Origin of the sequence: Sphingomonas sp. UBA978, assembly GCF_002292295.1 — a bacterium.
Classification (GTDB): Bacteria; Pseudomonadota; Alphaproteobacteria; order Sphingomonadales; family Sphingomonadaceae; genus Sphingomonas.
Window position 1 is genome coordinate 228,004 of the sequence record NZ_DBBS01000018.1, and the last position, 82,418, is coordinate 310,421.

Below are 82,418 nucleotides of genomic sequence, written 5' to 3' on the forward strand. Positions count from 1 at the left end.
GGCATCCACCCCGAAGAGGGCGTGTCCGCGGCAGAGGTCATCATGACCCAGCTCCACGCCGGCGGTAAGTTCGAAAACACCAGCGACGACAACGCCTATAAGGTCTCGGGCGGCCTGCACGGCGTCGGCGTCTCGGTGGTCAACGCCCTGTCCGAATTCCTCGACCTGACGATCTGGCGCGACGGCGAGGAGCATTACATGCGCTTCGCCTTCGGCGACGCCGTCGCCCCGCTCAAGATCGTCGGCCCCGCCGCACCGGGGCAGAAGGGGACGCGCGTCACCTTCCTGCCCTCGCCCGCCACGTTCAAGATCACCGAATTCGATTTCGACAAGCTCGAACATCGCTATCGCGAGCTGGCGTTCCTCAATTCCGGCGTCCGCCTGTTCCTCACCGACGCGCGCCACGACGAGCCCAAGACGGTGGAGCTCTATTACGAGGGCGGCATCGCCGCGTTCGTGAAGTGGCTCGATCGCGCCAAGACGCCGCTGTTCCCGGAACCGATCGCGATCAACGGCACCCGCGACGACGTGACGATGGACGTCGCGCTGGAATGGAACGACAGCTATTACGAGAACGTCCTCGCCTTCACCAACAACATTCCCCAGCGCGACGGCGGCACGCACATGGCGGCGTTCCGCGCCGCGCTGACCCGTACGATCAACAATTACGCCGAAAAGTCGGGGCTCCTGAAGAAGGAGAAGGTGACGCTGACCGGCGACGACATGCGCGAGGGGCTGACCGCGATCGTCTCGGTCAAGCTGCCCGATCCCAAGTTCAGCAGCCAGACCAAGGACAAGCTCGTCTCGTCCGAGGTGCGCCAGCCGCTCGAATCGCTGATGGCGGACAAGCTCGCCGAATGGCTCGAGGAAAATCCCGCGCATGGGCGTTCGATCGTCGGCAAGGTGATCGACGCCGCCGCCGCGCGCGAGGCCGCGAAGAAGGCGCGCGAGCTGACCCGGCGCAAGGGCGTGATGGACATCGCCTCGCTGCCCGGCAAGCTGGCGGATTGCCAGGAGAAGGACCCGGCCAAGTCCGAGCTGTTCCTGGTCGAGGGCGATTCGGCCGGCGGCTCGGCGAAGCAGGGCCGCGACCGCCATTTCCAGGCGATCCTCCCCTTGCGCGGCAAGATCCTCAACACCGAGCGCGCGCGCTTCGACCGGATGATTAGCAGCCGCGAGATCGGTACTTTGATCCAGGCGATGGGCACCGGCATCGGCCGCGACGACTTCAACGCCGACAAGCTGCGCTACCACAAGATCGTCATCATGACCGACGCCGACGTCGACGGCGCGCATATCCGCACGCTGCTGCTGACCTTCTTCTACCGCCAGATGCCCGAGCTGATCGAGCGCGGCCACCTCTTCATCGCGCAGCCGCCGCTGTACAAGGCGACGAAGGGCCGGTCGGAGGTGTATCTGAAGGACGATAGCGCGCTCGACGAATATCTGGTCGATGCCGGCGTGTCGTCGATGGTGTTCGAGGCGCCGAGCGGCCATCGCTCGGGCGCGGACCTCAAGAGCCTGCTCGACCATGCCCGGCGCATGCGCACGCTGATGCGCTACGTGCCGCGGCGCTACGATCCGGTCATCATCGAGGTGCTGGCGCTGGGCGGCGCGCTCGACCCGACGTTCACGCGCGAACAGCGCGCGGCGACCGTGGCGGAGGTGACGCGCCGGCTCGAATCGGGCGACGAGGAGGCCCGCTGGACCGCCCGCCTGACCGAGGACGGCAGCATTCATTTTGAAAGGCTCTGGCGCGGCGTAACCGACCACCACATCGTCGAGTCGACTTTCCTCGCCAGTGCCGAGGCGCGCAAACTCCACTCGCTGGCGAACGAACAGGCCGAAAGCTTCGTTGCGGCGGGCAAATTGGTGCCGCTGAAGGGCGCGGCGGCTGCGGCGGAGGATGCCGAGCCGACGCCGGAGGGGGAAGGCCAGATCGGCAGCGTCACCACCACCGTCGCGCGCGGCGAGAGTCTGGTGGCACGGCCGTCGCAGCTGCTCGACGCGATCCTCGCCTCCGGCCGGAAGGGGCTGGCGATCCAGCGCTACAAGGGGCTGGGCGAAATGAACGCCGAGCAATTGTGGGAAACGACGCTCGACCCGTCGAATCGCACGATGCTGCGCGTCACCAGCGACGACGTGTCGGCGGCCGACATGATCTTCACCCAGCTGATGGGCGAAGTCGTCGAACCGCGGCGTGAGTTCATCCAGGACAATGCGCTGAACGTCGCGAATTTGGACGTATAAGACCCCGCATCGTCATTGCGCGCACAGCGAAGCAATCCAGGGCGGCCCGGGAGCCGCTCTGGATTGCTCCTCGTAACGACGACGGTCGCCCGTGTCGTTGGTGCGCAATCGCCTAAACGAACCGTCCCCGGTGCGTCGCGACCAGCGCGGTCAGCCAGTCGCGGAACGTCCGCACCTTCTTCGCCTCGCGCATGTCCTGATGCGTCACCAGCCAGAACGAACGGCGGATCGTGCGGTCGGGCAGCACCCGGTACAGGCTGTCGTCGGCATCGCCGATGAAGCGCGGCAGCACGCCCAGCCCCGCGCCGGCCGCGACCAGCCGGTATTGCGCGTTGATGCTGGAGCTGCGGAGGCGCGGCTCCAGATCGGCCTGAACCTCCGACAGATAGCGCAATTCGGGGGCATAGAGCAGGTCCGGGACATAGCCGATCAGATCGTGCTCGCGCACCTGCTCGACCGTCTCGGGCAAGGGCCGTCGGGCTGCATAGGTCCGCGCGGCATACAGACCGAGCGTATAGTCTGTCAGCTTGCCGCTGATGACCGCCCCGGTCTGCGGCCGCGCGAGCATCACCGCGACATCCGCCTCGCGGCGCGACGGGTTGAGAAAGCCGCTGGTCGCGACCAGCTCGATGGCCAGTTCGGGATGCAGACGGGCGAAGGCGGGCAGATGGTGTGCGACGAACCAGGTGCCGAACCCTTCCGACACGCTGACGCGCAAGACGCCGGTCAGATGATGGGGATCGTCGTCAGGCGCGGCGATCCGCGCCGCCGCCTGCTGCATCGCCTCGACCGCGACCAGCAACGCCTCGCCCGCGGCGGTCGGCACCTGCCCCTCGCGCGTCTGTTCGAACAGCGTCTGGCCGAGCGTCGCCTCCAGCCGGCGCAGGTGCCGGGCGAGCGTGGTCGGGTCGACGCCGGTCGCCACCGCCGCGCGCGCGATCTGGCCGGCACGGGCGATCGCTAGGAAATCCTGAAGGTCGTCCCATCGCGGCTGCATTTATGCAGGTATGTGTCGCACTATCCGGCGTTGCGCACAAGGCCGCGACGGGCGATCCTGCCGACAATAACGGAGAGGTTCATTGCGCAACATCGATCATCTCATCGTCGGGCATGCCGGCGGTGCAGCCAACGCCGGCGGACGCCATGGCGACGTCTTCGACCCCAATAATGGCGAAGTGCAGGCGCGCGTCCCGCTGGGCACACAGGCCGATCTTGATCGCGCCATCGCCGCTGCACAGGCCGCGCAGCCCGGTTGGGCCGCGACCAATCCGCAGCGCCGCGCCCGCGTCATGTTCCGCTTCAAGGAGCTGGTCGAGGCGAACATGGACGCGCTCGCCCGCCTGCTGTCGTCCGAACACGGCAAGGTGATCGCGGATAGCAAGGGCGACATCCAGCGCGGCCTGGAGGTGATCGAATTCTGCTGCGGCATACCGCACATCCTCAAGGGCGAATATACGCAGGGCGCCGGTCCGGGCATCGACGTCTATTCGATGCGCCAGCCGCTCGGCATCGGCGCGGGGATCACGCCGTTCAACTTCCCGGCGATGATCCCGATGTGGATGTTCGGCGTCGCCATCGCCACCGGCAACGCCTTCATCCTCAAGCCGTCCGAGCGCGATCCGTCGGTGCCGGTGCGCCTCGCCGAACTGATGCTGGAAGCGGGTGCGCCCGAGGGTATCCTGCAGGTCGTTCATGGCGACAAGGTGATGGTCGACGCGATCCTCGATCACCCGGCGATCAGCGCGGTCAGCTTCGTCGGCTCGTCCGACATCGCGCATTACGTCTATCGCCGCGGCGTCGAGGCGGGCAAGCGCGTGCAGGCGATGGGCGGCGCCAAGAACCACGGCATCGTCATGCCCGACGCCGACCTCGACCAGGTCGTCGCCGATCTGTCGGGCGCGGCCTTCGGCTCGGCGGGCGAGCGCTGCATGGCGCTGCCGGTGGTGGTCCCGGTCGGCGACCGGACCGCGGATGCGCTGCGCGAGAAGCTGATCCCCGCGATCGCCGCGCTCCGCGTCGGCGTCTCGACCGACGACCAGGCGCATTACGGTCCGGTCGTCAACGCCGCGCACAAGAGTCGTGTCGAGAACTGGATCCAGACCGGTGTCGACGAGGGCGCCGAGCTGGTCGTCGACGGGCGCGGCTTCACGCTGCAGGGGCATGAGAAGGGCTTCTTCGTCGGCCCGACATTGTTCGATCGCGTCACGCCCAACATGTCGGCGTACAAAGAGGAGATCTTTGGCCCCGTCCTCCAGATCGTCCGTGCGCAGACGTTCGAGGATGCCGTCCGCCTGCCGAGCGAGCATCAATATGGCAATGGCGTCGCGATCTTCACGCGCAATGGCCATGCCGCGCGCGAATTCGCCGCGCGGGTCAACGTCGGCATGGTCGGCATCAACGTGCCGATCCCGGTGCCGGTCGCCTATCACAGTTTCGGCGGGTGGAAGCGCAGCGCGTTCGGCGACACCAACCAGCACGGCATGGAGGGCGTCAAGTTCTGGACCAAGGTCAAGACCGTGACGCAGCGCTGGCCCGACGGCACCGTGGAACTGCCGCGCGGTGCGGAAGACGGCGGACCTGCACGCGTGCAGGATGCGTTCGTCATTCCCACCATGGGGTAATATCGATGCGCCTGACGATCCTTTCCGCCGCATTGTGTCTCGCTGCCTGTTCGGGCGGCGAAACCGCAAACAACGAATCGAGCGGCGGCAGTGCGGCGGTCGAACCGACGCCGACCAACCTGATCGACGATCCCCGGAACACGCTCGTGCCGCTCGATCCGCCGGGCAATGGCGCGGCGATGTCGCCGGCGCCGTTGCCGACCGCCAGTCCGTCGCCGATCGCGGCGATGCCGGCGGACTTTCAGGGCCGCTGGGGCATGGTCGCCAACGATTGCGATCCGAAGCGCGACGACAACAAGGGTCTGCTGACGATCGCGGGCAACCGCCTCTCCTTCTACGAATCGCGTGGGTCCGCGACGGGGATCCGCCAGACGCAACCGACGCAGGTGGCGTTCGACCTGCCGATGAGCGGCGAGGGCATGACCTGGTCGGAACCGACCACGCTCACCCTGCTCGACGCCGGCAAGACGCTGGTCCGCGAAGTGACCGGCGCGCCGGATCGAGCCGGATCGTTCCGCTACAGCCGCTGCCCGGCCTGAGGATAGTATGGACAACCAGTTCGACCTGACGGACGACCAGCGCGAGATCCAGGACCTCGCGCGCCGGTTCACCGCCGACCGCATCAGCCCGCATGCCGCGGAATGGGACGAAAAGCACATCTTCCCGCGCGACACGATCAAGGCGGCGGCCGAACTTGGCTTCGCGGCGATCTACGTCTCCGAGGAATCGGGCGGCATCGCGCTCGGGCGGCTGGAAGCGGCGCTCATCATGGAGGCGATGGCCTATGGCTGTCCCTCGACCAGCGCGTTCATCTCAATCCACAACATGGCGTCGTGGATGATCGATCGGTTCGGATCGCAGACGGTGAAGGACAAATATCTTCCCGATCTCGTCACCATTGACCGCCTCGCGAGCTATTGCCTGACCGAACCCGGGTCGGGATCCGACGCTGCGGCGCTCAAGACGCGGGCGGTAAAGGACGGCGACGATTATCTCGTCACCGGGTCGAAGCAGTTCATATCCGGTGCCGGCGAGAACGAAGTCTATGTGACGATGGTCCGCACCGGCGAGGACGGCCCCAAGGGCATCTCCGCGCTGGTGATCGAGAAGGACATGCCCGGCGTGTCGTTCGGTGCCAACGAACGCAAGCTGGGCTGGCATTCGCAGCCAACGCGGCAGGTCACGTTCGACAATGTTCGCGTGCCGGCCAAAAACCTCGTCGGGGCGGAGGGCGAGGGCTTTCGGATCGCGATGATGGGCCTCGACGGTGGACGGCTCAACATCGGTGCGTGCAGCCTCGGCGGGGCGCAGCGCTGCCTTGACGAGGCGATCGGCTATACGAAGGATCGCAAACAATTCGGCAAGGCGATCGCCGATTTCCAGAATACGCAGTTCACCCTCGCGGACATGGCCACCGAACTGGAGGCGGCGCGTGCGCTGCTCTACATGGCTGCGGCGAAGGTGACCGCCAACGCCCCCGACAAGACCCGGTTCGCGGCGATGGCCAAGCGCCTTGCCACCGACACCGGCAGCAGCGTCGTCGATCGCGCACTGCAATTGCACGGCGGCTACGGCTATCTGATGGACTATCCGATCGAACGCTTCTGGCGCGACCTGCGGGTACATTCGATCCTCGAAGGGACCAATCAGGTTATGCGCATGATTGTCGGCCGCGAGCTGACCCGGCAATAGTTAAAAGGCAGGAGACACCAATGGCACGCGTCGCCTTTATCGGCCTCGGCAACATGGGCGGCGGGATGGCCGCCAACCTCGCGAAGAAGGGGCATGACGTCCGCGCGTTCGACCTCAGCGCCGATGCGCTCGCCAGAGCGAAGGCGGCAGGATGCCTGCCCGTCGCGAGCGCCGCCGAGGCGGTCGAGGGTGCCGAGGCGATCGTCACCATGCTGCCCGCCGGCACGCATGTGGAGGGCGTCTATGCCGACGCCGTCTTCGGCCGGGCGCAGCCGTCGGCGATCCTGATCGACTGTTCGACGATCGACGTCGCCACCGCGCGCCGCGTCGCCGACACCGCCGCGACCCGCGGCCTCGCCGCGGTCGACGCGCCGGTGTCGGGCGGAATCGGTGCGGCGAATGCGGGGACGCTGACCTTCATGGTCGGCGGCGCCGAGGATGCCTTCGCCCGCGCGCAGCCGTTCCTCGCCGACATGGGCAAGGCGGTGATCCACGCCGGTGCCAGCGGCGCGGGCCAGGCCGCCAAGATGGCGAACAACATGCTGCTCGGCGCGACGATGGTCGCGACCTGCGAGGCGTTCCGGCTCGCCGAGCGGCTCGGCCTCGACCTCCAGACCTTCTACGACATCTCTTCGGTCAGTTCGGGACAGAGCTGGTCGATGACGACCTATTGCCCGGTCCCCGGGGTCGGACCCGATACGCCCGCCGACCACGATTATCAGGGCGGGTTCGCCGCGGCGCTGATGCTCAAGGATCTGCGGCTGGCGATGCAGGCGGCGGAACAGGCCGGGGCCGCAACGCCACTGGGACGGCACGCGACCGACCTGTACGAGGCGTTCGTCGCGGACGGCCAGGGCGGCACGGACTTTTCCGGCATCATCCGCACGCTGTAGCCGGGAGGCGGCCGCCGTCAGTTCGCCGCGGGCAGGCGCAGCCGCACCAGCAACCCGCCGAGATCCTCGCTCTCCTCGAGGCTGACGGTGCCGCCGTAGATTTCGGCGACGTCGCGGACGATCGCCAGCCCCAGTCCGGTGCCGGGCTTGCCGGTGTCGAGGCGGACGCCACGATCGAAGATGCGGATGCGGTCCTCCTCCGGGATGCCCATGCCGTCGTCCTCGATCATCAGTTCGACGAAACCCGCCTGTGCGGCGACGGTGACGAACACGCTGCCGCCACCATATTTCGCGGCATTCTCGATCAGGTTGCCGAGCATCTCGTCGAGGTCCTGCCGCTCGACATGGACCTGCAGGTCCTTGGGACCCGCGACGTCGATGCGGACGTGGCGATAGAGGCGGGCGACGGCGCGCTCGACCGATTCGAGGCTCGGCCAGACGTCGGCGCGGCTGTGCGCCGATCCGCGCCGGCCGACCGCACGGGCGCGGGCGAGGTGATGGTCGACCTGCCGCCGCATCGTCCGCGCCTCGCGAATCACCGTATCGGCAAGGTCGTCGGCCTGCGCAGTCGCGGCGTTCATGATGACGGTGAGCGGCGTCTTGAGCGCATGCGCGAGGTTGCCGGCGTGGCGCCGTGCCTCCTCCGCCTGCCGCTCGTTATGCTCGATCAGCGCGTTCAGCTCCTCGACCATCGGCGCAACCTCGATCGGCATCGCGGTATCGACGCGGTTCGACTGGCCGGCGCGCATCCGCGCGATCTCCTCGCGCACGCGGCGCAGCGGCCACAGGCCGTAGAAGGTCTGGAGCCAGGCGAGGACGATCAGCCCCAGCCCGAGCAGCGCGAAGCTGCGCACCAGCGTGCGCCGCAGCACGGTGATCTGCGCATCGAGCCCGGCGCGGCTCTGCGCGACCTGAAACCGCCAGTGGACCGCGGATTTGGGCAATTGCGCATCGCGCTCGACGATGCGCAGCTTTTCATCGGGGAATTGCTTGCTGTCGTAGAAATGGACGGCGCGATCCTCGTGGACCGTCCCGAACGCTAGCCGCCGGTCCCATAGCGAGCGCGACGGAAAGGCGTCGGTCACCGGCGTCTTCGGCGCCGACACCTGCCAGTAGAGGCCCGAATAGGGTTCGAGGAAGCGCGGATCGGCGGCGGCGTCGCGGTTGAACACCACTTCGCCGTCCGGGCCGATTTCCGCCGAGGCGATCAGCGACCGCAGCACATATTGCATCTGGTCGTCGAAGTTGCGCTGGACCGCATTGGCCAGCACCCGATCGAGCGCGAAGCCGCCACCGAACAGCAGCAGCCCGATCCACGCCGCCGCGATCAGGATCATCCGCCGCGACAGCGACCCCGTCGTCACCGCGCGCAGGCGCGGCGGGGCTTCGGCGAGCGGCGGAACGGACGGCGTCGTCATGACGAAAGGGTCAGGCGTCCGGATCTTCGAGGCTGTAGCCGAGGCCGCGGATCGTGGTGATGACGTCCTGGCCCAGCTTCTTGCGGATGCGCGTCACGAACACCTCGATCGTGTTCGAATCGCGGTCGAAATCCTGGTCGTAGATATGTTCAATCAGCTCGGTGCGGCTGACCACCTTGCCCTTGTGATGGAGCAGGTAGCTGAGCAGCTTGTATTCCTGCGCGGTCAGCTTGACCGGCTCGCCGGCACGCGTGACCTTGCCCGACCGCGTGTCGAGGCGGACGTCGCCCGCGGTGAGTTCCGACGAGGCGTTGCCCGAGGCACGGCGGATCAGCGCGCGCAGGCGGGCGATCAATTCCTCGGTCTGGAACGGCTTGGCGACATAGTCGTCGGCGCCGGCGTCCAGCCCCGCCACCTTGTCGGACCAGCTGTCGCGCGCGGTCAGCACCAGCACGGGCATGACCTTGCCCTCTTTCCGCCAGCGATCGAGCACGGTCAGCCCGTCGATCTCGGGCAGGCCGAGGTCGAGCACGATCGCGTCGTAATTCTCGGTCGAGCCGAGGAAATGCCCCTCCTCGCCATCGGTGGCGAGGTCGATCGCATAGCCCGCGCCCTCAAGCGTGTTCTTGAGCTGTGCCCCGAGATTCGGCTCGTCCTCGACGATCAGAACGCGCATGTCATCTCCCCCTAAAATCTAGCAGCGTCATTTACCGGTTCGGCCGATGATCTGGCCCGACCGGCCGTCGACATCGACCCAGACGACGACGCCATCGCGCATGAATTTCAGCGTGTAAACCGACGTGCCGAAATCCAAGTCGAAGCCAAGATATTCATAGCCCTTCATCGTCGGGATCACCCGCCCCTCGATCGCGCGCGGCGACAACACCTCGCCCTTGCGGCGGGCGTCATAGGCGCGCTCCTGGTCGCTCCGGCGCTGGTCCGGTTCGCCATGCGCCAGCCCGGCCGAAAACGGGGCCAGAGCGGCAAGGAGCAGGAAGGGCAGAACCATCTTCATGACGACTGGCATAGGAGGAAGGCATTGAACACCCTGTGAATGGAGCGGTTGCATGCGGTTCAGCCGCGCACCGCATTTTCCCGGGGCGGCAAGCACGCTTGCCGCACGTCCTCCGGCCCCCTACCTGCGCCGTCCATGGCTGCCCCTATTCTCGCTTACGAAGACCTTGGTGTGATCCAGGGCCACGGCTGGCTGTTCCGCCACCTCGACATCCATATCGGTGCGCGCGACCGGCTGGCGCTGATCGGCCGCAACGGCGCCGGCAAGACGACGCTGCTCAAGCTGATCGCCGGGACGATCGACTGCGACGAGGGGCGGCGCGTGATCGTACCGGGGACGCGGGTGGTGCTGCTGGAGCAGGAACCGAGCCTGGCGGGCTGCGCGACGCTGGCCGATTACGTGCTGGGCGGCGACGATGCGCCCGCCGCCCATGAGGCGGATGCGATCGCCGACCAGCTCGGCATCGATCTCAGCCGTGAATCCGCCTCGGCGAGCGGCGGCGAGCGGCGGCGAGCGGCGATCGTCCGCGCGCTGGCGCAGGACCCCGACGTGCTGCTGCTCGACGAGCCGACCAACCACCTCGACATCGCCGCGATCGACTGGCTGGAGGAATGGCTGGGCCGGTTCAGGGGCGCGTTCGTCGTCATCAGCCACGACCGCACCTTCCTGACGCGGCTGACGAAGCAGACGCTGTGGATGGACCGCGGCTCGATCCGCCGCGCCGAGATCGGCTTCGGCGGATTCGAGGCGTGGACCGAGCAGGTCTATGCCGAGGAGGAGCGCAACGCGCAGCGGCTCGACGCCAAGCTGAAGATCGAGGAGCATTGGCTGCAACGCGGCGTCACCGGCCGGCGCCGCCGCAACCAGGGGCGGCTCGCCAAGCTGAAGGACATGCGCGCCGAACGCGCCGCGATGATGGGACCGCAGGGCGCGGCGAACCTCGCCACCGCATCGGACGATTCGAAGACCAAGGTGGTGATCGACGTCAAGCACGCCTCGAAGAGCTACGGCGAGCGTGTGATCATCCGCGACCTCAACCTGCGGGTGACGCGCGGCGACCGGATAGGCATCGTCGGCCGCAACGGCGCGGGCAAGACGACGCTGCTCAAGCTGCTGACCGGCGAACTCGCGCCCGACGAGGGCGAGGTGAAGCTGGCGAAGACGCTCGACGGCATCGTCATCGACCAGCAGCGCAGCCTGATGGCGCCGACCAAGACGGTGCGCGAGGTGCTGGCCGACGGCGGCGACTGGATCGACGTGCTGGGCGTACGCAAGCATATCCACGGCTATCTCAAGGAATTCCTGTTCGATCCGTCGCTGGCGGAGGCGAAGGTCGGGACATTGTCCGGTGGCGAACGCTCGCGGCTGTTGCTGGCGCGCGAATTCGCCCGCGAATCCAACCTGCTGGTGCTCGACGAGCCGACCAACGACCTCGACCTCGAAACGCTCGACCTGTTGCAGGAGGTGATCGCCGATTACGGCGGCACGGTGCTGATCGTCAGCCACGATCGCGACTTCCTCGACCGCACGGTGACGGTGACGCTGGGGCTCGACGGATCGGGGACGGTCGACGTCGTCGCCGGCGGCTATGAGGATTGGGAACGGCAGCGCAAGCGGCCGGCCGAAGCGCGGAAGGCGGCGGCGCCCAAGGCCGCACCCCCGCCCCCGCCGCAGGCGCGCACCAAGCTGAGCTACAAGGACCAGCGCGATTACGACCAGCTGCCCGCGCGGATCGAGGCGATCGATGCGGGGATCGCGCGCGACGAGGCGCTGCTCGCCGATCCGGCGCTCTACGTCCGCGATCCCAAGCGGTTCGCGGCGCTGACGCAGGCGATCGACGCGGCGCGGGCGGAAAAGGATGCGGCGGAGATGCGCTGGCTCGAACTCGCGGAACAGGTCGAGGGGCTGGGCTAGGCGGGCAGGTCCATCGTCACGACGGTGCCGTGCGGCCCGCTCTCCGTCGCGAGCGTGCCGTTCGCCTGGCGTGCGAAGGCGGGGATCAGCCGCGATCCGAGCCCATGGTCCGGCCCCGCCGGCGCCGCCGCGTGCATGCCGACTCCGTCGTCGCTGACGATCAATGTCCAGCCGCCCGGACGCTTGCGGAAGCCGACGGAGATCGTGCCGCCGACGCGGTCGGTGAAGGCGTGTTTAGCCGCATTGGTGACGAGTTCGTTGACGATCAGCCCGATCGACACCGCGCGATCCCGGGGCACCTCCGCCTCGTCGACCGAACAGGCGAGCGTGACACCGCCGCGCAGCAGCAGCGCATCCGCCAGCGCGGCGCACAGATCGCCCAGATAGGCGCGCATCTGCACCGCATCGCTCTGCCCCGTGCCGCGATAGAGGTGGCGGTGCGCGCGCGCGATGCTTTCGACGCGGTACAGCGCCGTGCCGAGCGCCTCGGCCGCCTCGCCGCTCAGCCGCCGCCGCTGGATGTCGAGGATCGAGGCGACGATCGCGAAATTGTTCTTCATCCGATGGTCGATCTCCTGCAACAGCAGGTCGCGATCGGCGATCTGGCGGTCGCGCTCCGCCGTCGCGCGCCGCACCGAGCGGCGGAACAGTTCGGCGAGCGCGACGGTGATGATCGCCGCGACGACGATGAAGCCGACCGTCAGCGGCGTCGCCACGCCGTTCGAGCGGAAGGTGCCGCTCGGCGGGACGGTGTAATAATAGCCGTAGGTGATCCCCAGCGTCGCCGTCACCACGCCCGCCTGCCAGCGCGCGAACAGCGTCGCGAGCATCATCGCCGGGAAGCACAGCGCGAAGGGCGCGCCGCCACCCGCGGCGACGCCGTCGAGCAGGGCGCGGACGAGGATCGCGCTGCTCGAGCACAGCACGCCGAACCCCAATTGCGTCACGCCCCGCGGCACAGCGGGGGCGAGGCGATTGGGCAGATCGAGTTCCCCGAGACGCGGCACGCCCGCAATGAGCCGCGCCGACGGAATTATGTCAAGTTCAATGACCCGATCGGGTCAGTCCAGCGCGCGCCCGGCGCGGCCCGCGAGCTCGGTGACATATTGCCATGCCACCCGGCCCGACCGGCTGCCGCGCCGCGTCGACCAGTTGATCGCGTCGGCGGCGTCGAACGGCAGCCCGTAGCGCGCGGCATAGCCCGCGACGATCGCGCAATAGCCGTCCTGGTCGAGCGCATGGAAACCGAGGCTCAGCCCGAAGCGGTCGGCGAGCGCGAGCTGGTCGTCGATGCTGTCGCGCGGATTGATCGCGCCATCCTGCTCCGCGATGTCGCGCGGCACCAGATGGCGGCGGTTGGCGGTGACGAGCAGGCGGACGTTGCCGGGCCGCGCCTCCGCGCCGCCCTCCAGCAGCGAGCGCAGCGTGCGCGCCTCCGCCGGCCCGTCGAAGCCGAGGTCGTCGAGAAACAGCGCGAAGGCACGGCGGACCGGCGCGAGCGCGGCGAACAGCTGCGGCAGTGCGTCGAGCGCGGTCACCTCGACCAGCGCGATGTCGCCGCCGTCGGCCTGCACCGCGCCGATCGCCGCCTTGACCAGCGCGGACTTGCCGGTGCCGCGCGCGCCCCACAGCAGCACGTCCTGCGCCGCGGCCCCGCCGGCGAGACGGCGCAGGTTGTCGACCAGCGCCGCCTTCTGCCGGTCGACCTCGACCAGCAGGTCGAGCGGCAGCGGCGCGAACGCGCGCGCCGCGACCAGGGCGCCGGCGCGCCAGACATAGGCGGGGTGTCGCGTCGGATCGTCGCCCGGCGGCGGCGGCGGGGCGAGGCGGTCCAGCGCCGCGGCGATACGCTCGAGGGGATCGGACATGCCTGCGCTCATGACCGGCGCGGCGGGCGGGCGCAAGCCGTCAGCGGCCGATCGCCCGGGCATGCGCGGCGATCACTGGATCGCCCGGCGCCAGCGCGATCGCCTTGACGGCGAGCTGGCGCGCGCCCGGCAGGTCGCCGTCCGCCGCCAGCGCGACCGCATAGGCGTCGCAGACGCCTGCGTTCATCGGCATCAGCCGATAGGCCGCGCGGCCGTAGCGGCGGGCGACCACGCCGTCGCCGCTCGCCGCATATGCGGTGGCGAGATCGGCGAGCAGCGCCGCGTCGCGATGGCCGGCGATACGGCGGATGCTTTCGAGCGTCTCGATCGCCGCGTCGGCATCGCCGCCCAGCAGCTGCCAATGGCCGAGGATGCGCTGGCCCGGGAGACTCTGCGGATTCTGCTGCAGGTAGAGCGACAGCGCCGCCGCCGCCTCGCGCGGACGGTTCGCGCGGCCCCACGCATCAACCAGGCGCAGCATCGTCGGTTCGTCGAAGGTCAGGTCGGCTGCCCTGGCATAGACCTGCGCCGCCTCGGCGAAGCGGCCGGCCATCGCCAGCACATCGCCCAGCGCCAGCTGCGCGGCGGGCGCGCCGGGGCTCGCGGCGACCAGCGCACGGGCACGGGTCGCCGCCCCGGCAGGATCGCCCGCGGTCGCCTGCGCGCGGATCACCCCAAGCACGTAATTGGGATCGTCCGGCGCGTCCCGCGCCTCGGCGAGCGTCGCCGCGACGCCGTCGTCGCTGGCGAAGGCCGCAGCGCCGCCGCGCGCGCCGATCGCGGCCCGATCGAGGAAGCGCGCCGCCGCGACGCGGTCGCCGAGCGCCTCGAACGCGCGCGCGACCAAGGTGAGCGTATAGGCATCGGCATCGTCGCGCAGCGCGATCGGGCGCAGCTGGTCGAGTGCGCCCTGCGCATCGCCAGATCGCAGCATCGCCGCGCCGAGCAGGCGGCGCAGCACGACGTTCATCGGCTGGTCGGCGGCCAGCTGCCGCCACGTCCCGATCGCGCGTTCGTGGCCGCCGCCGGCCTCGTCGAGCGCACCGCCCAGCAGCGCCGCACCGGGCAGCGCTGCGATCGCGGGGCCCGCGCGCTGGAGCAGGTCGCGGGCGAGTTCGCCGCGTCCCGCGCGCGCCGCCAGCACCGCCTGCAGGTAGAAGGCCTGCGGGCTGCCCGGGCGCGCCGCCTGCGCCCGCCGGGTCGCGGCGAGCATGTCGGCATAGCGACCCGCATCGCCCAGCGTCGCGGCATATTCGATCAGCGCGGGGTGATAATAGGCATCGCGCTGCAACGCCGCCTCGAACCAGGGGAGCGCGGCGGTAAGGCCGTAGCGCGTGCGGACGATCTCCGCCCGCAATGTCAGCGGCACCGGATCGCCGGGCGCGGCCTGCGCGGCGCGGGCGGCGGCGTCGGTGGCCGCGGCAATCTCGCCCGCGTTCAGCCGGATGCGGCCGAGGTCGGTCCAGGCCGCGGCATCGCGCGGATGCGCGGCGAGCCAGCCCGCCAGCGCCTGCGTCGCGGCGGCGCCATCGCCCTGCGCCGCGGTCGCCCGCGCGGTCGCGCGGATCGCCTCTCCGTCCGTGGCGGACGCCGTCGCCGCGGCGTCGCGCGCGCCTTGCAGGTCGCCTTGCAGGAAGCGCGCCTGCGCCCGCAGCCCGGCGAGCGCCGCGGCGGGGACGCGCAGGTCGCGTGCGCAGCTGAGCGCGCCCTCTGCCGCAATGCCGTCGCCGAGCCGGACGTAGCTGCGCGCGAGCAGCAGCATCGCCGGCTGCGACGTCGGCGCCCCCGCCAGCGTCGCCAGCGCATGATTGCGCGCCGCGCTGTAATTGCCGAGGCGGTAGGCCGTGCGCGCATCCGCCAGCGCCGTCGCCGGGTCGACGCGTGGTGGCGGCCTCAGCAGCACGATGGCCGCGACGATCGCCCCGACCAGCAGCAGGCCGAGCGCGACGCCCGGCCAGCGGCCGATCCGGGGCACCGCCAGCCGCCACCGGCGACGCCGCCGGCCGCGCATCATCGGGTAACGCGCATCAGCCATGCAGGTCGTAGCTCTTGAGCAGGTCGTACAGCGTCGGCCGGCTGACGCCGAGCAGCCGCGACGCCCCGGAGATATTGCCCTCCGCCCGGGCCAGCGCCTGCCGGATCGCCTTGCGATCGGCGACCTCGCGCGCGCTGCGCAGGTTGAGCGGCGGCGGGTCGGCGGGGGTGTCGCCGGGGAAGTCGAGGTCCGTGGCGGTGACGAGCTTGCCGTCCGCCATGATGACCGCGCGCTTGATGCGATTCTCCAGCTCGCGGACGTTGCCGGGCCACGGCCAGGCATCGATCGCCGCGAGCGCATCGGGGGCGAGGCCGGTGACGGGCAGCTTCATCGCCGCGGCATGGCGACGGACGAAGGCGCGCGCGAGCAGGCCAGCATCGCCCGGACGCTCGGCGAGGCCGGGGATGCGGACGACGATCTCGGCGAGGCGGTAATAGAGGTCCTCGCGGAACTGCCCCTCGGCGACCATCGCCTCCAGATTCTGGTGGGTGGCGCAGACGATGCGGGTGTCGACCGGGATCGGCTTGCGCCCGCCGATCCGCTCGATGACGCGTTCCTGCAGGAACCGCAGCAGCTTGACCTGCAACGGCAGCGGGACGTCGCCGATCTCGTCGAGGAACAGGGTGCCGCCCGCCGCCTGTTCAATCTTGCCCGGCGTGGTCTTCACCGCCCCGGTGAACGCGCCCTTCTCATGCCCGAACAATTCGCTTTCCAGCAACGTCTCGGGGATGGCGGCGCAGTTGATCGCGACGAACGCGCCGCGGCCGCGCGGCGAGGTATCGTGGACGCCGCGGGCGAGCAATTCCTTGCCGGTGCCGCTCGCGCCGAGCAGCATGACCGACACGTCGGCCGGCGCGACGCGCTCGATGGTGCGGACCACCCGCGCCATTTCGTCCGATGCGTAGAGGAGGCCGCCGAACCCCGCACCGGCATCGGTCCGCGCGGCGAGGCGGCGGTTCTCCGCCTCCAGCGCATGGACATGGAACGCGCGCGCGACGATCAGGCCGAGCGCGTCGATGTCGATCGGCTTGGCGTAAAAGTCCCATGCGCCGAGCCCGATGGCGGTGCGCGCACTGTCGCGCGCGCCATGGCCGGAGGCGACAATGACCTTGGTATCGGGCTTCAGCGCGAGGATCTCGGCAAGCGTCGCGAACCCCTCGCTGGTGCCGTCGGGGTCGGGCGGCAGGCCGAGGTCGAGCGTCACCACCGCCGGTTCATGGCTGCGCAATGCCTCGATCGCCTCGCCGCGGGTGGCGGCGACGACGATCTCATAGCCTTCATAGGCCCAGCGCAGCTGCCGCTGGAGCGCGAGGTCGTCCTCGACGATCAGCAGGACGGGCCGGTCGCTCATGCCGCCTGCTCCATCGCGCGGGCCGGAGGCAGGTGGAGGCGAAAGCGCGTCCCCTCGCCCTCGCGGCTCGTCACTTCGAGTGCGCCGCCCATCGCCAGCGCCAGTTCGCGCGCCTCATAGGCGCCGATGCCGAAGCCGTCGGGCTTGGACGAGGCGAAGGGGCGGAACAGCTGGTCGCGGATGAAGGCGGCGCTCATCCCGCAGCCGTGGTCGACGACGTCGACATGGATTCGGCCTGCCTCGGCGGCGACGATCATCGCGATCGCCGCCCCCGGCGGGCTCGCCTCGATCGCATTCTGCAGCAGGTGGCCGAGCAACTGCTCCAGCCGGCCGGGCTGCGCCAGCGCGACGCCCTCGCCGGCGACGGTCACCGGATGCTGCGCGCGGCGCGCTGCGGCGAGACGCAGCGCGAGGGCGGAGACGTCGACCGGCTGCGCCGGTTCCGGCGTGGCGCGGTAATGCTGGGACAGGCGGGCGAGCAGCGCGTTCATGCGGGCGGCGGAATCCTTGAGGGTGGCGATCATGTCGGCGCGGAATTCGGGGTTGTCGGCGTGGCGTTCGGCATTGCGCGCGACGAGGCTGACGCCGCTGACCAGATTCTTGATGTCGTGCATGATGAAGGCGAAGCGGCGGTTGAATTCGTCGAAGCGCGCGGCATCGGCGAGCGCCGCATGTGCGCGATCCTCGGCGAGGTAGCTTGCCGCCTGACGGCCCGCGACGCGCAGCAGGTCGAGGTCTTCCCAGTCGAGCGCGCGGTCGACCGGCGGGCGGGCGAGCAGGATGACGCCGATCAGGCTGGTGCCGTGGATCAGCGGCACGAGCACCCAGGCGTCGGGATGATCGCGCAGCCAGCCGGGGATCGCCGCCGCTTCCTCCGGCGGCGCCTCGCCGCGGCGGACCTGGTCGAGCTCGACGATGCGCGCGCTGGCCGCGAGATACTCACGCAGCGCCGCGTCGGTCGAACCGCCCTCGCGCCAATGCCATGCGGCACCGACGCCGAGGCCGCTCCCCTCCGGCACCAGCAGCAGCCCGGCGGGCGAATCGGTCAGGTCGGCGATCGCGCGGACGATCCGCCGGTCGAGCCGGTCCGCCGCCTCGCCCGCCGAATCGACGGGTGTGCCCAGCGTCGCGGTGAACCGCTGCCATTCGGCGCGATAATCGTAGCGGTGGCGGAAGAAATGCTTGGCGACCTGCACCCGTGTCCACGCCCGTAGCCATGGCGTGGACAGCAATGTCGCCAGCGCCGTCGTCGCGCCGAGCACGATCGCGGTCTGGACGATCCGCACCGCGTCGCCGGCGTACCGCTCCGCGACTTGGGTCAGCAGGATGGTGACCGCCGCATAGAGCAGGATGGCGGCCACCGACACCATCCGCAGCGCGATGCCGTGCGACATCGCCAGATGGCGCGCGCCGCGCCGCGCGCCCAGCGCGAGGACCACGGCCATCCCGGCCATGACGAACCCACGCAGCGCGAGCACGCCCGGCGGCAGCATGCCGAGGCCATAGCCCAGCGTGGTGACGATCAGGTCGCCGCCCCACATCCCGGCGACCGCGACGACGAGCGGCCCGGGCGCGCGGCCCGGCGCGACATCGCCGCCGATGGCGACGTGATGGACGAGGACGAGGCCGACCGCCGCCGCGAGCATCCGCGCCAGCAGGCGCGCGGTGGCGACCGAGGCCAGGGCGTCGGTGCCGAGCGGCATCGTTCCGATCACCGCGAGCAGCGCCGCCATCACGGTGATCGCCGCGGCGACGACATAGACGGCGAACAGCGGCACATTGCCGGTCCGGGCGCTGCGCACCAGCATCGCGAGCAGCGCGAGCCAGGCGAGATTGCGCAGCGATTCGGCCAGCCGGGCGACGACGTCGCTGGTGCCGATCCCGGCGACGGCCAGCGCCCACAGGGCGGTGACCGCGCAGGCGACGACCAGCGTCGCACGCGGCCATCCGACGGCGGGATGGCGCAGCCAGGCGAAGGCCAGCCCGCCGAACGCCAGCGCCGCCAGCGCATGGCCCCACAGGATCAGCGCCGCCATCGGCTCAGCGCGCGCCCGACGGCCACAGCACCACGCGCAACGTCTGCAGCAGGATCAGCAGGTCGAGGAAGGGCGAATAGTTCTTGGCGTAATAGAGGTCGTATTCCAGCTTGTGGCGCGCATCCTCGATCGAGGCGCCATAGGGATAGTTGATCTGCGCCCAGCCGGTGATGCCCGGCTTCACCATATGGCGTTCGGCATAATAGGGCAGTTGCTGTTCGAGCTGTTCGACGAATTGCGGGCGTTCCGGGCGCGGGCCGACGAAGCTCATCTCGCCCTTCAGCACCGCCCAGGTCTGCGGCAGTTCGTCGATCCGGACCTTGCGGATGAACCGCCCGATCCGGGTGACGCGCGGGTCGTCCTTGTCCGCCCACACCGCCTTGCCCGCGACCTCGGCATCCTGCCGCATCGAGCGCAGCTTCACGATCTCGAACCCCTCATTGTAGAGGCCGACGCGACGCTGCCGGTAGAAGGCCGGCCCCCGCGATTCGAGCTTGATCGCGACGGCGGTGACGAGAATCACCGGCAGCGTCAGGATCAGCAGCACCAAGCTGGCGCCGACGTCGAAGGCGCGCTTGAAGACGCTCGACAGCATCCGCCCCGAGGCGAAGCCGTCCGAAAAAATGAGCCACGACGGATTGACCGAATTGAGGTCGATCCGTCCCGTCTCCCGCTCGAGGAAGCTCGAAATCTCGCTGACCGCCACGCCCGTCGTCTTGACGCGCAGCAGGTCCTTCAGCGGCAGGGCGTTGCGCCGCTCCTCCAGCGCCAGCACCACCTCGGTGGCGCCATGGTCGACGACGTGCGCGGCGAGATTGGGGATCGCGTCGCGGGGCACGGCGCCGGCCACGACGGGGCTCGCCTCCCCCATCGCGACATAGCCGGCGACGACGACATTGGCGCCGGGTATGGCGGCGAGCGCACCGATCCGTGCCGCACGATGGCCGGCGCCGAGCACGATGATCCGCCGCTTGAACGTATCGCCGCCCAGCGTCCGGCCAAGCACCGCGCGCACCACCACCAACAGGAAGGCCGCGATCAAGGTCGCATAGGCGAGATTCGATCGCCACAGGGCGAGCGGCGGCACGAGGAAGAACAGGATCGACAGGAACGACACGCCGAGCAGGATCGCCACCGCGAGCCGCGCCGCGGCGAAACGCAGCGACAGGAAGGAGGCGACGCCATAGGCGCCGACCGCGATCAGCGCGATCTGCAACGCCACGGCAAAGGCGAGCAATTGCGGCAAGCGGGTGGCGACCGGCTCGACCAGCATGCCGATCTGGCGCGCGCGAATCACCCAGCCCAGCTCCGCCGCCGTCATCAGCAACAGCATGTCGACCAGACCGAGCAACAGCACGGCATAAGGAACGTAATGCTTGAACAGGCGGATCATGCCCGCGTTCTCCGGCGACGCCTGTAAGCTTTTCCGACAGGCACAGTCGGCAGTCGCAGAAAAAAGCGAAGAAATCTTGAACAGGACTTCACTTGCATCGTTTCGCTGGCGAGACTTTCTGCGCTAGAGGAGGTCGTCCAAGGAGTTCAGCCCGTACCATGACGATCGTACCTGTGATCCTCTCCGGGGGGTCCGGCACCCGCCTGTGGCCGATGTCCCGGCCGGAAATGCCCAAGCAGCTGCTCGCGCTGACCGCCGAGGAAACCATGCTCCAGCTGACCGCGAAGCGCGCGCATGGCGAGGCCTTCGCCGCGCCGATCGTCGTCGCCAACGCGCGTCATGCCGATCACATCGACGAACAGCTCGCCGCCGCCGGCGCGACGCCGCAGGCGGTGATCCTGGAACCGGTCGCGCGCAACACCGCGCCGGCGATCGCGCTCGCCGCTCTGGCCGCCGGTGCCGAGGACGCGCTGCTGGTGATGCCGTCCGACCATGTCATCGCCGACATCCCCGCCTTCCATGCCGCGATCGAGGCGGCGATGCCGCTGGTCGCCGACGGCTGGCTGGTGACGTTCGGGATCGCGCCCGACGCGCCCGAAACCGGCTATGGCTGGATCAAGGTCGGCGAACCGCTGTCGAACGGCGTCCACCGCGTCGCGCGCTTCGTCGAAAAGCCGATCCGCGAGCGCGCGGAAGAGATGCTGGCGTCGGGCGACCATGCCTGGAACGGCGGCATCTTCCTGTTCCGTGCCGACATCTTCCTCGGCGCGCTCGCCGCGCATGCCCCGGCGATGCTGACCGCGACGCAGGATGCGATGCGGCTGGCGCGGCGCGAGGGCACGCGCATTCATCCCGACGCGGAGGCCTTCGGTGCATCGCCGGACGATTCGATCGACTATGCGGTGATGGAGCGCGCCGAGCGAGTCGCCGTCGTCCCGGTCGCGATGGGCTGGAACGACGTCGGCAGCTGGGACGCGCTGCACGCGATCAGCGACCGTGACGACGACGGCAACGCGCATCGCGGCGAGGTGCTCGCAATCGACACGCGCGACTGCCTGATCCGGTCCGACGGCATCCGCATCGCCACGGTCGGCGTCAGCGACCTGATCGTCGTGGCGAGCGGCAACGACGTGCTGATCCTGCCGCGCGGCCGCAGCCAGGAGATCAAGAAACTGATCGAGGCGATGAAGACCTGACGACGGGTGCTTCGCCCGTCTAGTCGCAGGCGAACATCTCGGCGTGGGGGACGGTGAGGCCGAGCGACGGCAGCACCGTATCGGTCGGCAAGAACGGCGTGTCGGTCCAGTCGTCGCCATGGCGCTGGCTGGTCGTCACCGTCTCCGCCTCCGGATCGACGAAGACGATCGTATCGACACTGGCGATCATCCGATATTCGTCCTTCTTCACGCGCAGATCCAGCTCCCGGGTCGAGGGTGACAGGATCTCGAAGATGACCCGCGGGGCGTTCAATCGGACGTCCCTGCCGGTGTCGATCGGCGTGCCGCAATCGATGGTGACGTCCGGATAGCGAACCGACAGGTCGTGCGGCTTTACCGACATGTCCGATCCATAAGGCCGACAGCCGGTGCCGCGGAGGCGCGTGCCCAGGGCTATGATGATATTGGCCTGTACGCGGGCATGATCGCGCGATCCGCCTGCCATCATGCGGATATGGCCGTTGTCGAGTTCCGCCTTCAGATCGGGACCGAAGTCGATCTGGTAGAATTCGTCCGCCGTCAGCAGGCGCGGCGTGGAATAGGCGAACGGGCTGGCCATGGGCGCGATATAACCCGGACTGGCGGCAAGACAAAGGGCCGGGGGATCGCTCCCCCGGCCCTTCGTTTTTGGAACGCACAGCGGCGGGGCCGCTGTCTGGACGTCAGACCGGTCCGGCGTTGCCGGCCGGCTGGCCGTTCTGATTCCGTATTCGGGGCAGGCATCGCCTGCCCCGAAGCTGGATCAGAAGTCCATGCCGCCCATGCCGCCCATGCCGCCGCCGCCGGGCATGGCAGGCGCCTTGTCCTCGGGCAGTTCGGACACGGTCGCTTCCGTGGTGATGAGCAGGCCGGCCACCGAAGCGGCGTTCTGCAGTGCGGTGCGGACAACCTTGGTCGGGTCGATCACGCCGGCGGTCACCAGGTTCTCGTACGTATCGGTCGAGGCGTTGAAGCCGAACGACGTGTCCGACTGGTCGAGCAGCTTGCCCGACACGACGGCGCCGTCATGCCCTGCGTTCTGCGCGATCTGGCGGACCAGCGCGGTCAGCGACTTGCGGACGATGTCCACGCCGCGGGTCTGGTCGTCGTTGACGCCGGTGACGCCTTCGAGCGCCTTGGTCGCGTACAGCAGCGCCGTACCGCCGCCGGGGACGATGCCTTCTTCGACGGCTGCGCGGGTCGCGTGCAGTGCGTCGTCGACGCGGTCCTTGCGCTCCTTGACCTCGACCTCGGTCGAACCACCGACCTTGATGACCGCAACGCCGCCGGCGAGCTTGGCGAGACGCTCCTGGAGCTTCTCGCGGTCGTAGTCGCTGGTGGTGTTCTCGATCTGCGCACGGATCGCCTCGGTGCGGCCCTTGATCGCATCGGCTTCACCCGCACCGTCGATGATGGTGGTGTTGTCCTTGTCGATCGTGACCCGCTTGGCGGTGCCGAGCATGCCGACGGTGACGTTCTCGAGCTTGATGCCGAGGTCTTCCGAGATCATCTCGCCCTTGGTCAGGATCGCGATGTCTTCCAGCATCGCCTTGCGACGATCGCCGAAGCCCGGTGCCTTGACCGCTGCGACCTTCAGGCCGCCGCGCAGCTTGTTGACGACGAGCGTGGCCAATGCCTCGCCCTCGATGTCCTCGGCGATGATGAGCAGCGGGCGACCCGACTGGACGACGGCTTCCAGGATCGGGAGCATCGCCTGCAGGTTGCTGAGCTTCTTCTCGTGGATCAGGATGTACGGATCGTTCAGCTCGACCGTCATCTTCTCCGGATTGGTGATGAAGTACGGGCTCAGGTAGCCGCGGTCGAACTGCATGCCCTCGACGACGTCGAGCTCGAAATCGAGACCCTTCGCTTCCTCGACGGTGATGACGCCTTCCTTGCCGACCTTCTCCATCGCTTCGGCGATCTTCTCGCCGACTTCACGGTCGCCGTTGGCCGAGATGATCCCGACCTGCGCGACTTCCGCCGAACCCGAAACCGGCTTCGAGCGCGCCTTGATGTCCTCGACGACCTTCAGGACGGCGATGTCGATGCCGCGCTTGAGGTCCATCGGGTTCATGCCGGCCGCGACCGACTTCATGCCCTCGCGGACGATCGCCTGCGCCAGGACGGTCGCGGTGGTCGTGCCGTCGCCGGCGATGTCGTTGGTCTTCGAGGCCACTTCGCGCACCATCTGCGCGCCCATGTTCTCGAACTTGTCCTTGAGCTCGATCTCCTTGGCGACGGTGACGCCGTCCTTGGTGATGCGCGGTGCGCCGAAGCTCTTGTCGATCACGACGTTGCGGCCCTTGGGGCCCAACGTCACCTTCACCGCATCGGCGAGGATGTCGACGCCGCGGAGGATGCGCTCACGCGCGTCGCGGCCGAATTTTACGTCCTTGGCTGCCATGGTGGCTACCCTTTCAGAAAATGATTGGAAGTATCAGGAAGACGAACCGCTCAGCCGACGATGCCGAGGATGTCGCTTTCCTTCATGATGAGCAGGTCTTCGCCGTCGACCTTGACCTCGGTGCCCGACCACTTGCCGAACAGGATCTTGTCGCCGGCCTTGACGTCGAGCGGGGTGATCGTGCCGTTCTCGGCGCGGGTGCCGGTACCGACGGCGACGACTTCGCCCTCCTGCGGCTTTTCCTTGGCGGTGTCGGGGATGATGATCCCGCCAGCCGTCTTTTCCTCGGCCTCGACGCGCTTCACGAGGACGCGGTCATGCAACGGACGAAAAGTCATTGCGAAGTCCCTCTTTTAATCAGTGTGACAGATTTCTGGCACTCACGTTATGCGAGTGCCAACGCCGCGGATATGTGGCGGAGGGGATGAGTCGTCAAGGTGGTCGCGGAACCAAAATTCGCCGGATGCGTGCCCGGGCGACGGACCGTGGGCGAAACGCGACGCGAGCCGCCCGGCGCCATCCTGTCTTACCGTCCTAATACGGACCGTTGCACCCTGCCCCGCGCTGCTCTAGCGCTGGGGCGGAATTGAAGGAGCATCGCGTGAAGCTGGTTCGGGGCGCATGGAAGCTGCTGGTGGCGATCAAGGACGGGCTGGTCCTGGTCGCGATGCTGTTGTTCTTCGGGCTGCTGTTCGCGGCGCTCAATGCGCGGCCGGGGACGAAGGCGATCCCGACCGGCGCGCTCGTGCTCGATCTCAAGGGGACGATCGTCGAACAGCCCGAGGAACAGGCGCCGTTCGCCGCCTTGTCGGGGCAGCAGATGCCGCGCCAGTATCGCGCCCGCGACGTGCTGCGCGCGATCGAGGAGGCGCGCACCGACGATCGGGTCAAGGCGCTGGTGCTCGACCTCGACAGCTTCGGCGGCGGCTATCCCGCGACGCTGAACGAGATCGCCGAGGCGATCCGCCGCTTCCGCGACACGAAGAAGCCGGTGCTGGCCTATGCCACCGCCTATACCGACGCCGGCTATCGGCTGGCGGCGAACGCCAGCGAGATCTGGGTCAATCCGCTGGGCGGCACGCTGTTCACCGGACCGGGCGGCAGCCAGCTCTATTACAAGGGGCTGATCGACAAGCTCGGCGTCAACACGCACGTCTATCGCGTCGGCAAGTTCAAAAGCTTCGTCGAACCCTATACCCGCGCCGACCAGAGCCCCGAAGCGCGCGAGGCGAGCCAGCAATTGCTCGGATCGCTGTTCGGCCAGTGGCAGGAGGCGATCGCCAAGGCACGGCCCAAGGCGCAGGTCGCGCAGTTTCTCGCCAGCCCGGATCGGCTGATCGTCGCCGCGAACGGCGACATCGCCAGGGCCAATCTGGCGGCGGGGATCGTCGACAAGCTCGGCGACCGCACCGCCTTCGGCCGGCGGGTCGCCGCGCTGGTCGGCAGCGACGCGCGCAAGCCGGCCGGCAATTTCACCCGGATCGGTTATGATTCGTGGATCGGCGCGCATCCGCTGTCGCGATCGGGCGACAGCATCGGCGTGGTGACGATCGCGGGCGACATCGTCGACGGCGAAGGCGGCCCCGGCAGCGCGCATGGCGACACGATCGCGCGCCTCATCCTCGACGGGCTCGCCAAGAAGGACCTGAAGGCACTGGTCGTGCGCGTCGATTCGCCGGGCGGATCGGTGCTCGCCTCGGAGCGGATCCGGCTGGCGATCCTCGAGGCGAAGAAGAAGGGGCTGCCGATCGTCGTGTCGATGGGCGGGCTTGCCGCGTCGGGCGGCTATTGGGTGTCGACGCCGGGCGACGTGATCTTTGCCGAGCCGGCGACGATCACCGGGTCGATCGGCATCTTCGGCATCATCCCGACCTTCGAGAAGACGCTGGCGAAGCTCGGCATCACCACCGATGGCGTGAAGGCGACGCCGCTGTCGGGCCAGCCCGACGTCTTCGCCGGCACGACGCCGCAACTCGACACGATCCTGCAGGCGGGCATCGAGAACGGCTATCGCCAGTTCCTCGGCCGCGTCGCGCAGTCGCGCGGGATGACGCCGCAGCGCGTCGACAAAATCGCGCAGGGACGCGTGTGGGACGGCGGCACCGCGCGGCAGCTGAAGCTGGTCGACCGCTTCGGCGGCGTGCAGGACGCGATCGCCGAGGCGGCCAAGCGCGCGAAGCTCGACCCCGCCAAGGTCCATGCGGAATATCTCGAAAAGGAGCCGGGCTTCGCGGCGCAACTGGCGGCGAGCTTCGCCGACAAGAATGACGACGATGTGGCCGAGGGCGCGACCGGCGGCGACGTGTTCGCGCGGATCGCGGCGGAGCGGCGCGGGCTGCTCGCGCAGGCGCTGGGCGACGTGAAGCGGCTCGCGACCGCCGGATCGGTGCAGGCGCGCTGCCTCGAATGCGGCGGGCTGGGGCCGAGCGACACCGCGGGCGCCGACGCCCGCCTGCTCGACCTGATCCTCACCCGGATCGGCCTGTAGATGATCGCCCTGCGCGCCGCGACGCCCGAGGATGCCGCCGCGATCGCGGCCATCTATGCACCGCACGTGCTCGCCGGCACCGTCTCGTTCGAGACGGAGGCGCCCGATTCGCGGGCGATACGGACCCGCATGGCGGCCTCGGCCGGGCTGTACCCGTGGATGGTCGCGACCAACGGCGATGCCACCGGCGGCGTGCTCGGCTATGCCTATGCGACGCGTTTCTCGGAGCGCGACGCATATCGCTGGGTGGTGGAGACGAGCATCTACGTCGCCGACGTCGCGCAGCGGCAGGGCGTCGGGCGATTGTTGTACGAGGCGCTGGTCGACACGCTCCGCGCGCAGGGCTTCGCCCAGGCAATCGGCCGGATCGCGCTGCCCAACAGCACCTCGATCAGCCTGCACGAATCGGTCGGCTTCCGCCGCGCCGGCGTGTTCCGGGCGGTCGGCTACAAGCATGGCCAGTGGATCGACGTCGGCTATTGGCAGTGCGAACTGGCGGAGCCAGCGGTGCCGCCGGCCGAGCCGAAGCGGTTCGCGGATGTGGGGGTGGTGCGGGGGTGAGGGGAACGGCAATTGCTATGCAAAAGCCGGAAGGTTAGCACCACTGTCGAGGTGCAAAGCGGATGGGCAGTTTACGCCCAATGCTGGACGTTGGGGAGAACCCGCCGCCTCATCGACATCGGTCATTGACTCTAGGTAGCAGTTGCCCGCAAGAATTGGGCCAACAGCGCTCTGTCGGCTATTAAGCTCGCAGCCGGCAAAAGCAGACGCAGCCGCTCCGCGCGTCCGCGCGACTTAGCCGTTTTTGTTGGAAGGGTTGTCAAGCCTCACGCTAACGAGCTTTGGCGGCTCCCCTGGTGTGAGTTGAGGAGTCGAATTCCATGTCGGTTTTCCCAGTGACGCTGGTCCGTCAGGCGCACACTGATAATCCGTCACCGTTATTTCAGTACCGGTCGACCAGCCATCCGTGAGAACGGTAATCCTGGCAGCCGCAATCGCTGCACGAAGCGCATCCCCAAAGAGCTGGACTGCCTCCAACCGAGGTGTGGGATCAGTCACCGGATCAAACCTCGGAATGTGTCGAAAGCTGTTTGCGGTCCGCTTTGCTCGAGAAAGTTTCTTCGGTTCAGTAACATGCTGATAAACTTTTGCTTCACTGCCATAATGGCGCTTTAGCGACTCCCATACACGATAAAGATCGATCCATGGCGCATTGGGGATGAAATCGATAACAGCTTGTTGCAGGATTTCATCCTGACGTGCTCTGAGCAGCATAGAGGCTAGGTCCTGCCTAGATGCAAGCTGGTCTATCGGCTTGCGGATAATGACAGGCATCATTGTTGTTCGGCTCATTGAGAACCCGCCGCCATTGAACTCGTAAATTGTGCCAATCTCCAGCGGCTGGCAGCCATCAAGCAAATTCAGGCAACCTTGTAGCAGCGCGACATCAACGAGTGCCCGTTCTTTTGCCTCGCTTGCATCCGACGCATCGTCCCACGCGCTGGTGCGCAAGATCGGTACTTCGTCTGCCATGGAAATGAAGTACCAGCTGGGATTAAGTGCCCCCCCCTCCAGCTTGGACACCAGATTATCGATATCGAACTGATCGCCCTCGATCTGGACACCCCACCGCGATCTCATCTCGATTGCCATGTGTCATTTCCGCCGATCGGTGGGATTGTGGCAATGCGGCTTAACGAACGGCGGCTTCGCCAACACAAAGCTAGAAAGCGGTCGGGCCGAAATCCAGCACTTTTCAGCGTTCGCGATGCAAAATTCACGGCATTCGCATCATGGCGGAAGCGCCCAAAATCAAGCTCGTCCATCCATGCATATCCCCGCCTCAAAAGCGTCGGCTCACCCCCGCACGCGATACGCCGGCAACGCCAGCCGATAGCGGATCGCCATCGCGCGCAGCCCGAACCCCGCCGCCGCCGCGATCACCGCCGCGGGCGCGCCTGCCAGTCCCATCAGCCCGAGCGCGACATAGGACGCCGAGGACAGCGCCGCCGCCGTCACGTACAATTCCGGCCGCATCAGGATCGACGGTTCGCCCGCCAGCACGTCGCGGATGATGCCGCCGACGCAGGCGGTGACGACGCCCATCAGCGCGGCGGGCAGCGGCGGCACGCCATAGCCGATCGCCTTGGCCGCGCCGTAGACGGCATAGGCGGCGAGGCCGATCGCGTCGAACCAGGCGAGCGCGCTATCCTTCCACCAGCGTTCCGGCGTCGTCCAGATCACCGCCGCCATCGCGAGGCAGACGGTCGCGGCGCGCGGATCGTGCACCCAGAACACCGGCGCGCCGATCAGCAGGTCGCGCACCGTACCGCCGCCGACACCGGTGATGAGCGCGAAGAAGGCGAGCGTCACCGCGGTCTGCCCGCGCTTCGCCGCCGCCAGCGCACCGGACGCCGCGAACACCGCGAGGCCGGCGACGTCGAACCACGGCGCAAAGGCGGGCAGCAGATCGTCGGTGGCAGGAAGCGGCGGCAGCATCCGGAGCGCCTAGACGATTAGCGCGGCGAATTGAACCGCCGGATCAGAAGCGACGGCCGACCACCAGATGTATCATCGGATTGACCGGGTTGCCGCCGATCCGCTCGGCGCGGGTGCGGCGCGCCATGTCGTTGGCGTCGGCGTACGCCCTGCCCTTCATCGCGCCGACCTCCAGCCCGATGCTGGTGCCGTCCGCGGCGCGGCCGGTATAGCCCATGGTCAGGGCCGGCGTGCGCTTCAGTCCGATCTTGCCGCCGGGCGCGTTGAGCGGGCGCGGCGCGACCATCAGGCCGCGGTTGGTCGCCTGTTCGCCGGCGCGGGTGTCGTAGAGGCGCGTGCCGGCCGACAGATGGAAGCCGCTGTCGCCGACCGGATAGAATTCGACCATGGAGCTGGCGATCCGCTGCTGCACCCGGTCGCGCGCGCCCGTGCCGGCGGAACCGACCGCGACGCGCAGGCGCAGGTTGCCGCCGAGCCGCGCGCTGTTCTGGACGATGGTACCGGGTCCGAGCCGCTGGAGCAGCGGCGCCCGCGCAAGCGGCTGCGGCATCGCGACGGACGGCATGTTGGGCACGACCTGCGCCGCCGCGGGCGACGCCACGCCGCCGCCGGCCATCGCCACGCAGACCCACAACCCGGTACGACGCATGCGCTCTCTCCACGCCCATCGCGGCACGACGTGCCACGGTCCTCCCCAGGACCGGCCACGATGCTAGCATCCATTCATCCCGCGTACAGGTATGAAATGTCCGGGATGGCCGTATCGCGACGGGACGATCGCTTTCGCCGTCCGGCCGAGGCGCGCGCGCTCGCGACTGGTCAAGCGGCGGTCCAGGCGGTAAGGCGCGCGCTTTCCCTATTCAGACGCGAGTATCCCATGGGTTTCCGCTGCGGCATCGTGGGCCTGCCCAACGTCGGCAAGTCCACCCTCTTCAACGCATTGACCGAAACGGCGGCGGCGCAGGCGGCCAATTATCCGTTCTGCACGATCGAGCCCAATGTCGGCAACGTCGCAGTCCCCGATCCGCGTCTCTACAAGCTGGCCGAGATCGCCGGATCGGCCAAGATCATCGAAACCCAGCTCGCCTTCGTCGATATCGCCGGGCTCGTCCGCGGCGCGTCGAAGGGCGAAGGGCTCGGCAACCAGTTCCTCGGCAACATCCGCGAGGTGGACGCGATCGTCCACGTCCTGCGCTGCTTCACCGACGGCGACGTGACGCATGTCGAGGGCAAGGTCGATCCGATTGCGGACGCCGAGACGGTCGAGACCGAGCTGATGCTCTCCGACCTCGAAAGCCTGGAAAAGCGCGTGCCGAACCTCGTCAAGAAGGGGCAGCAGGGCGACAAGGAGGCCAAGATCGGCGCCGCCGTGCTGGGCCAGGCGCTCGAGCTGTTGCGCGAGGGCAAGCCGGCGCGGCTGACCCAGCCCCGCGATGCCGAGGAAGCGCGCGTCTTCGCCGCGGCGCAGCTCATCACCGCCAAGCCCGTGCTCTACGTCTGCAACGTCGACGAAGGCGATGCGGCGAACGGCAATGCGCTGTCGGCGCGCGTCTTCGAAAAGGCGAAGGCGGAGGGCGCCGAGGCGGTCGTCGTCTCCGCCGCGATCGAGGCGGAGATCGCGACGATGGCGCCAGAGGATCGCGGCGAATTCCTCGCCGAGCTGGGGCTGGAGGAAACCGGCCTCGCCCGCGTTATCACCGCCGGCTATAAATTGCTGCAACTGCTGACCTTCTTCACCGTCGGCCCGAAGGAAGCGCGCGCCTGGACCGTCCATGCCGGCGCCAAGGCACCCAATGCGGCGGGTGAGATCCACACCGATTTCGAACGCGGCTTCATCCGCGCCGAAACGATCGCCTTCGACGATTACGTCGCCTGCAAGGGCGAGGCCGGCGCCCGCGAGACAGGCAAACTGCGCCAGGAGGGCAAGGACTATGTCGTCCACGACGGCGACGTGATGCTGTTCCGCTTCAACGTATGACGGGTTCGGCGGCTATCCCCGCCTGACACTGCCCCCCCCTCCCTCCAAGGGAGGGGCCGGGGGTGGGTCGAGGCCTGACGATACGGCCCCGGACCGACATGAACCCTCCGTATCGCCTGACCGACGCCCACCCCCAGCCCCTCCGGTGACCTGCCGCTCCCGAACTAACGGCACGCACCGGAATCCCATCCCCACCGCCGCCTTGTGGCGCCCCCCTCGTCGCGCGTAAGGCCGTCCTGCCCTCCACGTTCGGGACGATCGCCTCGTGAGACTGATTCCCCTCGCTTTCTCGGCCCTGTCGCTCGCCGCGTGCGCGCTGCCCTATACGCCGCCGGCGCTGTCGCCGGTGACGCAGCCGGCCCCGCCCGCGTCGGGTGCCGCGCTGCCGCCGGCACCGATGCCGCGGACGACGGGGGCGCCGGTGACGATCCTCGTCTCGATCGACGGCTTCCGGCCCGACTATCTCGACCGCGGGGTGACGCCGAACCTGTCGGCGCTGGCGGCGAGCGGCGTCACCGCGGCGATGCGGCCGTCCTTCCCTTCGGTCACCTTCCCCAATCACTGGACGCTGGTGACCGGCAAGGTGCCCGACCACCACGGCATCGTCGGCAACCGGATGGAGGACCCGGCGCGCCCCGGCGAGGTCTTCACGATGGCGAGCGACGATCCCTTCTGGTGGAACGCCGCCGAGCCGATCTGGGTGACCGCCGAGAAAGCGGGCGTGCGCACCGCGACGATGTTCTGGCCCGGCGCCAACGTCGGCTGGGGCGGCACGATCATCCCTGACAGCCATGGCGCGATCGCCAACGCAACCCGGCCGGAGGACTGGCAGCAGTTCAACCAGGCGGTGACCGGCGCGCAGCGGGTCGATGCGGTGATCGACTGGATGCGTCGCCCGGCGGCGATGCGCCCGCGCTTCGTGACGCTCTATTTCGACACGGTAGACAGCGCCGGCCACGCCAACGGCCCGCAGGCGCCGGCGACGACCCAGGCGGTCGCCGATGTCGACGCGCAGATCGGCCGACTGGTGCAGGGCCTGCGCGACCTGCGCCAGCCCGCCAATCTGGTGATCGTCGCCGATCACGGCATGGCGGCGACCGACGGTGCGCGCACGATCTCGCTCGACCGGGTCGCCGATCCGGCCGATTACCGCCTGCTCGAAAGCGGCCCCTATGCGACCCTGTTCCCCGCCGCCGGTCGCGCCGCGGCGCTGGAGGCGGCCTTGCTCAAGCCGCACGCGCACATGACCTGCTGGCGCAAAAGCGCGGTGCCGGCGCGTTTCCGCTATGGCACCAGTCCGCGCATCCCGCCCTATGTCTGCCTCGCCGAACCGGGCTGGCTGATCCTCAAGACCGCGAGCGGCGACGCCTTCCACGGCGGCGCGCACGGCTACGATAATCGCGCGCCCGACATGGCCGCGCTGTTCGTCGCCAACGGCCCCGTCTTCGTCGGCGGCAAGCGCCTGTCGGGCTTCGACAACACCGCCATCAATCCGCTGCTGCGTGACCTGCTCGGCCTGCCCGCGGCGACGGGACTGGACGGCGACGATGCACCGTTTAGGCAGGTGCTGAAACGATAGGAGAGCCGGCGATGCAATATTTCGAGGACATCGAAGTCGGGACGAAGGCCAGCTTCGGCGACTATGCGGTCACCCGCGAGGAGGTGATCGCCTTTGCCGAGAAATACGACCCGCAGCCGTTCCATCTCTCCGACGAAGCCGCCGCGCAAACCCATTTCGGCCGGCTGTCGGCGAGCGGCTGGCACACCTGCGCGATGACGATGGCAATGCTGGTCGCGCATCTGAAGGCGAACGCGCAGGCGGGACTGGGGTCGCCGGGGATCGACGAACTGCGCTGGCTGACGCCGGTCTATCCAGGCGACCGGCTGCGCTGCGAAAGCGAGGTGCTCGAAAAGCGGCGCTCCGCCAGCCGGCCCGAAATGGGCATTTTCAAGAGCCGCATGGCGGTCTTCAACCAGGACGACGTGATGGTCATGACCTTCGTGTCGAACGGCCTGGTCGAGACGCGAGACCGGTAGGCCGGAACGACTGCCTCCCCCGCGGGGATTATGTGCGGAGGCGTGAAGGGCAGAAAGAAGGGGGGCGCGCGCGGAGACGCGGAGACGCGGAAGGGTTGCGCGCGGGGTGACGGCACCCCCAAGCACCGCCGGCTTACCCCCTGAACGGGGTTCGAAAGGCTGCGCCGCTCAAGACACCTCCGCGTCTCCGCGCCTCCGCGCAAACCCCCTTATCTCCTTTTCTCACCAGCAACCCGCCGTCACCGCGGATCAGCGACGACCACGGTCGCCGTTGCCGCGCGGACCGCCACCGCGGTTGCCGCCCCAGCTCCGGTTGCCTCCCGTGTCACGATTGCCGCCCCATGTGCGCTGGCCGCCACCGGGCACCGCTTGCGGCGTCACCGCCCGCGGGGTGCCGCCGGGCTGGCCGGAGAAGTTCTGGCGATTGCCGCGCCAGTTGCCGCGATCGCCACGAACGCCATCGCCACGAACGCCATCGCCACGAACGCCGTCGCCGCGAATGCCGTCGCCGCGATAGCCCGGCCCGCGGTCGCCGCGCCACTGGCCGTCGCCACGATTGCCGCGCCACTGGTTGGTGTTGCGATCGAACCCGTTCCAGTCGTTGCGGAAGTTGCGGTCGCCGCGCCAGCCGTTGCGGCGTCCTTCCCAATAGCGGCGCTGGCCGTCGTTCCAGCGGTAGGGGCGGCGATACTGGTCGTAGACGTAGATGCCGGTGCCCGGATAATAATAGTCGCCGTACCAGCCGAAATAGCTCGACCCCGCGCCATAGCCGTAGCCGCCACCGTAATAGGGATCGGCATAGCCATAGCCGTCGCCATAATAGCCGCCGTTGCCGTAGCCGATCGCGACGCCGCTATAGCCATAGCCGTCGGTACAGGCCGCGGTGCCGAACCCGGCGCCGAGGATGACGCCCAACAGGGCGATACGCTTGAGGAACATGATGCTCTCCCGTCATCGAGGGGCGCGAGCATTGAGGCCAATACGCGCCGATCGTCGTTCAACGAGGGCGGATCGTCGCAAGTTCCGGCTGAACGGTTAATGACCGCCGAAGCGGATCAGGGCATCGACGCGGACTCCGTCCGCCCGCAGCGCGTCCGCCCCGCCGAGGTCGGGCAGGTCGATGACGCACTGGACCTGCTCGATCGCCGCCCCCGCCTTGCGCAGCAGGCGGATCGCCGCGCGCGCGGTGCCGCCGGTCGCGATCAGGTCGTCGACCAGTAGCACGCGCTGCCCGGGGACGAGCGCATCGGCGTGCATCGCGATCCGGTCCTGACCGTATTCGAGCGCATAATCCTCCGCGATCGTCGCGCCCGGCAGCTTGCCGTCCTTGCGGATCAGCAGCACGCCCGCCTGCAACGGCACCGCCAGAGCGGCGGCGAACAGGAAGCCCCGCGCCTCGATTCCCGCGACGAGATCGACCGGGCCGACGGTGGCTTCCACCATCCGCGCGATCGTCGCGGCGAAGCCGGCGGGGTCGAGCAGCAGGGTCGTGATGTCGCGGAACTGGATGCCGGGCCGGGGAAAGTCCGGGATGGTCCGGACCAGCGCCTTGAGATCGTCGTTCATGGCGCGTGCTGTGATGCCGCGGATGGCCGCGGTCAACCGTACGCTCCCGTCCGCACGGGCAGGATCGCCCATAGGAAAACGGCGGCCGGAGCATCCTCCGACCGCCGTTCCGTTCATGTCATGCGCGCCCGCAGGCGCAGCGATCAATGCTTCACGTCGCGCCAGACGTTCTGATAGGCGCCCCATGCGAGGAAGCAGAAGATCAGCAGGAAGATCGCAACAGCGACACCGGCAGCGTGGCGGGTGTTGAGGTTCGGTTCGGCGGTCCAGGTCAGGAACGCCGACACGTCGCGCGCCATCTGGTCCTTGGTCGCCTTGGTCCCGTCCGAATAGGTCACCTGACCGTCCGAGGTCAGCGGCGGCGGCATCGCGATGTTGAGGTTCGCGAAATACGGGTTGTAGTGGAGCCCCTCCGGCGTCTTCGCGCCCGGGAATTCCTTGATGAGCGCCGCCGGCTGCGCGCGATAGCCGGTCAGCAGCGCATGGATGTAGTTGGAGCCGTCGTGACGCGCCTTCGCCATCAGCGACAGGTCGGGCGGCAGCGCATTGTTGTTGGCGGCACGCGCGGCAACCTCGTTCGCGAAGGGCGACGGGAAGTGGTCGCTCGGCACGTTCTTGCGCGTCGCCGCTTCGCCCGTTTCCGGGTTGATAGACGGCTGCTCGATCACCCACTGGTTGGCGATCGCCTTCACCTCGGCCTCCGAATAGCCGATCTTGGTGAGGTCGCGGAACGCCACGTACTTCAGGCTGTGGCAGGCCGAGCAGACCTCCTTGTAGACTTGGAGGCCGCGCTGCAGCTGCTGGTTGTCGTACTTGCCAAAGAAGCCGTTCGACGACAGCCCGATATCCTCGGGATGCAGGTGAAAGACGTGCTCGGCGCTTTCGGCGGCGGGTTCCTGGATCGCGGTCTTGACCGTGCCGAACAGCGCGAGCGCCAGCACGAAGATGAAGGCTGCGCCGACCAGGGATGATATGATGCGAGGCATGATGGTCTGATGTCCCCAGTCGGTTCAGGCTTGCGCTGCGCTGTGCGTGACGCTGGTGCCGCCCTGCTTCGCCAGCACCGCTTCGGTGATCGAGTTCGGCAGCGGGCGCGGCCGCTCCGAGCGCGCGACCCACGGCAGGATGATGAGGAAGTGCGCGAAATAATAGGCCGATGCGATCTGGCCCATGATGACGTTGCGCGCATTCGCCTCCGCCCCGCCGACATAGCCCAGCACGAGCACGTCGATCAGCAGGATGCCGAGGAAGATGCGGTACTTGGGGCGATAGTTGGCCGAGCGCACCGGCGACGTGTCGAGCCACGGCAGGAAGAACAGCAGCAGGATCGAGCCGAACATCGCCAGCACGCCCCACAGCTTCGCATCGAGGATGAAGTTCGCGGTGAAGCTCTTGAGGATCGCGTAGAAGGGCAGGAAATACCATTCCGGCACGATGTGCGCGGGCGTCGAGAGCGGGTTCGCCTCGATGTAATTGTCCGGGTGGCCGAGCAGGTTCGGGCTGAAGAAGATCAGCAGCGCGAAGATCAGCAGGAACACGCCGACGCCGACGCCGTCCTTGGCGGTGTAATAGGGGTGGAACGGGACGGTGTCCTGTTCGCCCTTCACCTCGACCCCGGTCGGGTTGTTCGACCCCGGAATGTGCAGCGCCCAGATGTGCAGGATGATGACGCCCGCGATCACGAACGGCAGCAGATAATGCAGCGAGAAGAAGCGGTTGAGCGCGGCATTGTCCGGCGCGAAACCGCCGAGCAGCCAGACGCGGATCGTCTCGCCCACCAACGGTATCGCCGAGAAGAAGCCGGTGATGACCTGCGCGCCCCAGAAGCTCATCTGCCCCCAGGGGAGCACATAGCCCATGAAGGCGGTGGCCATCATCAGCAGGAAGATGACGACGCCCAGCAGCCACACCATCTCGCGCGGCGCCTTGTACGAGCCGTAATAGAGGCCGCGGCCGATGTGGATGTAGACGACGAGCAGGAACATCGACGCGCCGTTGGCGTGCGCATAGCGCAGGAACCAGCCGGCGTTGACGTCGCGCATGATGCTCTCGACCGAGCCGAAGGCGACGCCGGCGTTGGCGGCGTAATGCATCGCCAGCACGACGCCGGTGATGATCTGGATCGCCAGCGCGGCGCCGGCGAGGACGCCGAAGTTCCAGAAATAGTTGAGGTTGCGCGGCACGGGATAGCCCGCGCCGACCGCGTTATAGACGAGGCGCGGCAGTGGCAGCTTCTCGTCGAGCCACCGCATCAGCGGTTGTTTCGGCTCGTAGTGCTTGGCCCAGGGAAAGCTCATCTGCTGCTACCTCAACCCACCGTCACGACGGTGTCGGAATTGAACGTGTAATCCGGAACGACCAGGTTCTTGGGCGCCGGACCCTGGCGGATGCGCGCCGCGGTGTCGTAGGCCGAGCCGTGGCACGGGCAGAAATAGCCGCCGAACGGCCCCTTGTTCTCGCCCTCGCCCGCGCCCAGCGGTACGCAGCCGAGATGGGTGCAGACGCCCAGCGTGATGAGCCAGTTCTCCTTGCCCGGCTTGGTCCGGTCGGCGAGCGTCTGGGGATCGCGCAGCGAGGCGACGTCGACCGCATTCGCCTCGGTGATTTCCGCGGGCGTCAGGTTGCGCACGAACAGCGGCTGCTTGCGGAACTGCGACTTGATCGCCTGCCCCGGCTGGATCTTGGAGAGATCGACCTCGGTCGTCGACTGCGCGAGCACGTCGGCCGACGGGTTCATCTGGTTGACGAGCGGCAGCACGATCGCGAGCACGCCGACACCGACAAAGGACACGGCGGCGATATTGATGAAATCGCGGCGGCGGGGATCGTGGACTTCCTCGTGGAACGGCTCCGGCGATTCACCGGGAGGAACCATGCTGTCAGTCGCCATTCGTCTCTGCCCTAACCTTTTTTATCGCGGAGGAACGCCTCACCGCCGTGAGGAGTCGGGATTTCAGCGCCCACCGAGCCCTACCATCCCCACGGCGGGCTGCTGGCCTGATAGACGGCACGCCATCGCTTTGCCAACAGCATTTTACCACGGGCCGCCACGGCGCTAGGACGCGGGCCATGACGACCGCCCTGCGCATCGCGCTCTATCAACCCGATATCGCCGGCAATGTCGGTGCCGTGATGCGCACCTGTGCCTGCCTCGGCATCGCGCTGGACCTGATCGAGCCGATGGGGTTCCAGTGGGACGACAAGCGCGTCGCGCGGGCGGCGATGGACTATATCGACCATGTCGCGCTGACTCGCCACGCCGACTGGGACGCCTTCGCCGGGCAGGCGACGGGGCGGCTGGTGCTGCTGACCACGCGCGGGGCGACGCCGCTGCACGATTTCGCGTTCCGGCCTGACGACGTGCTGCTGTTCGGCCGCGAGAGCGCGGGCGTACCGGAGTCGGTCCACGACCGTGCCGATGCGCGGGTCGTCATTCCGATGGCGCCGGCACTGCGGTCGATGAACCTGTCGGTATCCGCCGCGATCGTCGCGGCCGAGGCGTTGCGGCAGACGGGCGGCTGGCCGGGTTAGGCATCACGCGAAGGCGCGAAGAAGAATGGGGTTCGCGCGGAGACGCGGAGACGCGGAGGGGTCGTGGGCGGCGCAGCCTTTCGAACCTCATCCTGACAGCAAGTCGGCGGCGCTCGCGGACGCCGTTACCCCGAACGACACCCCTCCGCGTCTCCGCGTCTCCGCGCGAACCCCCTTCTTCCTTCTCGTCGCGTCTTCGCGCCTTCGCGTGAACAAAAAAATCTCAGACACCCCGGATCGCCGCCAGCACGCGGCGCAGCAACCCGGCTTCGTCGTGGCGGATGTTATGCCCCCCGGGCATCCCGACGATCCGCGCCCCCGGCACCCGCAGCAGGGGGCAGAGGCTGTCCTCCTCCTCGACGCCGTAGATGCAGGTGAGCGGCGCCCAGGTCAGCGTGTCCGCGGTGGCGACCCCGACGCTGTCGGGCGTGCCGCGATAGGCCCAGCCGGTCGGGTCGGCGCGGAACCAGACCGAATCGCCGGGCAGGACGAGGATGATCGCCGCGACTCTGGCGCGCAAGTCGGCGGGCAGGTGCGCAAGGCCGGTCTGGACGATGTCGGCGCCATAGGACTGGCCCATCACCACGATCCGGCGCTTGCCGGTTCGCGCCAGCGCGGTGCGGACCACGTCCGCCATGAACGCATCCACCTCCGCCCGCGTCCGCCGCTGGCGGAAGACGGCGGGCGAGGCGATGCCGACGACCGGCAGATGATGTTCGGTCAGCCCGCGCGAGGTGGAGGCGCCGAGCAGGAAACGCAGCCCCATGTCGCCCGAGACGTTGACCACCGCGACGTCCGCGGCCGGCGGCACGGCGGGATAGACATGGACCGGATCGGTATCGAAATAGCCCGCCGCCGCGACGAACGCGCAGACGAAGGCCGAACTGACCGCGGCGACGCGCAGGCCCCGGAACAGGCGGCGGAACAGGGATGCGCGCGATCGACTCATCGCGGCGGCTTGCCAGCCCCCCGTGCGCTTGGCCAGCGCTCGACTTCCCCGCGCCGGACTGGCTAAAGCACCGCCATGCTGACCCTCGACGCCGAACAGACCGCCGCCCGCACCTGGTTCGAATCGCTGCGCACCCGCATCTGCGCCGCGTTCGAGGCGATCGAGCGCGAGGCGGGATCGGATGCGGCCTTCGACTATCTCGCCTGGGACCGCACCGATCCCTCGGGCGCGCCGGGCGGCGGCGGCGTGCGCGGGGTGATGAAGGGCAAGGTGTTCGAAAAGGTCGGGGTCAACGTCTCGACCGTCGGCGGCCTGCTCGACGGCGAGTTCGGCAAGACCATCCATGGCGCCGGCGACGACCCGCGCTTCTTCGCGACCGGGATCAGCCTCGTCGCGCACATGGCCAATCCGCACGTCCCCGCGGTGCATATGAACACCCGCTTCCTCGTCACCACGAAGCGCTGGTTCGGCGGCGGCGCCGATCTCAACCCGCCGCTGCCGGTGGCGGAGGACACCACGGACTTTCACGCGACACTGCAGGCGGCGTGCGACGCGCACGATCCGGCCTATCACCCGCGCTTCAAGGCATGGGCGGACGACTATTTCTACATCCCGCACCGCAAGGTCCATCGCGGCGTCGGCGGCATCTTCTACGACCATCTCGAGGGCGATTTCGACGCGAATTTCGCCTTCACCCGCGCGGTGGGAGAGGCGTTCCTCGACGTCTATCCGCGAATCGTGCGGCGGCGGATGCACGACGCCTTCGACGCGGCGGACGTGGCGGCGATGCGCAACTGGCGCGGGCGCTACGCCGAATTCAACCTCGTCTACGACCGCGGCACGCTGTTCGGGCTGAAGACCGGCGGCAATATCGACGCGATCCTGATGAGCCTGCCGCCGCTGGCGACGTGGGAATGACCGGGGGAATGACGCCGTGGCGCTGATCCCGGTCGATCCGGGCGAACTGGCGACGATCGTCACCTCGCTGGAGATGACGCGGCGCCCGCCGCTGCGCCCCCTGCCCGCCGCGCCGTTGCGGCTGGTGCGCTGGGAACGGCCCGATCCGGCGAAATACCGGGCGCTGTTCCGGCGGGTCGGCGGCCCGTGGCTGTGGTATTCGCGGCTGGCGATGGACGATGCCGCGCTGACCGCGATCGTCCACGATCCGGGGGTGCAGGTCCATGCCGTGCTCGACCGGGCGGGGATCGAGATCGGCCTGCTCGAACTCGACCGGCGCCATGCCGGCGCCTGCGAGCTGTCCTATTTCGGACTGGTGCCCGAACTGGCGGGCAAGGGCCATGGCCGCTGGCTGATGGCGGAGGCGATGGCGCGCGCCTGGAGTCCGGGCGTCGCCCGCGTCTGGGTCCACACCTGCACGCTCGACCATCCGTCGGCGCTCAATTTCTACCGTGCGCAGGGCTTCGTCGCGGTGCGGCGGACGATCGAGACCTTCCCCGATCCGCGCGCGCTGGGGCTGCTGCCCGTCGAGGCGGGCGCACACATTCCCTATCTGGCGGAGGCGGACAGCCGGCGATAGCCGGCGATCGCGATCAGCGCGCCGGCCAGTTGGGTCAGCGTCGCGACGCCCGCCGCCAGCGCCTCGACCAGCGCGACGCCGACCGGATTGCCGCCGCCCTCGCCGCCCAGCCAGCGCGACAGCAGCATGAACGGCTGCCCCGCGAGGATCGCGGCGAGATAGACGGTGACGATCGCGCCGAGCAGCGACAGCTGTGCCGGCCGCGTCATCCGCCACGACCGGCCGACCGCCTGCATCGCCCCGAGCTGCGGCTGCGCGAACAGCAACGGCCCCGCCAGCATGAACCGGCTCATCAGCCACAGGCCCGGCAGCAGCAGGATGTACATGCCCGCCCCCGCCGGGATCGACACGGCGACCATCGCGAGGATGAAGCGCGGGAAGCGCCGCGCCGCGCGCTGCACCGCCGCCCCGACGGTCGGCCGTCCGGCATCGAGGAACAGGCAATAGACCACCGCCAGCCCGAAATAGGTGATCGCATAGGCGGCGACCGACCCCAGCCCGTAATCCCCCACCCAGCTGTCCAGCGCGGTCATCCACGCCTGCGCCCGTGCCTGCGGCTCGGCGATGGCGGCATCGGGCAGCGGCAGCGGCCCGACCAGCAGCAGCAATGCATAGGTCGGCACGAAGACGAAGATGCCGGCGACGCGCAGCAGCAGGTCGGCGTCGCGGCGGAACAGCGCCCAGGCGTCGCTCAGCAAGGCGGCGAGCGTGATCTTCACGCCGCGACCGCCCCCAACGCCGCGCGCTCGCGCACCAGCCGCTCCCGCGCGACCAGCGCGACGTAGAGCTGCGCCGAGAAGACGATGGCGATCAGCGTCAGCGCGGTCGACACCGCCTGCGCGATCACCGCGGCGACGAAGGTGACGGTGGCGCGCGCATCGGCGCCGAGGATGATGCGGAAGACGAGGCCGCCGACCGACTGCGCCGCGCTGGTCGCGATCATCAGCACAATCAGGAACAGCAGCACCACGCCGACCAGCCGCCACGTATGCCGCCGGGTCAGCCGCCAGCTGCGCGCGATCGCGCCGAGGCCGAGCCGCTCGTGCAGCACCACCGCATAGAGCGGCAGCAGGCGCGCGCCGGCGAACAGCATGACGATCAGGACGACGATCGCATAGAGCGAGGCGAGCAGCGCCGGCCCCGGCGCCACCGTCCCCTGCGTCGCGCCCTGCGACAGCGCGGCGAAGTCGAAACCCGCCATCGCCAGCAGCACGGCCGCGGGCAGCAGCGCGACCAGCATGATCGCGACCAGCGCCAGCGCGAGCAGCAGCGCCGGCAGCAACCGGCCGTTGGCGCCGCGCAGCGCCGACGCGCGATCGGTGCCCGGATCGCTGGCGGCGGCGATGACGTACAACTGGCCCCACAGCGCCGCGACCGAGGTCGCCAGCGCGAGCAGCGCGCCGATCGCCGCCGTCGCCGTTCCCGGCGTCGCATAGGCGGCATAAGCGGCGGAGATCACCCCCGGCACGAACAGCGTCAGCACCGCGATCCCGGCGAGCATGCCGCCGCGCCCGTTCAGCACCTCCATGGTGCGATCCCACACATTGCCCATCTTGACCATCTGGCACCCCGATTGCCGTACGTGCGCCCGGTTAGCCCAAGCACCGCGGCTTGGCCATCCATGCGCACGGGCCATGGATCATGGGCCGGCGCGGCGGGCCGTCTTGCAACCCCGCCCCCGCTCGCTCACATGGCGGCGATGACGGACGTGGACGGGATCGAATGGCGGGTATCGCCGGGGCTGACGGCCTATGACGCGGCGCTGGCGACGATGGAGGCACGCGCCGCCGCGGTGCTGGCGGGCGAGGCGCGCGAGCTGATCTGGCTGCTCGAGCATCCGCCGATCTACACCGCGGGCACCAGCGCCTCCGACGCCGACCTGATCGACCCGCGCTTTCCGGTCGTCGCCACCGGACGCGGCGGCAAGCACACCTATCACGGCCCCGGACAGCGCATCGTCTACATGGTGCTCGACCTCAACCGGCGCGGCCGCGACGTCCGCTGCTTCGTCCACGCGGTCGAGGGCTGGGCGATCGCCGCGCTGGCGGAATATGGCATTGCAGCATTCCGGGCGGAGGGCCGGGTCGGCATCTGGACGCGCGACGGCGGCTCGGAGGCGAAGATCGGCGCGATCGGCGTGCGCGTGCGACGCTGGATCACCCTGCACGGCATGGCGGTGAACGTCGCGCCGGACCTCAACCATTTCAACGGCATAGTTCCCTGCGGATTGGCCGAATATCCGGTCACCAGCCTCGCCGCGCTCGGCCGCGATCCCGCGCTCGCAACCTTTGACGATGCGCTTGCGTTGACTGTTCCGGCCTTCCTCTCGTCGCTTTCCTGCACTGCCGAAGGGCCGGGATTGGAAAACGAGGCTTGAGGGCGGGACGTTATGCGATTAATGTCCACTGTGATTTGGGTATTAAAGGGCCAGCAAGCCGTCCAAATCTCTATCTAGGGAGCTTCCAATGCGTGCACTCATCTCCAAGGTCCTGACCGGCTCGCTGATCGCCGGCGCCGCCCTCGCCGTGTCGGCTTGTGGTCCGAAGACCGAAACGACCACCGACAACACGATGGTCACCGACATGAACGCCACCGACGACATGGGCACCATGAGCGACAACATGACTGCCGTCGACGGCAGCATGAACGGCGGCATGATGGCCAACGACACGATGATGTCGAACGACACCATGATGTCGAACGACACGATGACCACCAACGCGATGTAATAGCCCTTCCGGGTTATTACGGTGGTGAAACGGCCGTCCGGGCAACCGGGCGGCCTTTTCTTTTGGTTCCAGTGTCTTGGCGCGGTTCGTCGCTTTTTATCCCGTCATGGTGAATCGGGGATTGGGTCGGCCCTCAAAACCATCTAGAATCGCCCGATAAATGCCCGTTCGGGAGGAAGTTGGAAATGACCCAGTTGCGTACCGCGCTGGCGCTTGGCGGCGCGGCGTTCGGCCTGATGGCGGTGGCGACGCCTGCCTCGGCCCAGTTCTTCCTGCGCTCGCACGATTTCCGTGGCGAGGCGGTGAAGGGCCATGAGGACGGGCTCGGCCAGCCCCTGCCCGGCGCCAGCGAGGCCGAATTGCGCGCGGCGATGGCGTGGAGCATGCGCGCCGCGCTCAACGTCGCGGCGCTGCAATGCCAGTTCGAGCCGACCCTGCTCACCGTCAACAACTACAATGCGGTGCTGAAGGATCATGAGGCGGAGCTGAAGGGCTCGTTCGACACGCTGACCAAATATTTCAAGCGCACCGGCAAGACGCCCAAGGAGGGCCAGTCAGCGCTCGACCAGTTCGGCACGCGCACCTATTCGGGCTATGCCACCGTCGCCGCGCAGTTCGGCTTCTGCCAGACCGCGAGCGAGATCGGCCGCGATGCCACCTTCGTGCCCCGCGGCAGCTTCGGCGATCTGGCGATGGCGCGCATCCGCGAGCTGCGCAACAGCCTGACGCCCTATGGCGAGCAGCATTTCCAGCGCTATCTCGGCCGCGACTATGCCTCCAAGCCGCGCTTCGACCCGATCTGCTGGAACAAGAAGGGCGAATGGGTGGTCAAGAAGTGCGGCGTCTTCGCCTGGCCGCCGGCCAGCGTGACCGCGGTCGCGACGACCGCCAAGCCCGCCGGCACCGAAACCGCGCTGCGCTGATATCCATCCTCCCCGGCACGGGGAGGATGTCGCGCTACCGCAGTCCCAGATATTTGTGCGTCTGCAGCGACAGCCGCCAGTGCGGCCGCGCCATCACCACCGCGATCGCCGCCTCGACGTTCGCCGGCCCCCGCGCATCGTCCATCGGCTGGAGCAGCCGATGGGCGAAGTCCCAGCGCTCCACCTCGTCGAGATCGGTGCCGGCCTGCGGCCAGACCAGCTTCAGTTCGTCGCCCGACCGCTGCACGACCACGCTGCCCGCCTTGGGGCTGACGCAGATCCAGTCGATGCCGGGATGCGCGGGCAGCGTGCCGTTGGTCTCGACCGCGATGCGGAACCCGGCGGCGTGCAGCGCATCGACCAGCGCATCGTCGATCTGCAGCATCGGTTCGCCCCCGGTCAGCACGACGAACCGCTCGTCCGTCCCCGCGCCCCAGAAGCCCGCGACCGCCGCGACCAGCGCCGCGGCATCAGCGAACTTGCCGCCGCCCAGCCCGTCGGTGCCGACGAAATCGGTGTCGCAGAAGCGGCAGACCGCCGTGCTGCGATCCTGTTCGCGTCCGCTCCACAGGTTGCAGCCGGCAAAGCGCACGAACACCGCGCGCCGTCCCGCGTTCACGCCCTCGCCCTGCAGGGTGAGGAACATCTCCTTGACCGCGTAGCTCATCGGATCACGGCTGGACGGCGTAGACCGTCGGGTCGGGGATGCCGGCCTCCTGGAAGCCCTTGGACCGCAACCGGCAGCTGTCGCAGGTGCCGCAATGCAGGCTGCCCGGCGCCGGATCGTAGCACGACCAGCTGATCCCCATGTCGACGCCCAGCCGCCTGCCCTCGCGGACGATATCCGCCTTGGTCATATGCTGCAGCGGCGCGTGGATCTTGAACGGCTCCCCCTCGACCCCGGCCTTCGTCGCGATCTCCGCCAACCCCTCGAACGCGCTGATGAATTCGGGCCGGCAATCGGGATAGCCCGAATAATCGAGCGCGTTGACGCCGATGAACAGGTCGCGCGCGCCCGCCGCCTCGGCCCAGCCGAGCGCGAGGCTGAGGAAGATGGTGTTGCGCGCCGGCACGTAGGTGACGGGAATGCCGCCGCCGTCCTCGGTGCCGACGCCGTCCTTCGGCACCGCGATATCGTCGGTCAGCGCCGATCCGCCGAACGCCGACAGGTCGAGCGGCAGGACGATATGGCGCTCGGCGCCCAGCGCATTGGCGACCCGACGCGCCGCGGCGAGTTCGACGCGATGGCGCTGGTTATAGTCGACCGACAGGGCGAGCAGGCGATAGCCCGCCTCGCGCGCGCTGGCGGCGGAGATCATCGAATCGAGCCCGCCGGAGACGAGCACGACGGCCAGGGGTTTGGTGGTCATGATCCGCGCGGCGCTAGACCCATGGCGGCCAAAAGAAAAGGGCCGCGGATGAGGCGGCCCTTTGAAGGGGAAGAGCGAACCCGCTCTTTAAGGGAGAAAAGCGTACGCCATTCGAAAATGTGCACACGCTTTATCTAAGGGGGTATCGGTTAAAATCATCCTAAGGCGGTTCGTTCCCGGCCCTGCCGCCCGATGCGACGAACCGAGTCGGATCTGGCCGGATCGTTTCAGGCGACCGGATCGGCCTCCGCCGGCACCGGGAACTTGGTCGCGCAAAAGGCGCAGTCGACCTGGATGAAGCCGCTGTCGTCCGCCATCTCGCGCCGTTCCTCGATCGAGAATTTGGACAGGACGCTGGCGATATAGTCGCCGGTACAGCGACAGCCGCGCGACAGCGGGGTGGAGGCGAGGACGCGCACGTCCTCCTCCTCGTTGAACAATCGCCAGACCAGCGTTTCGAGCGGCAGCGCCGGATCGGCGAGTTCGTCGGCCCCCGTCGTGCTGCCGAGCGCCTCGACATGCTCCCATTCGGGGTGGTCGAGCCGGGTGTGCAGCCGCTCGCGCCCGACCTCGCCCTCGGGCAGATGCTGGAGGAACAGGCCGCCGGCGATCGTCCGCCCCTCGCCGTCGCGGGCGATGCCGACGCGGACGAGGCTGGGGATCTGCTCCGACTGGATGAAATAGCTCTGCGCCGCCTGCGACAGCGTCTCGCCGTCGAGCGGGACGATGCCCTGATAGCGTTCGCCGGTGGTCGCGAGGTCGAAGGTGATCGCGAGATAGCCCTGTCCGAACAGCGCGAACAGCGTCGGCTGTTCGGGCGCCGCGGCGAGCCTGTCGGCGTCGTAATCGATATAGCCGCGCACCTCGCCGCCGCGATAGTCGCAGACGAGCAGCTGGACGACGCCATTCTCGGTCCGCGTCTGCATCGTCAGCTGGCCGGTCGGGTCCTTCAGCGTCGAGCCGATCAGCGCGGCGAGCGTCAGCGCCTCGGCGAGCAAGGCCTCGATCGCGGGCGGATAGGCATGCGCGGCGAGCACCCGGTCGAGCGCCGGGCCGAGCCGCACGACCCGGCCGCGCGCCGAGCGGGAGGGGATCGCGAAGCCGAGCGCGCGATCGAGGTCGGTGGTGGATTGTTGCATGACCGTGAGATGGGATGCGCGGCCGGAGGGGTCAAGTTGGGTGGATTGCACCAGCCCCGCAGTCTCGACCCCCGGTCCTCCCTCATGCTCGTCATCCCCGCCTGCGCGGAGATGACGATTGAATGGGAACGAGACAGCGAACGGCTCAGCCTACCCGACCTGCCCGAACACCCAGCGCAGCACCGCCTTCTGCGCGTGCAGGCGATTCTCCGCCTCCGCCCAGATCAGCGACTGCGGGCCGTCGATCACCGCATCGACCACCTCTTCGCCGCGATGCGCGGGCAGGCAGTGGAGGAAGCGCGCATCGGGCTTCGCCCGCGCCATCAGCGCTTCGTCGACCTGATAGGGCATCATCGCAGCGAGCTTGGTCTCGGCATGCGCCTGCCCCATCGAGATCCACGTATCGGTGACGATCACGTCGGCCCCCGCGACCGCCTCCTGCGGCGAGGCGACGACGCGGGCGCGCCCCTGCCCCAGCGCGATGTCGCGCTCGGGCGGCGCGAAGCCCTGCGGACAGGCGGCGACGACGTCGAACTGCATCAGCCCGGCCGCCTCCATCAGCGAGGCGAGCACGTTGTTGCCGTCGCCGAGCCATGCGACCTTGAGCCCGGGCAGCGCCTTGCCGTCCTCCAGGATCGTCTGCAGGTCGGCCATGATCTGGCAGGGATGCGAGAAATCGGTCAGCCCGTTGATGACCGGCACGCTGGCGTAGCGCGCCATGTCCTCGACCTTGGCGTGATCGTCGGTGCGGATCATGATCGCATCGACATAGGCCGACAGCACGCGCGCGGTGTCGGCGACGCTCTCGCCGCGACCCAATTGCATCGACCCCGCATCCATGACGATCGAGGTGCCGCCCAATTGCCGGATCGCCATGTCGAAGCTGACGCGGGTGCGCGTCGAATTCTTCTCGAAGATCATCGCCAGCACATGGCCGGCGAGCGGCGCGTCGGCATCGGCACGCCCCTTGGGAAAGCCCTTGCGCGCCGCCTTGCGGTCGATCGCATCGGCCAGCATCGCGGCGACGCCATCGGCGCCGGCATCGGACAGGTTCAGGAAATGACGCATCGTAATTCCTTCTTTCCCTCTCCCCCCGGGAGAGAGAGGGAGCTGCGCAGCAGCGGAAGGGTGAGGCCGACCGGCAGGAGATCAGCCGTCCTCACCCTCCCCCGATGGAAGAGGGAGATGTAATCAGTCGTCGCTCGCCGGCACGAACACCCGCGCCGCCGCACTCAACTTGTCGACGCATTCGGCGACATGCGCATCCTCGATCACCAGCGGCGGCAGGATGCGGACGACGTTCTCGCCCGCCGCGACCAGCAGCAGCTGATGGTTGTCGCGGGCATGTGCGACGAATTCGCGCGGCTCGACCCCGGCCTTGAGCTTGAGGCCCAGCATCAGCCCCTTGCCGCGCACGCCCTCGAAGACGTGGTCGTAATTGGGGATCATCTGCTCCAGCGCGCCGCGCAGCCGCTCGCCCATCGCCTCGACATTGGCGAGGAAGCCGTCCGCCAGCATCACGTCGAGCACCGCCTGCCCCGCCGCCATCGCCAGCGGATTGCCGCCATAGGTCGATCCGTGCGTGCCGATCACCATGCCCTTCGCGGCATGTTCGGTGGCGAGGCACGCCCCGAGCGGGAAGCCGCTGCCGATGCCCTTGGCGATCGGCATGATGTCGGGCGCGATGCCGTAATGCTCGTACGCCCACATCTTGCCGGTGCGCCCGTAGCCGCATTGCACCTCGTCGAGGATCAGCAGCAGGCCGTGGTCGTCGCACGCCTTGCGCAGCCCGGTGATGAATTCGGGCGTACCGACCGACACGCCGCCCTCGCCCTGGATCGTTTCGACCATGAAGCCCGCGGTCTCGTCGTCGATCAGCGCCAGCGCCGCGTCGAGATCGTTGAACGGCGCATAGGCGAAACCGGGCAGCAGCGGTTCGAAGCCGTCGCGCATCTTGGGCTGGTTGGTCGCCGAGATCGCCCCCATCGTCCGCCCGTGAAAGGCGTTGTTGAAGGTGATGATCTTGTGCCGCTGCGGATGGCCCTCGGCATAATGGAAGCGGCGCGCGGTCTTGATCGCGCATTCGACCGCCTCGGTCCCCGAATTGGTGAAGAACACCGTATCGGCGAAGCTGTTGGCGCAGATCCGCTCCGCCAGCGCCTCGCCCTGCGGCGATCCGTAGAGGTTGCTGACATGCATCAGCGTCGCCGCCTGCTCGGCGATCGCCTTGACCAGATGCGGATGGCCATGGCCCAGCGCGTTGACCGCGATGCCGGCCGCCATGTCGAGATAGCGCGTGCCGTCCTCGGAGATCAGGTGGCAGCCCTCGCCTCGGACCGGACGCACCCCGCACCGTGGATAGACGGGCATGAGCGGCGTAATGGTCACGGGCGGTCTCCTCTTCTCCAAACGAGAAAGGGCGGCCCGTTGCTGGCCGCCCGCCACATCCATACCGGTTCGGGACCGGGTGGGTCAACACCAGTGGCATTGGCCCGCACACCCGCATCGGCCGCGCCAACAATCGGGAAAAACCGCCAAACCCCGGCACGCCAGCGATCGTCAGGACAACGCAAAATCGGCAGAAACGGCAGTTTTCCGCGCGATGAGGTGTTTGGCACACCTAATGCAGTGCACCACCTGTGAAGCGGCGACGCTTCAACGACACCACAGGAGGAAGACCATCATGACCCACATGTCCATGCACCGCTCGATCGCCCTGCTCGCCACTGCCGGCCTGATCGCCACCGGATCGGCCTCGAGCGCCTTCGCCCGCGGCAAGGGCCCCGCCAAGATCACTCTGTCCGCGAAGACCGCGCCCGACCCGACCAGCCGCATGTGCATGCCCAAGACGACGCTCGGCAACACCGCGACCCGCGAGATGCCCGACACGATCTGCCAGACGCGCGCCGAATGGGAAACCGCCGGCGTCACCTTCGTCATCAAGTAAGCCCCGACCGGCCGGGCGCGCGGGGACGCGCCCGGCTGGCCCGCACGATCACGCGTCGATCGCCTCTTCGTCCAGCCTTGCCGCGTTTTCCTGAATGAAGGCAAAGCGATGCGCCGGGTTGTTGCCCATCAGGCGGTCGACCAGATCCTTCACCCCCGCGCGCTCCTCATATTCTTGCGGCAGGGTGATGCGGATCATGCCGCGGGTCTTGGGGTCCATCGTCGTCTCGCGCAGCTGGCCCGGGTTCATCTCGCCCAGCCCCTTGAACCGCGCGACCTCGACCTTCTTGCCCTTGAACGCGGTGCGTTCCAGCTCGGCGCGATGCGCGTCGTCGCGGGCGTAGAGCGACTTGGCACCCACCGTCAGCCGGTAGAGCGGCGGCTGCGCGAGATAGAGATGCCCGCGCCGGACCAGATCCGGCATCTCCTGAAAGAAGAACGTCATCAGCAGCGTCGCGATATGCGCGCCGTCGACGTCGGCGTCGGTCATGATGACGACGCGTTCGTAGCGCAGCTGGCTCGCGTCGCAATCCTTGCGCGTGCCGCAGCCCAGCGCCTGAATCAGGTCGGCGATCTCCTGATTGGCGACGATCTTGGCGCTGGTCGCCGACGCGACGTTGAGGATCTTGCCGCGGATCGGCAGGATCGCCTGCGTCTTGCGGTCGCGCGCCTGCTTGGCGCTGCCGCCGGCCGAATCGCCCTCGACGATGAACAGCTCGGTGCCGTGGTTGCCGTCGTTGGCGCAGTCGGTCAGCTTGCCGGGCAGGCGCAGCTTGCGCGCGCTGGTCGCCGTCTTGCGCTTGACCTCGCGCTCCTGCTTGCGGCGCAGGCGCTCGTCCATCCGGTCGAGGACATAGCCGAGCAGCGCCTTGCCGCGCTCCATATTGTGGCCCAGCCAATGGTCGAAATGGTCGCGCACCGCCTTTTCGACGAGGCCGGCGGCCTCCGGGCTGGTCAGCCGGTCCTTGGTCTGGCTTTGGAATTGCGGCTCGCGGACGAAGACGCTGAGCATCAGCTCGCTGCCAACCATCACGTCGTCGGCGGTGATGTCCTTCGCCTTCTTCTGGTGGACGAGGTCGCCGAACGCGCGCAGGCCGCGGACCAACGCCTGGCGCAGGCCCTGTTCGTGGGTGCCGCCGTCGGGGGTCGGGATCGTGTTGCAATACCAGCTGTAGCTGCCGTCGCTCCACAACGGCCAGGCGACCGCCCATTCGACGCGGCCCTGTTCGTTCGGGAAATCCTGATTGCCCGCGAAGAAATCGGCGGTGGCGCATTCGCGCCCGCCGATCTGTTCGCGCAGATGGTCGGCGAGGCCGCCGGGAAACTGGAACACCGCCTCCGCCGGCGTGTCGCTGCCCTCGACCAGTGCGGGCGCGCAATGCCAGCGGATCTCGACGCCCGCGAACAGATAGGCCTTCGACCGGGCGAGCTGGTAGAGCCGCTTGGGCTTGAAGGCGAGTTCGGGGCCGAAGATCTCGGTATCAGGCGTGAAGGCGACCGAGGTGCCGCGCCGGTTGGGCGCCGCGCCGACATGTTCGAGCGGCCCCTGCGTCAGCCCGCGGCTGAAGCGCTGGCGATACAGTTGCCGGTCGCGCGCGACCTCGACCAGCGTATCCGACGACAGCGCGTTGACCACCGACACGCCGACGCCGTGCAGGCCGCCGCTGGTCGCATAGGCCTTGCCCGCGAACTTGCCGCCCGAATGCAGCGTCGACAGGATCACCTCGAGCGCGCTCTTGTCGGGGAACTTGGGGTGCGGGTCGACCGGGATGCCGCGGCCGTTGTCGGTGATGGTCAGCCGGTTGCCCGGTTCCAGCGTCACCTCGATCCGCGTCGCATGGCCCGCGACCGCCTCGTCCATCGCATTGTCGAGCACTTCGGCGGCGAGATGGTGGAGCGCGCGCTCGTCGGTGCCGCCGACATACATGCCGGGACGGCGACGGACGGGCTCCAGTCCTTCCAGCACCTCGATCGACGAGGCGTCATAGGCATTGGCGGGCGCCGCGGAGGACGCGAACAGATCTTGGGCCATTGCGCGGAACCATAAGGGAACATCGCGGGGGATACCAGCACCCGCCGGGGCGCCATGTTGCTGGCTGATGTCTCAACCGGTGCAATAATGCCACAGTATCAGCATTTTACCAGTATTGATGCATATTATGACGGCGACGCACGTTCCTCGACCGACTGCAACGACCCCTCGGGAGACACCATGCGTACCACATTGCTGCTCGGCACGATCGCCGCCGCCACCTTCGCCACCGCCGCGCAGGCGCAGGACATGACGACCGATCCCGCCCCGTTCAGCGGCATCTACGTGGGCGCATCTGGCGGCTATGACGTGCAGCCCAACGACGTCGGCTCGTCGATCCTGTTTGATCGCGGCTCGAACGGCAGCTTCGGCGACACGGTGACGACCGCCGCGGGCGCCAACGCCTTCTCGCCCGGTTTCTGCAACGGCCGCGCGGTCGGCGCGACGCCGCTGCCGGGCAGCTGCCGCAACGACAAGGACGGCTGGTCCTATTACGGCCGCATCGGCATGGATTCGCAGTCGGGCAACATCGTGATCGGTGCGCTGGGCGAATTCGGCAAGACCGAGATCAACGACAGCGTCAGCGGCTTTTCGACCACGCCGGCGAACTACGTCATGACGCGCGACGTCAAGTGGGAAGCCAGCATCCGCGGCCGCATCGGCTATGCGCCGGGCACGACGCTGTTCTACGGCACCTTCGGTCCCGGCTATGCCAATATCGACCGCACCTTCACCTCGACCAACACCGCCAACGCCTTCGCGCAGACCGGCAAGCGCAAGCAGTTCGGCATCGTCGGCGGCGGCGGCATCGAACAGAAGCTCGGCCGCAACTTCTCGGTCGGCATGGAATATACCTACCACCAGTATCAGGACGACGATGCCCGCGTCCGCGTGTCGCAGGGCACGGCACCGGCGAACAACCCGTTCATCCTGCCGGCCGGCGGCGCGACGACAGACTTCCGCCGCTCGGACGACAAGTTCCGCTGGCATTCGCTGCGCGCCACGGCGGCGTTCCGCTTCTGAGGCGCCGGGCGGCCTGCGCCATCCTGGCGCAGGACTCGCCCAAGCCCGGCCAGCGTCGCGCCAGCTACGTCTGACGACGCGGCTTCGCCGCGGCGGGCCCGAAACAGAGAAGGGCCGGTGTTCCGCAAAGGAACGCCGGCCCTTTCTCGTTCCTCCCGCACCGGACAGGAACCGAAAAAGGCCGCCTCCCTCGCGGGAAGCGGCCCTCTTCAAAACCCGGTCATGGGCAAAGCCCATGACGTCGGACGCGGCTTGTGGCCGCGCCGGCCGGGCGGCCCTGTGCGGGCGCTGGGCCTTGCTCAGCGCACCCGCGGGCCGCCGAACGGCGGCGGCGGCGGCGGGCGGCGATCGCGACGGGGCAGCTGCGCCTGATAGGCATGGCCGCAATGCGCGACGCAATAGGGGAAACCGGGGTTCACCTTGTCGCCGCAGAAGTGGAAATCGGGCTCGCCCGGATGGCCGAGCGGCCATTTGCAGATGCGGTCGTTGAGGTCGAGCAGCGTCGTCTTGCCGGCGATCTCGGGCGACGGCTTGGCCGGGACCAGCCGGCGCGGCGGCGCGGGCGTGGCGGGCGGCTGCTGCTCGCCGGGCGACTGGCGGACGAAGCCGCCGGGGCCGACCGAGCGCAGGATCGGCTGCGGCTCGCGCACCGGCGCAGGGGCCGCGACGACCTCGTCCGCGTCCTCGTCCTCGTCGTCATCCGCGTCGGCGGCGACCACCGGTTCCGGCGCGGGCGCCGGGCGCGGCGGTGCGGGCGGAGGCGGCGGTGGCGCGGCGACGACGGGGGCTGGCACAGGAGCGGCCTCCGCCTCGAACGGTGCGGGGGCCGGCGCGACCGCGGCAGGCTCGTTCGGCTTCACCGGAGACGGGCGCGACTGCAGGCCAAGGCGGTGCGCCTTGCCGATCACCGCGTTGCGGCTGACGCCACCCAGCGCCTCGGCGATCTGGCTCGCGGTCTGGCCCGCCTCCCACATCGTCTTGAGCGTGTCGATCCGCTCGTCGGTCCAGGACATTCGTGTTTCCTTACTCTCGCGCCGGGTTGCGGGCGACTGCGGCTGCGGTTACCCGCTTGTCCCATGAGCAGCCAGCCCCCAATCGGCGAAATCCAATCGGCGATCCGGTCCGCACCCGGCGTGCCGGTCATCCGGAACGTGAACTGGGGCGGCCTGAAGACCCTCTATGTGAAGGAGGTGCGCCGGTTCTTCAAGGTCCACCTCCAGACCGTGTGGGCGCCGGCGATCACGACCCTGCTGTTTCTGATCGTCTTCACCATCGCGACCGGCGCGAAAAGCCCGGTCCATGTCGGCGGGATCACGGTCCCCTTCGCTGATTTCATCGCCCCCGGCCTCATCATCAGCCAGGGGATGATGGGCCCCGCCTTCGCCAACGCGAGCTTCTCGCTGCTCGTCGGCAAGATCCAGGGGACGATCGTCGATTACCTGCAACCCCCTCTGTCGACGGCGGAACTGCTCGCCGCGCTGGTCGGCGGCGCGATGACGCGGGCGTTCATCGTCGGCTTCATCTGCTGGTGCGCGATGGCGCTCTACCCCGGCGTCCACGTCACGCCGGTGCACCCGCTCGCGATCCTGTGGTTCGGCTTCCTCGGCGCCGCCTTCCTCGCCTTCCTCGGCGTGCTCACCTCGATCTGGGCGGAGAAGTTCGACCATGCCGCCGCGGTCACCAATTTCGTGATCGCGCCGCTGTCGCTGCTGTCCGGCACCTTCTATTCGGTCGACCGGCTCGCCCCTGCCTTCCGGGCGTTCAGCCACGCCAATCCGTTCTTCTACATCATCTCGGGGTTCCGCTACGGCTTCCTCGGCACCGCCGATTCGCCGGTCGCCGTGGGCGGTATCGCGATCCTCGCGGTGGATATCGCGCTGGGGGTTGCATGCTACGTGCTGTTGCGAAACGGCTGGAAGCTCAAGAACTGATCGCGGCCCTCGCGCTGGCCCTCGCGCTCGCGGTGCTGGCACCGGTTGCCGCCGTCGCGCAGACGCCGCCGGCGGCGACCGCGGCCGATCCCGCCGTCCGCGCCCGTGCGGACGCGCTGGTGCAGGTGCTCGCCGGCCGGCCCGGCTACGACACGCTGTTCGCCGCTGCCTTCAAACAGGCGGTGCCGGCGGCCCGCTTCGCCGCGCTGACGCAGCAGCTGCGCACCGCGCTCGGCGAACCGCGGCGGATCGAACGGTTCGAACCGCTCGGCCGCTGGGCGGCGACGATCGTCATCGGCTACGATCGCGGCACGGCGACCGGCCGCCTGACGCTCGACCCCGCCGCACCGCATGCGATCAGCGGCCTGCTCATCACCGGCACCGCCCCGCGCGGCGACACCGTCGCGAGGGTGCAGGCGGCGGTCGCCGCGCTGCCGGGCACGGCGCAGATCGGCGTCTACGCGCTCGACGGCGCCACCCCGACGCCGGTGTTCGAGACGAAGGGCGACACCCGCACCCCGCTCGGCTCCGCGTTCAAATTGTGGGTGCTGGCGGAGGCGGCGCGGCAGGTCGCGGCGGGCACGCTGCGCTGGGATCAGGTGGTGCCGGTCGGCCCGCCGTCGCTACCCTCGGGCCTGTTGCAGGGCTGGCCGGCGGGATCGCCGGTGACCGTGCAGACGCTGGCGACGCTGATGATCTCGATCAGCGACAACACCGCCACCGATACGCTGCTGACGTTGCTCGGCCGCGACCGGGTCGATGCCACCGCCGCGGCCTATGGCGCGCGCGGCCCGGTGCTGACCACGCGCGAGGCGTTCGTCGTCAAGAGCGACCCCGCGCTGATCGCCGCCTGGGCGAAGGGCGACGCGACGCAGCGGCGCGCGCTGCTGACCGCGCAGGCGACACGGATCGCGGGCGCGACGCTCGATCCGATGATGTTCTCCGCCGGTCCGCTCGCCAACGATTCGGTCGAATGGTTCGCCGCCCCGCGCGACATGGCGCGACTGATGGCGTCGCTGAAGGACGCCGGGCCGGTGGTGCGCGGCATCCTCGCGGTCAACCACGGCGTCGATCCGGCCAGCGTCGCGCGATTCGCCTATGTCGGGTTCAAGGGCGGGTCGGAGCCGGGCGTGATCGCGCTCAACCTGCTCGCGCAGGCGAAGACCGGACGCTGGTATGCGGTCGGCGCCAGCTGGCACCGGCCCGATGCCGCGGTCGACGAGGCGACGTTCCTGCCGCTGGTCACCCGCGCGCTGATGCTGGTCGCGGAATGACAGCGCCCGTCAGGGGCGCCATTCGTCCCTGAGCAGGCCGAAGATCAGCGAATCGCGCACGCCGATGTGCGTCTCCCATTCGCCGCGCAGCCGCCCCTCCAGCGTGAAGCCGAGCCGTCGCAGCAGGCGGATCGACCCCGCATTGTCGGGATCGCTGTCGGCGAAGAGGCGCCGCGCGCCATCGGCGAACAGATGCGCGATCACCGCCGACACCGCCTCGCGGGCGATGCCGCACCCCCAGGTCTCGCGCGCGAACAGATAGCCGATCTCGCCCACGCCCGCCCGCCGCCACCCGACCGAGACGAAGCCGATGGCGCGATCCTCGCCCGTGCGCGTCACCGCCCAGGCGCACGGCCCGCCCGCGAACCAGGCGCGCAAGGCATCGACCGAATCGAACGGCGCGCACGACCACCAGCGCATCGCGTCCGCATCCGCCATCGTCGCGAACAGCGCGCCCGCATCGTCCGGTACCCGCTGCCGAAGCGTCAGCCGCGCCGTCGCCAGCGTCGGCAGGTCGGTCACGCGGTCAGCGCATCGACCAGCGCGCGCACCTTGGCCTGTCGCCATTGCGGCAGGGGCGCGACCAGCCAATAGCCAAAGCGCGACGGCTGCGCCTCGCCGATCGCCACCACCTTGCCCGCCGCGATCGCGCGCGCGGCGAGCAGTTCCGGCACCGTCGCGCGGCCCAGACCCGCGACTGCGGCGTCGATCGCCAATCCGGCATCGGCGACCCGCACCAGCGGACTGGCGTCGCCGGCGGGCGCGCCCGGCCAGCCGATCACCGTATCGCCGGCGTGCGGCGCGGCGATCGTCACCATCCCTTCCGATTCGAGCGCCTCGCCCTCATGCTCGCCCGGCCCCTCGCCCCAGCGGATCGCAAGGTCGAGATTGGCTTCGGTGAAATCGATCGCGTCATCGGCCGACAGCAGCACGAAGCGCAGCTCGGCATCCGCCTGCGCGACCTCGGCGAGGCGCGGCATCAGCCATTTCTCGGTCAGGTCGCGCGGTGCGGCGATGGTCAGCGACTTGGACGATTGCCCCGCCTGCATCGCCCGCACCGCTTCCTCGAATTGCAGGAAGCCGTCGCGCAGCGCGCCGAGCCCCGCCTCTGCCTCCGGCGTCAGCTCCAGCCCGCGCGTGGTGCGGCGGAACAGGACGACGCCCAGCGTATCCTCCAGCGCGCGGATCTGCTGGCCGACCGCGGCCGGGGTCACCGCCAGCTCGTCCGCGGCGCGGGTGAAGCTCAGGTGCCGCGCCGCCGCGTCGAGGACGCGCAGGCCGTTGAGCGGCAGGTGCGTGCGCTTCACGATTCGACCGCCGGGGCGTGGAGCGCGAACCGGGGGATGGCGACGTCGAACGCCGCGCCATCCTCGCCGATCAGCCGATAACTGCCCTGCATCGCGCCCTCCGGGGTCTGCAGCGGGCAGCCCGAGACGTAATCGAAGCTGCCGCCCGGCGCGATCAGCGGCTGTTCGCCGACGACGCCCTCGCCCTCCACCGAATGGCGCGCGCCGCGGCCGTCGGTGATGATCCAGTGCCGGGTCAGCAGCTGGACGGTGCGGTCCGATTCGTTCTCGATCCGGATATGATAGGCCCAGAACCAGCGCCCGCGCCGCGGCTCCGACTGTTCGGGCAGATAGCTCACCGCCACGCGCACCGTCACCCCGTCGGTGGTTTCGGCGTGCGGGAAGAATTCCTTCACGACCCTCTCCTCACAGGCCGACCTGCCGCAGCGCCTGGTCGAGATCGTCGATCACGTCCTGCGGGTCCTCGAGGCCGACGTTGAGGCGCAGCATGCCCTCGCTGATCCCCATCTCGATCCGTTTGTCCTCGGCGACGCCGGCATGCGTGGTCGAGGCGGGATGCGTCATCAGCGAGCGCGAATCGCCGATGTTGTTGCTGATGTCGACCAGCGCCAGCGCGTCGAGCAGGCCGTGCGCCTGCGCGCGGTCGGCGACCTCGAAGGCGAAGATCGGGCCGGTCGCGACCATCTGGCTCATCGCCAGATCGTGCTGCGGGTGGCTGGCGAGGCCGGGGTGGAGGATCTTGGGCACGCGCCCTTCCAGGAAACGGCCCACCTTCAGCGCATTCTCCGACTGGCGCATGATGCGCAGGTCGAGCGTCTCCAGCCCCTTCAGCACCACCCAGGCGTTGAACGGCGACAGCGTCGGGCCGGTGTTGCGGGTGAAGGGCAGCAGCGTGTTGGTGATGAAATCCTCGCTGCCGCACACCGCGCCGGCGAGCACGCGGCCCTGCCCGTCCATCATCTTGGTCGCGCTATAGGCGGTGACGTCCGCGCCGAGGTCGAGCGGCCGCTGCAGCGCCGGGGTCGCGAAGGCATTGTCGACCACGCTGGTGATGCCGCGTTCGCGCGCGATGGCGCAGACCGCGCGCAGGTCGACCACGTCCATCGTCGGATTGGCGGGCGTTTCGAAGAAGAAGACCTTGGTCTCCGGCCGCACCGCGTCGAGGAACTGCTGCGGGTCGCGCGCGTCGACGATCGTCGTCGCGATGCCGAATTTGGGCAGCAGCGTGTCGGTCAGCCAGCGGCACGATCCGAACGCCGCGCGCCCGCCGACGAGGTGATCGCCCGCCTGCAACTGGCACAATAGCACCGCGGTCATCGCCGCCATGCCGCTCGCCATCGTCCGGCACGCCTCCGCGCCCTCCAGCAGCGCGATCCGCTTCTCCAGCATCTCGACCGTCGGATTCTGCAGGCGGGAATAGGTCATCCCCTCCTGCTCGCCCGCGAACCGTGCCGCCGCGTCCGACGCCTTGTCGTAGGTATAGCCGGAGGTGAGGAACAGCGCCTCGCTGGTCTCGCCATATTCGCTGCGCGCGGTGCCGCCGCGGACCGCGAGCGTCGCGGGCCGCCATTGCGAGGTGATCGAGGGGTCCTGGCCTGCCTTGCGCTTCATGCCACGCGCTTTGCCGGACGCGGACGGGGGGTGCAAGGGCGCTTGCCATTCCAGCCGATCCGCTCGACACCGTCGGCCGTGCGCGCGTTCCTGTCCCGTCCCCTGCCCGCTGCGGTCTGCCTCGGCCTGCTTGCGCAACTGCTGTTCTGCTGGCGGCTGACGACGCCGCACATCCTCGTGTTCGACGAGGTGCATTACGTCCCCGCCGCGCGGATGCTGCGCGATCTCGCCGGACCGGTGAACGTCGAGCATCCTCTGGTCGGCAAGACGTTGATCGCGCTCGGCATGATCCTGTTCGGCGACGGCCCGCTCGGCTGGCGGGCGCTGTCCACGACCGCCGCCAGCGCGGTCGTCATGGGCGTCTTCGCGATCCTGTGGCTGTTGTTCGGCCGGGTGCGCACCGCCAGCGTCGGCGCGGTGGTCACCGCGCTGAACTTCACCGTCTTCGTCCAGGCGCGGATCGCGATGCTCGACGGCTTCATGGCAGCGTTCATCGTCATCGGCCTCACCGCCTTGCTATGGGCGATGCGCGCTCGGGGTGCCGCGGTGTGGCGGCGCTGGCTGCTCGGCGGCGTGCTGCTGGGCCTTGCGATCGGCACCAAATGGACCGCCTTGCCCTATCTGGGCTTCGCCGGCCTCGCCTATCTCGTCGCGCGCCGGCGGAAGCCCGACCTGTGGCCCGGCCTGCACCCGGTCGTCGCGCTGGCGCTGCTCGGGACGACGGCGGGGATCGTCTATCTGGCGACCTTCTGGCCCGCCTTTCTCTATGCCGACCAGCCGCTGACGCTGGCGCGGCTGCTGCCCTTCCAGATCGACATGTACCGCCAGCAGACGCAGGTGCTGCCGCCGCACACCTATCAGTCGCCATGGTGGACGTGGCCGTTCGACTGGCGGCCGATCTGGTATCTGTACGAGCCCGCCGACGGCGCGCAGCGCGGCGTGCTGATGCTCGGCAATCCGGCGGTGATGTGGGGCGGGCTGCTCGCGGTGCTCGCCTGCCTCGCCGCCTGGGCACGCGACGGCAATGCGAAGGCGGGCGGCGTCGCGCTGCTGTGGCTGGCCAGCGTCGCGATGTGGGCAATCATCCCCAAATCGCTCGGCTTCTTCTATTATTACTATCCATCAAGCATCTGGCTGGGGATCGGAATCGCGGCGATGTTCGACCATTGGCGCGTGCGGCTGCGCTATTGGGACGAGGGCTTCCTCGCGCTGACCGCGGTGATGTTCATCCACTTCCACCCGATCCTCAGTGCCGCCGCGCTGCGCGGCCCGACCGCGTTCCGCCACTGGACGTGGTTCGATTCTTGGATCTGACGGCCGGCCGACGTCCTAGTATCTCGTGGCGCAGCGATGCTAGGCATCGCGCCGACACTGCAGCCGGACGGGTTCATGGGCGGACATCATCATCACGGCCACGGCCATGCGCATGGACATGGCCACGGCCACGGCCACGCGCACGCGCATGCCCCGGCATCGTTCGACCGCGCCTTCGCGATCGGGATCGGGCTCAACATCGCCTATGTCGTCGCGGAAGCGGGCGCGGGGATGTGGACGGGGTCGATCGCGCTGCTCGCGGACGCCGGCCACAACCTCTCCGACGTGCTCGGCCTCGCCGTCGCCTGGGGCGGGGCGGCGCTGGCACGCAGCGCGCCAACCAAGCGCTTCACCTACGGGCTGAAGGGATCGACGATCCTCGCCGCGTTCGCCAACGCGCTGTTCCTGCTCGTCGCGCTCGGCGCGATCGTGATGGAGGCGGTGCAACGCCTCGACGATCCGCCCGTCCTCGCCGGCCTCACCGTCTCGGTCGTCGCCGGCATCGGCATCGCGGTCAACGCCGTCACCGCCTGGCTGTTCGCGCGCGGGCGCAAGGGCGACATCAACATCCGCGGCGCCTATCTGCACATGGTCAGCGACGCGGCGGTATCGGCCGGCGTCGTCGTGGCGGGCCTCGCGATCTGGGCGACCGGAATCGGCTGGATCGATCCGCTGGTCAGCCTCGTCATCGCCGCGCTGATCCTGTGGCAGACCTGGGGCCTGCTGCGCGAGACGGTGGAGATGAGCCTCGCCGCGGTGCCGCGGGCGATCGACTATGACGCGGTCACCGCCGCGCTAATCGCGCTGCCGGGTGTCGCGCGGGTCCACGACCTCCACATCTGGCCGATGTCGACCACCGAACCCGTGCTGACTGCGCATTTGGTCATCCCCGCCGGCCATCCCGGCGACGGCTTCCTCGCCACCGCGCGCGCGATGCTGCACGACCGGTTCGGCATCGGCCACGCGACGTTGCAGATCGAGACGGGCGGCGACTGCGAAAGCTGTTGAGGCGGGGCACGCGCCCCGTCAATAGGCGCGCGCGACCGCGAACTCGACCGCCTCGATCATCGCGTCCTTCGCCTTGCCGTTGGCGAAGCCGCCGATCGCGTCGATCGCGCGCTGGCCATAGTGGCGAGCGCGGGCGAGCGTGTCGTCCACGGAACGGGTGCGCCGCACCAGATCGATCGCCTGCGCGAAATCCTCGTCGGAGGCGCGCCGCCCCTCGATCGCGTCCTTCCAGAACTTGCGCTGTTCGGCATCGCCGCGCGCATAGGCCAGGATCACCGGCAGCGTCATCTTGCCTTCGCGGAAGTCGTCGCCGGCATCCTTGCCCATCGTGCCGGCGTCGGAGACATAGTCGATCGCATCGTCGACCAGCTGGAACGCGATGCCGAGGTTGCGGCCATAGGCGTCGAGCGCCGCCTCCTCGCCCTCGCTGCGCTCCGCCACCACCGCGGCGATGCGGCAGGCGGCGGCGAACAGCGCCGCGGTCTTGGCGTTGATGATGTCGAGGTAGCGATCCTCGCCCAGGTCGATGCGCCGCGCCGCGGTCAGCTGGTTGACCTCGCCCTCCGCGATCACGGCGGAGGCGTTCGACAGGATCTTGAGCACCTTGAGGCTGCCGTCCTCGACCATCAGTTCGAAGCTGCGGCTGAACAGGAAATCGCCGACCAGCACGCTGGCGGGGTTGCCCCAGATGATGTTGGCGGTGCGCTTGCCGCGGCGCAGGTCGCTGCCGTCGACGACGTCGTCGTGGAGCAATGTCGCGGTGTGGATGAACTCGACCGAGGCGGCCAGCCGGTGGTGGCGCGTGCCGGTATAGCCGATCAGCCGCGCGCTCGCGAGCGTCAGCATCGGCCGCATCCGCTTGCCGCCGCCCGCGATCAGATGCCCCGCCAGTTCGGGGATCAGCGGAATCTGCGACTGCATCCGGTCCAGAATCACCGTGTTGACGGCATTCATGTCGCCCGCGACGAGCTGGAGCATCGGCTCCAGCGAGGGCGCGCGGTTGTCGAGGCGGTGGATGGTGGCGGTCATCTCGCCCCGCGCTCTGGCCTCTTGCCCGTGCGAACGCAAGCCTTGCTCGCAGCCGCAACACACCCCATGGGGAAGGAAAATCGGGCGACGAAGGAGCGCGACATGAGCGACGACGTGCTGCAAGGGTATCGCAAGAGCATTGACAATATCGATGCGGCGCTCGTCCACCTGCTCGCCGAGCGGTTCAAGGTGACGCAGGCGGTCGGGCGGCACAAGGCGACGTCGGGCCTGCCCGCTGCCGATCCGGGCCGCGAGGAACGCCAGATCGCACGCCTGCGCCACATGGCCGAAGAGGCGGAGCTCGACCCCGAATTCAGCGAAAAGTTCCTGCGCTTCATCATCGACGAGGTGATCCGCCACCACGAACGGCTGCGCGGCTGACCGCCGCGCTCTCCCCGATTAGCATGATCGCCGCCTTGCTCCTTGCCGCCGCCGCCCCCCTTGCAGACCCGCATGCGGCGATCCTCGGCACGTGGCACAATCCGAAGAACAGCGTCGCGGTGCGGACCGGCCGCTGCGGCGAGAAGCTGTGCGGCTGGGTGATCCGCGCGACCGACAAGGCACAGGCCGACGTCGCGACGAAAGGGTATCCGCCGCTGCTCGGTACCGCGCTGCTGCGCGAATACAAGGCGAGCGGCAGGGGGCGCTGGTCGGGGCAGATCTACGTTCCCGACATGGGCCGGGCGTTCGGATCGACGGTGACGATGGTCGATGCCGACACGCTGAACGTAAAGGGCTGCCTGATCGGCGGCTTCATCTGCAAATCGCAGATCTGGCGGCGCGACTGATGGCCGGCGCGTTCATCGCGGTCGAAGGCGTCGACGGATCGGGCAAGAGCGGCGTCGTCCGCCACCTGATCGCGGCGTTGCAGGCGCGGGGTCATGACGTGCTCGGCACCCGCGAACCCGGCGGCACGCCGCAGGGCGAGGCGCTGCGCGGCCTGCTGCTGTCGGGCGCGGACGACGCCTGGGATCCGCGCGCCGAACTGTTGCTGATGACCGCCGCGCGCGTCCAGCATGTCGCCCGCGTCGTCCTGCCCGCGGTGACGGCGGGGCGGATCGTCGTGTCGGATCGCTACGCCGGATCGACGCTCGCCTATCAGGGCGCAGGCCGCGGCATGGCCGAGGGGCTGATCCGCGACCTGCACGCGAGCATGGTCGACGACGTCTGGCCCGACCTGACGCTGGTGCTCGACCTCGATCCCGCGATCGGCCTCGCCCGCAGCCGCAGCCGGCTGGCGGCCGACGCGATCGACGAGGGCCGGTTCGAAAGCCTCGACCTCCCCTTCCACCAGCGCATCCGCGCGGCGTTCCTCGCACAGGCGGCCGCGGCACCCGACCGGCACGCGTTGGTCGACGCGAGCGGCACGCCGGATGCGGTGCAGACGGCGGCACTGGTGGCGGTCGAAGCATTCCTTCGCCCGTGATTGCCGGAAACGCGGGAAACCTTTCCCGACAGTTGCGCAAATAGACCGCTTTGCGCCGATATTGATGGACGAGGTGCTTGGACCTAGCCTCGCGTCATGCACGTCATCATGGCCCCATCGAACCTCGGATTTCGCCCGCTGCGCCCCAACCATGAGCCTGGCACATGGCGCGCGCCTGAGGCTCTGCTCGAAGCGGGGCTGCTCAAGGCGATCGGTGTACCGCCCGCGACGAGTTTGCCGCGCCCGATCTACTCGCCGGAGCCCCAGGCTGGAACCCGCATACGCAATGGTCGAACCATGCGGGACTTCAATCTCATGCTGGCCGAGACTGTCCGCGATGTGCGGCGTAGGGGCGAGTTCGCCCTCGTCATCGGTGGCGATTGCTCGATCCTCATGGGGGCGCTCGCCGGCGCGCAAGAGGAGGGGCCGATCGCTCTGATCCACATCGATGGCCACAGCGATTTTCGGCATGCGGGGAACTACGACTTCAAACGGAATCTCGGTGCTGCGGCGGGGATGGACCTTGCCCTGGTGACGGGGCGTGGTGAGCCGCTGGGAACCGAATGGCCTGGTATCAAAGGGTCGCTTGTCGCGGATACGGACGTGATCCAACTCGGGGAACGCGAAAGCCGAGACCCGGACTTCGCGTGGCCCGACGTGCGGCATACAGCCATCGATACGATCGATGTGTTCGAGGCGACCGCTATCGGAGCGGAAGGCGTTGCTGCCCGCATCGCCACCATGCTTGCCGCCAAGCCGGATCAAGGTTTCTGGATTCATCTCGACGTGGACGTGTTGGACGAATCCATCATGCCTGCGGTCGACTGCCCCGGCAGTCCCGGCATACCGCCGGAAGACTTGGTTGCGATCCTGCGTCCGCTGGTCGCGAATGAACGATGCCGGGGCATGACCGTGACGGTATTCGACCCGGACCTTGATCCTGATGGCAAGTACGCTGCCACGATCGTGTCGCTGATGGCGGACCTGGCTTTCCCGGCACCTGCGCCGGTCGATCCGATCGCGTAAGCCCTGGCCAAGCGTTCCCGAGCGGGAACCATGACAGGAATCCGACCGCGCCGATCACGCTGACGCATATCTGCGGGTTTCGCTTTTCCGAAACTGCCGATCTCTATGGAAAACCGGCAGCTACCGCCCCTACTTCCCCGTCCACGCCCCCGGCCGCTTCTCGACGAAGGCGGCCATGCCCTCCGTCTGGTCCGCGGTGCCGAACAGACTGTGGAACAGCCGCCGTTCGAACTGGACGCCCTGCGCCAGCGTCGTCTCGAACGCCGCGCTGACCATTTCCTTGTTCGCCAGCACGGCGAGCGGCGCCATCGCGGCGATCGTCGCGGCGGTCTTCACCGCCTCCTCGACCAGATCCACCGCCGGGACGACGCGACTGACGAGGCCGGCGCGCTCCGCCTCGGCGGCGTCCATCATCCGGCCGGTCAGGCACATCTCCATCGCCTTGGCCTTGCCGACCGCACGGGCGAGTCGCTGCGAGCCGCCCATGCCGGGGCTGACCGCCAGCTTGATCTCGGGCTGGCCGAACTTCGCGGTGTCGGCGGCGAGGATGAAGTCGCACATCATCGCCAGCTCGCAGCCGCCGCCCAGCGCATAGCCGGCGACCGCGGCGATGATCGGCTTGCGCGTCTGCGTCAGCCGTTCGTAGCCGCTGAAATGGTTGCGGCCGTACATCGCGGCGAAGTCCATCGCCTGCATTTCCTTGATGTCCGCGCCCGCCGCGAACGCCTTGACGCTGCCGGTCAGCACAGCGCAGCCCTGCCCCTCGTCGGCATCGAATGCGGCGAGCGCCGCCAGCAGGTCGGCGAGCACCTGCGCGTTGAGCGCGTTGAGCGATTCGGGCCGGTTGAGCGTGATGAGCGTCACCCGCTCGCGCCGTTCGACGAGGATGGTCTGGTAGTCGGACATGAAGGTTCTCCTCAGGCGGGCGTCCACGCTTCCGCCTCGGGCAGCGGTGCGAAGATCTGGTCGATGACGTGATCGGTAACGGCGTCGGGCGTGGCGGGCTGCCAGCGCGGCGCATTGTCCTTGTCGACGATCACAGCGCGCACGCCCTCGAGGAAATCGTGGCGCTGCACGACTCGGCTCGCAACGGCATATTCCTGCACCATCTCGTCGGCGAAGCTCTGCATCAGATGGCCGTCGTAGAGCAGGCGCAGCGACACCTTCATCGCCTGCGGCGACTTGCTGCGCAGCACCGCGAGTTGCTCGTCGGCAAAGGCGCCATCGTCCGCCTCGAGCGCGGCGAAGACCTCCTCCAGCGTGTCGGACGCGAACAGACGGTCGATGGCAGCACGATGCTCCAGCAGCGTCGCGGGCGGCGGCGCGATCGCCAGCCGGTCGAGAATCGCCTCGATCGCATAGGGGTCGGCGACGATCGCGGCCTTCGCCTCGTCCAGCGCGGCGGCGGGCAGGTAATGCGTCGCCAGCCCCAGCGCATGCGCCTCCGCCCCGTCCAGCCGGTGCCCGGTCAGCGCCAGGAACTGCCCGACCCGCCCGGGCAGGCGCGACAGGAACCAGCCGCCGCCGACGTCGGGGAACAGGCCGATGCCGGTTTCGGGCATGGCGAAGCGCGTATGCTCGGTCGCGACGCGCCAGCGGCACGGCAGCGCGATGCCGACGCCGCCGCCCATCGTCACCCCGTCCATGAACGCGACCGTCGGCTTGGCATAGGCGAACAGGCGATGGTTGAGCCGGTATTCGGTATGGAAGAACGCGCGTGCCGCCGCGCCGTCGCCGGCGCCGCTTTCACTGAGCATGCGAATGTCGCCGCCCGCGCAGAACCCGCGGCCTTCGTCATGGTCGAGCATCACCGCCGCGACGCCCGCATCGGTGCGCCACGCCTCCAGCGCGATCAGCATCCCCTCGCACATCGACAGGTTGAGTGCGTGGAGCGCTTTGGGCCGGTTCAGGCGCAGCCGCCCGACGGCGCCTTCGGTCGTGGTCAGCAGGTCATGGCTCATGCGTTTCGCCTTTGACCCGCAGCAGGCCCCGCGTCCATACCGAACCGACGAAAAGCGGCACCGGATGTTTGACACCTATCCGGCGAACGCTCATTCCGGCGACCATGTCCTCCATCCCTCCTGCGCCTGCGTCCCCGCCCGCACCCTCGCTCGCCGGCGGTGGCGCATGCGGTGCGCTGATCCGCGCATATGACTGGAATCGCACGCCACTTGGCCCGATCCATAGCTGGTCGCCGGCGCTGCGCACGACGGTCAGCAACATCGTCAATTCGCCCGTGCCCAAAGTGCTGATGTGGGGGCCGGACCACATCATGATCTATAATGACGGCTATGCCGATATCGCCGGCGCCCGGCACCCAGAGGCGCTGGGCGGGACGGTGTCTGCGGTCTGGCCAGAGGTCTGGGACTGGAACCGGGCGATTCTGGCGCGCGGATTCGCCGGAGAGGTCGTCAGCTATCGCGACCAGCCGATGGTGCTGAACCGTGGCGGCACGCCGCAGCAACTGTTCCTCGACCTGTTCTACACGCCGGTCCATCTCGACGACGGCAGCGTCGGCGGCGTGATGTGCACCGTGATCGACAACACCGCGCGCATCGGTGCCGAGATCGCGGTCGCCGCCAGTGCCGCCGAACTGCGCGCGATCACCGACGCGCTGCCGGTGCTGATCTCCTATGTCGATGCGGATCAGGTCTATCGCTTCGCTAACAGCTATTATCTCGACTGGTTCGGCCTGACGCCGGAACAGGTCACCGGACGCCATCTGCGCGACGTGCTCGGCGAGGAGATCTATATCGAACGCCTGCCGCTGATCGAACGGGCGCTGGCAGGCGAGGCGATCCGGTCGGAAGGGCGCATGTCGCATCGCGACGGCGGCTTCCGCCGCGCAGACATCCGCTATCTGCCGCGCGCCGATGCCGATGGCACGATCCTCGGCTTCCACGTCCTCGTCACCGATATCGAGGAGCGCGCGCAGCGCGAGGCGGCGGTGCGGGTCAGCAACGACCGGTTCCGCGCCGCGATGGAGGCGGTGCACGGCGTGCTGTGGACCAACACCGCCGACGGCCGGATGCTCGGCGAGCAGCCGGGCTGGAGCGCGCTAACCGGGCAGGACGAAGCGGCCTACAGCGGCTATGGCTGGGCGGGCGCCGTCCACCCCGACGATGCCGATGCGACGGTCGCAGCCTGGAATGCCGCGGTCGCTGCGCGGTCGGTGTTCGTGTTCGAGCATCGCGTCCGCCGTCACGACGGTGCATGGCGCAACTGCCTGATCTGCGCGCTGCCGATCAAGGATGCGACGGGCGCGATTCTCGAATGGGTCGGCGTCCACACCGACATCACCGAGCAACGCGCCGCCGAACAGACGCTGCGCGACCAGGCCGAGCACCTGCAACGCCAGGTCCGCCACCGCGAGCGCGCCGAGGAACAGCTGCGCCAGCTCAACGACAATCTCGAGGCGCGCGTCATCGCCGAGATCGGCGAACGCCGCCAGGCCGAGGCGGCGCTGGCGCAGGCGCAGAAGATGGAGACGATCGGCAAACTCACCGGCGGCGTCGCGCACGACTTCAACAACCTCCTCCAGGTCGTCTCCGGCAACCTCCAGCTGCTGGCGAAGGATATCGCCGGCAACGACCGCGCCGAACGTCGCGTCGCCAATGCGATGGCGGGCGTGTCGCGCGGCTCGAAGCTGGCCGCGCAGCTGCTCGCCTTCGGCCGGCGGCAAGCGCTGGAGCCTAAGGTCGTCAACGTCACCCGCTTCGTACAGGGCATGGACGACATGCTGCGCCGCGCGATCGGCGAGGGGATCGAGGTCGAGACGATCTTCGGTGGCGGCCTGTGGAACTGCTTCATCGATCCGGTGCAGATCGAGAATGCGTTGCTCAACCTTGCGATCAATGCCCGCGATGCGATGAACGGCACCGGCAAGCTGACGATCGAACTCGGCAACACGCATCTCGACGACGCCTATGCGCGCCGCCACGAAGAGGTCGAGGCCGGGCAATATGTCATGCTCGCGGTCAGCGACACCGGCAGCGGGATGGCGCCAGATATCATCGCCAAGGTGTTCGAACCCTTCTTCTCGACGAAGTCGGAGGGCAAGGGTTCGGGCCTCGGCCTGTCGATGGTCTATGGCTTCGTCAAACAGTCCGGCGGCCACGTGAAGATCTATTCCGAGGTCGGCGAGGGCACCACGATCAAACTCTACCTGCCGCGCAGCCGCGAGGCGGAGGACGTCGAGGTGATCGTCGACAGCGGCGCGATCGAGGGCGGCACCGAGACGGTGCTGGTGGTCGAGGACGACGACGAGGTTCGCGCGACCGTGGTCGAAATGCTCGGCGACCTCGGCTATCGCGTGCTCAAGGCGATCGATGCGCAAAGCGCACTCAATGTCATCGAAAGCGGCATCCCGATCGACATGCTGTTCACCGACGTGGTGATGCCCGGCACGCTGAAGAGCCCCGAACTCGCGCGCAAGGCCAAGGAACGCCTGCCCGACCTCGCGGTGCTGTTCACCAGCGGCTATACCGAGAATTCGATCGTTCATGGCGGACGGCTGGATGCGGGCGTCGAGCTGCTGTCCAAGCCTTATACTCGCGAGGCGCTGGCCCGGAAATTCCGACACGTCCTCGCCAACCAGCGCCAGCGCAACGCCGGCCTCGCCGCGCGTCAGCTGACCAGCGCACCGGTCGCACTGCGCCCGGCAGCGGGCGCGAAGGGGCAGATCACGGTGCTGCTGGTCGAGGACGACGCGGTGATCCGCGCCACCACCGCCGAATTGTTGCAGGCGAGCGGCTTCGTCGTGGTCGATGCCGCCAGCGCCGAGGATGCGATGACCGCCTTGCAGACGGTGCCGATCGATGTGTTGGTCACCGACGTCAATTTGCCCGGCGCGTCGGGGCCGGAGTTCGCGGTCAAGGCGCGCGAGTTGCGGCCGGACGTGGGGATCGTCTTCGCCACCGGCGACACCGCCGCGGTGCCGGCTGGGACCGGCGCGGTGTTGCTCGCCAAGCCTTACGGCACGGAGGCGCTACAGGCCGCGATCGCCGCGGCGCTGCCGGGCGGGGCGGTGAAGGAAAGGCGGCTGGAACGCGAAAGCTAATTTCCTCTCCGCGCCGGGGAGGATCTGACGGCATCCCGTTCAGTCGTACGCCGCGGCCCACATCAGCGCGGCGATCTGTTCCTCGGACACAGTTTCGACGTTCGCGACGCCGTCCGCGATCGCCGCGCGTGCCACCACCAGCGCGATCCGCACTGCCACGTCGCGCAAGGCCTCGATCGGCGGCAGCAGCGTCTCGCCCGCCCCACCCATGTCGCCGAGCGCCCGCGCCGCCGACATGAACATGCCGTCGGTGACCCGGGTCGCGCCGACCGCGAGCGAGCCGAGGCCGACGCCGGGGAAGATGTAGACGTTGTTCACCTGGGTGACCCCGGCCACGCCAAAGGGGCTGCCGGTGCCGACCAGCGCCCGGCCATCGGTCCACGCCAGCACGTCCGCGGGATGCGCCTCCGCGCGCGACACCGGGTTGGACAGGGGAAAGATCACCGGCCGCGCACAGCCCGCGGTCATCGCCCGCACCACCGCCTCGGTGAACGCCCCCGCCTGCCCGGATGCGCCGATCAGCACCGTCGGGCGTACCGCATCGACGGTTTCCAACAGGCCGATCCCGCCGTCCGCGTCGCGCGCCCAGCCGGCGACCTCGGCCCGATTCCGCGCCAGCCGCACCTGCGGCAGGGTCAGCTTCGGCATATCGGACAAGATCAGCCCGTCGCGATCGACCGCCCAGATCCGCGCCCGTGCCGACTCGTCGTCCAGCCCCTCGGCGCGCAACGCCTGCACCAGCAGTTCGGCAACGCCGCTGCCCGCCGCACCCGCGCCGAACAGCACGATCCGCTGCGCGGTCAGCGACGCGCCGGTGCGCCGGATCGCAGACAGCAAGGTGCCGACCGCGGTCGCCGCCGTCCCCTGGATATCGTCGTTGAAGCTTAGGAGGCGGTTGCGGTAGTGGGCGAGCAAGTTGTGCGCATTATATCCAGCGAAATCCTCCCATTGCAGGAGCACGCCCGGCCAGCGTTCCGCCACCGCAGCGACGAACGTCTCGACGAAGACGTCATAATCGTCGCCGCGGATGCGCGGATTGCGCCAGCCGACGTAGAGCGGATCGTCGCGCAGGGCGGCATTGTCGGTGCCGACGTCGAGCAGGATCGGCAGCACCTCGGCAGGATGGATGCCCGCACAGGCCGTGTAGAGCGCCAGCTTGCCGATCGGGATGCCCATGCCCCCTGCCCCCTGGTCGCCGAGGCCGAGGATGCGTTCGCCGTCGCTGACCACGATCACCCTGACCCGGTCCAGCGCCGGGTCGGCGAGGATGTCGGCGATGCGTTCGCGATTGGGATAGCTGAGGAACAGGCCGCGCGGCTTGCGCCAGATCTCGCTGAACCGCTCGCACCCCGCGCCCACCGTCGGCGTATAGACCAGCGGCAGCATCCGCGGCAGGTCGGCCTGCACGAGGGCATGGAACAATATCTCGTTCGAATCCTGCAATTCGCGCAGGAAGGCATAGCGATGGAAGTCGTCCGCCATTCCGTCGAGCACCCGCCGGCGCCGCGCGATCTGGCTTTCCAGCGTCCCGACATGCGGGGGCAGCAGCCCGTGCAGGCCGAGCCGGTCGCGCTCGGCTTCGGTAAAGGCGGTCCCCTTGTTGGTCAGCGGATCGGACAGCAGCGCGCGCGCGGCGGCATGGAAGGCGGGGGGCATATCGGAAACCCTTAGAAGCGGAAGCTGAGCCAGCCGGCGAGGAAGTCGGAGCTTTTGAACCCGGCCCTGGTCAGCGAGGGGCCGGCGGCGAGATGTTCGTAGCGGCCGGTGAAGGACAGGCGCGGCGTGATCGACCAGATCGCCTGCAACCGCGCGACGTCGCCGATCTTGGCATCGCGGATCAGCTGCGTTCCCGCGAACGGCTGGCCATTGGCGCGATAGACCGCGTCGGTGGTGCTGTCGCGCCACGTCAGCTGATATTCGGCGGTGACGCGCACCGACCGGAACGGCGACACCGTGAGGTTGGGGGCGACCGCGATCAGGTTCGACGGAGTCAGGAACAGCCCGTAGCTGTAATAGATGTTGTTCCCGAACGGCGCATAGGCGTCGCGCAGCTTGCCGTCGCCATAGCCGCCGCCGCCGCTGGCATAATCGACGTGGAAGCCGACCCGCGGCGCGGTCTTCGCCTTGCCGATGCGCCAGGTCTGGGCGAGGAACACCTGCCAGGCGTCGATGTCCTGATCGATGTAGGTGCCGTATTGGTGGTTGACCGTCCAGTCGATCGTCAGCGGCCCGGCATCACCCCAGGCATGGACGCCGGCGAAATAGCGCGTCGCCGGCCCGATCCGCCCGCCCCAGGCGCCGACCGTGTTGCGCCGCCGCCAGAAGAAGGGATCGACGTACAGCTTCGAGCCGCCGAACCAGCCGGTCGGTGCGGCGAAGCCCAGGGTCACGCCAGAAAAGCGGCGCGCCGGATCGCTGACGTCGTCGTCGGTGCCGAGGTCGCCATATTGCGTCGGCTTGAGATCGAACAGGTCGGCGCGCACGCGGCTGCCGCGCGCCCAGGCGCGGACGCCGTTCAGCGTGTAGCGGATCGTGTTGTTGTCACGCTGCGACACCAGCAGGTTCGGGCCGTCGGTGAATTCCTGCCGGCCGTAGCGCACGCCGACGGCGACGCCCTCGATCTCTGCATTGCCCTCGACGAACGCCTGTTGCAGCACCAGATCGTTGCGCAACGTCGCCGCGGGCGCGCCGAGCTCGACTCCGGAGATGCCGCCATGCGCGATCTCGGCAAAGGCCCGGACGTGCGGGCCGACGTGCAGATCGGCGCCGCCGACGATGCGGTTGATGTCCTGCCGCTGCGCCCGGACCTCGCGCAGATTGGGATTGGTGGTGTGGTTGACCCGCAGGCGCAGCTCGCCCGACAGCGTCAGATAGACGTCGCCGTCCCCGTCGAGCGGCAGGAACTTCAGCCGGTCGAGAACGTCGTCGCGCTTCGCCGGATCGCGCATCACCCGCCAATCCTCCGCCCAGCGCGACAGGTTGAAGCCGTTGGTCGTCGCGCCGTTGCCCGCCGCCGCGGAGGGATAGGAGGTGACGGTCGGCATGGCGGGATTGCGGGTCTGGCCGCTCTCGGTCGGCGCGACACTGGTCTGCGCCTGCACAGCGGTGGCGAGGGTGAGCAGCGCGGTGGCGCCGAGGGCGCGAGCGAAATAGGACATGGGTTTGATCCTTCTGGCCGCCCTCACCCTGTCGCGGCTTTGCCGCTCCCTCCGTCTCCCGGCGGGAGAGGGAAGAGGTCGCGCAGCGACCGATCGGGTGAGGGTGCGCGCGGTTATTCGGCGGGAACGGCGTCGGCGGGGAGCTGGTCGACGCGCAGGGCCTGTCCACGCAGGGCCGCGTCCAGCTGCCCGCTATCCAGCGCGCCTTCCCAGCGGGAGACGACGATGGTGGCGACCGCATTGCCGATGAAGTTGGTCAGGCTGCGGCATTCGCTCATGAAGCGGTCGACGCCGAGGATCAGCGCCATGCCCGCGACCGGCACGCTCGGCACGATCGACAGCGTCGCGGCGAGGGTGATGAAGCCCGCGCCGGTGACGCCCGCCGCGCCCTTTGACGACAGCATCGCGACCGACAGCAGCAGCAATTGCTGGCCGAGCGTCAGGTCGACGTTGCACGCCTGCGCGATGAACAGCGCCGCCAGCGTCATGTAGATGTTGGTGCCGTCGAGGTTGAACGAATAGCCGGTCGGCACGACGAGGCCGACGATCGACTTGGGGCAGCCGGCGCGCTCCATCTTCTCGATCAGCGCGGGCAGCGCGCTTTCCGACGACGAGGTGCCGAGGACGAGCAGCAGCTCGGCCTTGAGATACGCGATCAGCCGCAGGATCGAGAAGCCGCACAGCCAGCTGACCGTGCCGAGCACCACCAGCACGAACAGCAGCGAGGTGAAGTAGAAGGTGCCGACCAGCATCGCGAGATTGGCGAGCGTGCCGACGCCATATTTGCCGATGGTGAAGGCCATCGCGCCGAACGCACCGATCGGTGCCGCCTTCATGACGATGCTGACCACCTTGAAGAAGGCGAGCGACACGTCCTCCAGCACGCTCAGCACCCGGGTGCCGCGATCGCCGATCAGCGCCAGCGCGATGCCGAACAGGATCGAGACGAACAGCACCTGCAGGATGTTGCCCTGCGTCAGCGACGACAGGAACGTGTCGGGGATGATCCCGGTCAGGAAGCCGGTGATCGTGCTGTCATGCGCCTTTTCGGCGAATTCGGCGACCTTGCTGGTGTCGAGCGTGGCCGGATCGATGTTCAGCCCCGCGCCCGGCCGCACCACATTGGCGACGATCAGGCCGACGATCAGCGCCAGCGTCGAGAAGAACAGGAAATAGACGAACGCCTTGCCGGCGACGCGCCCGACCGCGCCGAGATCGCGCATGCCGGCGATGCCGGTGACGATGGTGAGGAAGATGACCGGGGCGATCACCATTTTGACCAGCTTGATGAAGGCATCGCCGAGCGGCTTCAGCGCCTCGCCGGTGGCGGGCGCGAAATGGCCGAGCAACACGCCCGCGACGATCGCGATCAGCACCTGAAAATAGAGCTGCGCATACCACGGCTTGGCCGCCGGCGGCGTAACGGGTGCTTGCGCGATGCTGATGGTCATGGGCAGCCTTTCATCCTCTATGGCGACGCGGGCGGGCTCTTGTCGGCCGTGAGCGTCACCGGACCATGCCGCGCGGACCAAAGCCCCGGCAACGGCCGGATGAACATTTAATTATCGTCTTATTTCAAAGACTTAAGCAAAAGGATCGGTATCGACCGATCCGGCCCGCGATCGAGGGCGCGGCGAAGTGTGCCAAAAATTGCACACTATTCGAACGGCAGTTCGCCCCCGCGCCGCTCGAGCGCCAGCAACAGGGCCTTGGCCTCCAGCCCGCCGGCGAAGCCGGTCAGGCCGCCCCCCGTTCCGACGACGCGATGGCAGGGCGCGACGATCGACAGGGGGTTGCGCCCGTTCGCCGCGCCGACCGCGCGGCTGGCGGTCGGCCGCCCGATCGCGCGGGCGATCGCGCCATAGCTGCGCGTCTCGCCATAAGGGATGGCGAGCAGCGCCGCCCATACGCTCTTCTGGAAATCGGTGCCGCGCATGTCGAGCGGCAGGTCGAACGCGGTCAGCCGGCCGTCGAAATAGGCGCGAAGCTGACGCGTCGCCTCGACCAGCACCGGATGCGCCGCATCCTCGACAAGCGGCCCGAGTCGCACCCGCAGCGGATCGTCCCCCTCCCACAGCACCGCGACCAGCCCGACCGCGCTCGCCACCAGCGTCAGCGTGCCGACGGGCGAATCGAGCGTGGTGGCGGCGAGCGTCATGCGATCGGCCCTAGCCCGGGAACACGCCCTTGCGCGCGGCATAAGCGGCGAACAGCGTCGGCCAGGCCGCGGCCGGCACCGCCTTGGCGAGCCGCACGCCGAAGCCGTGGCCGCCCTCGTCGAAGACATGCAGTTCGGCCGGTCGCTTCGCCGCCAGCATCGCGGCATACATGGCGAGGCTGTTGGCGACCGGCACGGTGCCGTCGTCGCTGGCGTGGACGAGGAACACCGGCGGCGTGTCCGCCGCGACCCGGCGCTCGACCGAGGCCGCCGCCAGCGCCGCCGCGTCGGGCGTCGGCCCGAGCATATTGTCGCGCGAACCCTTGTGCGTGATCGTGGCATCCATCCCGATCACCGGGTAGATCAGCCCCGCCAGATCGGGCCGCGCCGACTGCCGGTCGGCGGCGTCGACCGGGGCATAGGTCGCCTCGCCATGACGGGTCGCCAGCGATCCGGCGAGATGCCCGCCCGCCGAGAAGCCGAGCACCGCGACGCGGCGCGGATCGACGCCATAGGTCGCCGCACCGGCGCGGATCACCCGCATCGCGCGCTGCGCATCCTGCAACGGCACCAGATGGCGGTTGCCCCAGCCTTCGCCGGGCAGACGGTAGAGCAGGATGAAACAGGTGACGCCGAGCGCGTTGAGCCAGCGCGCCTGTTCGATGCCTTCATTGTCGTAGGACAGGAAGCCGTAGCCGCCGCCCGGGACCAGCAGCACCGCGGCGCCGTTGGGCGTCGCCGGCCGCTTCACCACCAGTGCGGGCGCATCGATGCCGGTGATCCAGCGATCGTTGGACGCGCCGCTCTTCGCGCGTTCGTTGACCTTGCGCACGATCCGGGTCCCCCGGTCGCCCGGAATCGCCTTGGGCCACAGCGGCACGACCTCGTCCGCCGTCCCGGTCTGCGCGAAGGCGCGTCCCGCCAAAGCCACCGCGGCAACGCCGCCGATCACGCCGCGTCGCGTCAGGTCGTCCATGCATCCCTCCTCAAGGTCGAAGGCGATGTCGCAAGCCCGCGGGGGCCGGTCAATGGCCGTCAGGCGGCTTTCGCGAGACGGGCGGGGAGCAGCCGCGCGATCGCGTCATATTCGACCGGGCGGCTGAGCAGGAAGCCCTGGATGCTGTCGCAGCCCTGCCCGCGCAGGCAGCCGAGCTGGTCGGCGTCCTCTACCCCTTCCGCGGTGATCTCCATGTGGAGCGCGGCGGCGAGGTCGACGATCGCGCGCACGATCGCGGCGCTGCTCGCATCGGCGGCGACATGGGTGACGAACGAGCGGTCGATCTTGATCTTGTCGAACGGGAAGCTGCGCAGATAGCTGAGCGAGGAATAGCCGGTGCCGAAATCGTCGAGCGCGACGCGGACGCCGATCGCGCGCAGCTGATGCAGCAGGCCCAGCACATGGTCCTCGCCGTCGAGGAAGACCGATTCGGTGATCTCGATCTCCAGCCGGCGCGGCGGCAGGCCGGTGCGGGCCAGTGCCTGCATGACGATCGCGGCAAAGCCCTGGCTGCGGAACTGGAGCGGCGAGACGTTGATCGCGACGCGGACGTGGTCGGGCCAGTCGACGGCGTGGCGGCACGCCTCGTGCAGCACCCATTCGCCGATGCCGACGATCAGGCCGGTATCCTCGGCGACCGGAATGAACTCGACCGGCGACACCTCGCCGCGGGTCGGATGATGCCAGCGCAGCAGCGATTCGAAGCCGCCGATCCGGTCCGCCTTGAGGTCGTAGATCGGCTGGAAGTTGAGACGGAACTGGCCGGTCATCAGCGCCTCGCGCAGGTCCAGCTCCATCTGGCGGCGCTTGCGCGCGGCGATGTCGAGCGCCTCCTCGAAGAAGCGGAAGACGCCGTGGCCGTCCTTCTTGGCGCGATAGAGCGCGAGGTCGGCGTTCTTGAGCAGCTGGTCGGGATCGGTGCCGTCGGCGGGCGACAGCGCGATGCCGATGCTGAAGCCGGTGGCGATCTGGTGACCCGCGGCCTCGACCGGGCGGGCGACCGCATCGAGGATCGCCTGCGCCAGCCCGCGCGGACGGTCCGCCTCGAGCCGGCCCGCCAGGATGATCGCGAATTCGTCGCCGCCCAGCCGGGAGACGAGCCCGTCGGGCGCCAGCCGGGTCAGCAGCGCGCCGAGCGTCTCCAGCAGCGCATCGCCGACCGGATGGCCGAGCGTGTCGTTGACGCCCTTGAACCCGTCGAGGTCGAGGCACAGCACCGCGACCTGTTCGCCCGCCGGCCCCGAGCGCGCGGCGCGGGCGAGCGCCTGGTCGAGCGCCTGGCGGAAGGAGGTGCGGTTGGGCAGGCCGGTGAGCGTGTCGTGGAAGGCGAGGTGCGAGATGCGGTTCTCGCGATCGACGATGCCCTGCGACATGCGGTTGAAGCTTTGCGCGAGCCGGCCGATCTCGTCCTCGCCGGTCACCGTCACCTCGGTCCGGGCGCCCTCCTCGAGCGTGCGGGCGGCGGCGTCGAGCTCGAAGAGGGGCCGGGTAATCCGGCGTGCGAGTCGCAAACTGCCGAGCACCACCAGCGCGATGCCGATCAGCCCGGCGAGCGCGAGGCCCGCCTGCAGCGGCAGATAGGGCGCGAGCGCCGCCTGCAACGGATAGCGGATCAGCAGCGCGGCATCGGCGCGGCCGTTCGGGCCGGCGAGCGGCTTGGCGATGGCGAAGGCGCGGCCGGCCGGCAGGGTCAGCGTGACCAGCCGCCGCGTCGACTGCGAGGCGGAGACCAGCGCGTCGACGGCGGGATCGGCGCCGATCGAGCCGTCCGCCGACTGCCAGCGTCCGGCGGCATCGCGGTACAGCATCGTCGCGGTCAGCGGGATCGCGGACAGTCGCTCCAGTCCGCGCATCTCCGCCGCGTCGAGCGGCAGCGCGAGCACGACCGAACCGATCTGCATCGGCGCCAGCACCGGCGAGACGATGACGCGATAGATGCGGCCCTGCGACACCAGCACCGCGTCGTGGCGGCCGTCCCCCATCCGGTCGGGCAGGCCGGCGATCGCGGCGGCGAGCGGCCCCGCCGCGCCGACGACGCTGCCGTCCGGTTCGACCACCATCGCGCGCTGCACCCCGGCGCGGGCGCGCAGCGTCGCCAGCGCCGATTCGATCGTCGGCCGGTCGCCGGTCGCCACCGCGGTGCGGAAGCCGAAATCGTGCGCGAGGACGTCGGCGGTGCCGGCGAGCGTCTTCGCCCGCAGCGCCCACAGGCCGTCATAGACGCTGCCGCTCGCCGCCAGCTCCGCCGAGACGGAGGAGCGCGCATGCGTCCAGATCATCACCTGCGCGGTGACGCCGAGCACGGCGAGCGCGAGCGCGAACATGCCGGTGTACAGCACCGCGAGCCGTCCCCGGAGCGTCCGGAACCGCGGGCGTGGCAGGCGCATCAGCGGCGGATCGTCAGCGTCGTGGCATAGCCGGCGGCGGGCACCGTCGCGGCCTGCGCCAGCACGTTGCCGGCGGCGCGGATCGACGGCGACCACAGCCGCAGCGTCACCGCACCGGCGGGCACGCCGGGGATGGTCACCCGCCCCTGCGCGTCGGTGCGCGCGTAGAATGGCGTCGCGGTGACGATGACGAAGCCGCTCATCGTATCGTGGATGTTGCAGCCGAGCGCGACGACGCCGGCCGTGTCGAAGACGATGCTGCGCTGGTCCTCGCGCCCGTACAGCTTGAGGTCGAAGCGCTTCGCCTTCGAGAAGGAATAGACGTGGTGCCGCACCGAATCGCGGTTGGGGAAGGCGACCTGCGCGCCGACCGGGACGATCAGCACGTGCGGCTGAAAGGCGATCTGCTTCTGCTCCATCGCATAGGGGCCGCGCGGCACCGGGCGCGGCGCCGCGGCGCTGTCGACCAGCACGACGCCGTCGGTCAGCGGCGTGCCGTCGGGCTGGCGGACGGTGATCGTCACCGTCGCGGCATGCGCGGCGGCCGGCGCGATCGCAGCGACGAGAGCGAGAGCGAGAGCGGAAAGGAAACGGATACGCATCATCCGCCCGTATCCGGTCCGGCGTTGCGAATTGCTGAAGGCCACCCTTACGGAACATTTACCATATCGGTTGCAATGCCCTGGCCATGTCGAGTGTAACCGTATCGCGTATCGCCCTCACCGCGGCCCTGATCGTCGCATCGGTCCAGCCCGCGTTCGCCAACCAGCGGCGCGGCGGCGGCAAGCTGCTGCTGACCAACGGCGTATCGTCGGTCGAGGGCGCGGCGGGCGGCGGGCTGGCGACCTGGGCGGTGATCGCGGGCAACGAGACCGAGGACGGGATCGGCGGCACCGCGCATGCGACCTATGTCGCGCTTCCCGATTTCGACCTGAGCAGCGCGGGCGCCGCGATCGGCGTGTCGGACCGGATCGAGCTGTCCTATGCCTATCAGCGGTTCGACACCCGTGCCGCCGGCGCGGCGCTGGGGCTGGGGCGCGGCTTCACCTTCGGCCAGCATATCGTCGGGGCCAAGGTGAAGCTGATCGGCGATGCCGTCTGGGCGCAGGATACGCCGCTGCCGCAGATCGCGGCGGGCGTGCAGTACAAGATCGCCGAGCGCGGCGCGGTGGTGAAGGCGGTGGGCGCGGCCGAGACGCGGAGCGCGGATCTCTATGTCGCGGCGACCAAGCTGTGGCTGGCGCAGGGCATCGTCGCGGATGCGACCGTCCGCTTCACCAAGGCGAACCAGCTGGGGCTGCTCGGCTTCGGCGGCCCCAAAGGCACCGACCGGACCGCACAGTTCGAGGGATCGCTCGCCAAGATGCTGACCCGCACGCTGGTGGTCGGCGCGGAATATCGCACCGAGCCGGACAATCTCGGCTTTGCGGAGGAGGACGACAGCTACGACCTGTTCGCCGCCTGGGCGGTGCACCGCAACGTGTCGCTGACCGCCGCCTATGTCGACCTGGGCGACATCGCGACGGTGCGTCGCCAGCGCGGGCTGTTCCTGTCGCTGCAGGGCGGATTCTGACCGGCGCGGTCATGCGCCGACCTTCACCTTCGATGGGGACTAACCGATGATCGCCATGCTCCTGTTCCTCGGCCTGCAGGCCGCGACGCCCGCCGGCGAGCAGCCGGTCGCGCCCTATGTCCAGTCCGACGCCAATGCCGGGGCGACGCCGTTCGCGGGCGCGGGGATGTGGCGCGCGTTCCACGGCCAGGCCGGCGTCGACCGGATCGTCGACGACCTGGTGGCGCGCAGCGTCGCCGATCCGCGGATCAGCGACATCTTCAAGGGGCAGGACCTCGTCCGCCTGCGCCGCACGCTGAAGGAGCAATTCTGCTACATCCTCGGCGGCGGCTGCCGCTACACCGGTCGGACGATGCGCGCGGCGCATACCGACATGGGCGTGCAGCAGGCCGACATGGCGGCGCTGGTCGAAAATTTGCAGGCGGCGATGCGCCGCGAGCATGTCGGCTTCGGCGCGCAGAACCGCTTCCTCGCCAAGCTGGCGCCGATGCACCGCGACGTCGTCAAGATCCGCGGCCCGCGTCCGGCGGAGTGACCGGGCAGCGTCGCTAGCGGCGGCGGCGCTCCAGCCACCACAACAGGCCCGCGGCGGCGAGGAACGGCAGGAACCAGCGCCACGACGGTCCATGCTCCACCGGGGATGCCGGGGCGGCCGGCACGGCGCGCGCGCCGACGAGGGCGAGCGTCGCGTCGCGGCGCGCGGCGGCGCGGACTTGCGGCAGGGAGTCGGCGGGCTGGACGTACAGGGGGCGGCCGGCGACGCGGTGCCAGCCGGGCGCGAGCGGCCAATAGCCGGCGCAGCCGCTTGACGCGGGATCGGCGATCAGGGCGGTGACGGTGCCGTCCGGCGCGGTCGCGCGCGCATCGGCGCCGAGGCCGCAAACCGTCGTACGCTCCCCCGCCCAGGCGAGCGCGGCGACGTCGGGCGGCGACGGCGTGCCGCGACCCACGGTGGTGGCGAGCGTGCTCCACAGATCGGCGTGGGCGTCGCCGTTGCCGCTGGTGACCAGCGCGAAACTGTCGAGCAGGGTGACGACGGCGACGCGGCCGCGACCGACGTTGCGCCACGCGGCATAGGGCGTGCCGCGCGCGTCGCGGAGCAGCGGGATGCCGCCGAGGGTGGTGGCGATGCGGCTGAGCTCCGGCACCTCGCCGAGCGGCGCGGCGCCGTCGGCGGGTGCGTCGCGGCTGCCGGGGCCGCGACGGGCGGCGAGCGCGGCCTGGCTGGGCGCGGCGGGGGCGAGGCGGAGCGGCACGGCCGCCGCACCGCCGCCCGCGGCGAGGCCGAACACCTGCCAGCCGCGCGGCACCGGTCCGGTCAGCCGTACGACCAGCCCCATGCCGCCGCGCACCGCCTGCGCCAGCGCGGCGCGCGCGCCACCGCCGAGCGCCGCCCAGCTGCGATCGTCGAGGATGGCGAGATCGTAGCCGGCATAGCTTGCGGGCGGATCGCCCAGCGTCAGCCCGCCGCCCGCCGCCAGCTGCGCCTGCGGCGTCAGGCCGGCATCGGCGGCCCAGCGGCGCAGGAACTTGACCTCCGGCCCCGGCGCGCCGGCGAGGATCAGCGCCTTCGCCGGCGTCGTGGCAATGGTGACGAGCGGCACGCGCGCGGCGTCGCCGCCGGCGAGCTGCAGCGTGAACAGCGCCGCACCGGGCACGCGCGCGGTGCCGTGCAGGACCAGCGTGCCGTCCGCAGCCGGGCGGGCGGTATCGACGATGCGCCCGGCGGGATCGCGCAACGTGGCGGCGGCGCCCCCTTCGACCCGGCCGACCACCGCGAAGCGCGCGCCGGGCGCGACCGGCGCCGGGGGCGTCAGCGCGACGAGGCCCTGCGGGACCGGCGGCGGCGCATAGCGGACCGCGACCCGCATCGCCGCGGGCCGGTCGCGCGCGACGAGCCCGCTGCCGACGATACGGAACGCCACCGCGCCGGGATGATGGCGCAGCGCGGTGCCGAGGTCGGGTTCGCGCCGCGCCCCCGCGATCGCCCCCGCCTCCGGCAGGGCGACCAGCGTCTCGTCGTGCGCGGTGGCGATGAGGTGCGGCGCGCCGGCGGTGGCGACCGCCAGCCGGTCGGCGACGACGGATCGCGATGGCGCGAACAGGGTCATGTAGAGCAGGCCGGCGACCACGGCCTGCAACGCCGCGAGCGCGGCGATCCGCCAGCGCGGGCTGCGGACGGCGCCACGCCGCTGCCAGCGCCACAGCCGCAGCCATGCCGCGACGACCGCGAGGCCGAGCAGCGCGGCGGTGATCCGCTCGGGCGTCATGGCAATGCATCCAGATAGCGGCGGCCGACCGCATCGCCGGTCTCGCGGCGGGCG

At 69.0% G+C, this 82,418-nt stretch carries 77 protein-coding genes (1 of these 77 running past the window's edge); 31 read left to right on the forward strand and 46 right to left on the reverse strand.

The window, feature by feature from the left end:
* A protein-coding gene (gene gyrB, locus B2515_RS10880) for a DNA topoisomerase (ATP-hydrolyzing) subunit B (RefSeq protein WP_293876231.1) crosses the window boundary here: on the forward strand, positions 1-2,250 show its 3' portion. It extends 255 nt beyond the left edge of the window; 2,250 of the gene's 2,505 nt are visible here — the last part of the coding sequence; its start codon lies off the left edge, out of view; its stop codon occupies positions 2,248-2,250.
* A 112-nt stretch (positions 2,251-2,362) separates the two neighbouring features.
* Here the strand turns inward: gyrB and B2515_RS10885 are convergent, their stop codons facing one another.
* Positions 2,363-3,247 carry a LysR family transcriptional regulator gene (locus tag B2515_RS10885; protein WP_293876232.1) on the reverse strand — a complete coding sequence of 295 codons (885 nt, stop codon included), beginning with the start codon at positions 3,245-3,247 and terminating at the stop codon, positions 2,363-2,365.
* 82 nt (positions 3,248-3,329) lie between these two features.
* Between B2515_RS10885 and B2515_RS10890 the strand changes: the two genes are divergently transcribed.
* From B2515_RS10890 to mmsB, 4 genes are read left to right on the forward strand one after another with little or no spacing between them, the layout of a single operon-like run.
* Entirely contained in the window at positions 3,330-4,871 is a 1,542-nt protein-coding gene (locus B2515_RS10890) for a CoA-acylating methylmalonate-semialdehyde dehydrogenase (protein ID WP_293876233.1), read from the forward strand.
* A gap of 5 nt (positions 4,872-4,876) precedes the next feature.
* Positions 4,877-5,410, forward strand: coding sequence for a hypothetical protein (locus tag B2515_RS10895; protein WP_293876234.1), 534 nt, complete (start codon positions 4,877-4,879; stop codon positions 5,408-5,410).
* A 7-nt stretch (positions 5,411-5,417) separates the two neighbouring features.
* Positions 5,418-6,563 carry an acyl-CoA dehydrogenase family protein gene (locus B2515_RS10900; RefSeq protein WP_293876235.1) on the forward strand — a complete coding sequence of 382 codons (1,146 nt, stop codon included), beginning with the start codon at positions 5,418-5,420 and terminating at the stop codon, positions 6,561-6,563.
* A gap of 20 nt (positions 6,564-6,583) precedes the next feature.
* Positions 6,584-7,456 carry a 3-hydroxyisobutyrate dehydrogenase gene (gene mmsB, locus B2515_RS10905; RefSeq protein ID WP_293876236.1) on the forward strand — a complete coding sequence of 291 codons (873 nt, stop codon included), beginning with the start codon at positions 6,584-6,586 and terminating at the stop codon, positions 7,454-7,456.
* Between the two features lie 17 nt (positions 7,457-7,473).
* Here the strand turns inward: mmsB and B2515_RS10910 are convergent, their stop codons facing one another.
* Genes B2515_RS10910 through B2515_RS10920 form a run of 3 tightly spaced genes read right to left on the reverse strand, consistent with a single transcriptional unit; the run spans position 7,474 to position 9,889 of the window.
* A complete protein-coding gene (locus B2515_RS10910) occupies positions 7,474-8,874 on the reverse strand; it encodes a sensor histidine kinase (protein ID WP_293876237.1) in 1,401 nt (466 codons plus the stop codon).
* 10 nt (positions 8,875-8,884) lie between these two features.
* Positions 8,885-9,550, reverse strand: coding sequence for a response regulator transcription factor (locus B2515_RS10915; RefSeq protein ID WP_293876238.1), 666 nt, complete (start codon positions 9,548-9,550; stop codon positions 8,885-8,887).
* Positions 9,551-9,577: 27 nt separating this feature from the next.
* The gene (locus B2515_RS10920) at positions 9,578-9,889 is read right to left on the reverse strand and encodes a hypothetical protein (protein ID WP_293876239.1); all 312 of its coding nucleotides are present in this window, start codon (positions 9,887-9,889) and stop codon (positions 9,578-9,580) included.
* 135 nt (positions 9,890-10,024) lie between these two features.
* Here B2515_RS10920 and B2515_RS10925 point away from each other — a divergent pair, with 135 nt between their 5' ends.
* Entirely contained in the window at positions 10,025-11,803 is a 1,779-nt protein-coding gene (locus B2515_RS10925; protein ID WP_293876240.1) for an ABC-F family ATP-binding cassette domain-containing protein, read from the forward strand.
* On the opposite strand, the gene B2515_RS10930 is transcribed toward B2515_RS10925, so the two are convergent.
* From B2515_RS10930 to B2515_RS10955, 6 genes are read right to left on the reverse strand one after another with little or no spacing between them, the layout of a single operon-like run.
* Positions 11,800-12,810: a sensor histidine kinase gene (locus B2515_RS10930; protein ID WP_293876241.1), complete on the reverse strand. Its 1,011-nt coding sequence runs from the start codon at positions 12,808-12,810 to the stop codon at positions 11,800-11,802. The two genes, B2515_RS10925 and B2515_RS10930, sit on opposite strands and share 4 nt — an antisense overlap.
* A gap of 54 nt (positions 12,811-12,864) precedes the next feature.
* Positions 12,865-13,671 carry an ATP-binding protein gene (locus tag B2515_RS10935; protein WP_293876242.1) on the reverse strand — a complete coding sequence of 269 codons (807 nt, stop codon included), beginning with the start codon at positions 13,669-13,671 and terminating at the stop codon, positions 12,865-12,867.
* Positions 13,672-13,711: 40 nt separating this feature from the next.
* Positions 13,712-15,706, reverse strand: a complete 1,995-nt coding sequence (locus B2515_RS10940; protein ID WP_293876243.1) for a tetratricopeptide repeat protein — start codon at positions 15,704-15,706, stop codon at positions 13,712-13,714.
* Positions 15,699-17,057 (reverse strand): PEP-CTERM-box response regulator transcription factor, encoded by a 1,359-nt coding sequence (gene prsR / locus B2515_RS10945; RefSeq protein ID WP_293876244.1) that lies wholly within the window; start codon positions 17,055-17,057, stop codon positions 15,699-15,701. Before prsR ends, B2515_RS10940 begins: the two co-directional genes overlap by 8 nt.
* Positions 17,054-19,093 carry an XrtA/PEP-CTERM system histidine kinase PrsK gene (gene prsK, locus B2515_RS10950; protein WP_293876245.1) on the reverse strand — a complete coding sequence of 680 codons (2,040 nt, stop codon included), beginning with the start codon at positions 19,091-19,093 and terminating at the stop codon, positions 17,054-17,056. Before prsK ends, prsR begins: the two co-directional genes overlap by 4 nt.
* A gap of 4 nt (positions 19,094-19,097) precedes the next feature.
* Positions 19,098-20,486 carry a TIGR03013 family XrtA/PEP-CTERM system glycosyltransferase gene (locus B2515_RS10955; RefSeq protein WP_293876246.1) on the reverse strand — a complete coding sequence of 463 codons (1,389 nt, stop codon included), beginning with the start codon at positions 20,484-20,486 and terminating at the stop codon, positions 19,098-19,100.
* A gap of 158 nt (positions 20,487-20,644) precedes the next feature.
* Here B2515_RS10955 and B2515_RS10960 point away from each other — a divergent pair, with 158 nt between their 5' ends.
* Positions 20,645-21,682 carry a mannose-1-phosphate guanylyltransferase/mannose-6-phosphate isomerase gene (locus B2515_RS10960; RefSeq protein ID WP_293876247.1) on the forward strand — a complete coding sequence of 346 codons (1,038 nt, stop codon included), beginning with the start codon at positions 20,645-20,647 and terminating at the stop codon, positions 21,680-21,682.
* Between the two features lie 19 nt (positions 21,683-21,701).
* Here B2515_RS10960 and B2515_RS10965 read toward each other — a convergent pair whose 3' ends face one another.
* The 3 genes from B2515_RS10965 to groES form a co-directional block, all read right to left on the reverse strand.
* Complete coding sequence (locus tag B2515_RS10965) at positions 21,702-22,262, reverse strand: Uma2 family endonuclease (RefSeq protein WP_293876248.1); 561 nt, start codon at positions 22,260-22,262, stop codon at positions 21,702-21,704.
* A 183-nt stretch (positions 22,263-22,445) separates the two neighbouring features.
* Entirely contained in the window at positions 22,446-24,089 is a 1,644-nt protein-coding gene (gene groL, locus B2515_RS10970; protein ID WP_293876249.1) for a chaperonin GroEL, read from the reverse strand.
* Between the two features lie 50 nt (positions 24,090-24,139).
* Complete coding sequence (groES, locus tag B2515_RS10975; protein ID WP_038661992.1) at positions 24,140-24,427, reverse strand: co-chaperone GroES; 288 nt, start codon at positions 24,425-24,427, stop codon at positions 24,140-24,142.
* 263 nt (positions 24,428-24,690) lie between these two features.
* On the opposite strand from groES, the gene sppA reads away from it, so the two are divergent.
* Together sppA and B2515_RS10985 are read left to right on the forward strand one after the other, a co-directional pair.
* Complete coding sequence (gene sppA / locus B2515_RS10980; protein ID WP_293876250.1) at positions 24,691-26,577, forward strand: signal peptide peptidase SppA; 1,887 nt, start codon at positions 24,691-24,693, stop codon at positions 26,575-26,577.
* The gene (locus B2515_RS10985) at positions 26,578-27,138 is read left to right on the forward strand and encodes a GNAT family N-acetyltransferase (protein ID WP_293876251.1); all 561 of its coding nucleotides are present in this window, start codon (positions 26,578-26,580) and stop codon (positions 27,136-27,138) included. It abuts the gene before it with no gap.
* A gap of 234 nt (positions 27,139-27,372) precedes the next feature.
* Here the strand turns inward: B2515_RS10985 and B2515_RS10990 are convergent, their stop codons facing one another.
* From B2515_RS10990 to B2515_RS11000, 3 genes are all read right to left on the reverse strand, one after another.
* Positions 27,373-28,230 carry a hypothetical protein gene (locus tag B2515_RS10990; protein ID WP_293876252.1) on the reverse strand — a complete coding sequence of 286 codons (858 nt, stop codon included), beginning with the start codon at positions 28,228-28,230 and terminating at the stop codon, positions 27,373-27,375.
* Positions 28,231-28,434: 204 nt separating this feature from the next.
* The gene (locus tag B2515_RS10995) at positions 28,435-29,076 is read right to left on the reverse strand and encodes a trimeric intracellular cation channel family protein (RefSeq protein WP_293876253.1); all 642 of its coding nucleotides are present in this window, start codon (positions 29,074-29,076) and stop codon (positions 28,435-28,437) included.
* A 43-nt stretch (positions 29,077-29,119) separates the two neighbouring features.
* On the reverse strand, positions 29,120-29,725 hold the full coding sequence (locus tag B2515_RS11000; RefSeq protein ID WP_293876254.1) for a hypothetical protein: 606 nt from the start codon (positions 29,723-29,725) through the stop codon (positions 29,120-29,122).
* Positions 29,726-29,953: 228 nt separating this feature from the next.
* On the opposite strand from B2515_RS11000, the gene ychF reads away from it, so the two are divergent.
* The 3 genes from ychF (at position 29,954) to B2515_RS11015 (ending at position 33,091) form a co-directional block, all read left to right on the forward strand.
* Positions 29,954-31,054: a redox-regulated ATPase YchF gene (gene ychF, locus B2515_RS11005; RefSeq protein ID WP_293876255.1), complete on the forward strand. Its 1,101-nt coding sequence runs from the start codon at positions 29,954-29,956 to the stop codon at positions 31,052-31,054.
* Between the two features lie 265 nt (positions 31,055-31,319).
* Positions 31,320-32,633 carry an alkaline phosphatase family protein gene (locus B2515_RS11010; protein WP_293876256.1) on the forward strand — a complete coding sequence of 438 codons (1,314 nt, stop codon included), beginning with the start codon at positions 31,320-31,322 and terminating at the stop codon, positions 32,631-32,633.
* 11 nt (positions 32,634-32,644) lie between these two features.
* The gene (locus B2515_RS11015) at positions 32,645-33,091 is read left to right on the forward strand and encodes a MaoC family dehydratase (protein ID WP_293876257.1); all 447 of its coding nucleotides are present in this window, start codon (positions 32,645-32,647) and stop codon (positions 33,089-33,091) included.
* Positions 33,092-33,340: 249 nt separating this feature from the next.
* On the opposite strand, the gene B2515_RS11020 is transcribed toward B2515_RS11015, so the two are convergent.
* The 5 genes from B2515_RS11020 to petA form a co-directional block, all read right to left on the reverse strand.
* Positions 33,341-34,030: a hypothetical protein gene (locus tag B2515_RS11020; protein WP_293876258.1), complete on the reverse strand. Its 690-nt coding sequence runs from the start codon at positions 34,028-34,030 to the stop codon at positions 33,341-33,343.
* A 96-nt stretch (positions 34,031-34,126) separates the two neighbouring features.
* Complete coding sequence (locus B2515_RS11025; RefSeq protein WP_293876259.1) at positions 34,127-34,657, reverse strand: adenine phosphoribosyltransferase; 531 nt, start codon at positions 34,655-34,657, stop codon at positions 34,127-34,129.
* 143 nt (positions 34,658-34,800) lie between these two features.
* Positions 34,801-35,643 carry a cytochrome c1 gene (locus B2515_RS11030; RefSeq protein WP_293876260.1) on the reverse strand — a complete coding sequence of 281 codons (843 nt, stop codon included), beginning with the start codon at positions 35,641-35,643 and terminating at the stop codon, positions 34,801-34,803.
* A gap of 24 nt (positions 35,644-35,667) precedes the next feature.
* Positions 35,668-36,954 carry a cytochrome b gene (locus tag B2515_RS11035; protein WP_293876261.1) on the reverse strand — a complete coding sequence of 429 codons (1,287 nt, stop codon included), beginning with the start codon at positions 36,952-36,954 and terminating at the stop codon, positions 35,668-35,670.
* 11 nt (positions 36,955-36,965) lie between these two features.
* On the reverse strand, positions 36,966-37,547 hold the full coding sequence (gene petA / locus B2515_RS11040) for a ubiquinol-cytochrome c reductase iron-sulfur subunit (protein WP_414711387.1): 582 nt from the start codon (positions 37,545-37,547) through the stop codon (positions 36,966-36,968).
* 179 nt (positions 37,548-37,726) lie between these two features.
* On the opposite strand from petA, the gene B2515_RS11045 reads away from it, so the two are divergent.
* Positions 37,727-38,188 (forward strand): tRNA (cytidine(34)-2'-O)-methyltransferase, encoded by a 462-nt coding sequence (locus B2515_RS11045; protein ID WP_293876262.1) that lies wholly within the window; start codon positions 37,727-37,729, stop codon positions 38,186-38,188.
* A 223-nt stretch (positions 38,189-38,411) separates the two neighbouring features.
* Here the strand turns inward: B2515_RS11045 and B2515_RS11050 are convergent, their stop codons facing one another.
* On the reverse strand, positions 38,412-39,137 hold the full coding sequence (locus B2515_RS11050) for an AcvB/VirJ family lysyl-phosphatidylglycerol hydrolase (RefSeq protein ID WP_293876263.1): 726 nt from the start codon (positions 39,135-39,137) through the stop codon (positions 38,412-38,414).
* A gap of 75 nt (positions 39,138-39,212) precedes the next feature.
* On the opposite strand from B2515_RS11050, the gene hemF reads away from it, so the two are divergent.
* Entirely contained in the window at positions 39,213-40,055 is an 843-nt protein-coding gene (gene hemF, locus B2515_RS11055) for an oxygen-dependent coproporphyrinogen oxidase (RefSeq protein WP_293876264.1), read from the forward strand.
* 16 nt (positions 40,056-40,071) lie between these two features.
* Positions 40,072-40,674 carry a GNAT family N-acetyltransferase gene (locus B2515_RS11060; RefSeq protein WP_293876265.1) on the forward strand — a complete coding sequence of 201 codons (603 nt, stop codon included), beginning with the start codon at positions 40,072-40,074 and terminating at the stop codon, positions 40,672-40,674.
* On the opposite strand, the gene B2515_RS11065 is transcribed toward B2515_RS11060, so the two are convergent.
* Positions 40,644-41,393, reverse strand: a complete 750-nt coding sequence (locus B2515_RS11065) for a hypothetical protein (RefSeq protein ID WP_293876266.1) — start codon at positions 41,391-41,393, stop codon at positions 40,644-40,646. The genes B2515_RS11060 and B2515_RS11065 overlap by 31 nt on opposite strands.
* Positions 41,390-42,235 (reverse strand): hypothetical protein, encoded by an 846-nt coding sequence (locus tag B2515_RS11070; RefSeq protein ID WP_293876267.1) that lies wholly within the window; start codon positions 42,233-42,235, stop codon positions 41,390-41,392. Before B2515_RS11070 ends, B2515_RS11065 begins: the two co-directional genes overlap by 4 nt.
* 138 nt (positions 42,236-42,373) lie before the next feature.
* Here B2515_RS11070 and lipB point away from each other — a divergent pair, with 138 nt between their 5' ends.
* The 3 genes from lipB (at position 42,374) to B2515_RS11085 (ending at position 44,326) form a co-directional block, all read left to right on the forward strand.
* Positions 42,374-43,051, forward strand: coding sequence for a lipoyl(octanoyl) transferase LipB (lipB, locus tag B2515_RS11075; protein WP_293876268.1), 678 nt, complete (start codon positions 42,374-42,376; stop codon positions 43,049-43,051).
* An 88-nt stretch (positions 43,052-43,139) separates the two neighbouring features.
* Positions 43,140-43,403: a hypothetical protein gene (locus B2515_RS11080; protein WP_293876269.1), complete on the forward strand. Its 264-nt coding sequence runs from the start codon at positions 43,140-43,142 to the stop codon at positions 43,401-43,403.
* 185 nt (positions 43,404-43,588) lie between these two features.
* A complete protein-coding gene (locus B2515_RS11085; protein WP_293876270.1) occupies positions 43,589-44,326 on the forward strand; it encodes a hypothetical protein in 738 nt (245 codons plus the stop codon).
* Positions 44,327-44,360: 34 nt separating this feature from the next.
* Here the strand turns inward: B2515_RS11085 and queE are convergent, their stop codons facing one another.
* From queE to B2515_RS11110, 5 genes are all read right to left on the reverse strand, one after another.
* Positions 44,361-44,993: a 7-carboxy-7-deazaguanine synthase gene (gene queE, locus B2515_RS11090; protein WP_293876271.1), complete on the reverse strand. Its 633-nt coding sequence runs from the start codon at positions 44,991-44,993 to the stop codon at positions 44,361-44,363.
* 4 nt (positions 44,994-44,997) lie between these two features.
* Entirely contained in the window at positions 44,998-45,696 is a 699-nt protein-coding gene (gene queC, locus B2515_RS11095; RefSeq protein ID WP_293876272.1) for a 7-cyano-7-deazaguanine synthase QueC, read from the reverse strand.
* A gap of 227 nt (positions 45,697-45,923) precedes the next feature.
* Positions 45,924-46,835: an Hsp33 family molecular chaperone HslO gene (locus tag B2515_RS11100; protein ID WP_293876273.1), complete on the reverse strand. Its 912-nt coding sequence runs from the start codon at positions 46,833-46,835 to the stop codon at positions 45,924-45,926.
* A gap of 150 nt (positions 46,836-46,985) precedes the next feature.
* Positions 46,986-47,903: an ornithine carbamoyltransferase gene (gene argF, locus B2515_RS11105; RefSeq protein ID WP_293876274.1), complete on the reverse strand. Its 918-nt coding sequence runs from the start codon at positions 47,901-47,903 to the stop codon at positions 46,986-46,988.
* Positions 47,904-48,026: 123 nt separating this feature from the next.
* Positions 48,027-49,223 carry an aspartate aminotransferase family protein gene (locus B2515_RS11110; RefSeq protein ID WP_293876275.1) on the reverse strand — a complete coding sequence of 399 codons (1,197 nt, stop codon included), beginning with the start codon at positions 49,221-49,223 and terminating at the stop codon, positions 48,027-48,029.
* A gap of 295 nt (positions 49,224-49,518) precedes the next feature.
* On the opposite strand from B2515_RS11110, the gene B2515_RS11115 reads away from it, so the two are divergent.
* Positions 49,519-49,782, forward strand: a complete 264-nt coding sequence (locus B2515_RS11115; protein WP_293876276.1) for a hypothetical protein — start codon at positions 49,519-49,521, stop codon at positions 49,780-49,782.
* A 48-nt stretch (positions 49,783-49,830) separates the two neighbouring features.
* On the opposite strand, the gene parE is transcribed toward B2515_RS11115, so the two are convergent.
* Positions 49,831-51,813: a DNA topoisomerase IV subunit B gene (gene parE, locus B2515_RS11120; RefSeq protein WP_293876277.1), complete on the reverse strand. Its 1,983-nt coding sequence runs from the start codon at positions 51,811-51,813 to the stop codon at positions 49,831-49,833.
* A 180-nt stretch (positions 51,814-51,993) separates the two neighbouring features.
* Between parE and B2515_RS11125 the strand changes: the two genes are divergently transcribed.
* On the forward strand, positions 51,994-52,836 hold the full coding sequence (locus B2515_RS11125) for an outer membrane protein (RefSeq protein WP_293876278.1): 843 nt from the start codon (positions 51,994-51,996) through the stop codon (positions 52,834-52,836).
* A 299-nt stretch (positions 52,837-53,135) separates the two neighbouring features.
* Here the strand turns inward: B2515_RS11125 and B2515_RS11130 are convergent, their stop codons facing one another.
* Positions 53,136-53,849 carry a GcrA family cell cycle regulator gene (locus B2515_RS11130; RefSeq protein ID WP_293876279.1) on the reverse strand — a complete coding sequence of 238 codons (714 nt, stop codon included), beginning with the start codon at positions 53,847-53,849 and terminating at the stop codon, positions 53,136-53,138.
* A 63-nt stretch (positions 53,850-53,912) separates the two neighbouring features.
* Here B2515_RS11130 and B2515_RS11135 point away from each other — a divergent pair, with 63 nt between their 5' ends.
* Together B2515_RS11135 and B2515_RS11140 are read left to right on the forward strand one after the other, a co-directional pair.
* A complete protein-coding gene (locus B2515_RS11135) occupies positions 53,913-54,767 on the forward strand; it encodes an ABC transporter permease (RefSeq protein ID WP_293876280.1) in 855 nt (284 codons plus the stop codon).
* Positions 54,725-56,041 carry a serine hydrolase gene (locus B2515_RS11140; RefSeq protein ID WP_293876281.1) on the forward strand — a complete coding sequence of 439 codons (1,317 nt, stop codon included), beginning with the start codon at positions 54,725-54,727 and terminating at the stop codon, positions 56,039-56,041. Before B2515_RS11135 ends, B2515_RS11140 begins: the two co-directional genes overlap by 43 nt.
* Positions 56,042-56,050: 9 nt before the next feature.
* Here the strand turns inward: B2515_RS11140 and B2515_RS11145 are convergent, their stop codons facing one another.
* Genes B2515_RS11145 through B2515_RS11160 form a run of 4 tightly spaced genes read right to left on the reverse strand, consistent with a single transcriptional unit; the run spans position 56,051 to position 58,959 of the window.
* Positions 56,051-56,563: a GNAT family N-acetyltransferase gene (locus B2515_RS11145; protein WP_293876282.1), complete on the reverse strand. Its 513-nt coding sequence runs from the start codon at positions 56,561-56,563 to the stop codon at positions 56,051-56,053.
* The gene (locus B2515_RS11150) at positions 56,560-57,348 is read right to left on the reverse strand and encodes a LysR family transcriptional regulator (RefSeq protein ID WP_293876283.1); all 789 of its coding nucleotides are present in this window, start codon (positions 57,346-57,348) and stop codon (positions 56,560-56,562) included. Before B2515_RS11150 ends, B2515_RS11145 begins: the two co-directional genes overlap by 4 nt.
* Positions 57,345-57,743, reverse strand: coding sequence for a Co2+/Mg2+ efflux protein ApaG (gene apaG / locus B2515_RS11155; RefSeq protein WP_293876284.1), 399 nt, complete (start codon positions 57,741-57,743; stop codon positions 57,345-57,347). Before apaG ends, B2515_RS11150 begins: the two co-directional genes overlap by 4 nt.
* Positions 57,744-57,753: 10 nt before the next feature.
* Positions 57,754-58,959 (reverse strand): trans-sulfuration enzyme family protein, encoded by a 1,206-nt coding sequence (locus B2515_RS11160; RefSeq protein ID WP_293876285.1) that lies wholly within the window; start codon positions 58,957-58,959, stop codon positions 57,754-57,756.
* A 78-nt stretch (positions 58,960-59,037) separates the two neighbouring features.
* Here B2515_RS11160 and B2515_RS11165 point away from each other — a divergent pair, with 78 nt between their 5' ends.
* Together B2515_RS11165 and B2515_RS11170 are read left to right on the forward strand one after the other, a co-directional pair.
* On the forward strand, positions 59,038-60,273 hold the full coding sequence (locus tag B2515_RS11165; protein ID WP_293876286.1) for a phospholipid carrier-dependent glycosyltransferase: 1,236 nt from the start codon (positions 59,038-59,040) through the stop codon (positions 60,271-60,273).
* Positions 60,274-60,348: 75 nt separating this feature from the next.
* Positions 60,349-61,281 carry a cation diffusion facilitator family transporter gene (locus B2515_RS11170; RefSeq protein WP_293876287.1) on the forward strand — a complete coding sequence of 311 codons (933 nt, stop codon included), beginning with the start codon at positions 60,349-60,351 and terminating at the stop codon, positions 61,279-61,281.
* An 18-nt stretch (positions 61,282-61,299) separates the two neighbouring features.
* Here the strand turns inward: B2515_RS11170 and B2515_RS11175 are convergent, their stop codons facing one another.
* Positions 61,300-62,310, reverse strand: a complete 1,011-nt coding sequence (locus B2515_RS11175; protein ID WP_293876288.1) for a polyprenyl synthetase family protein — start codon at positions 62,308-62,310, stop codon at positions 61,300-61,302.
* A gap of 102 nt (positions 62,311-62,412) precedes the next feature.
* On the opposite strand from B2515_RS11175, the gene B2515_RS11180 reads away from it, so the two are divergent.
* The 4 genes from B2515_RS11180 to B2515_RS11195 all read left to right on the forward strand — a co-directional run bounded on the left by B2515_RS11180 (position 62,413) and on the right by B2515_RS11195 (position 64,762).
* Positions 62,413-62,691, forward strand: coding sequence for a chorismate mutase (locus tag B2515_RS11180; protein WP_293876289.1), 279 nt, complete (start codon positions 62,413-62,415; stop codon positions 62,689-62,691).
* 23 nt (positions 62,692-62,714) lie between these two features.
* On the forward strand, positions 62,715-63,098 hold the full coding sequence (locus B2515_RS11185) for a DUF2147 domain-containing protein (protein WP_293876290.1): 384 nt from the start codon (positions 62,715-62,717) through the stop codon (positions 63,096-63,098).
* Entirely contained in the window at positions 63,098-63,736 is a 639-nt protein-coding gene (gene tmk / locus B2515_RS11190; RefSeq protein WP_293876291.1) for a dTMP kinase, read from the forward strand. Before B2515_RS11185 ends, tmk begins: the two co-directional genes overlap by 1 nt.
* A gap of 96 nt (positions 63,737-63,832) precedes the next feature.
* A complete protein-coding gene (locus B2515_RS11195) occupies positions 63,833-64,762 on the forward strand; it encodes an arginase family protein (RefSeq protein WP_293876292.1) in 930 nt (309 codons plus the stop codon).
* Between the two features lie 129 nt (positions 64,763-64,891).
* Here B2515_RS11195 and B2515_RS11200 read toward each other — a convergent pair whose 3' ends face one another.
* On the reverse strand, positions 64,892-65,668 hold the full coding sequence (locus B2515_RS11200) for an enoyl-CoA hydratase (protein ID WP_293876293.1): 777 nt from the start codon (positions 65,666-65,668) through the stop codon (positions 64,892-64,894).
* A gap of 11 nt (positions 65,669-65,679) precedes the next feature.
* A complete protein-coding gene (locus B2515_RS11205; protein ID WP_293876294.1) occupies positions 65,680-66,723 on the reverse strand; it encodes an enoyl-CoA hydratase/isomerase family protein in 1,044 nt (347 codons plus the stop codon).
* Positions 66,724-66,827: 104 nt separating this feature from the next.
* Between B2515_RS11205 and B2515_RS11210 the strand changes: the two genes are divergently transcribed.
* Positions 66,828-69,821 (forward strand): hybrid sensor histidine kinase/response regulator, encoded by a 2,994-nt coding sequence (locus tag B2515_RS11210; RefSeq protein ID WP_293876295.1) that lies wholly within the window; start codon positions 66,828-66,830, stop codon positions 69,819-69,821.
* Between the two features lie 39 nt (positions 69,822-69,860).
* Here the strand turns inward: B2515_RS11210 and B2515_RS11215 are convergent, their stop codons facing one another.
* The 7 genes from B2515_RS11215 to B2515_RS11245 form a co-directional block, all read right to left on the reverse strand.
* Positions 69,861-71,477, reverse strand: coding sequence for an NAD-dependent malic enzyme (locus tag B2515_RS11215; RefSeq protein WP_293876296.1), 1,617 nt, complete (start codon positions 71,475-71,477; stop codon positions 69,861-69,863).
* An 11-nt stretch (positions 71,478-71,488) separates the two neighbouring features.
* On the reverse strand, positions 71,489-72,979 hold the full coding sequence (locus B2515_RS11220; protein ID WP_293876297.1) for an alginate export family protein: 1,491 nt from the start codon (positions 72,977-72,979) through the stop codon (positions 71,489-71,491).
* Positions 72,980-73,092: 113 nt separating this feature from the next.
* Complete coding sequence (locus B2515_RS11225) at positions 73,093-74,430, reverse strand: dicarboxylate/amino acid:cation symporter (RefSeq protein ID WP_293876298.1); 1,338 nt, start codon at positions 74,428-74,430, stop codon at positions 73,093-73,095.
* A 206-nt stretch (positions 74,431-74,636) separates the two neighbouring features.
* Positions 74,637-75,137 carry a methylated-DNA--[protein]-cysteine S-methyltransferase gene (locus B2515_RS11230; protein WP_293876299.1) on the reverse strand — a complete coding sequence of 167 codons (501 nt, stop codon included), beginning with the start codon at positions 75,135-75,137 and terminating at the stop codon, positions 74,637-74,639.
* A gap of 10 nt (positions 75,138-75,147) precedes the next feature.
* On the reverse strand, positions 75,148-76,113 hold the full coding sequence (locus tag B2515_RS11235) for an alpha/beta hydrolase (RefSeq protein WP_293876300.1): 966 nt from the start codon (positions 76,111-76,113) through the stop codon (positions 75,148-75,150).
* 59 nt (positions 76,114-76,172) lie between these two features.
* Complete coding sequence (locus B2515_RS11240; RefSeq protein WP_293876301.1) at positions 76,173-78,521, reverse strand: putative bifunctional diguanylate cyclase/phosphodiesterase; 2,349 nt, start codon at positions 78,519-78,521, stop codon at positions 76,173-76,175.
* Positions 78,521-79,123, reverse strand: a complete 603-nt coding sequence (locus B2515_RS11245) for a methylamine utilization protein (protein ID WP_293876302.1) — start codon at positions 79,121-79,123, stop codon at positions 78,521-78,523. Before B2515_RS11245 ends, B2515_RS11240 begins: the two co-directional genes overlap by 1 nt.
* Positions 79,124-79,209: 86 nt before the next feature.
* On the opposite strand from B2515_RS11245, the gene B2515_RS11250 reads away from it, so the two are divergent.
* Both B2515_RS11250 and B2515_RS11255 read left to right on the forward strand, forming a co-directional pair.
* Complete coding sequence (locus tag B2515_RS11250; RefSeq protein ID WP_293876303.1) at positions 79,210-80,094, forward strand: DUF3034 family protein; 885 nt, start codon at positions 79,210-79,212, stop codon at positions 80,092-80,094.
* Between the two features lie 46 nt (positions 80,095-80,140).
* Positions 80,141-80,629 carry a group I truncated hemoglobin gene (locus B2515_RS11255; RefSeq protein ID WP_293876304.1) on the forward strand — a complete coding sequence of 163 codons (489 nt, stop codon included), beginning with the start codon at positions 80,141-80,143 and terminating at the stop codon, positions 80,627-80,629.
* Between the two features lie 13 nt (positions 80,630-80,642).
* On the opposite strand, the gene B2515_RS11260 is transcribed toward B2515_RS11255, so the two are convergent.
* Positions 80,643-82,364, reverse strand: coding sequence for a carboxypeptidase regulatory-like domain-containing protein (locus B2515_RS11260; protein ID WP_293876306.1), 1,722 nt, complete (start codon positions 82,362-82,364; stop codon positions 80,643-80,645).
* Between the last annotated feature and the right edge of the window lie 54 nt (positions 82,365-82,418).

Bases quoted from the DNA above. Each gene is read 5' to 3' on its own strand.
- B2515_RS11015 (WP_293876257.1), top strand. From the start codon at position 32,645: ATGCAATATTTCGAGGACATCGAAGTCGGGACGAAGGCCAGCTTCGGC.
- B2515_RS11100 (WP_293876273.1), bottom strand. From the start codon at position 46,835: ATGCAACAATCCACCACCGACCTCGATCGCGCGCTCGGCTTCGCGATC.
- B2515_RS11200 (WP_293876293.1), bottom strand. From the start codon at position 65,668: ATGTCCGACTACCAGACCATCCTCGTCGAACGGCGCGAGCGGGTGACG.
- prsK (WP_293876245.1), bottom strand. From the start codon at position 19,093: ATGGCGGCGCTGATCCTGTGGGGCCATGCGCTGGCGGCGCTGGCGTTC.
- argF (WP_293876274.1), bottom strand. From the start codon at position 47,903: ATGCGTCATTTCCTGAACCTGTCCGATGCCGGCGCCGATGGCGTCGCC.
- B2515_RS10900 (WP_293876235.1), top strand. From the start codon at position 5,418: ATGGACAACCAGTTCGACCTGACGGACGACCAGCGCGAGATCCAGGAC.
- B2515_RS11255 (WP_293876304.1), top strand. From the start codon at position 80,141: ATGATCGCCATGCTCCTGTTCCTCGGCCTGCAGGCCGCGACGCCCGCC.
- B2515_RS11140 (WP_293876281.1), top strand. From the start codon at position 54,725: ATGCTACGTGCTGTTGCGAAACGGCTGGAAGCTCAAGAACTGATCGCG.
- B2515_RS11180 (WP_293876289.1), top strand. From the start codon at position 62,413: ATGAGCGACGACGTGCTGCAAGGGTATCGCAAGAGCATTGACAATATC.
- B2515_RS11135 (WP_293876280.1), top strand. From the start codon at position 53,913: ATGAGCAGCCAGCCCCCAATCGGCGAAATCCAATCGGCGATCCGGTCC.
- B2515_RS10925 (WP_293876240.1), top strand. From the start codon at position 10,025: ATGGCTGCCCCTATTCTCGCTTACGAAGACCTTGGTGTGATCCAGGGC.
- B2515_RS11035 (WP_293876261.1), bottom strand. From the start codon at position 36,954: ATGAGCTTTCCCTGGGCCAAGCACTACGAGCCGAAACAACCGCTGATG.
- B2515_RS11125 (WP_293876278.1), top strand. From the start codon at position 51,994: ATGCGTACCACATTGCTGCTCGGCACGATCGCCGCCGCCACCTTCGCC.
- ychF (WP_293876255.1), top strand. From the start codon at position 29,954: ATGGGTTTCCGCTGCGGCATCGTGGGCCTGCCCAACGTCGGCAAGTCC.
- lipB (WP_293876268.1), top strand. From the start codon at position 42,374: ATGACGGACGTGGACGGGATCGAATGGCGGGTATCGCCGGGGCTGACG.
- B2515_RS10910 (WP_293876237.1), bottom strand. From the start codon at position 8,874: ATGACGACGCCGTCCGTTCCGCCGCTCGCCGAAGCCCCGCCGCGCCTG.
- B2515_RS11260 (WP_293876306.1), bottom strand. From the start codon at position 82,364: ATGACGCCCGAGCGGATCACCGCCGCGCTGCTCGGCCTCGCGGTCGTC.
- B2515_RS11020 (WP_293876258.1), bottom strand. From the start codon at position 34,030: ATGTTCCTCAAGCGTATCGCCCTGTTGGGCGTCATCCTCGGCGCCGGG.
- B2515_RS11205 (WP_293876294.1), bottom strand. From the start codon at position 66,723: ATGAGCCATGACCTGCTGACCACGACCGAAGGCGCCGTCGGGCGGCTG.
- B2515_RS11085 (WP_293876270.1), top strand. From the start codon at position 43,589: ATGACCCAGTTGCGTACCGCGCTGGCGCTTGGCGGCGCGGCGTTCGGC.
- tmk (WP_293876291.1), top strand. From the start codon at position 63,098: ATGGCCGGCGCGTTCATCGCGGTCGAAGGCGTCGACGGATCGGGCAAG.
- mmsB (WP_293876236.1), top strand. From the start codon at position 6,584: ATGGCACGCGTCGCCTTTATCGGCCTCGGCAACATGGGCGGCGGGATG.
- prsR (WP_293876244.1), bottom strand. From the start codon at position 17,057: ATGAGCGACCGGCCCGTCCTGCTGATCGTCGAGGACGACCTCGCGCTC.
- B2515_RS11240 (WP_293876301.1), bottom strand. From the start codon at position 78,521: ATGCGCCTGCCACGCCCGCGGTTCCGGACGCTCCGGGGACGGCTCGCG.
- B2515_RS11130 (WP_293876279.1), bottom strand. From the start codon at position 53,849: ATGTCCTGGACCGACGAGCGGATCGACACGCTCAAGACGATGTGGGAG.
- queE (WP_293876271.1), bottom strand. From the start codon at position 44,993: ATGAGCTACGCGGTCAAGGAGATGTTCCTCACCCTGCAGGGCGAGGGC.
- B2515_RS11250 (WP_293876303.1), top strand. From the start codon at position 79,210: ATGTCGAGTGTAACCGTATCGCGTATCGCCCTCACCGCGGCCCTGATC.
- B2515_RS11235 (WP_293876300.1), bottom strand. From the start codon at position 76,113: ATGGACGACCTGACGCGACGCGGCGTGATCGGCGGCGTTGCCGCGGTG.
- B2515_RS11070 (WP_293876267.1), bottom strand. From the start codon at position 42,235: ATGGTCAAGATGGGCAATGTGTGGGATCGCACCATGGAGGTGCTGAAC.
- parE (WP_293876277.1), bottom strand. From the start codon at position 51,813: ATGGCCCAAGATCTGTTCGCGTCCTCCGCGGCGCCCGCCAATGCCTAT.
- hemF (WP_293876264.1), top strand. From the start codon at position 39,213: ATGCTGACCCTCGACGCCGAACAGACCGCCGCCCGCACCTGGTTCGAA.
- groL (WP_293876249.1), bottom strand. From the start codon at position 24,089: ATGGCAGCCAAGGACGTAAAATTCGGCCGCGACGCGCGTGAGCGCATC.
- B2515_RS10955 (WP_293876246.1), bottom strand. From the start codon at position 20,486: ATGATCCGCCTGTTCAAGCATTACGTTCCTTATGCCGTGCTGTTGCTC.
- B2515_RS11080 (WP_293876269.1), top strand. From the start codon at position 43,140: ATGCGTGCACTCATCTCCAAGGTCCTGACCGGCTCGCTGATCGCCGGC.
- B2515_RS11220 (WP_293876297.1), bottom strand. From the start codon at position 72,979: ATGTCCTATTTCGCTCGCGCCCTCGGCGCCACCGCGCTGCTCACCCTC.
- B2515_RS11160 (WP_293876285.1), bottom strand. From the start codon at position 58,959: ATGAAGCGCAAGGCAGGCCAGGACCCCTCGATCACCTCGCAATGGCGG.
- queC (WP_293876272.1), bottom strand. From the start codon at position 45,696: ATGACCACCAAACCCCTGGCCGTCGTGCTCGTCTCCGGCGGGCTCGAT.
- B2515_RS11025 (WP_293876259.1), bottom strand. From the start codon at position 34,657: ATGAACGACGATCTCAAGGCGCTGGTCCGGACCATCCCGGACTTTCCC.
- B2515_RS11115 (WP_293876276.1), top strand. From the start codon at position 49,519: ATGACCCACATGTCCATGCACCGCTCGATCGCCCTGCTCGCCACTGCC.
- B2515_RS11050 (WP_293876263.1), bottom strand. From the start codon at position 39,137: ATGAGTCGATCGCGCGCATCCCTGTTCCGCCGCCTGTTCCGGGGCCTG.
- B2515_RS11230 (WP_293876299.1), bottom strand. From the start codon at position 75,137: ATGACGCTCGCCGCCACCACGCTCGATTCGCCCGTCGGCACGCTGACG.
- B2515_RS10885 (WP_293876232.1), bottom strand. From the start codon at position 3,247: ATGCAGCCGCGATGGGACGACCTTCAGGATTTCCTAGCGATCGCCCGT.
- B2515_RS11045 (WP_293876262.1), top strand. From the start codon at position 37,727: ATGACGACCGCCCTGCGCATCGCGCTCTATCAACCCGATATCGCCGGC.
- B2515_RS11170 (WP_293876287.1), top strand. From the start codon at position 60,349: ATGGGCGGACATCATCATCACGGCCACGGCCATGCGCATGGACATGGC.
- B2515_RS11210 (WP_293876295.1), top strand. From the start codon at position 66,828: ATGTCCTCCATCCCTCCTGCGCCTGCGTCCCCGCCCGCACCCTCGCTC.
- B2515_RS10935 (WP_293876242.1), bottom strand. From the start codon at position 13,671: ATGTCCGATCCCCTCGAGCGTATCGCCGCGGCGCTGGACCGCCTCGCC.
- B2515_RS10915 (WP_293876238.1), bottom strand. From the start codon at position 9,550: ATGCGCGTTCTGATCGTCGAGGACGAGCCGAATCTCGGGGCACAGCTC.
- groES (WP_038661992.1), bottom strand. From the start codon at position 24,427: ATGACTTTTCGTCCGTTGCATGACCGCGTCCTCGTGAAGCGCGTCGAG.
- B2515_RS10960 (WP_293876247.1), top strand. From the start codon at position 20,645: ATGACGATCGTACCTGTGATCCTCTCCGGGGGGTCCGGCACCCGCCTG.
- B2515_RS11215 (WP_293876296.1), bottom strand. From the start codon at position 71,477: ATGCCCCCCGCCTTCCATGCCGCCGCGCGCGCGCTGCTGTCCGATCCG.
- B2515_RS11185 (WP_293876290.1), top strand. From the start codon at position 62,715: ATGATCGCCGCCTTGCTCCTTGCCGCCGCCGCCCCCCTTGCAGACCCG.
- B2515_RS10940 (WP_293876243.1), bottom strand. From the start codon at position 15,706: ATGGCTGATGCGCGTTACCCGATGATGCGCGGCCGGCGGCGTCGCCGG.
- B2515_RS10985 (WP_293876251.1), top strand. From the start codon at position 26,578: ATGATCGCCCTGCGCGCCGCGACGCCCGAGGATGCCGCCGCGATCGCG.
- B2515_RS11245 (WP_293876302.1), bottom strand. From the start codon at position 79,123: ATGCGTATCCGTTTCCTTTCCGCTCTCGCTCTCGCTCTCGTCGCTGCG.
- B2515_RS10995 (WP_293876253.1), bottom strand. From the start codon at position 29,076: ATGCTGCCGCCGCTTCCTGCCACCGACGATCTGCTGCCCGCCTTTGCG.
- B2515_RS10965 (WP_293876248.1), bottom strand. From the start codon at position 22,262: ATGGCCAGCCCGTTCGCCTATTCCACGCCGCGCCTGCTGACGGCGGAC.
- B2515_RS11175 (WP_293876288.1), bottom strand. From the start codon at position 62,310: ATGACCGCCACCATCCACCGCCTCGACAACCGCGCGCCCTCGCTGGAG.
- B2515_RS11195 (WP_293876292.1), top strand. From the start codon at position 63,833: ATGCACGTCATCATGGCCCCATCGAACCTCGGATTTCGCCCGCTGCGC.
- B2515_RS10895 (WP_293876234.1), top strand. From the start codon at position 4,877: ATGCGCCTGACGATCCTTTCCGCCGCATTGTGTCTCGCTGCCTGTTCG.
- B2515_RS11000 (WP_293876254.1), bottom strand. From the start codon at position 29,725: ATGCGTCGTACCGGGTTGTGGGTCTGCGTGGCGATGGCCGGCGGCGGC.
- petA (WP_414711387.1), bottom strand. From the start codon at position 37,547: ATGGCGACTGACAGCATGGTTCCTCCCGGTGAATCGCCGGAGCCGTTC.
- B2515_RS10920 (WP_293876239.1), bottom strand. From the start codon at position 9,889: ATGAAGATGGTTCTGCCCTTCCTGCTCCTTGCCGCTCTGGCCCCGTTT.
- B2515_RS11225 (WP_293876298.1), bottom strand. From the start codon at position 74,430: ATGACCATCAGCATCGCGCAAGCACCCGTTACGCCGCCGGCGGCCAAG.
- B2515_RS11030 (WP_293876260.1), bottom strand. From the start codon at position 35,643: ATGCCTCGCATCATATCATCCCTGGTCGGCGCAGCCTTCATCTTCGTG.
- B2515_RS10990 (WP_293876252.1), bottom strand. From the start codon at position 28,230: ATGGCAATCGAGATGAGATCGCGGTGGGGTGTCCAGATCGAGGGCGAT.